Raw genomic sequence first — 115,343 nt, forward strand, 5'->3', positions numbered from 1 at the left:
TCACCTCACGCTCCCGCACGTCCAACCGTTTCCCCGGCATCACTACCTCCAGTCATCACACCAGATCATGTGCAACAACCGGATGAGGCCAAGGCGCCGACGGTGGCTGGTGGGTGCGCAAAGCCGCCGTCCCCAACGACTTTGAGCACGAACCAACCATTCGCGCGGTGGAATCGTGGTTGATGGGTGCACAACGCCGGGCGCCCGGTCCACCTACCGGAACGGCCAGGCCGGGCTGGGTTGGGAGCGGAACCGACCGGAATCGACCAGCAGATGTCCCCAGCCCCGGGCCACCACTGGTGTCCGGAGACAGGAGGGCGGGGCCGGAGACGGTGTGTAACCGGTCTCCGGCGGTCAAAAGGTGTCTCGGCTCACCAGCCGCGTTCGCGCCATTCGGCTAGGTGGGGGCGTTCGGTGCCGAGGGTGGTGTCGGCGCCGTGGCCGGGGTAGACCCAGGTCTCGTCGGGGAGGGTGCCGAAGAGTTTGGTGTCGACGTCGTTGAGGAGGGACTCGAAGCGTTTCGGGTCCTTCTCGGTGTTGCCGACGCCACCGGGGAAGAGACAGTCGCCGGTGAAGACGTGCGGGGCGCCGTCGGGGTCGTCGTACACGAGGGCGATCGAGCCGGGGGTGTGGCCGACCAGGTGGATGACGCGCAGGCGGCAGTCGCCGACGGCGATCTGGTCGCCCTCGTCGGCGAGCTGGTCGGTCGGTACGTCGATGCCTTCGGCGTCGAAGCGGCCGGCGACGGTGGTGGCGCCGGTCTTGGCGACGACCTCGGCGAGCGCCTGCCAGTGGTCGCCGTGGCGGTGGGTGGTGACGATGCGGGCCAGGCCCCCGTCGCCGATCAGGGTGAGCAGCGTGGCCGCGTCGTTGGCGGCGTCGATCAGCACCTGCTCGTCGGTCTGCCGGCAGCGCAGCAGGTAGGCGTTGTTGTTCATCGGGCCGACCGCGACCTTGGTGATCATCAGCCTGGCCAGTTCGTGGGTCTGTGCGGGTCCGCCGACCTCGACGTTTCCGTGGTACTCCGGCATGCGAGCTGCTCCCTGGAATCTAGGTGGGTACCTGATCCTCGCACCTGGGCGGATTTGCGCGACAGTACCGATTTGCGCGGGACCCCGGTTCCGATCGAATATACTTTCGAAACGGTTGCTCCGCTCGGCAGCTTGGAAGTTTTTGTCGGTGGGCCTCGTTAGCATCACGGGGCATGCCCCGGTCAACCCCCGAGAACGTCTGAGAGTGAGCTTGTGTCTGACCGTCTGATCGTGCGCGGAGCACGTGAGCACAACCTGAAGGACGTCTCGGTCGACCTGCCCCGGGACGCGATGATCGTCTTCACCGGGCTGTCCGGCTCGGGCAAGTCCAGCCTGGCCTTCGACACGATCTTCGCCGAGGGCCAGCGGCGCTACGTCGAGTCGCTGTCGGCGTACGCGCGGCAGTTCCTCGGCCAGATGGACAAACCCGACGTCGACTTCATCGAGGGTTTGTCGCCGGCCGTCTCGATCGACCAGAAGTCGACCTCGCGCAACCCGCGCTCGACGGTCGGCACGATCACCGAGGTCTACGACTACCTGCGGCTGCTGTTCGCCCGCGCGGGCCGGCCGCACTGCCCCGAGTGTGGCGAGGCGATCGCGCGGCAGACCCCGCAGCAGATCGTCGACCGCGTCCTGGAGCTCGACGACGGGACCCGTTTCCAGGTGCTGGCCCCGGTCGTTCGCGGCCGCAAGGGCGAGTATCTCGACCTCTTCCGCCAGCTCAGTGGCCAGGGTTTCTCCCGGGCCCGGGTCGACGGCGAGATCATCCAGCTCACCGAGCCGCCGAAGCTCGACAAGCAGAAGAAGCACACCATCGAGGTGGTCGTCGACCGGCTCGCGGTGAAGAGCTCGGCCAAGCAGCGGCTGACCGACTCGGTCGAGACCGCGCTGAACCTGGCCAGCGGTCTGCTCCTGCTCGACTTCGTCGACCTCCCGGAGAAGGACCCGGGCCGGGAGCGCCGATTCTCCGAGAAGCTCGCCTGCCCGAACGATCATCCGCTGGCGATCGACGAGCTGGAACCACGGTCGTTCTCGTTCAACTCGCCGTACGGCGCCTGCCCGGCCTGCTCCGGTCTCGGCACCCGGATGGAGGTCGACCCGGACCTGCTCGTCCCCGACCCGGAGAAGTCACTCGACGAGGGCGCGATCCAGCCCTGGTCCGGCGCGAACGTCTCGCAGTACTTCGAGCGGCTGCTCGGGGCGCTGGCCAAGGATCTCAAGATCAAGACCAGTACGCCGTTCGCCGAGCTGCCCGCGAAGGCGAAGAAGTCGCTGCTCACCGGCCACGACAAGCAGGTGCACGTCTCCTACCAGAACCGCTACGGCCGCGAGCGGTCCTACTACACGACCTTCGAAGGCGTCATCCCGTATGTCGAGCGCCGGCACGCCGAGGCGTCCAGCGACACCAGCCGGGACCGCTTCGAGGAGTACATGCGCGAGGTCCCGTGCCTGGCCTGCAACGGCGCCCGGCTGAAGCCGATCTCGCTGGCGGTCACCCTGGGCGGGAAGAACATCGCCGAGATCAGCGCGATGTCGATCGACGAGGTGCACGACTTCCTGCGAGGGATGGAGCTGTCGCCGCGCGAGAAGCAGATCGCCGAGCGGGTCGTGAAGGAGATCGGCGAGCGGCTGCGGTTCCTGCTCGACGTCGGACTGGACTATCTCGCGCTGAGCCGGCCGGCGGGTTCGCTGTCCGGTGGTGAGGCGCAGCGGATCCGGCTCGCCACCCAGATCGGTTCCGGCCTGGTCGGCGTGCTGTATGTGCTGGACGAGCCGTCGATCGGTCTGCACCAGCGCGACAACCGGCGCCTGATCGACACCCTGGTGCGGCTCAAGGACCTGGGCAACACCCTGATCGTCGTCGAGCACGACGAGGACACCATCGACCACGCCGACTGGGTCGTCGACATCGGCCCGGGCGCGGGTGAACACGGCGGCCAGGTGGTCGTCTCGGGCACGGTCGAGGACCTGCGCAACCACCCCGACTCGATCACCGGTGCCTACATCTCCGGCCGCAAGGAGATCCCGATCCCCGCGGTCCGCCGGCCGCTCACCGAAGGCCGAGAGCTCACGGTGTACGGCGCCCGGCAGAACAACCTGCAGGACATCGACGTGACCATCCCGCTCGGGGTGTTCGTCGCGGTCACCGGTGTCTCCGGTTCGGGGAAGTCGACGCTGGTCAACGACATCCTGTACACGTCCCTGGCCCGACAGATCTACGGCGCCCGCACGGTGCCCGGCCGGCACACGAAGATCTCCGGCATGGACCAGGTCGACAAGGTCATCCACGTCGACCAGTCACCGATCGGTCGGACCCCGCGGTCGAACCCGGCGACGTACACGGGTGTCTGGGACCACGTCCGCAAGCTGTTCGCGGAGACGCCGGAGGCGAAGGTCCGCGGCTACCTGCAGGGCCGGTTCTCGTTCAACGTCAAGGGCGGCCGCTGCGAGGCGTGCTCCGGTGACGGCACGCTGAAGATCGAGATGAACTTCCTGCCGGACGTCTACGTTCCCTGCGAGGTCTGTCACGGCGCGCGGTACAACCGCGAGACACTCGAGGTGCACTACAAGGGCAAGACGGTCGCCGACGTCCTGGACATGCCGATCGAGGAGGCGGCGGAGTTCTTCGCCGCGATCCCGGCGATCGCCCGGCACCTGACCACCCTGGTCGAGGTCGGCCTCGGCTACGTCCGGCTCGGCCAGCCGGCCCCGACGCTGTCCGGTGGTGAGGCCCAGCGCGTGAAGCTGGCCTCCGAGCTGCAGCGGCGCTCGACCGGCCGCACGGTCTACGTGCTCGACGAGCCGACCACCGGTCTGCACTTCGAGGACATCCGCAAACTGCTCGGCGTTCTCGGCGGGCTGGTCGACAAGGGCAACTCGGTGCTGGTCATCGAGCACAACCTCGACGTGATCAAGACCGCCGACTGGATCATCGACCTCGGACCGGACGGCGGCCGTCGCGGCGGCACGCTGGTAGGGGAGGGGACGCCGGAGGAGATCGCCGCGAACCCGGCGTCGTACACGGGTGAGTTCCTACGCGAGATCCTCGAAGGCCGCGCGGCCAAGCCGAGCGCCAAGGTGCTGGCCGCCGAAGCCAAGGCCCTGCCCGCGAAGAAGACGGCCGCGAAGAAGAGTGTGGCTCCGGCGAAGAAGGCTGTCGCAGCCAAGAAGACAGCGCCGGCCAGGAAGACCACAGCCACCGCGGCGAAGAAGAGCACCGTCAAGAAGACAGTCGCGAAGAAGGCACCGGCCCGGAAACGGGCCGCCGGATAACGCGCGGTGCTTGACCGAGGCAACCAATTCCGCCGGACCGGCAGCGCGGGTCGGTGACCGGACCTTTCGATCTGCACGGAAAGGTCCGTGCGGGTGAGCGGCGGTGCGCCGGTGACCCGTTGCTCCGACTATCGTTGCGGTCGCGGCGCAACCATGACTTTTCGGAGGAGAGACCGTGAGCGGACAACGCTGGGACATGGGCCAGGACACCCTGAGCCAGTTGGCGAAGAAGACCACGAGTGGAACCCAGGATCTCGGTGGCCTGGTGAAGCAGCTGGTCGCCGCTGCCCAGCCCCTGGAAGGCAAGATGAACGGCGCCGGAAAGCAGATGTTCGACGGCTTCAAGTCACAGGTCGACGGCATCGCCGGCGCCCTGAACGCGGGACTGGCCGCGATCAACGAAGGCCAGTCCGGGATGGACGCCGCCTTCCGCGGTGGTGACAGCGAGATGGCCGACACGGCGAAGAAGAACCAGGGCTCGGCAGACTTCAACGCCGCCAAGTTCGGTAAGCGCTGAGAGAGGGACTGACGATGGCAAACCGCAACAGCTACGACACCGGCGCTTCGGGCGAGGTGCAGTCGACGATCAACAACCTCGCCGGTCAGATCTCCAGCCTGATCGCCGCCCACCGCCAGAACGTCACGGCAGCCCTGTCGGACGCGTCGGCCAGCGGCGTGACCGAGAACTACCGCGCCGTCGAGGACCGCTTCAACAAGGCGGCCGACCAGACGCTCGCGATCATCAAGACCCTCAAGGACACGATGGCGCAGAACGACTCGACCGCCGCCGCGACCCTGAAGAAGGCATCGTCGGCCGTCGACGGCATCGGCGGCTGACCTTCGCGTCCGCCGGCTCCGGGTATCTCGCTGCGAGCTGCCCGGATCTGTCGTCGGCCGGTGCTCCGGCAGACCTGAGGAGTGACTGAGTGGACTGGAACATCGATGTCGAGGCCTCGAGCAAGGTCCTCACCGACACCGGCAAGGCGGCCGAGCCGTTCGACGGCCTGGCCAAGGACTACGGCACCCGGCTGCAGACCATCGCCGATGGCATGAAGTACGACGTCTTCACGGTCGTCGCGGCCGCGGTCGGCGAGTACGCGCAGCACTGGTCGCCGACCATCGAGGCCGCGGCCAAGCAGATCGGCGCGTCGCTGACCGGCGCCCAGAACGCCATCAAGGCCTACATGGACGGCCAGAACGAAATGGCTATGAACGCCCAGCAGATGGCCGGCCGCAACGAGATGCCGGCGGTGCCCGGCGTCAACGCGGGCGGAAGGAACCGAGCCGTATGAGCGAGCAGGAATCAGCGCTGGCACCGGACGACGTGGCCCAGGCCGGCCGGGTCCGGCTGGCCGAGTGGCTGACCGCCGCGGCGCCGGGCCCCGACCTGGGGACGACGGTCGAGGACCTCGCCACCTGGCCGGCGTACCAGGCCGAGGAGTTCCTGGTGTTCGTGCCGCCCGGCTTCACCAACCGGATGTTCCTCCTGGGCGATCACGGCATCACGTCGTTCGCCCCGAGTGAGCAGACCCTGGCGCAGGCGATGGACGCGGCTCGCTCGCAGTCCTGACGCCCGGTACGGCGCTCTGAGATCGCCGTCGCCGGAGTGGAACGCCTTACCCGTAACAGAACGTCGTACCCGAAGTTGTTCGTCGACCCCACGTGTGACCGAGGACTGAGCTGACATGATCCAACCCGAAGGCATCCCGATCGCGGAGCTGGACAAAGTGGTCTCTGCCCTCGACCACAACGTGCCCGGGCTCGGCGGCCTCGGCCAAGGGTTCACCGACGTCGGCAACAACGTCCACAACACCTTCCACCACCTCGGCGACCACTACCAGGCGCCCGAGCGTGAGGTGCTGATCAACTCGACGTGGCGGGTACAGAAGAACCTCACCGAGTTCGGGCCCAGCCTGCCGAAGATGTCGGTACACCTGGAGCATCTGGCCGGCGAGGTGCGCGGCAAGCTCGGCTTCCTCAAGGGCATCCGCGACGAGGCCTACGAATGGCATCGCCGCAAGAACGGCAACCCTGAGTGGCAGAACGACCAGGACATGATCGACGACAACAACCGGATGGTTGAGGACGTCACCCGGGTCATGACCAAGGAGCTGCCGGAGCTCTGCTTCAACACGGCCAACGAGATCGTCAAGCTGCACGGCGGTAAGCCGTGGGACCCCAAGACCGGGGCCAAGGAAGGCGAGAAGGTCGAGGAGAAGAAGGACGACGGCGACCCGCCGCCGCCCGCCTGGGGTACGCCGGAGGAGCGGGACCGGCCGCTCTGGCAGGACATCGCGATGGCTCCGGTCGACTTCGTGGTCGGTGTCGCGACGGTGGTCGGAGAGACCGTCCAGGGGATCCTGACGCTGATCCCGGTGTTGCCGCTGCTGAGCATGATCGGGCCGCTCAAGGACTGGGCGAAGAACACCCTGCACTGGGACATGCCGACCTGGGACGATGCGGGGAAGGCCTGGGTCGGTCTCGGCACCATGGTCGGGCAGATAGTGACAGCGCCTTACCAACTTGCGTGGTGGGGCTTCGACAAGCTCACCGGCCTGGACACCCGGCCCGACGCGGTCAAGGCGTGGGGCGAGACCGGTCTCACCATGGGCGAAGGCATGCTCAAGGGCTTCGTCGCCTGGGATGAATGGTCGAAGAACCCGGCCAAGGCGTTCGGTATGGCGCTCACCAACGTCGTCGCGACCGTGGCGAGTGGTGGAAGCGCGGGCGCGGTGAAGACGGCCGCGATGGCAGGCAAGTTCGGCGCCGCGAGTCTCGCGGTGTCGAAGGTCGCCGGGATCGCCGAGAAGCTCCAGCTCGCCCGGATCGCCGCCCACGACGGCGCACTCGGCCTGGTGACGAAGATCCCGAAGGTCGGCGACGTCGTCACCGGGCTCTCGAAGATCCCGATCGTCGGTGAGACGTTCAAGATGCAGGGCGTGCCGAAGGTCGACGTACCGTCGGTCGACACGCCGCACGTGGGCGACACCTCAGGCCCCACGACGGCCGGCAGCCACACGCCGTCGGTGGACACGCCCCACGTGGACACACCGCACGTCGATACACCGCACCTGGACACGCCATCGGTGCACACACCGTCGGTGGATACGCCGCACGTGGACACACCGTCGGCGCACACGCCAAGCGTCGACGCTCCGGCCACCCACGCCGACCCGTCGGCTCCGGCGACGCACCCGGACTCTGTTCCTACGCACGCCGATCCGTCGGCACCGGCTCCCCACACGGACCCGGTCCCGTCGACGCCGGCCGCGCATTCGGACCCGATGACCTCCACCCCGGGTTCACACGCCGACCCGGGCACGCCGCAAACGCCTGGAACCCAGCCGACCAGCACCCCAGGCTCCACGAACACGCCTGGAACTACGAACACGCCGAGCCCGACTCACACGCCTGGGACTACGAATACGCCGAGCCCGACCCACACGCCTGGTTCGACGAACACGCCTGGGACCACGAATACGCCGAGCCCGACCCACACGCCTGGTTCGACGAACACGCCCGGGACTACGAACACGCCGAGCCCGACCCACACCCCGGGTTCGACGAACACGCCTGGGACCACGAACACTCCGGGCGCTGTGAACACGCCTGGGACGCACACTCCGGCTGCGACGCACACTCCTGGTGGGCAGACGACGCCGAAGCTGGACTCGCTCGACACCACGCCGGGTCACACACCAAGCTCGACGCACACGCCGAGCATCCACACGCCCGACGTGCACACACCGGCGGGTACGCACACGCCGACGACGCCGGACGTGCCGCACACTCCGACCGGCACGCACACGCCCGGGACCAGCACGCCTAACCCGACGCACACCCCGGATGCGCCGACGCAGACTCACACGCCAGACGCCCCGGCTGCGACCCACACGCCGGACGCCCCGGCGGCGCGGGCGGGCGACCCTGTCGTCGCGCCACCGCCAGTGCAGGCCGGCATGCCCGGTCATGCCGGCACTGGTGGACCGCACTCGCCTGACGCGCCCCGCACGCCGGGTGGCTCGCGTACGCCGGACGCACCCCGTACGCCGGATGCGCCGCGCACTCCCGAAACTCCGCGCACCCCGGGCCGTACGCCGGATGCGGACGCACCGCGCACCCGTGGTGACTACGACCAGCCGAACGCGCCACGCCATGCAGACGGCGACCCGAACGCTCCCCGCCGTACGCCGGATGAGCCGACCGCGCCGAGGCAGACGATCGGTGAGCGGCTCGACGGCAAGGAGCCCACGATCGGGCAGCGCCTGGAGCCCGACGGCCCCGTCCGTCCGACCCCGCGTCAGTCCATCGCCGACCGCCTGGACGGCAAGGAACCGACCATCGCCGAACGCCTCGACGGCGTCGAACCAGTCGGCTCCCGCACCCCCCACACACCCGACGGCACACACACCCCGGACGGCACACACACCCCGGACGGCACCCGTACGCCGGACGGGACGCACACGCCTGATGGGACTCGGACGCCGGACGGCACCCGTACACCGGGCGGAACGCGCACGCCGGACGGCAGCCGTACGCCGGACGGCACTCGGGCTCCTGATGGGACTCGGACGCCTGACGGCACCCGTGCGCCCGATGGCACGCGGACCCCGGATGGCACTCGCGCACCTGATGGCACGCACACGCCGGACGGCACTCGGACGCCGGACGGTACGCGCACGCCGGACGGCACCCGTACGCCCGACGGCACGCGGACCCCTGATGGCACGCGCACGCCTGATGGTGCTCGGACGCCGGACGGGCAGCCGGTGCGGGCTCGGGGCGAGGACCCGTTGTATCCGACGGGGGACCGGCGGCACGAGGGCCGGGAGGCGCCGGACTATCGCGATCCGTCGCGGACCGGCGAGACCGCCGGGCGGCCCGATCCGGACGGGAACCGGCCGCCGTGGCACGACCCGAACCACCGGGAGCCGGAGCCGCACTTCGACCCGAACGACCCGAAGAACAAGCCGTTCGACCACGACCCGAAGAACCCGCAGCAGACCCCGACGCTGTGGGACCGGCGCGACCCGGCACACGATCCGGCCGCCGTACGGCGCGACCCGCAGCACCCCGACGGCGGCAACGACCCGCACTGGGACAACCCGCTGAACCGTCAGCGCGAGATCGACGCGATGAAGCCGGACTACCTGCGCCCGGAACCGGGCAAGCCCCGGACCCAGATCGATCCCGACCGGTTCGTGCACCCCGACCCGCGGGACCCCCGTCGCGGCGAGCTGCGCGACGCGGTCGGCGACCCGCCGCACCGCAACCCCGAGAACTGGGTCGACAAGATCAACCCGGACCACCAGCGCAGTCCGCAGTACCAGATGAACTGCGCCGAGGTTTCGCGGCAGGCCGCGGACATCCTCAACGGTGGTACGCCGGAGCTCGCCGCCGGCCGGAAGCTGGCCAACGGCGAGGATCCCGAGGGCACCCTCGAGTGGATGGACCTGGAGAACTTCCCGCCCGAGAACCAGATGCGGGCCGATCCGTCGCGCCCGGCGGAGGAGTTCACCAACGCTGCCTACAAGCGCCTGCACGACGCGCTGTCCGGCCGCACGCCGGGTACGCACGCGAACGTGTTCGTGACCTGGAAGTCGCACATGCCCGGCATCCCCGGTGGTGGGCACGTGCTGAACGCGTTCGTGGACGAGGCGGGCAACGTCAAGTTCCTCGACGCGCAGCCGACCGGCGGCATGATCAAGGACGCGTTCCCGCCCGGCCACACCGGCCCGCATCCCGCGAACCCGTACGCCGGTGACATCACGTCGATCCAGTTCGCGGTTCGTGAGCCGGGTGGACGCTGGGAGGGCCCGCGCCGCCCGTCGGACATGCCGCCCGCGTCGCAGATGTCGCACCTGCGCCCGTCGACGTTCCGTGGCAACGAGGTTCCGGATCTCGCCGGCGTCAACACCCCGGACCTCCACCTCCCACCGGTCGGCGCGCACGCCCCAGGCAGGTTTGGATCCGGTGGCGACACACCAAACACCGGCCAGCCCTCCATCGCCGACCGCCTGGACGGTCTCGACCGCCCATCGCCCGGTCGCCACGCCGCCGACGCGCCGCACACCCCAGACGTAGACACGCCCACCGGCCACACGCCAGAAGCCGGTACGTCGGGTACTCACGCGCCCGGTGGACACACGCCGGACACGCATGCTCCCGACGGCCACGCGCCGGACACCTCTGGGCCCGACAGACACACGCCGAACGACGCCCATGCGCCCGACGGCCGCACGCCAGACGCCGACGCACCGAACACCCAGCCGACGCCTGCCCACAACACCGGCCAGTCGTCGATCTCCGACCGCCTCGACGGCCTGGACCGTCCATCGCCCGGCCGCCACACCACCGACCCGCACACCCCCGAAGCCCAAGCGCCCGGCACTCACACGCCGGACACGCATGTGCCGGATGGGCGTACGCCGGACACGCGTGTGCCAGGTGGGCGTGCGCCGGAGACGCACGTGCCCGATGGACACACGTCGGACACGCACACCCCAGACGGCCACACGGCCGACGGACACGCGCCTGACACGCACACGCCGGACGGGCGTACGCCTGACGCGCACACGCCCGACACGCACGCTCCGGACCCGCACCTGCCGGGTGAGCGGACGCCGGACACGCGGGTGCCGGATGGACATGCGCCGGAGGCTCACACTCCGGGCGAGCATGCACCCGATACGCAGCATGCACCTGACACGCATGCGCCTGACGGACGTACGCCGGGCACGCATGTGCCAGCTGGACACGGGCCTGCGGGGCATACGCCTGGCTCGCATGTGCCGGAGGCTCACGCGCCTGGCGGGCATACGCCGGATACGCACGCGCCGGATGATGGTCCGTTCCGGGGGTCTGAGCTGGGTGAGGCCGGGTTCCGGGCTTCGGATGCGGATGTTGCCGCGTTGCGTGCCGAGGGTGAGATCCACCCGGGCAAGCTGGCGGAGATCCGGCAGCGCGGTCGTGAGCAGATGGGCGACCAGTTCGACGAGCTGTCGGCCACCGAGATCACGTCGCTCGAGCGGATGCTCATCGGTCACGACCACCAGGATGTGAACGACGCCTACCGCGCCGGCGACACGTCGGTGGAGCGGAAGCCGGTGGTTCGGGTCGCCGCGTCGACGCTGAAGAAGCTGCCCGATTTCCAGGGCGAGATCCACCGCGGTATCAGCTTCCGTTCGGCGGACGACCTGGAGAAATTCCTCAACCGGTACCAGCCGGGCCGGACGGCGACGGAGCCCGCGTTCACGCACTCCGCCAAGAAGCAGAACGGTGCGGACGACTTCAGCGGTGGCCAGTACGACGCCGGCCGCGTCGTACTGCACATCGACGCGCGGCACGGTAAGGACTTGTCGTTCATGCGGGATCCCGCGATCGGGATCGACGAGGTCATGCACGGACCGCACACGCCGTTCTATCCGACGAAGCTCGAACTGGACCCGGAGACCGGGGTCTGGCATGTGCACGTCCGCGACCACGGTGGTCCGGTCGAGCTGCCGCCGGGCCACACACCGGAGCCGATCGTGGTGGACCGGCCGCAGACGAACTCGTACTGGTCAGACCCGGCGACCCACCGGCAGAACCCGGCGAACGCTGGTCTGCCGCAGGAGCCGTTCCGTCCCGACTACGGTCCGCCACCGGGGTACCCGGTCCATAACCCCGGTCCGGCGACGCACCCGACTCCCGACTACGGTCCGCCGCCGGGCTACGGCCCGCAGCACCCGGGCAACCAGTTCGGTCCGGCCGGACACCACCCGGACCAGCACCCGCAAGGCCAGTACGGCCCCACGGGTGAGCCGGCCTGGGGCCCGAACCGGCCCCAGGAGTTCCCGCAACAACCCCACAACCCGCAGCAGCCTGGCTATGACCCGCGGCAGCCGCACGATCCGCGGAACCCGCAGCCCGGTTATGACCCGCGGCGGCAGGATCCGTACAACCAGCCCGGCCAGCCGCATGACCCGCGGCAGCCGCAGCAGCCGGGGTTTGACCCGCGCAGACAGGATCCCTACAACCAGCCCGGGCAGCCGCATGACCCGCAGCAGCCTGGCTACGATCCGCGGCGGCAGGACCCGTACAACCAGCCTGGGCAGCCGCATGACCCGCGGCGGCCGCAGCAGCCGGGGTTTGACCCGCGCAGACAGGATCCCTACAACCAGCCCGGACAGCCGCATAATCCGCAGCAGCCTGGCTATAACCCGCGGCAGCCGCATGATCCGCGGAGCCCGCAGCCCGGTTATGACCCGCGGCGGCAGGATCCGTACAACCAGCCTGGGCAGCCGCAGCAGCCGGGGTATGACCCGCGCCAGCCGGATCCGTACAACCAGCCGGGACGACCGGGTGAGCCTGGCTTCGGGCCGCGCGGGCCGGAGCAGTTCCCGCAGCACCCGGGGCAACGGCCGGGGGAGCCGGGCTATGACCCGCGCAATCCGCAGCAGCCCGGGTATGACCCGCGACAGCCGCACGATCCGTGGCAGCCGCAGCCGGGACACGCCCCGCGCCAGCCGGACCCGTACAACCAGCCTGGGCAGCCGCACACCCCGCAGCAGCCTGGCTACGACCCACGCAATCCGCAGCACGGGTACGACCCGCGGCAGCCGCAGCCTGGCTACGGACCGCAGGCACGCAACACGCCCGACGGACCCTCGTACGGCGGTCAGCCACACAACCAACCGCCCTACGGCGGTCAGCCGCATCACGGCGACCAGCCGTCGTACGGCGGTCAACCGCAGCATGGGGAGCAGCCGTCGTACGGCGGTCAACCGCAGCATGGGGAGCAGCCGTCGTACGGCGGTCAGCCGCAGCATGGGGAGCAGCCTTCGTACGGCGGTCAGCCGCAGCACGGCGATCAGCCGTCGTACGGTGGTCAGCCGCCGCATGGGGAGCACGTGGCACCGGACACTGTGGTGGGGTCGGGTACCGGGGCGAACTCGGCGTACCCCGTGCGGTCGCCGAAGGTGAACGAGTTCGTGTCGAACGAGGACCCGCACCTGGAGCCGCTGTACCGGCGGATCCGGGAGGCGAGCGACGACGTGCCGAAGGTCGCGGACGAGCTCGACCTGCACGACTTCGACGACGCGAAGCTCGCGGAGATCGAGGAGGTCGTCGACGTCGCGAAGCGGAACATGTTCGTGAACAAGCACGACGTGGCGGTCGGTCCGGGGGACATCCGGCGCGGCAACTTCTCCCCGCTCGACGGTATCGGCGAGATGTGGAAGAAGGCGATGGACGGGCGGCCGCTGGACCGCTTCGAGCGCAGCTACCTGCGGTCGATCGTCGCCCACGAGTACGTGGAAGCGAAGCTGCTCGAACTGGGACAGCCGTACAAGCTGGCCGATCCGAAGATGTGGGACGCGGACGGGGTGTACCAGGGCGGGAGCCGGCCGGGGCCGCACGAGCTGGCGCCGTCGGCCGGTGAAGGCGGTGAGGTGGATCTGCTGAACAGCTGGGACCAGTACGGGCTGACCTCGCCGATTCCGCGGCCGTTCAAGTCTGGGACCATGTCGAAGGCCGATCTGGATGCGATCGTGCAGGCTGCGAAGGAGCAAATGGGATGGTGACCGACACGGCCGCCGCGGAGGCGATGGTCGAACGGCTGCTCGCCGTGAAGTGGGACGGCGACATGGCGTTCGCGCGCCGGCAGTCCCGGGCCCGGTTGGCCCGGGAGTTCCTCCGGCGTACGGCGCAGTGGGCGGCGACCGTCGGTGCCGAGCCGGGCTGGCCGGTCAACGACCTGGCCGGCGCCCTGGACCCGTCGCTCGCGATCGACCCGGAGCTGCTCAACCGGCTCGCACCGGACGACACATCCAGCGACCCGTATCCGGTCCCGCCGGCTCTGGGCGCGGCGATCGTGCGCTGGGCGGCCCTCGGTGACCTACCCCGGCAGCAGTTCCCGCAGTTGCAGGATCCCTACGAGCCGATCCTCGAGATGTTCGCTCGCGGCGGCGCGTTCAAGCGCGCTCCCGGCGAGCTGGACCTGGGCTTCATCTCCATCCAGGTGCGGACGGTCGCCGATCGGGCTGCATTGGAGCCGTTGCCGATCGATGCGGCGTCGCTGGACGCGCTGGATCAGGAGAGCTGAGTGTCGGGCACCTATGGAACACAGGTCATCGAGTCCGTCGCGGTACGGCGGCGGCGGTTGCGCGAGGCTTGGTTGTTCGGGGCCGAGCGGGCCAAGAACACGCTGAACGAGCAGACCGGCAGAATCCTCGCCAGCGTGATGATCGCAGCGCTGGCGTGCGCGGGCTGTGCGGGCGTGGCCTACTTCAAATCCGCACAGGCCAAGGAGAACCAGCAGCAACAGACCCCGAGCGGGCCCGTTAACCCTTCCCCGACGAAGTAGCTACCGCCCGAACAGGTGGCGGAACCACGTCCGCCGCGGTTGTGGCTTGAGGGCGGCCGGCAGTACGGCGGCCGGGGGAGTGGCGAGCGTCACGGGGACCTGCACCATGAGGTCGCCCTGCAGCCAAAAAACGTCTGGTGAGCACTGGTCGGGCGCGCCGCGGTAGCTGTCCGCGACCCAGGCGGCCAAGGCGTCGGCGCGTGCCTGACCTGCGTCCGCCGGGCAGTACGCGACCGTGCTCAACCGCGGTACGCCGATCAGCACGCCGGCGCCGATCGATGCCTGCGGCAACAGGTTGTCCCGGTCCACGACCGCCATCGACACCAGCGGATCGCCGTCGCGGCGCAGGACCGAGATCCCGTTCTGTTCCGTGGGCACCAGGTCCGCGATCTCTTGCAGGCTCAACTGCACCGGCGACGGTACGTCGGGATCTCCCAGCCCGAGCATGGATCGCCGGACGACGGTGAGCCGTCGCAGCTCGGTTCCGGTCTTGATGAACACGACGACCTCGAAGTGGTCCCCGAACGGAATCAGGGCATCCGCGACCGGGCCCGCGGTCCGCGCCGACCAGCCGCGCTGGACGAGCAAAGCACGCTGGCGCTCGGCGACATCGCCGTACCGGTGTTCGTCGGTGGCGAGCTCACCCTCCGCGACGACGGCGCGCAGCCAGGCCTCGATCTGCTCGGCCCAGCGCGCCTGTGGTAGCTGTAGGCAACGATCGACGATCTCGCCGACGCTCACGACAGCAGACATCTGCAGCGCACCACGGCCCCAGCCGACCTCGACGGTGCGTTCGGCGGAGTCCACGACACAGCCCGGCAGCCAGATCGGCGCGAGCTCGGCGATCACGTCGACCACCGCTGAATCGTCCATGCCTGTCATCGGTTGACCTCACCCACCACTACAGTGTCTCGCACGTCCGTCGGTAAGAAGTAAGAGTCCCCCCGCGCACCGCGCGGCACGCCCAGCGGAGGAATACCTTAGTGGCAAGCCGGATCGTGCACCGCCCGGCGCGGCGTACACCTCCACCCGGGGTCCAGCAGCAACGTGTGATCGAGACCGCACCGAGCCTCGGCGGAGGTGGTGGCGGCGGTGGTGGCAACGCGATGCAGATGCTGCTGCCGATGGTGGGCAGTATCGGATCCGTCGCGATGATGACGATGGGCCGGTCCGGGCCGATGGTGATGGTCGGTGTCGGCCTGCTCGGACTGACGCTGGTCGGTTCGATCGGCGGCATGCTGACCTCGCGCGGCAAGGGTGGCAAGGACCGCAAGAACCAGCGGACCCGCTACCTGGACTACCTGGAGCGGATGCGTGACGACTTCTCCAAGGAGGAGCGCAAGCAGCGCACCCAGGCCCTTGAGCTGAACCCGCCGCCGGATGCGCTGCTCGACTGCGTGGCCGATGTCACCCGCCTGTGGGAGCGCCGCCGTACCGACAGCGACTTCCTGCAGCCGCGCTGTGGCAGCGGCCGGGTTCCCGTGGTGCCGGCGTCGGTCGGTCAGGGCGGCTCGGCGATGGAGCCGCCGGACCCGTTCATGATGGCCGAGGCGAACGCGCTGGTACGGCGTTTCACCGAGATGCCCGATATGCCGCTGACTGTCCCGCTGGACCATGTCGGCAACGTCAGCATCGTCGGCGACCGGGATGGCGTCGTCCGGGTTGCTCGGTCGCTGCTCGTGCAGACCTCGGTCTTCCACGCGCCGGAGGACGTGTCGATCGCTGCCGCCTACCCGCAGCGGGCGCTCCCGGACTGGCAGTGGATGAACTGGCTGCCGCATGTACAGGACCCCGACCGCAAGCAGGGCCCGATGCTGTTCCGGCGGATCGCCGAGACGCCGTACGAGCTCTCGCAGTTGTTGTCCGGTGACCTGAGCGAGCGGGTGCAGTGGGCGACCGAGTCGCGCCGCGGCTCCGTCAACTTCGACGACCGCCGCCGGCTGACCCGCCGCCTGCTCGTGCTGCACGACACGTACGGCGAGAACGCGGCCGAGGTCCGTCCGGGCGCTGACGACCAGCTCGTCCCGGGTGAGCTCGGTGTCACGGTGCTGCACCTGGTTGCGGACCGCCGGCAGGAACCGAGCTCGGTGACGATGCGGATCAGCGTGTACGGCGACGAGGTCCGGATCGAGGACCTGCGTGGGGCGTACCCGATGGTGGCCAGCGGGCGGGTCGACCGGATGGAGGCCGCGATCGCGGAGAGCATCGCGCGCGAGATGGCACCGCTGCGACTGTCCGCCGAGTCCCTGGACGAGGACGGGTCGCACGACGACGTCGACTTCATGGGCCTGATCGGCATCTCCGACATCGGTCAGCTGGACTTCAAGCACCTGTGGCAGCAGCGCTCCGACCGGGCGTTCCTGCGGGTACCGCTGGGCGTCGACGACAACGGCGCCGTCGTACTGGTCGACCTGAAGGAGTCCGCTCAGCTCGGTATGGGTCCGCACGGACTCTGCGTCGGTGCGACCGGCTCGGGCAAGTCCGAGGTACTGCGGACCATGGTGATGGCGCTGATGGCCACCCACAGTCCTGAGGACCTCTCGTTCGTGCTGGTCGACTTCAAGGGTGGTGCGTCGTTCGCACCGTTCGAGCGCGTGCCGCACGTCTCCGGCATCATCACCAACCTGCGCGACGACGCCAGCCTGATCGAGCGCGCCTACAAGAGCCTCGAGGGCGAGGTGCAGCGTCGCCAGCAGGTGCTGAAGGACGCGGGCAACATCGCCAACATCACCGACTACCGCCTGCACCGCCGGCAGAAGCCGGAGATGGCGCCGCTGCCGCACCTGTTCGTGATCATCGACGAGTTCGGTGAGCTGCTGAACGAGCGGCCGGACTTCATCGACCTGTTCCTGTCGATCGGCCGCATCGGCCGTTCGATCGGCGTCCACCTGCTCCTGTCCAGCCAGCGCGTCGAGTCCGGCAAGCTGCGCGGTCTGGAGACCTACCTGTCCTACCGGCTCGGTCTGCGCACGTTCTCCGAGGAGGAGAGCCGGACCGTGCTGGACACCACCGACGCGTTCCATCTGCCGCCGCTGCCGGGCTTCGGGTTCCTGAAGGTCGACACCAGCGTCTACCAGCGGTTCCGCGCGGCCTACGTGTCGGGTGCGTACCGTCCGCCGAACGATGTGGTCATCGAGGACGAGGGCACCGAGGCGCGCCCTATCCCGATCCCGGCGTACCAGCAGACCGACGCCGAGCTGGAGGCAGCCAAACCGGTCGCCGACAACGCGACGGAGCGTACGACGGGTCCGACCGAGCTGAACGTGTTCGTCGACCAGGTACGGCGTGCGGCCGACCAGGTGCTGAAGATCTGGCTGCCGCCCCTGCCGACGGCCTGCACGCTGGACGCCTTGGGCGGCCGGGCCGACTTCGTCGACGGACGCGGTCTGCAGCTGGCCGTCCGGGTGCCGCCGATGCAGCCGCCGGTCGGTGTGATCGACGACCCGGCCAACCAGCGCCAGGAGGTCTTCCGCCTCGACCTGACCCGGGCCGGTGGGCACGCCGCGATCGTGGGCGGTCCGCAGGCCGGCAAGACGACCGCGCTGCGGACCATCGTCACCTCGCTCGCCCACACGCACACGCCGCTCGAGGTCGCGATCTACGCCCTCGACCTGGCTGGTGGCGGCATGCAGGCGCTGTCCGAGCTGCCGCACGTCGGTGGGGTCGCGCTGCGCACCGATCGCGAGCGGATCCGGCGGACGGTCGAGGAGATCCGCGGCATGATCGATCAGCGGGAGCGGGTCTTCCGCAACCACGCGATCGACACCATGGAGGCGCTGCGCCAGGAGCACGCGGCCGGCCAGATCCCCGAGCTGCCGGCGGCGGACGTCGTCCTGGTGATCGACAACTTCGGCGCGATCCGGACCACCTTCGACGAGCTCGACGAGCCGATCACCGACATCCTGCAGCGGGGCAGCAGCTACGGCGTCCATGTGGTGACGTCGATGATGCGCTGGAACGACGTCCGGATGCAGAACCAGGCGATGTTCGGCACGATGCTCGAGCTGCGGCTGAACGACCCGACCGACTCCAATATCGACCGGCGGCTGCAGGAGGTCCTGCGCAAGGCCGGTCCGGGCCGGATGCTGGTCCCGGGCGGGAAGCTCTACGGCCAGCTCGCGCTGCCACGCGTCGACGGCGTCGCCCGCGACGAGAACCTGGCCGGGATCCTCGAGGCCCAGGCGTTGACGGTGCGGTCCACCTGGCAGGGTCCGCGCGCCCCGCAGGTCCGGATCCTGCCGCTGCAGCTGCCGCGTAACCAGGTCGGCGACGACATCCGGCAGCCGGCCGTCGTACCGATCGGTGTGGACGAGCGCGGACTGGCGCCGGTCTACCTGGACCTGGCCGGGCGCGATACCAACCTGGTCGTGTTCGGTGACAGCGGTTCCGGCAAGACCAACATCGTCCGGCTCGTCGTCCAGCAGCTGATCGACCAGCACACGTCCGACCAGCTGGTGTTCGCCGTACTGGACCCGCGGCGCGGTCTGCGCGAGTTCGTCCCGGAGGCCTACACCGGCGGCTACGCGCCGACCGGTCGGGTCGCGGCCGGGCTCGCCGCCGGAGTGTCGCAGGAGCTGGCCAAGCGGATGCCGGACGACACCGGCGCGATCCCGGAAGAGGGCCAGGGCGGCCCACGGATCGTCGTACTGGCCGACGACTACGACCTGCTGACGTCGGGCGGTCAGTCGCCGATGGATCCGTTCCTGCCGTTCATCGCGGCCGGCCGGGACATCAAGCTGCACTTCATCGTGACCCGCCGCGCCGCGGGTGCGTCCCGGCAGGTCTACGAGCCGTTCCTGTCCGCGGTGATGGAGTCCGGAGCAGCCGGTCTGGTGCTGTCCGGCGACCGCAGTGAGGGCCAGCTCTTCACCGGTGCTTACCCGGGCGACTACCCGCCCGGCCGTGGATTGTTCGTACGACGAGGCGACGGGCCGGAGCTGGTCCAGACGGCGCTGGCCGACCCGGCCCAGCCTGCCGCGCAGAGCAGTGGAGGAGTCTCATGACCTACGACCTGGTGGCGCTCGTCGACGGGCGTCCGTCGAGCGACGACATCCTGGCCGGCCTGTCCGCCGCCGGCAACGACCTCGGCGTCATCGCGGTCAGCGACGGCGCCGTGGTCCAGCTGTGCGCCCCGGACAACGAGCCGCTGGTGTCGATCGAGCTGCCGATCCTGATCCAGGTGCCCGGCGAGGTCGAGCGGATGCTCGGCCCGACGGTCGGCGTGGTGGACACGCCCGCCTGGTGGGTGGAGATCCGCGCGACCGCCCAGGAGGGCGCCCGCGAGATCGCGGAGAAGTACGCGCACACCCTGATCGAACGGCTGGGTGGCAAGGTCTGGACGGCGGCGGGGATCCGCACGCTCGAGGACGCCAACGAGGGGACCGACTGAGATGCCCAACGAACTGATCTTCAGCCCAGGCGTCGACCTGATCACCGACAAGGTCGCCGTCGTCATGCAGGACCGCCCGGTGATCGGGATGTCGGCCTGGCTGAGCGACGCGCTGACCTCGGCGAGGATGGCCGGTCGTGACCTGCAACTGGTCACCCCCAAGACCACCGCGCTGACCTACCCGGTCCGGACCAGCATCTTCAAGGGCATCTTCTCCAAGTGGGTCGTCACCGACGACGACGGCGAGTACTTCGACGGCCTGAACGGCGTCCGGCTGAAGTGGAACGGCGAGATGTTCATCGCCCGAGCCACCGCGAAGGACGGTCAGGCGACCTCGGACCTGCACCCGGACTATGTGGTCAAGGAAGACCCGTTCGGTCAGCTCCAGTTCACCGTGCGGGTCCGGCACCGGGCGGTCGAGAGCCTGGTGATCGGCAAGATGGCCGAGCGGTTGTTCACCGTGGCGAGCGGGAGCGGACCGGCCGGCTGGTCGACGTCCGAGCCGGTGACGCAGCCGTGGAGCCCGGAGGCCCTGACCGAGTACTGCCGCGACCGCGCGCCGCAGCCGACCTGGCTGATCCTCGCCGGGCAGCCGGGCAAGGAGTTCAAGCCGGCCGTCGGCACCCTGGAGGTACGCCGGACCATGTCCGGCGTCGACGAGACCGTGACGCTCGCGGTCACCCAGCCGGGCCTGGACTTCCCGAACGTGAACCAGGTCGGGGAGTGGATCGACGAGATCGCCGACAACTTCGAGCTGATCTCGGCGATGGTGATGGGCTCGTACGGCACGGCCGAGGGCACCTACCTGCCGCGGTTCGTCGGCATGGCCTGCCCGATCGGGGTCGGCGCCGGCAACGAGGCGGTCCGGTCCTCCAGCGTCGCGGAGATGGTGAAGGTCCCCGGGATCAGCCGGGCGATGGCGATCGGGCCCGCGCACACCCCCGCGATCTGGTACCCGATCGGCGACGGCCGTGAGCCGCGCGACTGGGAGACCTACGCCACGCTGATGAAGAAGCTGATCCCGGCCGACGCCTTGGCCGGTAAGCAGTGATGCAAAGGAGCTTGGAACGATGAGTACGTACAGCCGGGTGACGGTGATCGGTCAGCGCCGTCGGCTGGATGCGGTACTGCCGGCGGACGAGCCACTGGGCGTCCTGTTGCCGGACCTGCTCCGGATGCTCGACGAGCCGCTGCAGCAGGCGCCGCAGCGGCGGTTCCTGACCACGGCGACCGGCGTCCTGGTGCCGCCGGAGGGGACGCTCGCGTCCGCGCAGATCATCGATGGTGCGGTCCTGCGCCTCGCGGCCGAGGGTGAGCTGCCGCCGCCCCCGACCGTGTACGACGTGACCGAGGAGGCTGTCGAGGACCTCAAACGACGCGGTACGACGTTCAAGCCCGCGCACCGGCGGATCCTCGCCGGGACCGGGCTGGTGTTCTCGCTCGTCGCCGGGGCGATCTCGCTCCTGGTCGCGGCGCCGAACCCGATCGCGGCCGCCGCTTTGCTGGTGCTGGCCGCCATCTGTGCGTTCGTCGGTATCGCGCTCGGGCGCGCGGGCAACAAGGTGATCGCGATCCCGCTGGTCATCGTTGCGTCTGTGCTGCTGGCGGTGTCGGTCGGCTTCTGGGTGCTGGATGCGGGCGCGGATCTCGGTCTGACCGTGACGGTCGGTGCTTTGTGTCTCGCCCTGGGTCCACTGTTCTTCTCCGCGGCTGGACTGGCCGGCGGTGGCCTGGTGGCCGGTGCGACCTCGGTGCTGTTCGTGCTGGTCTGGATGGTCGGTGTCGCGACCGGTCTGGCCGCGGATCGGGTCGGTGCGCTCGCCGCGCTGCTGGCGGTGCTGTTGCTGGGTCTGCTGCCGCGGATGGCGCTCGCGCTGTCCGGACTGGCTGGTCTGGACGACAAGCGGGCCTCTGGCCAGGAGATCATGCGCGGTGACGTGCAGAGCGCTCTGAACGCGGCCCACCTCGGTCTGGCGCTGGCGACGGTTCCGATCGCGGTGTCGTCGGGCGTGGCCGGGATCATGCTGCTGAAGGCAGGCGGTCCGTGGGCGGTCGCGCTGGCTCTGGTGCTGGCGTTCCTGCTGGCGTCGCGGTCGCGGCTGTATCCGTTGGTGCAGGAGGTCGCCGTACTGTTCGCGGCGGCGTTCACCGTCGTGTCCGGGTGCGTGCTGATCGCCGCAGTGAACGGTCAGGGCGGTGCGTTCATCGCACTGGGTCTGCTGGTGCTGGTCGCGCTGTTCTGTGCCTTCGGTCTCGGTTTCGCACCGGCGGAGCATGTCCGTGCGCGGCTGACGCAGCTGCTCGACTATGTTGAGGTTGGCGCGATCATCGTGACGGTCCCGCTGGCGCTGGGTGTTTTCGGCGTCTACTCCAACCTGCTGCACGCATTCTGACGACCGGATGGAATGACTGAATCTGACTGGCAGGGTGACATGCTGCGCCGGATGTCGGCGGAGCAGTCACCGGCCGAAGAGCCGTCCCGTACCGACCCGCCGCCGCCGGCCGACCAGCCGGTAGCGGAGGAGCCGCCAGCTCCGCCTGCCCCTGCTCCTGAGCAGCCGCCGGCACCGGAGTACCAGCAGCAGGCTCCGCCGCCGTACGAACAGACGCAGTACCAGCAGGCGCCGTACCAGCAGCAGCCTTATCCGCAGCCGGGGTACGAGCAGTACCCGCCTGCCCAGCCGCCGCCGTACCCGCCGCAGCAGCAACAGCCCTACCCGCCTGCTCCGCAGCAGCCCTATCCGCCGCAGCAGCAGTACCCGGAGCAGTACCCGCAGCAGGGCTACCCGCCGCCACCTCCGCCGCAGTACCAGCAGCCGCCGCAGTACGGACAGGCGCCGCCAGTCGAGCCGCCGCCGTATGCCGTGCCCCAGTACCCTGCCCAGTACCCGCCGCAGGAGCAGTACCCGCCGGCCCAGTACCAGCAGCCGCAGTACCAGCAGCCGCAGTACCAGCAACCGCAGTACCCGGATCCGCAGCAGCCTTACGTGGATCCGCAGTACCAGCAGCAGCCCCCGCCGTACCACCAGCAGCACCCGGGGCAGGCGCCGTACCAGGAAGCACCGGTACAGCCGCCCAACACCGGCTGGGGACCACCACCGACGCCACAGTCGGACCAGATCGGTACGCCGATGCCAGGCGAGGGCGACTCAGTGTTCCGCCGCTTCCGCCGGTTCGCCTCCGAAGCGGCGTACCTGGTTGGTGCGTCCGGCCGGATCCAGCGCGACGTGGACAACATCGCCACCATCCGCCGCCCGATCGCGATCATGCGCCGGGTCGGTGTCCTCAGCCCGGTGACGAACGCCGGTACGTCGACAGTCAGCGCCCTGCTCGCGATGATGCTCGCGAGCCAGCGGTCGGACCGGGTCGTCGCGATCGACGCGGACCCGGGTGGTGCGGAGCTGTCGCGCCGCCTTGAGCTCACCGTCGGCGCCGGGCCGATCGAACCCGTCAGCCTGGTGCGCAGTGAGGGCAACGCGGACGCGGTCCGCAGGTCACTCGCCGAGGCGCAGGGCCAGGGAGCGCGTGACGTCGGGCTCGCCGTGGTCGACTGCCCGGGCAGCATGTACGACGAGGTCAGCATGGAGATGGCGTCGTCGGCGCACTGCATCGTGCTGGTCGTCCCGTCCGTGGAGCACGTCGCGAACTACTGCCTGCAGCAGCTCGACCAGCTGACCCCGGACGGCCAGAACGTGCTGCTGACCCGCGGAGTCGTGGTGATCACGATGGTGCAGCGGGCTGAGCCGAGCACGGTCGACTGGCTGATCGAGGCGTTCCGGCAGCGTGGTCTCGAACCGCTCGTGCTGCCGTACGACGCGCACATCGCCCAAGCCTGGCCGGTGCATGCCGAAGAGGTGCAGGACGAGACCCGTCGCGCCGTACTGGATCTGTCCGCCCGAGTGGTCCAGACAGTCACCGGTGCGGCCGGCTGAGAACCAAAAGTCTCAAATGCCGGTTCAATCGAGCAGTGGATTGAACCGTTCGGCCCGCCCAGCCGTTTGTCAGAGCGTTCAACTATTTTTGGCCGGCAAGCTCCTGGAGGTCCAGATTCATGAGCGATGACACGATGGCACCATCCACCTCGCAACCAGCCGCCGAACCGGACGGGCTGACGCGCGATCGGAGGTCGGTGCTCCGCTGCGCGGCGATCGCCGCGCTGGTGGGTGCCAGCGCCCCGATCCTCGCCGCCTGTGGCGGCGGTGACAGCACCTCGGGCTCCGCCCCGACCACCGGTGGCACCAGCTCCGGCCCGGGCGCTCCGAGCAGCGGACCGACCAGCGCGCCGACCACCGGCGCCAGCTCCGGCGCTCCGACCGGCAAGGTGCTCGGCGCGGTCTCCGACGTACCGGTCGGTGGCGGCAAGGTGTTCGCCGACGCCAAGGTCGTCGTGACTCAGCCGACCGCCGGGCAGTTCAAGGGCTTCTCCGCGATCTGCACGCACCAGGGCAACCCGGTCGGCTCGGTCGAGGGCGGTCAGATCATCTGCCCGTTCCACCAGAGCCACTTCAGCATCACCGACGGCGCTCCGGTCAGCGGCCCGGCCCAGTCGCCGCTTCCCGCGGTGAACGTCGCGGTCCAGGGCACGAACGTCGTCCAGACGGCCTGACCGCCATTTGGCTGGCTAGGCAGCCAAATCGGGGGTTCTCCACTCGTGTTCAGAGTGCAGAACCCCCGATATCGGTGGCTTGCCAGGGAAATTGGTCAGGGCTGGGCCGGGTCCACCTTGCCGGCGAACAGCAGCTTGTTCGGCGAACCGGTGCCGGGCTCGCCGACCTTGTCCGGCGTGGAGGCACCGACGAGTGCGGTCGCCACGTCGGCGGGCTTGGCGTCAGGGTGATCGGCCAGGTAGAGCGCGACCGCGCCCGCGACGTGCGGCGTGGCCATCGACGTACCGCTCATCCTCGCCGTCGAGTCCGGACCGGTGATCCCGACCGACAGCACGTCCACGCCGGGACCGAAGAGGTCGACGCACTTGCCCCAGTTCGAGAACGATGCCTTCTGGTCCTGGTCGTCGGTCGCACCGACGGTGATCGCGCTCGCTTCGCGCGCCGGCGACGACGTACAGGCGTCCGCGCTTTCGTTGCCAGCAGCAACGGCATAGGTAATGCCGGAACCGACCGACGCCTTCACCGCCGCGTCCAGCGCGTCGTCGGCCGGGCCGCCGAGGCTCATGTTCGCGACCGCGGGCTTCTTCGCGTTCTTGGTCACCCAGTCGATCCCGGCGACCACGGTCTCGGTCGTCCCGGAGCCCTTGCAGTCCAGGACGCGGACCCCGAAGATCTTCGCGCTCTTCGCGACCCCGTACGTCGTGCCGGCGATGGTGCCGGAGACGTGGCTGCCGTGGCCCATGCAGTCGACGCCGTTCTGCCCGTCGCCGACGGTGTCGGTACCGACCGACGCACGGTCGCCGAAGTCCTTGTGGGCCGCGTAGATCCCGGTGTCGATCACGTAGACGTTGACGTTCTCGGCCGCGGTCGTGGGCACGTACTTCTTGTCCAGCGGCAGGTTCCGCTGGTCGATGCGGTCCAGGCCCCACGGCGGGTCGTCCTGGGTGACCGTGAACTTCTGGTTCTGCTGCACGAACGCGACCCGCGAGTCACCGGCGATCTTCTTTGCCTGCTCCTCGCTCATGCTGGCCGAGAAACCCTTGATCGACGAGTCGTACTGGTCGCGGACCTTCACGTCGTACGTGCTCGACAGGCTCTGGTTGGTGGCCCGGGTCTCGCCCTGGGACCGCTGACCGGCGAGGACGACGATGTAGCTGCCGGGGACCGCGGTCGGACTGCCCGCACCGCGGATCGTGACCTCGGCCTGCGCCGGCGTCGCCGCCGTACTGGCCGTGGCGATACCGGTGACGGCGAGCGCCGAGGCCGCGAGTGCGCCAAGGACGACGCGTGGTCTGACGAAGTTCAAGGCTGTGGAGTTCTTCAGGGACATGGGCGGAAACTCCCTCGAGTCGACGCAAGGCCTTGTTGCCTCACGCAAAGGACCTGCGGATCTACCCTGGTCCACACGCTATGTAACGCGCCCATCCCAGCTTGGGGTCAACTCCGCCGTATGACCCAACCCGCAACACGACCGCCGATCAATCGCAAGGTCAGAACCGTCCCCACCGGATCGGCCGCGCGCTCCCGCCGTACCGATGGATGACGTAGTTGTGCGCGCGGGCCCACCGCTCGGCACCGCGCGCGAGCGCCTCCGAACCGCAGTTCAGGAAGTCCTCGGCCAACTGCCGATCACCCCACAGCCGCAGCAGGTCGAGCAACGGCCGCTCCGAGCTGGCCCGGCCGAGCTTCACCGCCAGTACGACGATCAGTCGCCGGTCGCCCGGATTGGCGATCGCGGTGCGAGTGAGGGCAGGCTGGAAGAACCGCTGATGTGCCCGCCGCAGCTGGTTGTAGCTCTCCCGGGCCGCCGGACCGTTGTTCGTCCAAGCGCCTTGCAAGGTGAGCTTGCGGGCCGTGTTCAGCAGCATGCGCTCGTACGAGCCGAGCTTGCCCATGTCGTCCGGCGTGAAGCCGAGCTTGTTGACCAGCGTCTCATTGGCGCCCTCGGCAACCAATCGGCGGATCGCTGCCTCGTGATTCTGGTAGTACGCCATGTGCAGGACGGTGTTGCCGTCGGAGTCTCGGACGTCGAGCGAGTAGCCGGACTGGACGAGCTTGTCGAAGCGCGTGGGGTCCTGATCATCGGTTACGGCGCTGAAGAGGTCGACTCGTTGCCAGAGTGCGCGCCTCGCGGAGCGCTGCCTCAGCAGGCCGGCCAGGGTGGAGCCTTCCCCGGTACGGCGGGCGGTGGTGACAGGTTGCGGTCAGGGGGTGAGGCGACTCTGGTGGTTGGCGTACTTGCGAGCGGCGAACTCGTACGCCTCTGTGATCAGGGGGAGCAGTGGGTCGAGGGCAGTGGGAGTGACGATGGCGACCCAGTACTGGGAGGCGTAGAAGGGGTGTGGCATCAGGGTGTCGCGGGCGGCGTAGTCGTGGTCCGACACCAGCACCCAGTCGGCGTCGCGCTCGGTCGGCGGCACACCGAACAGCCCCGTGTACGTCGCCTTGGTCAGGCCCAGGTTGAGTCGCCAGGCACCGGGCTCGTCCAGCCGGGACACGCGTTCGTAGTGGTCGCCGGTGACGATCGTGGCGAAGGGTTGCTGCCGCTCCGGCGGGAGGTCGGCGGCCGGGTCGTAGAGATGGAACAGGTCGCCCTGAGCTTCGAGAACGCGCACTCCGTCGTACCGGCGGATCAGCTGATCGAGTTCGTCAACAGTCATGCCTTCAAGTCTGTCATTGAAGTAGCAATAGAGACTTGGTCCAGATTCCGGTTTTGTCGGCGGGCCGAACTAGGGTTGTCGGGTGGCTGATCCATCGTCCTACCGACCCGCGCCCGGGTCGATCCCCGACTCACCCGGTGTCTATCGCTTCAGCGACTCCGCCGGGCGGGTGATCTACGTCGGCAAGGCGAAGAACCTGCGGGCCCGGCTGTCGTCGTACTTCCAGGACCTGGTCAACCTGCACCCGCGCACGCAGGCGATGGTGACGACCGCGGCGAAGGTCGAGTGGACCGTCGTCCGGACCGAGGTCGAGTCGCTGCAGCTGGAGTACTCCTGGATCAAGGAGTTCGACCCGCGCTTCAACGTGAAGTACCGCGACGACAAGTCGTACCCGTGGCTGGCGATCACCCTCGACGAGGACTATCCGCGGGTGATGGTCGGCCGCGGCCAGAAGAAGAAGGGCATCCGGTACTTCGGTCCCTACAGCCACGCCTGGGCGATCCGCGAGACCGTCGACCTGCTGCTGCGCGTCTTCCCGATGCGCTCGTGCAGCAAGGGCGTGTTCAACCGGCACCGTCAGATGGGCCGGCCCTGTCTGCTCGGCTACATCGGCAAGTGCGCGGCGCCCTGCACCGGTCAGGTGACCCAGGAGGAGCACCGCCAGATCGTCGACGACTTCGCCGCGTTCCTGTCCGGCCAGACCGCGACCTACGTGCGCCGGCTGGAGAAGGAGATGAAGGCCGCGGCGGCTGAGTTGGAGTATGAGCGGGCCGCCAAGATCCGCGACGACCTGGCCGCCCTGGACAAGGCCCTGGCCAAGAACGCGGTCGTCCTCGGTGACGGCACCGACACCGACGTGATCGCGCTCAGCGAGGACCCGCTCGAGGTCGCCGTCCAGATCTTCTACGTCCGCGGTGGCCGGATCCGCGGTGAGCGCGGCTGGATCGCCGACAAGGCCGACGGTACGGCGACCACCGGCGACCTCGTCTCGCGGTTCATCCAGCAGACGTACGCCGGCGACTCGGGCGACGCCATCCCGCGCGAGATCCTGGTGCCGACGATCCCGGACGACGTCGAGGCGCTGACCCAGTGGCTGGAGGAGACCCGGGGGACCCGGGTCGCGATCCGGGTCCCGCAGCGTGGTGACAAGAAGGCACTGATGGAGACCGTCGAGCGGAACGCGCTGCAGACGCTGACCATGCACAAGACCAAGCGGGCCAGCGATCTGACCACTCGCAACCAGGCGCTGGAGGAGATCCAGGCCGGGCTCGACCTGGCCGAGGCGCCGCTGCGGATGGAGTGCTACGACGTCTCGAACCTGCAAGGCACCGAGGTGGTCGCCTCGATGGTGGTCTTCGAGGACGGCCTGCCGCGCAAGAGCGAGTACCGCCGCTTCGTCATCAAGGGCGTCGAGGGGCAGAACGACGTCGCCTCGATCGCGGAGGTACTGACCCGGCGGTTCAAGCGGATGATCGAGGACCGCGCGGACATCCCGGAGGGCGAGGACCCGACGGCGTACCTGGTCGATCCGGAGACCGGGCGGGCGAAGAAGTTCGCCTACACGCCGGGTCTGGTCGTGGTCGACGGTGGTCCGCCGCAGGTCGCCGCCGCCCGGCAGGCGCTCGACGAGCTAGGGCTGGGCGACATCCCGATCTGCGGACTGGCCAAGCGGCTGGAGGAGGTCTGGATCCCCGACGAGGAAGACCCGGTGATCTTCTCGCGGACCTCCGAGGGGCTGTACCTGCTGCAGCGGCTGCGGGACGAGGCGCACCGGTTCGCCATCACCCACCACCGCAACCGGCGGTCGAAGTCGATGGTCGAGAGCGTGCTGGACGACGTACCGGGGCTGGGGGAGGTGCGGCGCAAGACGCTGCTGCGGCACTTCGGGTCGCTGAAGAAGTTGCGCCAGGCGACCATCGACGAGGTGGCCGAGCTGCCCGGATTCGGGCGCCGGACGGCGGAGGCCGTCGTACTGGCGGTGAACACTGCCGCAACCACGGCCGAATCCGGCCGGGCGCCGTCGGTGAACACGGCCACAGGCGAGATACTGGGTGATGACGTCCCGGCGCCGGCCGAGGCGCCCAACGGGGACCCAGGGAGAACTGAGAACTGATGGACGACACGAGCGGCAACCTGATCATCGTGACCGGGATGTCCGGCGCGGGGCGGAGTTCGGTTGCGGACGTGCTGGAGGACCTCGGCTGGTTCGTGGTCGACAACCTGCCGCCGATGTTCCTGACCACGATGGTCGAGCAGACGATCGGCACCGGGACCCAGCCGCGGCTGGCGGTCGTGGTCGACGTCCGGACCGGGATGTTCTTCGACGAGCTGAGCTCGGCGCTGCACGACCTGCGGGTGAAGGGCTACCGGCCGCTGACCCTGTTCCTGGAGGCCTCCGACGACGTGATCGTGCGCCGGCAGGAGGGCGTGCGCCGGCCGCACCCGTTGCAGGGCGAGGGCCGGTTGCTGACCGGGATCCAGCGCGAGCGCGAGCTGCTCGGCGACATCCGGGCCGGGGCCGACCTGGTCATCGACACCTCGAACATGAACGTCCACCAGCTCGCGGCGAAGATCGTGAACGCCTTCGGTGACGAGGAGAACGCCGAGCTGCGGGCGACCGTGGTCTCGTTCGGCTTCAAGTACGGCATCCCGGTCGACGCCGACGTGGTCGCCGACATGCGCTTCATCCCGAACCCGTACTGGCAGCCCGACCTGCGCCCGATGACCGGGCAGGACAAGCCTGTGTCAGACTTCGTGCTCGGCCATCCGCTGGCCCAGCAGTTCCTGCAGAACTACTCGGACGTGCTGGACACCCTGCGGACCGGCTACCTGAACGAGGGCAAGCGCTTCGTCACCGTCGCGATCGGCTGCACCGGGGGTAAGCACCGCAGCGTGGCGATGTCGGAGGAGATCGCCCGCAGACTGCGCGAGAAGGGTTCACCGACCTTGGTCGTTCACCGGGATCTAGGACGCGAGTGACGAGGTCTCCTCGGGTCGTCGCACTAGGTGGAGGGCATGGCTTGGCAGCCTCGCTGTCCGCTCTCAGGCATGTCACCGATCACCTGACCGCGATCGTCACCGTCGCCGACAACGGCGGCTCGTCCGGCCGGCTGCGCAAAGAGCTCGGGGTGCTGCCGCCGGGCGACCTGCGGATGGCGCTGGCCGCTCTCTGCCGTGACGACGAGTGGGGCCGCACCTGGGCCAACGTCCTGCAGCACCGCTTCCGCAGCAACGGCGAGCTGCACGACCACGCCGTCGGCAACCTGCTGATCGTCGCCCTGTGGGAGCTGCTCGGCGAGGCCGTCGACGGCCTCGACTGGGTCGGGCGGCTGCTCGGCGCCCAAGGCCGGGTGCTCCCGATGTCCGCCGTACCGCTGGACATCACTGCCCGCGTCATCGGCCTCGACCCCGACCACCCCGAGGCACTGACCGAGATCCGAGGCCAGGCTGAGGTCGCGACCACCAATGGTCACGTCGTCGACGTCGCTCTCGACCCTGCCGACCCACCGGCCTGTCCCGAGGCTCTGGTGGCCATCGCGGAGGCCGACTGGGTCGTCGTCGGACCGGGCTCGTGGTTCACCTCAGTGATCCCGAACCTGCTGGTGCCGGCGTTGTGCCGTGGCCTCGAGCAGACCAGCGCTCGCCGCCTGCTGACCCTGAACCTGGGGGAGCAGAAGGGCGAGACCGACGGCTTCTCACCCGAGACCCACCTCGAGGTGCTCGCCGCCCACGCCCCGGACCTGCGCATCGACGTCGTCCTCGCCGACGAAGGTCACGTCCCCGACCCAGAGTCCCTCCGCCGTACGGCGCACTCCCTGGGCGCGGAACTGGTCATCGCCGACATTGCCGACGATGACCAGCATCTCCACCACGCCCCCGACAAACTCACGAAGGTGTATCGCGAGCTCCTCGTCTAGCTGGCGTCGACCGTGATCCTCTGGTCGTAGACCAGCTTGGCGTCCGCGTCGTACCCGCGGACCCGGACCTTCTTGAAGTTCTCACTGCCGCCGGTCGTGCCCCACAGGTAGTAGCCGTTGGAGATCGCCGCGCGCACCTGCCCGGTGGGCAGGTCCACGATGATCTGGGCGACGCCCTGCGGAACCAAGGCCCAGTTGGAGAACTCGTCCTTGACCGGGTCGCCGAACGTGCCGTCGGCGTTGACTCCGTGGCGCGTGTAGTCGTAGGCGTCCTTTTCTGCCCGGTAGCACCAGGCCACGACGTTCTGACCGGGGGAGACGAGCAGCGCGGTGAACCGCTTGTCGCTCCCGACCTTCAGCGCGACCGGCCACTGCGGGCTGATCCGTCCGGCGTCGTTGATCCGTTGGTCGACGTCCGGATCCGGCTTCGGCAGCCCGAAGCCCGGGCCGTCGAAGAACGCGTCGTCCGGCTTCTTGCACCGCGTGCGGACCTGCTCGTCGCTCAACGGGCTCGTCGGTACGACGGCCAGCGGCTTCCCGGTCTCGGGATCCTTCGTCAGCACGGTCCGCGGCACGATCGGATCCGCCGTCTTGATCTTGACGTCCGGCGGGACCTGTACCGGCGGTGCGGGCTTGATGTACTTCCACTCGTACACCCGCTTGCCGTTGGCGTCGTAGGCCCTGATCCGCTGGACAGGCGGAATGAACCGACCCAGCTTCGCGTCGTAGTTGGACTTGTCGGTCGTCATCCAGTCGGGGTAGCCGATCGTGTAGAAGCCGCCGGCCGCGACGAGAGCTTCCCGGGGAGCCTTCTCGCCGGCGATGTTCACCAGGACGCGAGCGACACCTTCGGCCGGAATCATGACTGCGGCCGTGGCGGCCTGCGGCCCGCTGGGGGCGTTGTCCGGGTCGGGTGTCCCGGGGAGGACGGTGCTGTAGCGCCCGAACTCGATCGGCCCCTTCGCGTCCTTCATCGTGCAGCCGAACACGATCGACTTGTCAGGCGCCAGGAACAACGCGCGCAAGCGATTCTGGTCCCCGCTCTTGAGGATGACCTTCCAGCGTGCGTCGACCGGACCGGCCTTGTCGGCGACCGTTCTCTTGAACGACATCGGGCTGGCTTTCACGCAGCGTTTCAGCACCTCGGCGTCGGACAGCGGGCTGACCGGCGGCGGCGCGGTGGCCGTCGTACCGGACTCGTTGTCGACCACCTGCCCGGTCTTGGTGTTGACGGTGATGGTCTCGCTCTTCGGCGCACCGGCCGGGCCCTCGCCCTGGTCGAGCGTGTTCGACCAGACGGTGAAGCCACCGATCACCGCGACCGCGGTCAGGGTCGCGGTCGCGCCGGCGGCCAGCCGGCCACGCCGTACGGAGCGGCGGCCGCGGGCGAGGATGGCGTCGATGTCGGTGTTCAGCGGCTGGTCGGTGTCGTCGGCGGCGGCGGTCAGCAGTCGTTCGATGTCGTTACTCACGAGGCGCTCCTTTCGGGATGGCCGATTAGCTGGCGGAGGCGGTCGAGACCGCGGGACGTCTGGCTCTTCACGCCGCCGGCACTGATGCCGAGGACGTCGGCGGTCTCGTCGACGCTGAGGTCGTTGTAGTAGCGCAGGACCACGCAGGCGCGCTGACTGGGCGGCAGCTGGGCGAGAGCCTTGACCACCATCAAACGGTTGTCGACCGGTCCGCCGACGTCAGGCACGACCAGCGCCGCGTCGTCGGGATCGTTCAGGCGTTCGCGTCGCCACGGTTTGCGGGACTGGTCCAGGACCGAGGTCACCACCGCCCGGTGGGCATAACTGCGGACCCCTTCACGGCGTTCGATCCGGTTCCACCGGCGGTACACCTTCACCAGGGCGTCCTGGGCCGCGTCCTCCGCGCGATGCCAGTCGCCACACATCAGGAACGCCGTACGGCGCAGTGGCCGGATCATCGTCGCGGCGAACTCGGTGAACTCGGCGTCGTCTCGTGCTCTCATGCCCCTCCTCTCGTGCTGTCGGGGAAGGAACGCAGCCGACCTGGTACGAGGTTGCAGCGACTCCCGGACTCCGTGGCCGGAGCGGACATACTCACGACGCACTAAGTGAGAAGCGTCGTCCGGGTTCCGGGCTTCATGCAACCGCGTCGCATCCGGCACCCGTCCTTTTACCTGCTGGGGAACGAGGGGCACGGCAGACCCCTGGCGCCGGTCGAGCCGACCGGTCCCGCAGTCGATGACGCATGCCCGGGTGCTGGCACGGGCCGGAATGGAGCAAGGTTGACGGACAAAATCGCGCCGCACGTCGCAATGGTCGTGGCCAACGACACCGCCAACGACACCCGGGTCCTGAAGGAGGCCGACGCGCTGGCGCGAGCTGGTGTCAGGGTCACGTTGTTCGGGGTGGCGGCCCAGGGACCGGCCACGGTCGAGCGTCTGGACAACGGCGTGCTCCGGGTCCTGGTCGAGGGCCGTTTCGTCCTTCGGGACGAGCGAGCCAGGATCCGAAGGCGCCGGCGGTCCCGGCTGGTGTCCGGCGAGCCGATGGCTGTTCTCGCCGCACGCTCCGCGCGGATCAAGGCACTCCTGGGCGATCTGAAGGCAGAGTCCGGGCACGCGGTTCGGCTGCGGAGAGCCGGGCAGGTCGGCACCATGACGTTCAAGGCCGGTGTTGCCCGCCGGCTGCTCGCACAGCAGCGCTTGCGGCTCGCCCAGTTGAGTGTGCGGACCCAGACGAAACTCGCCCGGCAGCAGGCGCGCTGGGCCAAGCGGGCCTGGGGGAAGTGGGACACGCGCATCGCTCGTGACTGTCGCAGAGTCAGCTGGCGGGCCGAGATCCCGGAGACCTACGACTACGAGGCGATGCTGGGGCCGGTGCTGGACCGGATCGAGCCGGCCGCGATCCACGCGCACGACATGCACATCATCGGCGTCGCGGCCCGCGCCGCGGGGCGGGCCGTGCTGCGCGGCCGCGAGGTCAAGACCGTGTACGACGCCCACGAGTACGTGCCCGGACTCTCGCAGTACGGCGGGCGGACGCCGCGCTTCATCGCGGCCTGGGCGGACCACGAGCTGGAGTACATCCGGCACATGGACCGGGTGATCACCGTCAGCCCGGCGATCGCGCAGACCCTGCGGAAGAGATACGGCCTGCCGATGGAACCCGCGGTGGTGATGAACAGCCCGCGGCTGGCCGGCGACAGCCGTACCGCCGCCGACGTGATCGGCATCCGGGAGCGCATCGGCCTGCCGGACGAGACGCCGCTGATGGTGTACTCCGGCGGCATCACCCGGGCCCGTGGAGTCGAGACCGCGATCGAGGCGTTGCCGGAGTTGCCGGACGTCCACCTCGCCGTCGTCTGCGTACCGACGGTCGCGATGCGCTCGGTGGAGGCGCTGCGGAAGCTGGCGGCGAAGATCGGTGTCGAGGATCGCGTGCACTACCTCGAACCGGTGGCGCCGGCGGATGTGGTGCCCTTCCTGCGGACGGCGGACATCGGCCTGATCCCGATCCTGCGGTTCCCCAGTCACGAGATGGCGCTGCCGAACAAGGTCTTCGAGTACGTCTTCGCGGGCTTGCCGGTGGTGACGAGTGACATGCCGAGCCTGCACGATTTCGTCGGCCGGACCGGAATCGGTGAGGTCTTCGAGGTCGAGGATCCCTACGACCTGGCGGTCGCCGTACGGCAGGTGCTGGCCACACCCGCGGCGTACCGCGAGGCCGTGTCCCAGCCGGAGCTCCTCCGGGAGGTGTCGTGGGAGTCGCAGTCAGACCGCCTCCGGGCGCTGTACGCCGACCTCCTCGGGATGGACCTCGATCCGTCCGTTGATGCCGAAGACGATCAGTGGGAGAAGGAGATCCGCGCCGCCCTCGGCGTGTGACAGGCCAGATGGAACCAGGAGAAGACATGCGTATCGGTACCGGCCTGCGGGTGGTGATGGTGGTCGCCGACGACGTCACCCGCGACACCCGCGTCCGCACGGAGGCCTCGGCGCTGGCGGTGACCGGAGCGCAGGTGACCGTGCTCGGTGTCGCAGCCAACGGCCTGCCGTCGAAGGAGGTGATCGGGGGAGCGATGATCGTCCGCGTGGCGGTGCCGTACGAGCTGCGCGCGCAGCGCGACCGCAGCCGCAAGGCACGGCGGGACTGGCGCCCGCCACTGGCCGGCTACCGGCACGGCTCGACGTACGCCGCCCGCGTCCGGCGGATCCGTGCCGGGCTGATGGAGGTCAAGGCAGACTCGGGCGCCGCGATCGGGCGGGCCAGGCCCGGTCCGGTCAACCTGCTGAAGTTCAAGGCCGGCGTCGCGGCTCGGCTGCTCCGCAGGGCACGCTGGCAGGCCGCACAGCGGGCGGCCCTGGTGCGCAAGCGTGCCGGCACCGCGGCCGACAGGTCGTTCAAGTCCGGCTGGCGCGCGTACGACGGCCTGGCGCGCCGGCTGCCCTGGCCTGCGCGGTGGCGCACGCTCCATCCGGAGGCGTTCGACCTGGAGACGGCGTTCGGTGAACTGATCGATCGCCTGGAGCCGGACGTCGTCCACGCGCACACCGTGCAGGTGATCGGTGTCGCCGTCCGCGCCGCCGGTCGCGCGAAGCTCCGTGGCCGCAGCCTCACGGTGGTGTACGACGCCCACGAGGACGTCGCCGGGGGCCCCGGCACTCGGCGTTCCGTCGTGGCCTGGGCGAACCACGAGGCGGAGTACATCGGGGCCGCCGACGGGGTGATCACCGCAAGCCCGGCGATCGCCACCCGGCTGCAGCGCGAGCACCGGCTGCAGCGCGAGCCGACGGTCGTGATGGACACTCCCGATCCGGCCGCGGTGTCGATCGAGGCGCCGGACGTCTCGTGGTCCGGGCAGGCGGCCAAGCTGCGTGCGCTGTACGCCGAGTTGACCGGCCGGCGGCTCGAAGTCGCCGGCCAAGGCCCTGAGAAGACCGGCCGGCGTCTGTTGATCGGGCCGTTGAACAGCGCCGGCCAGGCCTACCAGTGGGCGACCGCGGCCGAGCGCAACCTGAAGGGCGTCACGGCGGAGTCGCTGTCCATCCGCAGTGCCGTGTTCCGCTTTCCGGTGCACTACACCGCGACCGAGGAGCAGTACCGCTCCGACCTGCGGTGGCAACTGGAGCTGACCGACCATGTACTCCGCGACGTCACCCACGTGATCTTCGAGGCAGGGCGGACGATGTTCGGGGCGGTTCGCGGTCAGGTGTGGACCGCCGAAGTACCGACCCTCGACCAGGCTGGGATCAGACACGCCGTACTGTTCCACGGCTCGGAGATCCGGGACCCCGCGCTGCACCGGGCGCGCCATCCCCACTCGCCGTTCCGGGACCCGGACGACGAGCTGACCCGGCGGCTGCAGACGACGAACGACATGCTCCGCGGCCACCTGCAGGACTACCAAGGGCCGGTCTTCGTCTCCACGCCGGACCTGCTGGAGTACGTCGACAACGGCATCTGGCTCCCGCTGGCGCTCGACGTTGAGGGATTCGCAGCGAACCGTCCGGTGCTCGAACGCAAGGTGCCGGTGGTCCTGCACGCCCCCACCTCGGGCCCGCTCAAGGGCTCGTCGTACGTCGATCCGGTGCTGGCCGGCCTGGACGCGCAGGGGCTGATCAAGTACCAGCGGGTGCAGAACGTCGCGCACGCGGAACTCACCGAGATGGTGCGGAACGCCGACATCGTCGTCGAGCAGCTGCTGCTCGGCCTGTACGGCGTCTCCGCGTGTGAAGCGATGGCGGCCGGTCGAGTCACCGTCGGCTACGTCCCGGACCGGATCCGGGAGCTGCTGCCGGCGGAGCTGCCGATCGTGGAGGCGACGCCGGACGGCCTGGCCGAGGTGATCGAGCGGCTGGTCCACGAACGTGAAGAGGCCCGGAAGATCGCTGACGCCGGTCCGCGCTATGTCCGCGACCTGCACGACGGACGCAGGTCGGCCGAGGCGCTGCTGCCGTTCCTGAACGGCGAGCTCGCGTAACACAATCGTTCCGGGCACCGTTGGAGGTCTGCCCCCGGGGTTCGCGACGAGGGTCTTTGACAACGGTGGGAGGATGCCTTCTATGGCGATGACAGCACAGGTGAAGTCCGAGTTGACCAGCATCCAGGTCACGAAACCCTGTTGCCGCAAGGCCGAGGTGTCGTCCGTGCTGCGCTTCGCGGGAGGACTGCACCTGGTCTCGGGCCGGATCGTTGTGGAGGCCGAGCTGGACAGCGGCGCGGCCGCGCGCCGGCTGCGCAAGGACATCGCCGAGATCTTCGGGCACCCGTCGGACGTGGTGGTGATCTCCCCGTCCGGAATCCGGAAGCAGACCAAGTACGTCGTACGGGTCGTGCGTGACGGTGATGCGCTGGCTCGCCAGACCGGGCTGGTCGACAACCGTGGCCGTCCGGTGCGTGGCCTGCCGCCGGCCGTGGTGTCGGGTGCTTCCTGCGACGCGGTGGCTGCCTGGCGTGGTGCGTTCCTGGCCCACGGTTCGCTGACCGAGCCCGGCCGCTCGTCCTCGCTCGAGGTGACCTGCCCGGGCCCGGAGGCTGCGTTGGCGCTGGTCGGGGCTGCGCGTCGGCTGGGGATCGGTTCCAAGGCTCGTGAGGTGCGGAACGTCGACCGCGTGGTGATCCGCGACGGTGACGCGATCGGCGCCTTGCTGACCCGCCTGGGTGCGCACGAGTCGGTGCTGGCCTGGGAAGAGCGCCGGATGCGTCGCGAGGTCCGTGCGACCGCGAACCGGCTCGCGAACTTCGACGACGCAAACCTGCGTCGTTCAGCGCGTGCTGCGGTGGCGGCCGGTGCCCGCGTCGAGCGTGCGCTGGAGATCCTGGGCGACGACGTACCGGATCACCTGCAGGTCGCCGGCAAGCTGCGGCTGGAGCACAAGCAGGCCAGCCTCGAAGAGCTCGGCCAGCTGCACGAGCCGGCTCTCACTAAGGACGCCGTCGCGGGCCGCATCCGCCGCCTGCTGGCGATGGCCGACAAGCGCGCCAGCGACCTCGGCATCCCGAACACCGAGGCCAACCTCACGCCGGAGATGCTCGACCCGGCCTGATCTGCTCACCACCGCGTCAACTGGTATTCACCGGAAGACCCCGGGAGGTTCCCGGGGTCTTCGCACGTCTGGCTGGTCTGGACCACGGATGACCCGCGTCCTGCGGTGGTCTGCTGTGGATAGCACCAGTTGGCCGAGTGGGCGGTTGGGCTAATGTTCGGGGTGAAGAGCAGTGCTGGAACGCTAGTTCGAGGAGACGTAGTCCCGTGACCGTACGCGTAGGTATCAACGGCTTCGGCCGGATCGGCCGTAACTTCTTCCGCGCCGTGCAGGCGTCCGGTGCCGACATCGAGGTCGTCGCCGTCAACGACTTGACCGACAACCAGACGCTGGCCCACCTGCTCAAGTACGACTCGATCCTGGGCCGTTTCCCCGGTGAGGTCTCCGCGACCGACACCGACATCTCGGTCGGCGACCACACCTTCAAGGCGTTCGCCGAGCGCGACCCCGCGAACCTGAAGTGGTCCGACGTCGGCGCCGACGTCGTGATCGAGTCGACCGGCTTCTTCACCGACGCCACCAAGGCCAAGACGCACGCCGACAACGGCGCCAAGAAGGTCATCATCTCCGCCCCGGCGAAGAACGAGGACCTGACGATCGTGATGGGCGTCAACCACGAGCTGTACGACGCCGAGAAGCACACCGTCATCTCGAACGCGTCCTGCACCACCAACTGCCTCGCCCCGATGGCCAAGGCCATCCACGACGAGTTCGTCATCCAGCAGGGCCTGATGACCACGGTGCACGCCTACACCCAGGACCAGAACCTGCAGGACGGCCCGCACTCCGACCTGCGTCGCGCCCGCGCCGCGGCGATCAACGTCGTCCCGACCTCGACCGGTGCCGCCAAGGCGATCGGCCTGGTCCTGCCGGAGCTCAAGAGCAAGCTGGACGGCTACGCGCTGCGCGTCCCGGTGCCGACCGGTTCTGCCACCGACCTGACCGTCAACGTCGGCCGTGAGACCACGGTCGAAGAGGTCAACGCCGCCGTCAAGGCTGCCGCCGAGGGTGCGCTCAAGGGCTACCTGCGCTACACCGAGGACCCGATCGTGTCGAGCGACATCGTCACCGACCCGGCGTCCTGCATCTTCGACGCCGGCCTGACCAAGGTCCTGGGCAACCAGGTCAAGGTCGTCGGCTGGTACGACAACGAGTGGGGTTACTCCAACCGCCTCGTCGACCTGGTCAACTACGTCGGCGCCTCGCTCTGACGTTTCTTCCCAGCATGCGCTCGAGGGTGACCCTGGTGTCCTCCTTCGGGCGCATGCCTGTTTCGTAGACAGGAACCCTGCACTGTGAAGACGATTGACGACCTCGGAGATGTCGCGGGCCTCCGCGTCCTCGTGCGCTCCGACCTGAACGTGCCGATCAAGGACGAGGTGATCGGCGACGACGGCCGCATCCGCGCCTCGCTGCCGACCCTGGTCAAGCTGGCCAAGGCCGGCGCCAAGGTGATCGTGACCGCGCACCTCGGCCGCCCCAAGGGCGAGCCGAACCCGGCCTACACGCTGGCCCCGGTGGCAAAGCGGCTCGGTGAACTGCTGCAGCCCGAGGGCATCACGGTGCACTTCGCCGCCGATGTCACCGGCGACGCGGCCCAGGCCGCCGTACAGGATCTGGACGAGGGTGAGGTCCTGCTGCTCGAGAACGTCCGGTACGACGCCCGCGAGGAGAGCAAGGACGAGGCGCAGCGCGACCAGTTGGCCGACGAGCTCGCGGCCCTGGCCGACGTGTTCGTCAGCGACGGCTTCGGTGTCGTGCACCGCAAGCAGGCCAGCGTGTACGACGTGGCCAGCAAGCTGCCGCACGCGGCCGGTGGACTCGTGCTCGCCGAGGTCGAGGTCCTGAAGAAGCTGACCGAGGACCCCGCCCGCCCGTACGTCGTCGTACTGGGTGGCGCGAAGGTGTCCGACAAGCTCGCGGTGATCGACAACCTGCTGGCCAAGGCCGACAAGCTGCTGATCGGTGGCGGCATGGTCTTCACGTTCCTGAAGGCGCAGGGCCACGAGGTCGGCAAGAGCCTGCTCGAGGAGGACCAGCTCGACGTGGTCCGCGGCTACCTGAAGGAGGCCGGCGACCGGATCGTGCTGCCGACCGACATTGTGGTGGCCCCGGAGTTCAAGGCCGACTCGCCCGCGACCGTCGTGGCCGCGGACGCGATCCCGGCCGACCAGCTCGGTCTGGACATCGGCCCGGACTCGGCCAAGGCGTTCGCCGCCGAGGTCGCCGGCGCGAAGACCGTGTTCTGGAACGGCCCGATGGGCGTCTTCGAGATGGCGGCGTTCGCGGGTGGAACCAAGGCCGTCGCGCAGGCGTTGACCGAGGTGGATGGCCTGAGCGTCGTCGGTGGTGGTGACTCCGCGGCCGCCGTCCGGCAGCTAGGCTTCGCCGACGATGCGTTCGGCCACATCTCCACCGGTGGTGGCGCATCCCTCGAGTACCTGGAGGGCAAGGAGCTCCCGGGACTCGCCGTACTGGAACAGGAGTAGAGCCTCAGATGGCTGTTAATGACGCGGTTGCCCGTACGCCGCTGATGGCGGGCAACTGGAAGATGAACCTCAACCATGTTGAGGCCGTCCACCTGTTGCAGAAGCTGTCGTGGACGCTGCAGGACAAGAAGCACGACTTCGAGCGCGTCGAGGTGGCGGTGCTGCCGCCGTTCACCGACATCCGCAGCGTGCAGACGCTGGTCGACGGTGACCGGATGAAGATCAAGTACGGCGCGCAGGACGTGTCCACCAAGGACGCCGGGGCGTTCACCGGGGAGATCTCGGCCGCGATGCTGAGCAAGCTCGGCTGCACCTACGTGCTGACCGGGCACTCGGAGCGCCGGCAGTACCACGGTGAGGACGACGCGCTGGTCAACGCCAAGACCGCCAAGGCACTCGAGGCGGGCCTGATCCCGATCATGTGCGTGGGTGAGGGTCTGGAGGTCCGCAAGGAGAACGGCCAGGTCGAGCACGTGCTCGCGCAGGTCGACGCCGGGCTGGCCGGTCTGAAGCAGGACGACGTCCGCAAGGTCGTCATCGCCTACGAGCCGGTCTGGGCGATCGGGACCGGCGAGGTCGCGACCCCGGAGGACGCCCAGGAGGTCAACTCGGCGATCCGGGCCCGGATCGAGGAGACGATTTCACCCTCGGTGGCCGACTCGGTACGGATTCTTTACGGCGGATCGGTGAAGATGGCCAGCGCAGGTGGCATCATGGCCCAACCGGATGTCGACGGCTGTCTTGTTGGGGGTGCGAGCCTCCAGGTGGACGAGTTCGCCGGCATCTGCCGTTACCTGGACCTTCAGTTAGGCTACTCCTCGTGATCCTCGCTTTCTCTATCGTCGTGCTCATCTGCAGCCTCATCCTCACGCTGCTCGTGCTGCTGCACAAAGGCCGCGGTGGCGGCCTGTCCGACCTGTTCGGTGGGGGAGTGTCGTCCAGCCTGGGCGGTTCCTCGGTCGCCGAGCGGAACCTGGACCGCATCACGATCGGCGTCGGCCTGATCTGGTTCGCCTCCATCGTCGCGCTCGGCCTGCTCTACAAGCTCGGCTGAGGGGGTAGGGTCCCGTGGCTGGTGGTGGTAGTGCGATTCGTGGCAGCCGGGTCGGTGCCGGCCCGATGGGCGAAGCGGAGCGCGGCGACACCGCGCCCCGGCAGCGTGTCGTCTTCTTCTGTGCCAACGGGCACGAGACGGCGACCGTCTTCGCGGTCGAGGCAGCCGTTCCGGAGGCGTGGGACTGTCCGCGGTGCGGTCTGCCGACCAGCACCGATGTGAACAACCCCCCGCCGCCGACGAAGATCGAGCCCTACAAGACCCACCTGGCCTACGTGAAGGAGCGGCGCTCCGAATCGGAGGCGGCCGAGATCCTCGAAGAGGCTCTGGAGAAGCTCCGCGCGCGGCGTGCCCGCGGCGAAGTCATCTTCTGACCGAACGCACGACAACCCGGATCGACCCACGTGGCCGGTCCGGGTTGTCGCGTTGTGTGCCTGGAATCTGACTGCTTGTAGAGTCGCCGTATGAAGGCTTCGATCGCCCCTGTGCGCTGGACTCCGCCGCCCGCCGACCCCGTCCGGCACCCCACAAGCCTCGCGGTCACGGCCATCGCCGTACCGGGTCATGGGCCTGAGGACGCGCTGATCGACGAGGACGGCAGCGTCCTGACCGGCCTCGAAGACGGCCGCATCTTGCGCGTCTCCGCCGACGGGACCACGATCAGCACGCTCGCTGACACCGGTGGTCGACCGCTCGGCCTGGAGTGGCTGCCTGACGGCAAGGTCCTCGTCTGCGACGCCAACCGCGGCCTGCTCACCGTCGATAAGGACGGCCGTGTCGCGACCCTGCTGACCGAGGTCGACGGTCGTCCGATGCGCTTCTGCAACAACGCCGCCGTCGCCGCCGACGGCACGATCTACTTCAGCGACTCGTCCACCCGGTTCGGCGTCGACAACTGGAAGGGCGACCTGCTCGAGCACTCCGCCACCGGCAGCGTCTACCGCCTGACCCCCGACGGCGCAGTGACCCGCCTCGCCGCCAACCGCGCCTTCCCCAACGGCGTAGCCCTCAGCGCCGACCACCAAACCCTCTACTGGGCCGAGACCGCGACCTACGCCGTCTACAAACTCGACCTCGGTACGCCGGACGCCGAGCCCGCCGTACTGACCCGTGTCCCCGGCCTGCCCGACAACATCTCCAGCGGCTCCGACGGCCTGATCTGGGTCACCATCGGCTCACCCCGCAACGCCCTCCTCGACCTGCTCCTCCCCAAACCACCCATCCTGCGCAAACTCGTCTGGGCCCTCCCCGACGCCCTCCAGCCCAAGCCCGCCGACATCATCGAACTCCAGGCCTACGACGAGTCCGGCACCCTCATCCACGACCTCCGCGGCACCCACCCCGACTTCCGCATGCCCACCGGCGTCCGCGAACGCAACGGCACGGTGTGGATCTCCAGTCTCGGCACCGAATCCCTGGCCACCTTCCCGACCCCCGCGCGTTAGCCGATTTGCCAGGAGCGTTTGGAGAGGCCGTACCAGAAGCCGTCGATGACGGATTCGGCGGTGGAGAGGTCGTGGGCGGCGGCTCCTAGGGTGACGAAGAGTGGGGCGAAGTGCTCGGTGCGGGGGTGGGCGATCGTGGCGGCGGGTGCTTTGTGGAGGAAGTCGATGAGGGCGTCGACGTCTTGGGACTGCAGGGCGCGGCGGGTCCAGTCGTCGAACTCGATCGACCAGTTCGGTGCGGGGGCGTCGGAGCCGGCGGCGAAGTTCATGGCGCGCAGGTTGTGGGTGGTGAAGCCGCTGCCGATGATCAGGACGCCTTGGTCGCGCAGGGGCGCGAGTTTCCGGCCGATGCGGAAGAGTTCGGTCGGGTCGAGGGTCGGCATCGACACCTGCAGCACCGGTACGTCGGCCTCCGGGTACATCTCCTTGAGTGGAACGTAGGCGCCGTGGTCGAGACCGCGGGTCGGGTCGTCGTAGATCGGCGTACCGGGGGAGTGCAGCAGTTTGCGGACCTGGTCGGCGAGCTGTGGGGCGCCGGGAGCGGCGTACTGGACCTGGTAGTAGCGCTCGGGGAAGCCGCCGAAGTCGTAGAGGAGCGGCACGGTCTCGGTCGCGGCGAGGGTGAGTGGGGCGGCCTCCCAGTGCGCGGAGACGATCAGGATCGCGGTCGGGCGCTCGAGTCCGGCCGAGACGTCGGCCAGCTCGGCGGTCCAGCGGCGGTCGTCGGCGAGCGGGGGTGCACCGTGGCTCAGGTACAGCACAGGAGTGGTCATGTCAGGTGTCAATGTGGTTGAACACTCAATCTATTCCCGGCTCGGTAGGGTGCGGGTATGCGATTCGGGATCACGATCCTGCCGGAGTACCGGTGGAAGGAAGCAGAGCGGCGCTGGCGGCGGGCGGAGGAGCTCGGGTTCGACCATGCCTGGACCTACGACCACCTGACCTGGGGAGGGTTGCAGGACTCACCCTGGTACGGGACGACGCCGACGCTGACCGCGGCCGCGCTGGCGACCTCGACGATCAAGCTCGGCACCTTCGTCACCTCACCGAACTTCCGGCACCCGCTCGCGTTGACCCGCGAGATCCTTGCCCTGGACGACATCTCCGACGGCCGCTTCCTCTGCGGCATCGGCGCCGGCGGCGGGATCGACACCACGATCCAGGGCGGCCCGGAGCTCGGTCCGCGGGAGAAGGTCGACCGGCTTACCGAGTTCGTCGAGCTGCTGGACACCCTGCTGACCACCGACGGCGTCGACTACAAGGGTGAGTACTTCGAGGTCCGCAACGGCCGGACGCTCCCTGGCTGCATCCAGCAGCCGCGCGTTCCGTTCGTGATGGCCGCCAACGGCCCGCGTTCACTTCGCCTTGCCGCCAAGTACGGCGCGGGCTGGGTCACCACCGGCGGTCGCGCCGACGACCTCGACGGCTGGTTCAAGACCGTTGCAGACCTGACCCACCGCCTCGACGACACCCTGGCGGCCGCGGGGGAGGACCGCCCGTTCGACCGCTACCTCTCCCTCGACAACAGCCTCTACGCCCTCACCAGCGTCGCCGCCTTCGAAGACCTCACCGGCCGCGCCGCTGCGCTCGGCTTCACCGACGTCATCACCCACTGGCCGCGTGCCGAAGGCATCTATGCCGGTAGCGAGGACGTGCTGGAGCAGGTCGCCGCCGAGGTCATTCCCCGCTTCCGTTAGGCATCGATCGCCGGACCCAGGTCGGAACGGCGTACCAGAAGATCACGAACCAGAGCAGGACGAAGGCGGCGATCAGGATCGCGATCGGGCGGGACACCACGACGTCGATCGCGAGCAGCACGCCGCCGGTCATCGCGAGCACCAGGAAGGCGAGGCCGGCGATCGCCATCCGGCTCGCGATCGGGAGCATTCGGTCGCGCAGTTTGTGCCGGTAGATGATGCGGTGGAAGGACACCGGCGCAAGGAACAGACCGACCGCGAGCGCGGAGGCGATCAGCGTCACGGCGTACACGTGATGGGTGAACGCGTCCGCATTCTGGAACGCGCCTTGGAATGCGATGCTGAGCAGGAACGCGAACAGGATCTGCGTGCCGGTCTGCGCCAGCCGGAGCTCCTGGAGCAGCTCACCCCATTGCCGGTCGAGTCGCTCACCGGCGTCTTCCTCGGGGCGGCTGTATCGCTCGTGCTCGGTCATCGTGGTCCATTGTCGCAATACCCGCCGCGGACAAGGAAAGGGCCACACACCCGAAGGTGTGTGGCCCAATCTTTCAGTTTCGAGAAGAGCTGATCCGAAGATCAGATCGGGCGGATGTTCTCCGCCTGAAGGCCCTTCTGGCCCTGGGTGATCTCGAACTCGACGCGCTGGTTCTCGTCCAGCGAGCGGAAGCCCGAGGTCTGGATGGCCGAGTAGTGCGCGAACACGTCCGCGCCACCGTCATCCGGGGTGATGAAGCCGAAGCCCTTGTCAGCGTTGAACCACTTGACAGTACCGACAGCCATTGTTGTCTATCTCCTTGATGGCTTGTAACAAGACGCGATCCACACCTCATGGACCGCGTGTCGCCGAAAGGCCCCAGACGACGAAACCGGCCGTACAGCACAGCGAAAGTCAGTGGGAGTCCAAAACTGCAACGCGATAACTGTAGCCGATCTGGGGCCGCGGGGAAGGGGTGATCGAGAACACGTGTCGCTGATTGTCGCCGGTTGCCACGCTCCGTGGTCACACGAATTCGCCGTCCGGGCGCTCGCGACACCCCGGTACGGCGGGGTAATCCCGCGCCGACCTGCTGATTCGTGCCCCGGAGCGGGGTGGAAGCGATGGCAACGTGAGACAAAGTGGCCGGTACGGCGGGTAATGGGCGCGCGTTCCTGATCGAATTTTCCGGCGTGTCGCGCGACTCTGGACATTCGTTGCGCGGCACGCAATCGTGGTGGGCCCACCGCCCCGAGGAGTGCACTTGATCGTCACCGTGACCCGTAGTGGAGGGTTTGCCGGGCTCGTTGCCCAGGGCTCGCTCGACACCAGTACCGAGCCCGATGCCGAGCAGTTGGAGGCCGCCGTACGGGCTCTGACTGGCGCGGACCTCGGGACCGGCCGGCCGCAGCCGGATCGGTACGTGTACCGGCTGGAGGTGCGCGCGGCCCAGGACGGGGACGCGACGCACCACACAGTCGCCGAGCAGGACCTGGACGAGTCCACGGCTTGGCTGCTCGAGCGCATCCTCAGCTAGCGCCTCAGGCTCAGCGCCAGGCGATCTCCGGTGCCCGGTAGAAGTTGACGCTCAGCGCGTCCCAGCGCGAGCCCTGGCCGGCCAGCCGGTCCTTGTACGCCGTCCAGTTGAGCGCGGACGGCTGTGACCACCCGAGCTCGGCGATCCCGGGCAGCCGCGGGAATGCCATGAACTCGACCTTGTCGATGTCGTCCAGCGTCTCCGACCACACCGGCGCCTCGACCCCGGCCACCGCACTGGCAGGCAGGTTGGGGATCAGGGTCGACGGGTTCCAGTTGTAGGCCTTCTCGACGCTGACCAGGCCCGCCCACGACAGGCCGTACGGGGTGTCCTTGTTGTACTTCATGTCGAGGTAGGCGCGGTTGGCCGGCGACATGACCACCGTGGCGCCCTTGGTCGCCGCCAGGCGCGCGAGGTCCCGCGACGCGGTGTCGTCGGTACCCCAATACTGCACGATGCTCCCGGCCGGGAGAGCGGTATCTCCGATCTCGTGCCAGCCCATCACCCGCTTGCCCGTGCCGGCGACGATCGTCGAAGTCTTGTTGAGGAAGGTCACATAGTCCGCGTGCGGCGTGGAGTGCGCCTCGTCGCCGCCGAGGTGGACGATGTCGCCGGGCGTCTGCGCGGCGATCTCGCTGAACACGTCGCTGAGGAACGAGTAGGTGACGGCCTTCCCGACGCACAGCGAGCTGAATCCGACGTTGGTCCCGGTGTAGAGCGCCGGGGCGACCCCGTTGCAGTTCAGATCCGCGTACGACGCCAGCGCGGCGTTCGTGTGACCAGGCGTGTCGATCTCCGGGATCACAGTGAGATACCGCTCTCCGGCGTACCGGACGATCTCGGCGAAGTCGGCCTTCGTGTAGTAGCCGCCCGGCGTACCGCCGACCTCCAGGCTGCCCCCGTACGTCGCCAGTCGCGGCCAGCTGTCGATCTGCAGTCGCCAGCCCTGGTCGTCGGCCAGATGCAGGTGCAGCTTGTTGAGCTTGTAGAGCGAAGCGAGGTCGATGTACCGCTTGACCTCCGCGACCGAGAAGAAGTGCCGGGAGACGTCGAGCATCGTGCCGCGGTAGGCGTAGCGCGGTGAGTCGGAGATCGCGGTCCCGGCGATCGTCCACGGACCGGACTGGGTCGTGGAAGCGTCCGCCTTGGCGGGCAGGAGCTGCCGCAAGGTGGTGACGCCGCGGAACAGACCCTCCGGCGTGGCTGCGGTGACGGTGACGGCCGTGCGGTCGACCCGGAGCTGGTAGCCCTCAGCGCCGAGGGAGCTTGCGCCGTCGGTCGAGAGCCGGATGGCGCCGGTGTTGGCGAGTGGGACAGCGAAGCCGGTCGAGCGCCGCAGCTGGGCGGACAGCTGCTCGGCCACCTTGGTGGCAGCGGCGCGTTCGTCCGCGCTCGCGACGACGCTGACGGCTGTCGACGACTGCAGCGTGAACGTCTCACCAGCGAGGGTCTGCTGGGAGACGGGCTTCGGGATCAGGGCGGGCGCCGGTGCTGCCGCGGCCGCGGGGGAGAGTGCGAACAGGGGAGTTGCCAACAGGGCGGCGGTCATCAGACCGATCAGAGGACGACGGGGGCGGAGTAGTCGCTTCATGACCGTAAGTGTTCGGGCAAGCACTCTCCCCGTCAACGCTTTGCAACTACCCGGGGTGATCTCATTGACCGGTCAAGCAGGCGTGTCGAAAGGTGCGAACTGTCCCATCGACCTGTCATCGTAGGCGGCCGGGCCTTCTGACCAGAGGGGCCCGGTAGGTCCTGCCCCGACAAGGGCAGGCTGTCGAAGAGAACGAAGCTGGAGGACAGATGACGCAGGTGGCAGAGCAGCCGGGCAGTACTGCCGGGCGGCTCGGCTCGGTGGTTCTGGATTGCCCGGACCCGCTGGAGCTCGCCCAGTTCTACTCGGCGCTGCTGGGGCTGGATGTCGACGAGAACGGTGACGACGACTGGCGGAGCCTGACCGGCCCCGGGTCGTCGCTCGGTTTCTCGACCCTGGCCTTCCGGCGCTCGGAGGAGTACTTGCCGGCCACGTGGCCCGGCACCGACGCGCAGGATCTCCACCTCGACCTCATCGTCGAGGATCTTTCCAGCGGCCACGCCACCGTGGTCGCGCTCGGAGCGGAGCCGCTGGACCCGCTCGACCCCCCTCCGGCCGACAATGCGCGCGGCTGGCGGATCTACGCCGACCCGGCGGGACACCCGTTCCGGATCTGCCTCGAATAACTCTCCACGCCCGCCCCGGTGCAGTCAGCCGGGGCGGGCTTTCACCGTCCTTCGAGATACGCGACCGCCGCGTCCTGCCGGAACCACTGTGCCCACCCCAGTACGTCGGCCTTGAACCGCGCATCGGTGATCGACAGGTCCGCGCCGTGCTCGGCCAAATACCGCAGCGTCTCCAACGCACCGTTCCCCGCCGCCAACTGCGCGGCCGTGAAACCGTTCGTCGTCTTCTCATCAAGCCCGAAGCCGAGCTCCGCCAACTGCGGCACCAACTCCCACCGCTGAGCCGCCGCGGCATCCGCCACCAACGTCGGACGCTCAGCCGGCGTCACCTCACCGGCGAGAGCCGCGCCGAACACGTCCTCGGGATGCGTTCCCCGATAGAAGTCGCGCAGAGTCCCGACCTCGGCGCCGTGGTGGATCAACTCGTCCAGGATGTGCAGGGCGAACGCCGTACCGTCGTCGGCGGCGTAGGGCCCCGCGATCTCGCCCATCGGCCGATCCAGATCCTCCTGACTGAGTGAAGCCAGTCGCCGCCGCCACACGCCATACGCCTTCTCAAGCGCGCTGCGCGCCGCGTCGGCCGACCCAGGCACCGTCGGTACGCCGTCCTCCGGCTCAGGCTGGTGACCGAACCAGGTCGCCGTGCGCTCGGCCTGCAGGATGTCGACGATATGCGTGATCCGCCAGGCCAGCGTCGTGAACGGCGACGGCTCGGGCGGGATCACCGAGGACTCGGGCGCATACCCGCCATCAGTCTTGCGGACGTTCCAGGAGCCCTCGAAGGGCTCCCAGAAGTACTCCTCGTCGCTGATGCCCTGGATCCGCGTCCGCAGCCGCTCCCATGCGAAGTCGGACAGCCCCAGCAGATTCTCCAGTGTCGTGGTCATGAACTCACCGTAGAACGACCTGCGGACAGGATCGGTCCGCAGCTTGCGGCAGACTGAACTTCATGGACACCGCGACCCGGCTGCTCCGACTCCTGTCACTGCTCCAGTCACGCCCGCAGTGGGACGGCGCCGAGCTCGCGACCAAGCTCGACATCACGCCCCGGACCGTACGGCGCGATGTCGCGAGATTGCGCTCTCTCGGCTACCCCATCGATGCCGAAGCCGGCATCGGCGGCGGCTACCGTCTCGGCCCCGGCGGCCGCCTCCCACCGCTCCTCCTGGAAGACGAGGAAGCAGTAGCCGTCGCCGTCGGCCTCCGCGCTGCAAGCACGACCACCGTCTCCGGGGTCGAAGAGGCAGCGATCTCCGCCCTGGCCAAACTCAACCAGGTCCTCCCCGCCCGCCTCCGCGAACAGGTAGCCGCCATCAGCGCCCAGGTAGCCCAGCTACCTCAAGGCGAACTCCCCACCATCGACGGCGAGGTGCTCACCACCCTCGCCGCCGCCTGCCGCGATACCGAAGGCCTCCGCTTCGCCTACCGCACCCACGACGGCACCGACGCCAATCGCAGCGTCGAGCCCCTCCGTATCGTCCACACCGGCCGCCGCTGGTACCTGGTCGCCCGAGACCGCGACCGCAACGCCTGGCGCACCTTCCGCGTAGACCGCATCACCAACCCCTCACCAACCGGCATCCGCCACCACTTCGACAACCCACCAGACCCCTTGGCCCTAGTTGCCGAAGGCACCAACATCGCCCCCTGGGACCTGGTCGCCCGCGTCCTCATCCACGCCAACGCCCAAACCGTCACCCCCCACATCCCCGCCAACCAAGCCGTCGTCCACCCCCGCACCGCCACCACCTGCGAACTCCACTTCGCCGCCAACGACCTGGCCCCCCTCGTCACCCAGGTCACCCGCATCCCCTGGCCCTTCGAGATCCTCGAACCCCCCGAACTCCGCACCGCCGTCCAGGAGCTAGCCCAACGCCTCCTCAACTCCTAGGGAGGGGGTGAGATACCTCGCATACGTGGTGAACGGTGCGAATCCGAGTTTGCTGTAGAGCGGCAGGCCCAGCTCCGTCGACTGCAGGAGGACCACGCGGGTGCCGCCCTCGAATCCGGCCCGAACCGCCGCCCGGGTCGCCAGCTCGCCGTACCCTCGGCGACGCTCGTCCGCGCGCGTGGCAACCCAGTAGACCCCGGCCTCGCTACCAGACCTCACCGTCATCGCGCAGGCGACCGGCCTGTCTCCACTGCGGACGACGAAGGCCGACACCGCAGGGGTGAGGAGGACCGCCGGCGACGCGAAGTGTGCCACCGCCGCGGCATCGCCGATGAAACTCTCGTGAACAGCCGCGAACTCTGCTGCTCCCACCGGGTCGACGACCCGCTCCAGTTCGACGCCGGCCGGTACCGCGAGCGGCCTCGGCGCTTCGTACGCTGCCATTCCCACCGCGGTGGACCGCAGGCTCATGCCCGAGGCGACCGCTACCCGGATCAAATCCTCGTCGCGCCGAGTCGACGCCCACAGGACCAGATCGCGCGACCGCCTGGTCGAGAACGACAGGACGTCCTGCACCACCGCGCTCGCGTCCGCACCCGGATCGAGCCGGATCGCGGCGTTGTGGAAGGCACCGATCCATGGAGCAGCGGCAGCCACGAGTAGGAGCTCACGAGTCTGCGAGATCGCGGCCTGTGCCCCGAAATGCCGCAAAGCCGCCGCGACATTCCGGTCCGCGGCGGCGTGCAGCATCAGGACTGGGCGAGTGCTTTGCGGATGCGCTTCTCGGAGACCGGGTACGGCGTGCCGATGGTCTGGGCGAACAGGCTGATCCGGAGCTCCTCGAGCATCCAGCGGACTTCGAGGAGTTCGGGGGAGGGATACTTGCCGGTCGGTACGGCGCGCAGTCGCTTCTGGTACTCGTCGGTCAGCGTCTGCACGATCGCCATCCCGGAGCGGTCGCGCATCGCGTTGGCGCCGATCTTGTCGAGCCGCTGTTCCATCCCGCGCAAATACCGCACCAGATCAGGCAACCGTGCAGCCCCGGTGCGCGTGATGAAGCCCGGATTGATGAGCGCCTCCAGCTGACCGCGCACATCCGACAACGCGGCCAACAACGCCGGCGATGACGCCCGCGAGATCGCCTTGTCCACGGTTCGCGCGTGACCGAGCACCTGCTCCACCTGCCGCAGGATCCCGAGCACGGTGTCGGCCAGATCCGACCGTACGGCGTCTCGCAGTACCGAGAACGCGGTCAGGTTCCAAGCCGGACCGTGTGCTGCCGCCATCAACTGGTCGACCGCAGCAGCGATCGCGTCGTCAAGCAGCTCGCCGACATTGCGATGCGGACCCGCCATCAGCGTCAGCTTCTGCGCACTACTCAACCCACGCTGTACGACGTCAATCACCGACGGCATCGTGAGGAGCAGCAACCGTCGGGTGCCGTTCCACATGGCGGCGGTCTGGTCGCGCTCGGTCTCCTGCAGCCGGATCGCGACCGTCTTGCCCTCGTCGACCAGCGCCGGATACCCGGCCACTGTCAACCCGTTGCGATGCTCCGAGAAGGTTCGCGGCAGATCACCGAACGTCCAGTCCGTCAGTCCCGAACGCTCCAAACCGCTGACGGCCTTCGACGCTACCTTGGAGATCGCGGCCGTCGTCTTCGGCTTCAGTCGTTCCTTCAGCTTGGCGAGATCCTTGCCCTCGGCCACTGTCTTGCCGTTGTCGTCGACCACTCGGAACGTCATCCGCAGGTGCTCCGGCACCCGGGTCCAGTCCCAGTCGGTGTCGTCGATGATCACCTCGCGGAGGTTCCGCAGTTCGTGCGCCATCGCGGTAGTCAGCGGACCGGAGGACGGATCCAGGAACGGCAGGATCTGCCGCGCGTGATCCGGCGCCGGCACGATGTTCCGACGGATTGCCTTGGGCAACGACTTGATCAGCGTCGTGACGAGCTCCTCCCGGAACCCGGGCACGCTCCACTCGAACCCGTCCGCGCTCACCTGGTTCAGCACCAGCAACGGCAGATGCACGGTCACACCGTCCGCGTCCGTACCAGGTTCGAACGCATACGTGAGATCGAAGGTCATCCCGTTCTGCGTCCACTGCAACGGGAATTCTTCTTCGCGAACCTCCGCGCCCTCACGCACCACCAGCGACCGCTCGAAGTCGAGCAGGTCGGCATCGCGCTGCCGGGCCGTCTTCCACCAGGTGTCGAAGTGCCGCCCGGTGACGACGTCCGCGCCGATTCGCTCGTCGTAGAAGGCGAACAGCGTCTCGTCGTCGACCAGCAGGTCGCGGCGCCGGGTGCGCTCCTCGAGCTCCTCGACCTCCGCGATCAGCTTCCGGTTCTCGTGGAAGAACTTGTGATGGGTGTCCCAGTCGCCCTCGACGAGCGCGTGCCGGATGAATAGTTCGCGCGACGTCTCCGGGTCGACCTTGCCGTAGTTGATCTTGCGCCGGGCAACGATCGGTACGCCGTACAGGGTGACCTTCTCGTAGGCCATCACCGCGCCGGCCTTGCGTTCCCAGTGCGGTTCGGAGTAGCTGCTCTTGATCAGGTGTGGCGCGAGGTCCTCCGCCCACTCGGGCTCGATCTTCGCGTTCACCCGGGCCCACAGCCGCGAGGTCTCGACAAGCTCGGCGGCCATCACGAACTGCGGTGGTTTCTTGAACAGTCCCGATCCCGGGAAGATCGCGAACCGCGTGCCGCGGGCACCGAGGTACTGGTTCTGGTTCGCCGGATCCTTCATACCGAGATGCGAGAGCAGCCCGGACATCAGCGAGATGTGCACGCTCTGCGGATCGGCCGGTTCGCCGCTGTTCAGCGTGACGCCGATCTGCGAGGCGACCTGACGGAGCTGCGCAAAGATGTCCTGCCACTCACGCACGCGCAGATAGTTCAGGTACTCACCACGGCACATCCGGCGGAACTGGTTGCCGGACAAATCCTTCTGCTGCTTCTTCAGGTACGCCCACAGATTGAGGTATCCAAGGAAGTCGCTGTTCGGGTCGCGGAACCGTGCATGCGCCTGCTGGGCCTGAGCTTGCGCCTCGGTCGGCCGCTCCCGCGGATCCTGGATCGACAGCGCCGCCGCGATCACCATCACCTCACGGACGCACGAGTGCTTGTCCGCCTCGACGATCATCCGCGCCAACCGCGGGTCCAGCGGAATCTGCGCAAGCTGCTTGCCGGTCGGCGTGAGCCGCCGGTGCCGCTCACCATTCTTGGCCGGCTCGATCGCACCGAGCTCGGTCAGCAGTTGCAGGCCGTCGGTGATGCTGCGCTTGTCGGGCTCGTCGATGAACGGGAACGCCGCGATGTCGCCGAGCCCGATCGCGGTCATCTGCAGGATGACCGACGCGAGGTTGGTGCGCAGGATCTCCGGGTCGGTGAACTCCGGCCGGCTCTCGAAATGCTCCTCCGAGTACAGCCGGATGCAGATACCGTCGCTGGTTCGCCCGCACCGCCCCTTGCGCTGGTTCGCGCTGGCCTGCGAGACCGCCTCGATCGGAAGGTGCTGCACCTTGGTCCGATGGCTGTACCGCGAGATCCGCGCCGTACCGGGGTCGATCACGTACTTGATCCCCGGCACCGTCAACGACGTCTCGGCCACGTTGGTCGCGAGCACGATGCGCCGATTGCCGCTCGTCTGGAACACCCGATGCTGCTCTGCATTCGACAGCCGCGCATACAACGGCAGCACCTCGACCGCGCCGGGCCGTCCGCGCTGAGCGGCGTACTTGTCGTTCAAGGCGTCAGCGGTGTCCCGGATCTCCCGCTCACCGCTCAGGAACACCAGTACGTCGCCGTCCGCCTCATACTCGAGTTCGTCGACGGCGTCCAGGATCGCCTGCGTCTGATCGCGATCGATCGTGGCCGGGTCGTCCGGATCGTTGATCGGCCGGTACCGCACCTCGACCGGATACGTCCGCCCGGACACCTCCACGATCGGCGCCGGCGTGCCCTTGCTGTCCGCGAAGTGCTCGGCGAACCGCTCCGGGTCGATCGTCGCCGACGTGATGATGATCTTCAGGTCAGGACGCCGGGGGAGCAGCTGCTTCAAGTACCCGAGGATGAAGTCGATGTTGAGGCTGCGCTCGTGCGCCTCGTCGATGATCAGCGTGTCGTACCGGCTGAGGTCGCGGTCGCGCTGCAACTCGTTCAGCAGGATGCCGTCGGTCATCAGCTTCACCAGCGAGCGCTCGCTCACCTTGTCGGTGAACCGCACCGCGAACCCGATCGTCTCGCCGAGCTCCGTGTCGAGCTCCGAAGCGATCCGCTCCGCCACCGTCCGCGCCGCCAGCCGCCGCGGCTGCGTGTGCCCGATCATGCCCCGGATCCCGCGCCCGAGCTCCAGACAGATCTTCGGCAGCTGCGTCGTCTTGCCCGACCCGGTCTCACCGGCCACGATCACGACCTGGTGCGCCTGGATCGCGGCCGCGATCTCGTCCTTCAGCTGGCTGACCGGCAACTCTTCCGGATACGTGATCTCCGGTACGGCGGCCTTCCGGAACGCGACCCGCCCTTCGGCCTGCTCGATCGCCCCGATCACGCCCTGCAGCGCATCAGCCCGCTTCCGCGCATCCTGCGTCCCGCGAACCCGCTCCAGCCGCCGACCCAGCTGCTCCCGGTCATAAGCCGTCAACTCACCCAGCCGAGCAACCACCTCAGCCAGATTCACCTCCGGTACGACGTCCGCCGAGCCCGGCGCCGTGGTTCGTCTCCCAGCCTCGTTGTCCGGACCCCGCCCCCGACGAGCCCCGCCGCCTTCGCGCGGGGCTCCGGCCTTGTCTCCGCCCGCCCGCCGCCGACGCCGTGGCCGCCCACCACCGTCACCCGCAGGGCGATCACCGGCGGGCGTCGCCGGCCCCGGGGTAGGCGTGGGGGAGTCCTGGGAAGGACCGGGGACTGGGGAAGGACTCGACAACTCGGTCCGGGCATCAGGCATAACGAGTCAAGTTTAGGCTGCCCGCCCCAGCGGCTCACGTGGTTTAGGTCAACGCTCGAGTTTCCAGCGCTGGCACGGCCCGTTCCAGTACGGCCATACGATCGGCGCGACCCCGCGGTCGTCCACACAGCCGGAGGCATCCAGAGTCTTGCCGGTGTCCGCCTGCTGGATCGTGAAGGTGCCGTCCACCGCGGGTTCGACCCGCCAGCGCTGACACTCGGAGTCGTCGATCCCGAGGGTCGAGGCCGTGGCCGCGTCTGCCCGCGAGCAGCCGAGCACCTGCAGCGCCGTGTTCGAGTTCGGGTCGACGATCTGGTACATGTCGTCACCCAGCGGGCGGAAGTCCCAGTGCTGGCACTTGCTGGCGGCCACCAGATCCCAGAGCCGCAGGCCCTTCTCGACGGTGCACTCGGTCATGTCGAGCACGAAGCCGCCGGGCAGCGCGCTGCGGACTGCGAACCGGCCCGACAGCTGCGGCGTGTTGAGTGCGGCCCGCACGATCCACTGCTGCGTACTACGGGACGCGTCGCAGGGCATCTGCTGCAGAGCCGCGCCGTTGCCCTTGGCCGGATCGGTGATCTCCGCGCACTTGTCACTGTGCGCGAACCGCAGCCGGACGACGGTGTCGTAGCTGCTGCCCTCGACATAGTCGAGCAGCACCTGCTGGTTCGCCGTACCGACGCACTTCCATTGCACGATCGGTGTGTTGTCCGCAGTGCTCTGGTTGCCCACATCCATACAGCGTGGTTTGCCGTCCTTGGGATCGACGCGCTCATGCACCATCTGCACCTGGTACTGCCCGGTCCCGTTCACCGCCACGATCCGGAACCGCTGGTGCAGCCCGCTGAAACAGTCCCACTGCTGGATCACCGCCGGATCGGTCTGGCTCGCGCCGGCCACCTCCAGGCAGCGCCCGGTACTGCGGGACACCAACTCGTAGGTCCGTGGTTCGATCTCCACCCGCGGCCCGGTGCTCGCCCCGACCGCGTTCTCCCGCCAAACCGACTTCGGTACGCCGAACGCCGTACCGGTCGAGGTCAGCTCGAACACTTCGCGCCCGCCGCCGTCCAGTGCTGTGACGAGGGCGGCATCGGCCCGCCGGTCGCCGTTGTGGTCACCCACCGAGAGCGTCGTCCGGACGGCGTCGATCGAGCCATGCCACCACTGGCTCGATGTCAACGCCGTACCGGTGGAGCGCAGGACGCGAAGCGCGGTGTCGCCGCCCGTGGTTCCGTTGTCGTAAAGCACCACCACGTCGTCCTTGCCATCACCGTCCACATCGCCGACCACCGGATGTGCCCGGTCCGCGCAGAACGTGCCGGCTCCGCTGTCGAACATGACGGTCGCCGCGGCGAACGCCGTACCGGTCGACCGGTACAGCTCCGCGGTCGTCCGGCAGCCACCGAGATCCTTCAGTACGACGAGGTCGTCCTTCCCGTCACCGTCGACATCGGCGAGCACCGGCCGGCTGCGGCTCCACTCACCGGATCCCGCCGCGGTCTGCAGCCACTGGACCGGCGTACCGAGGTTGCTGCCGGGATGGACCATTGTGCGCCAGTTCCCGTTGCCGGAATCGATCTGTACGACGACGTCGTCGCGCTTGTCGCCGTCGACGTCACCGGCGACGACGTGCGCGGTGGCGATACTCCAGGTAGAGGTGTCGCTGCGCCAGGCCGGCGCGGCCCCCACGTCGTAACGGTTGCCGTCGGACTTGCCCAGGTACAGCGCGGCCCGGTGACCGGCCTCGTCGTGAACCAGTACCTGGTCGGCCAGTCCGTCACCGGTGAAGTCACCCTGGACCGGCAACGTCCGGGACAGCGGGAATCCGCCGTTGACACCGCTGTTCCACGACTGGGTGCCGGTGCCGAATCCGGATGCGGTCGCCGGAACGTTCCAGATCCCGGTCTCCCCGTTGCCCTGGTCGATGACCGCCGTGACGTCGGCCAGCCCGTCACCGTTCACATCACCGCGGACGTTGGCGGCAGCGGGTGGGTGATCGGTGGCCGCGATGATGTTCCATTGACTGATGTCACTCGGGTTGCCGGCCGCGTCCATGGCCTCGACGTACAGCGTCCGGGTCGGCAACGGCGCCGGGACGATCGTGATCGGCAGCCGCGCGGAGCCGTCGGCCGCGGCCTTCACCTGCAGTTTCATGCGGTCGGGGGTGAAGCCGTAGCGATAGGCGACGACATCGTTCGCACCGGCGGCGGGCTTGAGGTCGATGATGCCGACCGTGCGGATCTGAATGCCGCGCGAGTTGTTGGGGAACGCGGTGCTGGTGATCACGGGCGCGCCCGGCGCGACGCGGTCGATCCTGAAGTAGCAGCGTGGGCTCGGTGCGCTGAAGTCGACGCCATCGTTCGGGACGCCGTCGTCGCTGCGGGCCACGTAATAGTAGGTGACGCCGTCGGACAAGGTGCCGGTCGGTACCGCGGACCAGCTGAAGGCGGCACCCGAGCTGATCGATCCGGTGTCGAGCTGGTACTGGATACCGTCGTCGGCCGCCCGGTGGATCTCCAGCCGGTTGTTCACGGCGTCGTTGTCCGGGTCGCTGCCGACGGCGCCGAACGACGGTTCGGCATTCCTGATCATGGTCGGGGCGGCCGCCGTACCGCACGGACGCGGATCGGTGAAGTTGACCTTGAGCGGGGTCCGGGCCGGGTTGTTGTAGTCGACGATGATCGAGGCCGACTCACCGATGAACTTCTTCCATTGGCTCTGCAGCGACTCCGACTCGGCCTTCAGCCCGAACCCGACACTCGGCAGCCGCTGATCGGCCGCGGACTGCATGACCGCCTTGAGCGGCTCGCCGCCGAATCCCATCGTCTGGTTCGGTTCGCCGCCGCGGGTCCACGCGTGGCCGTTCTGGGTGTCCAGCCGCTGCAGCCAGTGATTCGCCGTACTGTCCCAGGTGACGCTCTCGGCGCGACTGATCGAACGCGTCTGCCAGAGCTCGACCGGGGTCGGCGTACTGGTGGGCGAGTGATCGAGGATGATGCTGAACCGCGCGCCGGTCACCCTGGCGCCTGCGATCGGTGAGGTGTCCAGCTGGAACAGCGACCGGTACATGTGCGGGGGGTCGTCGTAGGCGGCGCCCACCTTGGCGCCGCTGGCCCGGTCCTCGACCCAGTACGACATCCCGGGCGCTGCCCGGTTGACGTGCGTCCACATGTTGCCGACGTACCCGGTCCAGGACGGGTCGATGTAGACCGGGTACTGCGTGTCTTTCCCGGTCAGCAGGCGCTGGTCGGGGTGCAGGACGAACCGGTTGCCGGTGAGCGTCGTACCAACTGCGGACAACTGCCGCGGTGCCCCGTCCGGACCGGTCTGGCTGTCCCACATAGTCGCCTGGCCGGTGGCGAAGGCCTGCCGGCCGGACCGGTCGCGCGCGACCAGGATGCCGGCGGCCGTCCGGCTGATCGTGAGGCCGTCGGCATCGATGCCTAGGGCAACAGAACCGACGGAGCGGGCTGCGGTCGCGTTCTTCACCACCAGCAGGTGCGAGAACCCGCCGGCCTCGGCGCGCAGCTGCAGGTCGACGCCGGGCAGCACCTCCGGGTACGTCGCCGTGGTGCCGGACAGCACGGGTCGGGGGAGTGGTGCGGGCCAGGTCAGCCGGACCTGCCGGCCCGCCGGCCCCAGCGTGACGAGCGGCGTTCCGGTCCCACCGCCCGAGAAGCTCATCGGCTGCGTACTCGCCGCCGGTGCCACGGTTCCGTCGCTCTGCCGGGACAAGGTCGGGTCTACGTCGGTCCATCCGGCGCCGCGCCGTACCCGGACCGGACCGGCGTGCTGGATGAGCGTGTGATGGCCGTCCGGGTTCACGAAGACCTGCGCGGTCTCGGTGCGGGCCGCGGTGAGCTCGACCGGCTGCTTCGTCCGGGCGGCCAGCATCTGCGCGGATTGCTCGGGACCAGGTGCCGACTGAGCCAGCGCTGATGGCGCCGGCCGCGTCGTGAGCACCACGGACGTGGGGACGAGGAGCGCGAGTGCCAGCAGGGCCCGCGGTGTCCGGAAGAGCGTCGGCATGGCATCTCCACAGCAGGATTCAGGGGCCTGGACGCGGTCACCATGACACAGGAACGGCTGGGCCGGAACGCTTTCGGATCAACCCGATGAGGCCATTCGACGGCAGTGAAATCGATTGCTCCCAGGGTCCGGTCGCCGTCATTTTGAGGACCACCTGTCCGCTTCCCGGAGGTCTTCATGTCTCGTCGTTCCCGTTGGAGCAGCCTCCGCGTAACCGTCGGCAGTCTGCTGGCCGCGAGCCTGATCGTCAGTGGCGCCCACCTGCACGCGCAGGCGGCGCCGAAACCCGACCCACGGAAGTCTGTGTGGACACCACGGGCGGACAAACCCGTGCCGATCAAGGCGATCACCCCGGTGCCGCGCGGTGCGGACCCGGACGATCAGTGGACGGTGACGAACAGCGGCCCCACGGCCTGGCCCGCACCCGGCCGTGCCGAGGTGCAGGTACCGCGACCGGCCGCACCACCCACCGACTGGAAAGGCCTCGTCACCGGCGGCCCGGCGCCGGACAGGGCCCCCGTCGCGAAGGCTGGTGCGCTGCCGATCTCCCTCGGCCCGACCGCGGCGGCCAACCTGGCCATGGCCAGGTCCGCGTCCGCGTCCGCGTCGACGCGGACGACACCGGCGAAGGTCGAGGTGGATCTGCTGGGCCGCCGCGGTGACGAGTTGCGCCTCCGGCTCCGTCGCAGCGATGGGGTCAGCGACAACGGTCAGGTGTCGCTTCGGGTGGACTACTCGGGCTTCGCGGGCACCTTCGGCGGTGACTGGGCGACCCGGCTACGGGTCGTGGATCCGGCGACGGGCAGAGCTGTTGCCACCCGCAACGACGGTTCGGGAACACTGTCGGCCGACGTACCGGTCTCCGCCCGGGCCAAGGAGTTCACGGTCGCGGCAGCGGCCGACGGAGCGGCCGGCGCGGCGACCAGTACGCCGTTGAACCCGGCCGCGACCTGGCAGGCGGGCGGATCCTCCGGTGACTTCACCTGGAACTACCCGATGCAGACTCCACCTGGTCTGGGTGGACCGACGCCGCAGGTCGCCCTGTCCTACTCGTCCGGGAGCGTCGACGGCCGGACCACCACGGCCAACAGCCAGTCGGGCTGGGTCGGTGCGGGCTTCGACCTGGCGCCGGGCGGCTCGATCGAGCGTCGATACGCCTCCTGCGCCGCGAAGTCCGAGCAGACGGGTAACAACGGCACGACTCCGGTCGGCGACCTGTGCTGGGCGACCGACAACGCGACCTTCTCCCTGGCCGGTGCCGGCGGCGAGCTGATTCGCGACGACAGCACGCAGAAGTGGCACCCGCGCAGCGACGACGGTGTGACCGTGGAGCGGCTGACCGGCCGCGCCAACGGGGACGAGGGACCCGAGACCGGTGACGGCGCCCGAGGCGAGTACTGGGTGCTCACCGATCGGTCCGGAACGAAGTTCTACTTCGGGCTGAACAACCTGGCGGGTTCGAGCACACCGACCAACTCGGTCTGGACCGTGCCGGTGTTCGGCAATCATTCGTCCGAGCCCTGCCACCAGACCGCTTTCGCGGCATCGTCCTGCAAGCAGGCCTACAAGTGGAACCTCGACTACGTGGTCGACACCCACGGCAACACGATGCGGTATTTCTACGACGTCGAGACCAACAACTACGGCCGCGCCGGCTCGAAGACCTCGGTCAGTACGTACACCCGGGCCGGCAACATCCGGTCGATCGAGTACGGGCAGCGCGAAGGAACCGGCGCCGGGAGCGACAAGCCGGTCGCCAAGGTGACCTTCGTGACCGCACCGCGGTGCACGAAGACCTCGGACTGCGCCGCGTCCGACTATCCCGACACACCGCTGGACCAGGAGTGCGGGAGCACGACCAGTTGTGCGAACCTCTACCCCACGTTCTGGACCAAGAAGCAGCTCTTCTCGGTGACCACCGAGGTCGATCGCGGATCGTCGTACGCGCCGGTCACCCGCTGGACCCCGCGGTACGGCTGGCTGCGCCCCGGCGACGGCCGCAGCCCGATGCTCTGGCTGCAGGGCATCACTCAGACCGGCCTGGTCGGCGGCACCAAGGCCCTTCCGGAGATCACCTTCGACGCGGTGATGAAGGCCAACCGGATCGTCGGCCCGGGCGACGGGCTGCCGTCCATGGAGTGGCCGCGGATCCGGACCGTCACCTACGGAACCGGCGGGAAGGTGACGGTCAGCTACCTCGAGCCCGACTGTTCGCTGCCGGGAAACGTGCCCGCGCCCGATACCAACGGCAAACGCTGCCACCCGATCAAGTGGACCCCCGAGAACCAGGCCGAGCGGCAGGACTGGTTCGGCAAGTACGTCGTGAGCGAGGTGACCGAGGCCGACGAGGTCAGCGGCCTGACCGCGGCCACCACGGCCTACACCTACCCGAATCCGCCCGCCTGGCGCTTCGACGAGGAGGACGGCCTGGTCGAGGTCGGCGAGAAGACCTGGTCGCAGTGGCGCGGTTTCGACAAGGTCACCGCCACCAAGGGCGACGCGTCGGGACCGCAGACGGTCACCACCAGCACCTACTTCCGGGGTATGGACGGCGACAAGCTGGCCGCCGGCGGCACCAAGAGTGTGCAGATCAAGGACTCCGCAGGCGGCAGCTGGCCCGACAGCAACGCGTTGGCCGGCATGCTGCGGGAGCAGACGACACTGAGCGGCACGACTGTGGTCACCAGGTCGATCACCGATCCGTGGATCTCACAGGCCACGGCGACCAGGGTTCGCTCCTGGGGAACAGCGCAGGCGTTCCAGATCCAGGAGCAGAACGTCAACGAGGCGCAGGCGGTCGGCGCCGGCTGGCGAAAGACCTCGGTGCACAACGAGTACTCACCGACCGGGCAGCTGGTGTCGAGCAGCGACAAAGGCGACGAGGCGACGACCGCCGACGACACCTGCACCACCTACACCTACTTCTCCAATCCCGACCGTGGTCTCGTCGACCTGCCGGCCGGTAAGGAGGTCGTCGACCTGACCTGCGACAAGGCCGCCACCAAGGACGACCTGATCTCCGGCGAGAAGGAGCAACTGGACGCCCAGACCGGTGACATCGTGTCGGTCCAGCGGGTCTCCGGCTTCGACAGCGCGAACGCGCCGATCTATCAGACCGTGGCGACGACCACGTACGACGAGTACGGCCGGCCACGGTTGACGAAGGACGCGGCGGCGAAGGAGACCGCCATCACCTATACCCCGGCGGCCGGGGCGCTGACGCAGACCAGTACCAAGCAGCCGACCGGACTGGTCACGACCAGCGTCGTCGATCCGGCGTGGGGTGAGCCCCTCGCTGTCGTCGACGAGGGCAACCGGCGTACCGACACGACGCGGGATCCGCTCGGGCGGGTCACCGCGACCTTCCTGCCCGGCCGCGACCGCAAGGGGACCGCCGATGCCCGGTACGAGTACACCGACTCGGCGGGCCGGCCGTCGATCAGCAAGCTGAGCGTGCTGCAGGCCGACAACAGCATCAGCGACACCTACCAGTTGCTCGACGGGATGGGACGGGTCCGGCAGACCCAGAAGCCCGGTGCGAACGGCATCGGCTGGGTCCTCACCGACTACGTCTACGATTCCCGCGGGTTACTGACCCAGGAGAACGGGCCCTACTACGCCGAGTCCCGCCCGTCGAACGGTCTCGTCGCCGCGCCGCAGCGGCTGGCCGACGTTCCTGCCCAGAAGGTGACCCAGTACGACGACCAGGGGCTGCCGAGCACTGAGCGGTTCTTCGTCGAGGGCGCTCTGAAGTGGACCACGACGCACTCGACGTCGACCGGCATCGAGACGATCGATCCGCCGGCCGGGGAGCAGGCGACGACCAGGCTCACCGACGCGCAGGGCCGGTTGACCGAGCTGCGGCAGTACCGCGGTGACGCTCCGACCGGCAGCTACGACGCGACGAAGTACACCTACTGGCCGGCCGGCCAGCTGGCCACCGTCACCGATGCCGCAGGCAACAAATGGCGTTACGACTACGACCTGCGCGGCCGCAAGATCCAGGACACCGAGCCGGATCGCGGGATCACGAAGTACACCTGGGACGACCGGGACCGGATGACCTCGACGACCGACAGCCGCGGGGTGAAGCTGTCCTACAGCTACGACGACAACGGCCGCCGGACCGGGGAGTACCTCGGTGAGACCACCGACGGCAAGCTGCTCGCGGACTGGAAGTACGACACCCTGAAGCCGGGGTCGCTCACGAGTTCGACCCGGTACGCCGACGGCAAGGCCTACACCCTGCGGATGAGTGGGTACGACGAGCGCGGGCGGCCGACCGGCTCCGTGCTGGACGTGCCCAGCCTCGACGGCAAGCCGGCCCGGACCCTGACCTCGGCAACCACCTTCACCGCCGACGGCCAGCCGGACACGGTCACCATGCCCGGTGTCGGAGGACTGCCGGAGGAGACGCTGAAGACGACCTATACCGCGCAGAGCCAGCCCGCCACTCTGTCTGGTGCCGACGACTACGTGATCGACAGCAAGTACACGGCGTACGGAGAACTGTCGGAGTTGTCGCTCACCCAGGGGTCGAACTGGTTGCAGCAGCAGTTCAGCTACGAGAAGGGCACCCACCGGCTGGCGCGCAGTGGAGTGATCACCCCGAACGAGCTCGTCCAGAACCTCGACTACGGCTACGACTCGGCAGGCAACATCACGAAGATCACGGACACCACCGGACCGTCGGAGGGCTCGGCCACCGACACGCAGTGCTTCAACTACGACCAGGCACGTCAGCTCACCCAGGCCTGGACACCGGGCAACGGCGACTGTACCGCGGCGCCCTCGACCGCCGCGCTCGGCGGACCTGCGCCGTACTGGCACAGCTGGACGATCGATGCCATTGGCAACCGTAAGACCGAGACCCGGCGGAGCACCGCGGGGACGACGACCTCGACGTACACGTACTCGACGACCAAGCCGCACGCGGCCGAACAGGTCGCCGTCAAGGGGCCCGGCGTCGATCGCACCGACAGCTACAGCTACAACGCCGCCGGGCAGCAGTCCGCGGCACCCGGACAGACTCTGACTTGGGACTCCGAGGGCCACGTCGGCAGTGTGACCGCGGGCGGCAGGACGACCTCGTTCATCTACGATGCCGACGGCAACCGTCTGCTCCGCAAGGACCAGACCGGCACCACCCTGTACTTCGGCCAGACCGAGCTCCTGCTGAAGGCGGACGGCACGGAGACAGGCACCCGGTACTACGAGTTCGCCGGTCAGGCGATCGCCGTCCGGACCGGCGCGAAGCTGACCTGGGTGACGACCGACCATCACGGGACCATCGACCTGAGCATCGATCCGGCGACGCTCGTGGTCCAGCGCCGGCGGACCACGCCGTACGGCGAACTGCGGGGCGCGGCTCCGGCCTCCTGGCCCGGGGAACACGGCTTCGTCGGCGGAACCGAGGACGCCACCGGGCTCGTCCACCTCGGCGCCCGGGAGTACAACCCGGTGCTGGGGAAGTTCATCTCGGTGGATCCGGTGGTCGATCCGAACGATCCCCAGCAGCTGAACGCCTACTCCTACGCCAACAACAGTCCGGTCACCTTCTCCGACTCGGACGGAAACAGGTTCGTCCTCGACACCGTCACCCAGCTGAAGATCCAGATCCGGGCTGTCACCAAGCGCGTGGTCGAGTACAAGCGGGAGGTCATCAAGCTGACCGCGCGGACGGTGAACGCCGGCCGGATGGCGCAGATGGCGATGGCTCTCGGCAAGTTCGCGCTGGCCGCGGCACTGATGCGGGGGATGGTGACTTACCAGGTCAAGATCAAACGGATCGTGCGGTACGTGACCACCCTGGTCCGGGAGGTGGTCCGGATCACCAAGACCGTCCGCCGCTTCGATCCGACCGGTGGGATCGAGGACACCGTCAAGGAACTGGCGCGCGCGGCCAACGATGTCTGGAAGGCGGCCGCCGCGGTGAAGGACGGTGCCGGGGTCCCGCCCCGGCCCGACCTGAACAAGATCCTCGGCAAGTGGTTCCAAGGCGCCGCGGCCAAGTTCTACGACTTCACCTGGAACGATTTCATGCACTGGGAGGCCGACGGCCCGCAAGACATGGCCGACGACCGGATCGGGTTCTTCGGTGGTGCCGGTGGAGTGGTCGGCACGCTCGCCGGGGGCGGAAGCCCGATCTCCGCAGTCACCGGAGGCGTCTACGGAATGATGCTTCCGGGCGCCTGGAACGACGTTCACGACAAGAACGGTCAGGCACACTGGTCGCGGGTGGTTCCGTGGCTGCTGCCGACCGCCGGTCCGATGTTCGTCGGACGGCAGATCGGCAAGGGCCTGGTCAACTCCTTCCAGCAGGTGATGCCGTGGCTGACCAACCCCCGCGCGCTGGCCGCACAGATCCCCCGGAAGTGACCGAAGCGCCCGCCGCCGTCACAGGGCGGGCCCAGCGGTCAGTCCTCGTGGGGCGAGGCAGCCTTGACGGCGAGGACCGGGACCGGGGACTCGAGCAGGACGCGCTGGGCGGTGCTGCCGAGGATGAGTTTGCCGACGGGGGAGCGGCGGCGCAGGCCGAGGACGATCAGGCCGACGTCCTCGGCGGCGGCCGCCTTCAGGAGCTCGCCGGCGACGTCGCCGTTCGAGACGGCCTGCTGGATGGTCACCTCGACGCCGTGCTCGCGCAGCTTCGCCGAGGCCGTTTCGAGCTCGGCCTCGTTGGCGTAGCGAGCGTCGATGTAGGCGTCGCCGCGACTGGTGTTGAGCAGCAGCACCGAGGCGCCACGGAGGGCGGCCTCAGCTCCGGCTGCCGCCAGCGCGGCCTCACCCTCGGGCGTGGGCACGTAACCGACCAGGATCTTCACAGGGTCACCCTAGTCGTCCTCGCCGAAGGTGAGCCGTTGGTGGGCCGGTTGGGTTCCGCGGATCCGCGCGACGATGCGCGGCAGGTACGGCACGAACAGCGCGAGCACGGTCAGCACGATGATGATCAGGCTCAGCGGCCGGGTGAAGAACACGCTGCCGTCGCCGTTGGAGATGACCAGCGCCCGCCGGAACTGCTCCTCCATCGTCGGACCGAGGATGACACCGAGGATGACCGGTGCGATCGGGAAGTCGAGTTTGCGCATGAAGAAGCCGGCCACGCCGATCACGAGCGCCATCAGGACTTCGTAGCCCGAGCCGGACAGCGAGTACACCCCAAGGCACGCGAAGACCAGAATTCCGGCGTACAGGAGTGGACGTGGGACCTTCAGCACCTGCACCCAGATCGCGATCAGCGGCAGGTTCATGATGAGCAGGATCAGGTTGCCGATGTAGAGCGACGCGATCAGCGTCCAGACCAGCGTGCTGTTGTTCTCGAACAGCTGCGGGCCGGGCTGCACATTGAAGATCTGGAACGCCGCGAGCATTACCGCGGCCGTCGCTGACGTCGGGAGACCGAGCGTCAGTAGCGGGACCAGTACGCCGGAGAACGACGCGTTGTTCGCGGCCTCCGGACCGGCGACCCCCTCGATCGCGCCGTTGCCGAACTCGTCGCGACCCTTCTTGCGGGCCTGCCGACGCTCGATCGAGTACGACAGGAACGTCGGAACCTCAGCACCACCGGACGGGATCGCGCCGAACGGGAAGCCGAGCGCCGTACCGCGCAGCCATGGTGCCCACGAGCGCTTCCAGTCCGACTTGGTCAGGTACCCGGTCCGCAGCCGGCCCTTCTCCAGTACGGCGGGCCGATCCGGCGTCGACCGCAGTTTCGATGCCACATGCAACGTCTCGCCGATCGCGAACAGCCCGACGATCACGATCACGACGTCGATCCCGTCGAGGAGGCGCAGCGAACCGAACGTGTACCGCGGTGCACCGGACAGGCTGTCGAGCCCGATCAGCCCGATGAACAGGCCGACCGTCAACGACAGCAACCCGCGGACCATCGAGTGCCCGACCAGTGCGGTCACGGCAACCATCGCGAGCAGCGTGACGGCGAAGTAGTCGGTCGCCTGGAAGTGACTGGCCAGGCTCCCGATCGGCTTCGCGACGAAGGTCAGCAGCACGGTCGAGATGGTGCCGGCCACGAACGAACCGATCGCCGCCGTCGCCAGCGCCGCCCGGGCCCGGCCCTTCAAGGCCATCTTGTGGCCCTCGATCGCGGTCGCGACCGAGGCGGACTCGCCCGGTGTGTTGATCAGGATCGAGGTGGTCGAACCGCCGTACATGGCGCCGTAGTAGATCCCGGCGAACATGATGAACGCACCGATCGGGTCGGAGAAGTTGAAGGTGATCGGCAGCAGCAGCGCGATCGTCAACGCCGGGCCGATGCCGGGCAGGATGCCGACGAGCATGCCGAGGGTGACGCCGAGGACGGCCCACAGCAGGTTCATCGGGTCGAGGACGGTACCGAATCCGTGCAGCAGGTCGCCGCCGACACCGAGCGCGATCACAGGCCGAGCACCCCTTCCGGCAGCGAGATGTCGAGGAAGCGGGTGAAGGCGACGTACACGACGACAGCCAGTACGACGGCCACTACCGCGTCACGCCAGAGTTGCCGGCTGCCGAGCACTCGGGCCGCCGCGAAGAACAGCAAGGCGGTCGCGATCACGTAGCCCAGCGGAACCACCAGCAACGCGTACAGCACCAGGAGCGCGGCGAGCGCGACCGGCTCGAACCAGCTGCGGTCGCCTTCGACCTTGGCCTTGGGCGCGCGCAGCCCCTCGACCAGGTAGCCGATCGAGAAGATCAGCCAGGCCGTTGTCACGAGCAACGGAAAGAACCGCGGTCCGGCCGGGTCGAAACCCTTCGGGCTGCGGATGTCGAAGACGCCCACCAGGAACGTCGCGCTCAGGACGATCAGCACGATCGCCGCGATGATCCGGACCAGCCGGGAGGCCTCGACCTCGACGTCGGTGGCCTTGGGGACCTCTACCTCTTCGGTCGCGCTCATACGATCCCCAGCTCCTTCAGCAGGGCCTGCACCCGAGTCGTCTCGTCGGCGATGAACTTGCTCGCGTCGTCACCGGTCTTGAAGAAGTCCGACCAGCCCTGCTTCTTCCGGATCTCGTCCCACTCCGGTGAGTTGTTCACCTTGGTCACGAACTCGACGAGCCGCTGCCGGTCGGCCTCCGGGATCCCGGGCGGGGCCACGATCGCACGCCAGTTCTGAACCTCGGCGTCGTACCCCTCGGACTTCATCGTCGGCAGCTTCCTGCCGTCGACGGTGAGCTGCTCGGCGCCGCTGGTGGCGAGCACGCGCATCTTGCCGGCGGTGATCTGCTCCTCGAACTCGCTCATTCCGGAGATGCCGACGGTGACGTCACCGGACAGGATCGCCGCGGTCGCCTCACCGCCACCGGAGTAGCTGATGTACTTCACCTTCGACGGATCCGCGCCGGCGGCCTTCACCAGGGTGCCCGCGGTGATGTGGTCCGTACCGCCGATCGTGCCGCCGCCCCAGCTGACCTTCGCCGGGTCGGACTTGTAGAGGTCGACCAGGTCCTTCAGGGTCTTCAGCGGGGAGTCGGCCTTGACCACGATCACCTCCTGCTCGGCGGTGATGGTGGCGATCGGGGTGGTGTCGGAGACCTTGATCTGGGACTGGTTCAGGGTCAGCGCGCCGACCATCACCAGGCCGGTGATCATCAGCGTGTGCGGGTCCTTGCGGTTCTTGGTCACCAGCTTGGAGATGCCGACAGCACCACCTGCGCCGGTCACGTTCACGACCGAGACCGAACGGTCGCCCAGCAGCTTCTTCTCCTGCACCACATGCTGGAACTGGCGGGCGGTCAGGTCCCAGCCGCCACCAGGCGCAGCGGGCACCATGATCTCGACGTTGCGGCTCGGGAAGTCACCGGCGACGCTGCCGCCGTCGAGTGTCTTCGACAAGGCCGAACAGCCGCTGAGCAGCAGGCTGCCGGCCAGGCCCGCGGCGATCAGCGCCGTCCTGGCCGGCGCCATCCGGGGTCGCGCCATGGATGCCTCCGGGGCGTGAGGGGTCAATGGGTGGGAAAGTAGCAGCATTCCACCAGGAGGTACAGAGATTCCGTTCTACGGTACGGCGGGTTATCGTCGAACCGCTGGTTGACCGCGAAGCGTGGGAGATGGGGACCGATGGCCGACGGTGACGGGGTTCGGAGCGTGCACCGCGCGCTGGACCTGCTCGAACGCTTCGATGACGAGCACCCTAGCTGGACGCTGGCTGCGCTGACCACGGCGAGTGGGTTGCCCAAGACAACGGTTCTGCGACTCGTGACGACGCTCGAGCAGCGTGGTCTGGTGGCTGCGATCGGACCGGGCAAGTATGCGATCGGACCGGGCTTTCTGCGCTGGTCCCGGCTGAGCAGCGCCACGATGGAGATCCCGCCGGCGGTTCGGGCCGCGATGGGACGGCTGGCCGCTGATACCGGTGAGACCGCCAACCTCTACATCCGGGTCGGGCGTACGCGGGTCTGTCTCGCGCAAGCCTTGGGTACGTTGAGCATCCGGCACTCGATCGCGGTCGGCTCGTCGATGCCGTTGTGGAGCGGTGCCGCGTCCAAGGTCCTGCTGACCGATCCGCCGGTGCTGTCGGTCGATCCGTCCGTGATCGAAGAGATCGCTCTCGAAGCACCCCGCCCACCGGGCTTCGCCAAACGCCTCCGCGCTGCCGCGACCGATGCCGCCGCTCGCGGCTTCGCGATCAGTCACGGTGAGCGCGAACTCGGCGCATCCGGTGTCGCTGCCCCCATCCGTCGCCCGGACGGGCGCGTGGTTGCCGCCATTGCGATTGGCGGTCCCACGACCCGCTTCAGCGACGACCGCCTGCCGAACTACATCAACGCCGTACGCCGCTGCGCCGCAACGATCATCACCACCAACTGGAGCGGCTTCAGTGCAACCTGACGCGGACCTGCTGGAGGGAGTGCGGGTACTCGACCTCACCAACGTGCTGGCCGGTCCTTTCGCCGGTTACCAGCTCGCACTCATGGGTGCGGAGGTGATCAAGGTCGAGGTCCCGGGAACCGGTGACCTGGCCCGTAACCTCGGGGGAGACCCCGAACTCTCCGCGGCAGGGCTCGGCATCTCGTTCCTAGCTCAGAACAGCGGGAAGCGCTCTCTCACCCTGGATCTCAAGAACGCAGCCGGCCGTGAGGTCTTCGAGCGCCTGGTCCGCGAGGCCGACGTACTGCTGGAGAACTTCCGCCCGGGAGTCCTTGCCCGCCTTGGATTCCCGGCCGAAACACTGCGCGAACTCAACCCGGGCCTCGTGTACTGCGCGGTCTCCGGCTTCGGTCAGACCGGTCCGATGCGCGGACGACCGGCGTACGACCAAATCATCCAAGGCCTGTCCGGGATCATGAGCGTCACGGGAACGCCGGAGAGCGCTCCAACGCGGACCGGCTTCCCGATCGCCGACACCCTCGGCGGGTACGCCGCCGCCTTCGCCATCTCGGCCGCGCTGGTGAAGCGCTCTCGCACCGGGATCGGCAGTTTCCTGGACGTTTCCATGCTGGAGACCGCGGTCGCCGCCATGGGCTGGGTCGTCTCCGACTACCTGGTCGGCGGTCGCGTCCCACGGGCCATGGGCAACGAGAACGCCACCTCCGCCCCGTCCGGCACCTTCCGCACCGCCGACGGCGCACTCAACATCGCCGCCAACAAGCAGGAACAGTACGTCGAACTCTGCCGCGCCCTCGACCGCCCGGACCTGCTCACCGACGACCGCTTCACCACCCGCGAGTCCCGCAAGGCCCACCGCTCCGAACTCAAAGCCGAACTAGAGAAAACCCTCGAACGCAACTCAGCCGCCCACTGGGACAACCTCCTCGCGGACACCGGCGTACCGGTTGCTCCCGTGCTCTCGGTCGAGGAAGCGCTCTCTCTGGATCAACTGAGCGTGCGAGAGCTCCTCCATGAGGTCGCGATGCCCGACGGCAGAGAGCGCTCTCTGCGCGTTCTCGGCAGCAGTGTGCACGTAGACGGCCAAGCCGTCGGCCCCACCACCCGCCCACCCCGCCTAGGCGAGCACACCCAAGACATCCTCACCGAGCTCGGCTACACCCAAGCCGAGATCGAGTCCCTAGCCAAGGAGGGCGCCACATGACCAGTACGACGGATGCGGCCGACTGGTGGGCGACCGGGATCTCGGACATCGCTCCCGGGCGCATCCGCTTCCACGGCTACGCGATCGAGGACCTGATCGGCGCAGTGTCCTTCCCGCAGATGATCTGGCTCATGCTCCGCGGCGACCTCCCGTCACCTGGCCAAGCCCGCCTCTTGGAACGCACCCTCGTCGCCGCCGTAGACCACGGCCCCCAAGCCCCCTCCATCGCCGCCGCCCGGATGGCCGCCTCCTGCGGCCTCCCGCTCAACAACGCGATCGCCACCGGCGTCAACCTCCTCGGCGACATCCACGGCGGCGCCGGCCAGCAATGCCTGGAACTCCTCTACGACCTCCACCGCGCCGGCCAGCACCCCGCCGACCTGGTCGCGTCGTACAAGGCCCGCAGGGCCTACCTCCCCGGCTTCGGCCACCGCTTCCACCCGAAAGACCCCCGCCGCGACCCCCTCATCGCCGCAGCCCACCAAGCCGTTGCCGAAGGCACCATCCCCGGCCACCACCTCCAAACCGCCCTAGCCCTGGAAGCAGCGCTAGCCCCCGTCCCCATGAACGTAGACGGCGCCACCGCCACCATCTACGCCGAACTAGGCTTCGACCCCCCACTCGCCCGAGGCCTCTTCATCCTTTCCCGCTCCGTAGGCCTCCTAGCCCACGCCCACGAGCAATCAAAAGACCCCACCCGCATCAAAGGCCCCCTCCCCAAATCCATCACCCCCACCTACACCGGCCCCCCACCCCGCGACCTCGATACCAACACCCCCTAACGCCGGCCGGACCTTGTGCACGGTTCAGTAGTCCGTCGTCGCGCGGCAGGAGCTCATCATGAGCCGAACTTGGTGCGGAGGACTTTGCCGGTGGCGTTGCGGGGGAACTCGTCGACGACGACGATCTCGCGGGGTGTTTTGTAGCGGGCCAGTTCGCCGCGGACGTGGGCGATCAGCTCATCCGGGGTCGCCGGCGAGCGCAGTACGACGTACCCGACGAGCCGCTGGCCGAAGTCTTCGTCCGGTACGCCGACCACCGCGGCCTCGGCGACGGCCGGGTGCCGGGCGAGACACTCCTCGACCTCGACCGGGTACACGTTCTCGCCGCCGGACACGATCATGTCGTCCTCGCGGCCGTCGATGAACAGGCGACCGGCCTGATCGAGATGACCCATGTCGCCGGTACTCATCCGCCGGTCCACCACGGCCTTGCTCGACCCATCCGAGTACCCGCCGAACACCAGCCCACTACTCACGAAGATCCGCCCGGTCTCACCCACCGGCACCGGCCGACCGTCGTCATCAAGGATCCGCACCGAGCTACCCAGACACGGCCGACCCACCGTCCCCGGCGCCGCGATCAGATCAGCCGACGAAGCGATCGTCGCGATTCCCACCTCACTCGACCCGTAGGCATCACACAGCACCGGCCCGAACCGCTCAATGAACTCCGATGCCAGCGAAGCCCCCAACGCCGACGCTCCTGAAAGCACCACCCGCAACGACGGCAGATCGCGCGGCCCAACCTCCAGCAGCCGCCGCAACATCACCGGTACGGCGACGATCACGCCGACCCGATGTTCCTCGACCTGGTCCAAGACCGCCTCGGCGTCGAACTTCCGCGCCAGCACCAACGGCGAACCGAGGAAGAAGGCCATCATCGACGTCAGCAACCCCAGCCCGTGGAACAGCGGCGGCGCGATCACCATCGGATCGCCGGACCGCAGTCCACACCGCCCCAGCGCGCTCGCCATCAACCCGGCCAGACCCATCGCGGTCGGCACCCGCGGCGCACCCTTCGGCGTACCGGTGGTCCCCGACGTCAAGATCGTGATGTGCCCGGGACTCTCCGGTTTCGGTGCCGCCGAAGCATCCGACGCGACCAGCGCAGCCAAATCAGACGGTACGGCGGGAATCCCAGCCGGTACCGCGAATTCCGCGTCATGCACAAGCAGGTCCGGCGCGTGCCGTTCCAGCACGGCCGCAAGCTGTGGGGGAGCGAACTCCGTGTTCACGAACAGCACTTCCGCCCCGACCCGGGACGCGGCCAGCGTTGCTTCCAGGAACCCGCGATGGTTCCGGCACAGGATCGCAACCTTGCTCCCGGCAACGATCTTGTGATCCGCGTGCAGCCCGGCCGCGATCCGCTCCACGCGCCGATCCAGTTCGCCGTACGACGTCGTCCCGTTCTCGTCGATCACGGCCGCCCGCTCGGGATACCGCACCGCCGCCACCGCACCGAGCGCGGCCATCGACTGCCCCCACTGCCGCAACGCCCGCTCGATCCCGAGCACATGCGCCGGATGGATCGGCCGCCACAACCCGGACCGAGCCACCGCCATCGGAACCCCGGCTGCCTCCAGCAACGCCCTCATTCCGAACTCCGCGGCTTCCGCACCCGATCCGATCGCCGGAAGTACCCCGCCAGCAACCGATCCGTCGGCACCCGGAACAAGTTCCCGAGCACATCAGCCGGCCGGACCATCGGCGGAGTGATGTTGTTGGGACGAGTAGCGATCGCCGTACAGACCTGGTCCGCCGCCTGCTCCGGACTCAGCCCCGGCATCTTGTTGAGCAGCGGCGTCGGCTCACTCATCCGCGTGTGCACCAGCCCCATGTAGACAGTCGACGTCGTCACTCCGTCGTCCCGGATCTCCTGCGCCACACACCGCAACCACACGTCGAACGCAGACTTCGACGCCAGGTACGCCGACCATCGCGCCATCGGGGGAGTCCGCACCCCGGCGGTGGACACGTTCACGATGTGACCGGAGCGACGTGAGCGCATCGACGGCAACAACTCCAGCACGAGCTTGGCCGGCCCGAGGTAGTTGACCGCGTTCGTCCGCTCGATGTCATGGAAGCGCTGATAAGAATCGGCGACCGACCGCCGGATCGACTTCCCGGCATTGTTCACGAGCACATCGACGTGTCCGTGCTCGTCAAGAATCGTCCGAACCAGCGCCTCGACGGCAGCCGGCTCGGCCAAGTTCGTGGGGTACGCGAAAGCCTTCCCGCCGGAAGCATTGATCTCGGCGGCAACCACCGAAAGTTGTTCAGCCGTCCGCGCCACCAGCAGGACGGTCGCGCCGGCTCGCGCCAGCCGGCGTGCGGTCGCCGCACCGATCCCGTACGACGAGCCGGTCACCAGCACCACGCGGTCGCGCACCGCGGCCTCGAGCCGGTCGTCCGGGATTCGGGACCGGCCGTTCGTCAGAGCGACGAGCAACGGCCATCCGGGCGGGCGCTTCGCGGTCACCATGCCCGCGACATTACCCGCAAGTAGTCCCCAGCGACAGGGGAAAGTTAAATCGGGTTTACAGCGGAGCTGCCGGGGTCAGCGGCCACCGGACCCCGGCCTTCCGCACGAGCTACCGCGAACCTCAGACGGTCCCGCCGGCCGCGGTCGGCGCCGTCGGGTCGCTGCCGCCGTCACCGACGGTCTCGCGAGCCATGAAGTCCTCGAGGTGGAACAGGTTGTCGCCGGCCCGCTTCGCGACGTTCACGAGCGTGTTCATCGCGGCGACCTCCTCGACCTGCTCCTTGAGGAACCACTGCATGAACTGCTCGCCGACGTAGTCGCTCTCGTCGCGCGCGGTCCGGGCCAGCGTCTCGATCTGCTTGGTGACGGTGATCTCCTGCTGCAGCGCGAGCTCCAGCGGCTCGAGCGCGGACTTGAAGTCCGACGCCACCTCGCCGACGCCCGGGATGTGCGGCCGGATGTCCTTGTCCAGCAGGTACTGCACCATCATCATCGCGTGGTTGCGCTCTTCCAGGGCCTGCTTGTAGAAGTGCGCCGCCAGCTGCGGAAGGTCCTGGTCGTCGAACCAGACGGCGACCGCCACATACTGCTGGGAGGCCGTGAACTCATTGCGGATCTGCTCTTGCAGAAGCTTCTCGTACGTGCTCATGCAGTCAATGTAGCCATCCGGCGAGGATTTCTCATCGTTGGCGAGGCTGGCCTAACCACCGAGCGTGACGACCTCGGAATCCCCACCAGGCAGCGTGATCCGCACCGTCCTGCCGTCCACCGCAACATCGATGCCTTCGGCAAGCGCTTCCGGACGGAGTGCGTCGCGGGTCAGCACCACAGCGCTCACAAGCACCAGCGGTTCGCCGTGATGCGGAGCAGCCAGGTACGGCGTCGCCGAGTGCGCACCGAAGGCGTTCGCCCCGAGACCCCGGTGGACGCCGGCCTCGTCGTACCCGTGCAGGCCGACGATCGCGGAGAGTAGTCCGTCGTCGTTCCGCGCGGACGCCGCCGTACCGGATGCAGTTGCCGAGGGCAAGGAGTCGCCGGCGACCGCGAACCCACCGCTCCGGACGAGCGCACCAGCCGGCCCGTCGACGAGCGCGCACCGGATCTCCCACCCGCCGTGCACCACCGACGTGGTCTCGATCCGCCACGGTCCTTCGGTTCCGAGCCAGGCGTTGTGCCACGAGGACGCCGTCCGGGCGGTGATTCCCAGCCGGCGGATTCGCCCGCGTCCGCTCGCCTTGCCGTCGGCGACCAGCGTGATCAGGTTGTCGATCCGCGGCGCCTCGTCACTCAGCTCGGGCCCGGCGTGGTTGGCATACGCGAACCGGTTGTAGTGCGGGTCGCCCAGCGGCTCGACGCCCTCGGGCTCGGCCAGCGGCTGCTTGTCCGAGCCATGGTTGATCAGCTGCACGACCTGGTCGTGCCGGCTCGCGTGCACGATCCAGCCGGGCGCCGGCATCGACCGCACCTGGTCGGCCTCGTCCAGCGGGATCGTGTCCTCGGGATCGGCCCAGACCGGGTGCTCCGGCGGCAGGATCAGCCCGACGAACCCCTTCGAGGCCCAGTACGGCGAACCAGGTCCGGAGTACGACTGGGTTGTCGGCAGGAACGTGTCGTACCAGCCGAGTGTCAGCAGCCCACGCTCATCCGGTACGCCGTGCTCCACGAAATGCCGCGCGATCCCGGAACACAGCCGCCGCGTTTGACCGGGCGACAGGGGAGTGGAGTCCAGCAGTGCACCCATCCAGTACGGCGCTGCCGCGGCCATCCGGTAGGTGAGTGAACGACCCTGGTAGATGGGCGCTCCGTCATTCCCGACCAGGTGGATCGCGTCATCGAGGAACAGGTTGATCCGCTCGCGGTAGACCGCCAGCCGGTCCTCATACGCCGCTCCCGGGGTGGCCGCCGCCATCCGGGTCCACAGCGCGGGATAGAGGTGCATTGCCCAGCCGATGTAGTTGTCGAAGGCCTGGCCGTCGCCATCCGAGTACCAGCCGTCGCCGACGTACCAGTCTTCGATCCGGTCGAGCCCGCCGTCGATGTCCTCCTGCGAGAACGGCGCACCGACCGATGCCAGGAACTGCTCACTGACGACCTGGAACAACCGCCAGTTGTTGTCATGCGTGGTCGATCCGATGAACCCACCGAGCCACTCGGCCACATGCTGCTGCGCCCGGTCATCCAGCCGCTCCCAGATCCACTCACGGCTCTCATGCAGCGCGACCGCGATCGCCGCCGCCTCGACCATCTGCTGTGACCGAGGGGTCAGCCGCAGCCACGACTCCGGGTGCTCAGGGTTGGCACCGTTCGCGACACCGCGGGCGTACCGCTCGATCAGCGCTTCACACCCCTTGCCCTGTACGCCGGCGATCCGGAACGCGGCCAGCATGAACGACCGCGCGAACCCCTCCAACTGGTCGGACGCCGTACCGGATCGACTCGGCCGCCCAGGCAGTGCGATCAACGCCGAACCGGGGGAGAAGTACGGCACGAGCGAGTCGAGCAGATGGTCCGCCAGAGCCTCCCAGTGTGCGCGGGTCCAGCCCGTCTGGCGGGAGAGGACGCGGTCGGTGTCAGGCAGGATCAGGCGGGTCATGCGAGCCTTCCGAGTTCGGTGGGGCTGATGGAGTGGCGCAGCGGTTGACCGGAGGACAGAAGCTCCAGCTCGCTGACGGCGAGTTCGCCGAGGCGGGCGATCTCGTTGCCGACGGCACCGGCGACGTGCGGGGTGATGAAGACGTTCGGCAGGTCGAGCAGCGGCGAATCCGCCGGCAGTGGTTCAGGATCGGTGACATCCAGTACGGCGTCGATCCGCTCCGACACGCATTCCGCCTCGAGCGCGGCCGCGTCGATGATCTTCCCGCGGGCGGTGTTGATCAGCACCGAGCCGTCCCTGAGCTGGCCGAGCAGGTGTGCGTTGACCAGCCCGATCGTCTCCGGCAGCAGTGGGGCGTGCACGGAGAGGATGTCGCTGCGCTGGAACAGTTCGTCGTTCGACACGAGTTCGGCGCCGAGCCCGGCCGCCTCGTCGGCGTTCAGGTACGGGTCGCTGATCAGCACCTCGAGGTCGTACGTCTTGAGCCGCTCCGCGACCAGGCGCGCGATCCGGGACGCCCCGAGCAGGCCGACCGTCGTACCGTAACTGCCCGGCATTCCGTGCGGGTCGGCCTTGCGGCGCTCGATCCGGTACTGCGCTGCCAGGCGGAAGGCACGTTTGCCCGCGAGCACGATCGCGGCGACCGTGAACTCGGCCACCGGGAGTGCGTTCGCGAAGGCGGCCGACGAGACCTGGATCCCGCGGTCGAACGCGGACGGGTCGACGATCGCCTTCACCGAACCTGCCGCGTGCAGGATCGCCTGCAGCCGCGGCGCCGCGTCCAGGACCTCGGGCCCGATCCGCGGGCAGCCCCAGCCGGTGAGCAGGACGTCGACGTCCGGGAGTGCGGCGGCGACGGCCGGGTCGTCGAGGAACGACGTACCGGGGCCGACGGGCAGCACTTTGGCGACCGCGTCCAGGCGGGCCCGCACACGCGGGACCAGGACGCGGTCGCGGCTGGCCTCGTTCATGGCCAGCATCACGGTCAGGGCGGGAGCGGAGTCGGTGCGCACGACAGCAACTTAGCAAGCGCTTTCCAAGGCTGTCTCCTGGTGTACCGCATCCCGGGCGTGGCGCGCGGAAATTCGGTGAGGTTTTTTCCAGAACCCGGAATGTCCGGCCGGAGTTCGGGCGTTGTCACCTGACAGGGCAGGATGGAGATTCGCGACCCCGCCCGGATGGCGACGATGAAGGAGACGACGATGCTGCGACCGGACGACCTCTACGAGATCGTCGACGAGTCGGTGGCGACCGGCCCGGCGGCAACCCCGAAGGTGCTCGTGCACTCGCTGGACGGGTTCATGGACGCCGGCCAGGCGGGCCGCGTGACCGCGGACCACCTGCTGGAGACGCTCGAGAGCCGCCTGCTGGCGCGCTTCGACGTCGACCTCCTGCACGACTACCGCGCTCGCCGGCCCGAGGTGACGTTCTCGGAGGACCACTTCACCGAGTACACGCCGCCGCAGCTGAACCTGTGGATCCTGACCGACGACGCCGGAGTGGACTTCCTGCTGCTCGAAGGCCCGGAGCCGGACAACCACTGGAACCGGTTCGCCGGAGCCGTGCGGCAGCTGATCGAGCTCTACAACGTGAACCTCACCATCGGCGTGCACGGCATCCCGATGGGCGTCCCGCACACGCGGCCACTCGGTCTCACGGCCCACGCGACCCGCCCGGAGCTGGTGACGCGCTCGAACATCTGGGACGGCGAAATGCGCCTCCCGGCGAGCGCCGGCACGATGCTCCAGGTCCGCCTCGGCGAGGCCGGCAAGGACGCGATGGGCTTCGCTGTCCACGTCCCGCACTACCTCGCGGAGAACCGCTTCCCGGGTGCCGCCCTGGCGCTGGTCCACGCGATCTCCGCCGCGACCGGCCTGCTGCTCCCTAGCAAGGCCCTGCTCGATGAGGCAGCCGTCACCGGCCGCATGGTCGACGAGCAGGTCGAGGCCTCCGACGACGCCTCCGCAGTCGTCAACGCCCTCGAAACCCAGTACGACGCAGCCGCCGGCTCCGTCAGCCGCAAGTCCCTCCTCGCCGACTCCACCCCCTCCGCGGAGGAGCTGGGCGCCGAGGTCGAGCAGTTCCTGGCCGAGCTGAACCGCGAAGACGACAAGTAACCCCACCAACGGCGTCGGCCCACCCCGGGGCGGGGGCGGGCCGACGCTTCTTTATGCACTCAGGCGGCTACTGATTCGCGGGCTGGGGTGCGGATGATGAGGCGGTCGAGGCTGAAGCGGCCGGGGCCGACGACGGCGACGACGAGCGCGAACAGGCCTAGGGCGGCGACGAGTTCCCAGCCACCGTCACTCGCGAAGACGCCGTTCGGGGCGTGGACGAACAGGAACGCGCCGAGCATGTCGAGCGTGAGCAGGACGCCGGCGATCGGGGTGAGGACGCCGAGGACGAGCGCCGTACCGGCGATCAGTTCGGCGCCGGTCGCGTAGTACGCCGAGATGGTCGGGGACGGTACGCCCATCCCCTGGAAGGCCTGTGCGGTGGCGTCGATGCCGTTGGTCTGGAACTTCTGCCAGCCGTGCGCGACGAACACGATGCCGACGCCGACGCGGGCGATCAGCAGGACGACGTCCTGAGCGATGGGGGGCAGCTTCACAACAGGTCTCCTCAATCAAGTGCTTGGTGGTTGAGCTCTCAATCAGAAGTCTACCGAAGGCGACCGAAAGCTCACCGAAAGCGTCCGCGTGACGGGACCCACAGCGCGCCGGAGCGGAATGACGCTGTGTTGATCCCGGCCCAGGGGAGCGACCTGTCAGGATGAGGCATGCCTGAGTCGCTGGAAGACCTGGTCGAGCTGCTCGACCTGGAGATGATCGACGTCGACCTGTACCGCGGCCGGCAGCCGCAGACCTCGCTGCAGCGTGTGTTCGGCGGGCAAGTACTCGGCCAGGCGCTCGCCGCTGCCGGGCAGACGGTCGACAGCGGACGGCACGTGCACTCGCTGCACGGCTACTTCCTGCGCGGCGGCGACACCGCCGTACCGATCATCTACCGCGTCGAAGGCACGCGGGACGGCGGCAGCTTCTCCAGCCGCCGGGTCGTGGCATCGCAGCACGGCAAGCCGATCTTCTACATGTCCACGTCGTTCCAGAAGCCCGAGCCCGGGCTGGATCACCAGGAGCCGATCCCGGCGGACGTCGTACCGCCGGAAGAAGCGCCGACACTCTCGAGCGTGCTCGAGGCCCAGTCTGGTCGCGCAGCCGCCGACTGGGATCGCGAATGGTCCGCTCTGAACGTCCGGCTGGCCGGTGTCACCGGACGGCAGTTCTGGATCCGTGCCGCAGGCAAGCTTCCCGACGAGCCGGCGATGCACGCATGCGTACTCGCTTACGCGAGCGACCTGACACTGCTCGGCGCGAGCCTCCTCCCGCACGGCATCGTCATCGGCGACCGCCGGATCCAGCCGGCCTCCCTCGACCACGCCCTCTGGTTCCACCGCGAGTTCCGCGCCGACGAGTGGCTCCTCTACGACCAAACCTCACCGTCGGCCTCGGGCGCGCGCGGCTTCGCGCTGGGCCGCCTCTTCACCGAGGACGGCCGCCTCGTCGCGTCAGTCGCGCAGGAAGGTTTGATCCGGCCCGTCGGATTGGACTTGAGCAAATGAGCTGCTGTGGCTAACGTAGTGACCATGTTGCAGCGCGCAGTAGAGACGACGACGCCGGAGTTTGTCCCGGCGCGCTGACACCTGACTGTCACTGAACCCCGGGGCGAGTGCCCCGGGGTTTTTTCATGTCTGCCTCGTGGTTCGCCCCATCTCAATAAGGAGATGGACCATGTACGACCACCGCAAGCTCGGCCGCGAACTCGGCCTGTTCGACTCTGACCCGCTGATTGGTGCGGGCCTGCCCTACTGGCTTCCGGCCGGCGCTGCTGTCCGGCACGCCTTGGAGAGCTACATCGGCGAAGTCGAACGACGCGCCGGCTACCAGCAGGTGTATTCGCCCGTTCTCGCGAAGAGAGCGCTCTATGAGATCTCCGGCCACTGGGAGAAATACAGCGACGACATGTATCCACCGATGGACATGGGCGGCGAGGAGCTGGTCCTGCGGCCGAGCATCTGCCCGCACCATGCGCTCATCTACCGATCTCGCGCTCACAGCTACCGCGAACTCCCGCTGCGCTTGTCCGAGCTGGGCGGTCAATATCGCTCCGAGCTGTCCGGCGTGATCGGCGGCCTCAGCCGGGTCCGCGCGATGCAACTGAACGATGCACACATCTTCTGCCGCCTCGACCAGGTCGCCGAGGAAGCCCAGGGAGCGCTCTCTCTGATCAACCAGGCGTACGTCGACCTGGGGATCAGCGCGGCTCGGTACGTGCTCGCGCTGCCGGCCGAGGACGCTGTCATCGGCAGCGCAGACAGCAAGTACGTCGGTGATGCCGAGAGCTGGGCGCATGCCGCCGGGCTCCTGCGTGACGTGCTGGTCAACGCAGGTGTCGAGTACGTCGAGTCACCGGGTGACGCCGCGTTCTACGGACCGAAGATCGACGTCCAGGTGGTCGATTCGGCCGGCCGCGAGTACAGCCTGTCGACCATCCAACTGGACTTCAACCAGCCGGAGCGGTTCGGCCTCGAGTACATCGGTGCCGACGGCAACAAACATCGGCCGGTGATGGTGCACCGCGCGATCGTCGGGAGCATCGAGAGAGCGGTTGCTCAGGTGATCGAGGTGCACGGCGGCGCGTTCCCGGCGTGGCTCGCGCCGGTGCAGCTCGTGGTGCTGCCGATCTCGGACGACGAGGAGAAGCTCGCTATCGAGGTCGCTCGGCGAGCCTCGTCCCGTGGGCTGCGGGTCGAGGTTGCGCATGCGGACGAGGGAAACCTCGGGGCGCGGATCCGCGAGAACCGGTTGGCGCCGTACCAGGCCATCCTCGGTGCACGCGAGGCGGCGGCCGGCCAGCTCGCCATCCGCGAACGCGACGGCAGCCGCCGCGACGCAGCACCGATCGGCGAGGTTCTCGACCAGATCGCGCAGGAGGTGATCCCCGGCGCGCTTCAGTCTTCCTGGAGTTGACCGATCAGGTGGGTGACCTCGTGAGCGTCGTCGTACAGGACGAAGTCGGTGGTCTTGCCACCAACGGCGTACCCGAACTGGACCCGCGAGGGGAGCAGGAGCGGCTTGCGGAAGTCGACCCGGACGGTGAATGCGTCCGGCAGCTTCCCGGCCCGCTCCAGCGACGCGAGCGCGGCCGCCTTGGCCCACATGCCGTGCGCGATCTGGCGCGGGAACCCGAACGCCTGAGCAGTGAGCTTGAACAGGTGAATCGGATTCCTGTCGCCAGACGCGGCGGCGTACCGGCGACCGAGGTTGCCGCGCAGATCCCACCAGGCCTGCGGCGGCAACTCCGGATCGGGCAGCAGATCGACGTGACCCTCCGACCCCTTGGACCGGCTGAGCAACGTCGTCAGATCGGTCCACACCACATCACCGTCAACGAGCACCTCGCTGACGATGTCGAACACAATTCCCTTCGGGTGCGAGCGTTCCGGCGTACTGTGCACGCGAATCGCCGGCTCCGCATGGATCGGCAGCGGCCGCTTCTGCGTGATCGTGTTCGACAGATGCACGATCCCCATCGGCTTGTAAGGGAACGACGGATCCGACATCAGATCGAGGTGCAGCGGGAAGGCCAGGACATGCGGGTACGTCGCCGGTAACGCCGGACCGGCCGGGAACCCGGTGACATCGCGGTACGCCGCGAGGTGGTCCTGGTCGATCGCCGAGTGCGGCAACTCGAGAGTGAGACCGTCCTGCGACGGCTCGTAGTCGGCACGTCGCAGCGTGGCCTTCACGGTCTTCGCGTACAGACCACCCAAGCCGGGGGAGTCGTCGTACCGACGGGTCGGCATGTCAGGCGCCCAGCAGGCTCTGGCCGCAGACCCGGATCACGTTGCCGGTGACGCCGGCCGAGGCCGGGTCGGCGAACCACGCGATCGTCTCCGCCACGTCGATCGGCAACCCGCCCTGCTGCAGCGAGTTGATCCGGCGGCCGACCTCGCGAATCGTGAACGGCACCTTCGCGGTCATCTCGGTCTCGATGAACCCGGGCGCGACCGCGTTGATCCGGATCTGCTTCTCGGCCAGCGTCGGCGCGAGCGCCTGCACCAGCCCGATCACACCGGCCTTCGAGGTGGCGTAGTTCGTCTGGCCGTTGTTGCCCGCGATCCCGGCGATGCTCGCGACCCCGATGATCGAGCCGCCGGCCCGGATCGTGCCGGACTCGACGAGGTGCTCGGTGATCCGCTCCGGCGCGCGCAGGTTCACATCCAGTACGGCGTCCCACGTGTCGGTGCGCATGTTCGCCAGCCGCTTGTCCCGCGTGATGCCCGCGTTGTGCACGACGATGTCGAGTCCGGCGTACTGCTCCTGCGCATGTGCCGCGATCCGCTGCGCGGCGTCAACCGCGGTCACGTCGAGCAGGAGCTCGGAACCGCCGAGGCGAGTCATCACCTTGCGCAGCGGGTCCGCGTTCTGCGCGACATCGACGCCGAGGATGGTCGCGCCGTCCCGAGCGAGCGTGTCCGCGATCGCGGCACCGATCCCGCGAGCCGCACCGGTCACGAGCGCGACCTTGCCGGCCAGCGGGCGATCCGGATCGTTGCCGACCAGGGGTCCGGTCCCGACCCGCGCCACCTGGCCGTCGACGTACGCGGACTTGGGGGAGAGGAAGAAGCGGAGGGTCGAGTCCAGCTGCTCGTGAGCGTCGGGAGCGACGTACACGAGGTTGACCGTGGCGCCGCGCTTGACCTCCTTGCCGAGCGAACGCGTGAAGCCCTCGAGCGCGCGCTGTGCTATGTGCTGCTCGGTGGAGGATGCGAGCTCCGGCGTCCGGCCGACCACGATCACCCGGCCGGCGGCCGCGAGCTGGCGGATGACGGGGGAGAAGAAGCGTTGCAGGCTGGTCAGATCGGCCGTCGAGGTGGCGCCGGTCGCGTCGAAGACGAGTGCCTTCGGGCGGATCTGGCTCGACGCGACGCCCTCGGTCGCCGTACTGAAGGAGGCGCCGATGTCGCGCAGCAACGCCTGGATCGCCTTGCCGGCCTCGGTTTCACCGATCGCGCCGAACACCACCGAGCCGTCGATGACGCGCGAACCCTCGGTCCAGCGCTGCAGCGGTACCGGGTCGGGCAGGCCGAGGTTCTTCACCAGCGTCTGACCGAGCGGGGTCCGGGTGAAGGTCTGGTAGCGGTCCGTCATGGGTCTGCTCCTACTTCTCGAGGATGGCGACGACACCCTGGCCGCCCGCGGCGCAGATCGAGATCAGCCCGCGGCCACCGCCGTTCTCGTCGAGTTGCTTGGCCAGCGCGGCGACGATCCGCCCGCCGGTCGCCGCGAACGGGTGGCCCGCGGCGAGTGAGCTGCCGTTCACGTTCAGCTTGGCGCGGTCGATCTCGCCCAGCGGGGCGTCGAGACCGAGCCGCTCCTTGCAGAAGATCGGATCCTCCCACGCCTTCAGCGTCGAGAGCACCTGGGAGGCGAACGCCTCGTGGATCTCGTAGTAGTCGAAGTCCTGCAGCGTCAGACCGGCGCGCGCGAGCATCCGCGGTACGGCGTACGCGGGAGCCATCAGCAGGCCCTCGGCACCCTTCACGTAGTCAACGGCCGCAGTCTGCGAGTGCGTCAGATAGGCGAGCGGCCGCAGCCCGTGCGCCTCGGCCCACTCATCCGTGCTCAGCAGTACGGCGGACGCCCCGTCCGTCAGCGGGGTCGAGTTGCCGGCCGTCATAGTCGCGGTCTCACCCTTGCCGAACGCCGGCTTCAGCTTGGCCAGCTTCTCCAGGGTCGTGTCCGGCCGCAGGTTCTGGTCCTTCTCGAGGCCCAGGTACGGCGTGATCAGGTCCTGCTGGAAACCACGGTCGTACGACGCAGCCAGGTTCACGTGGGAGCGATAAGCGATCTCGTCCTGCGCCTCGCGCGTGATGCCCCACTCGAGCGCGGTCAGCGCCGCGTGATCGCCCATCGACTTCCGCGTCCGCGGCTCGGCGTTGCGCGGAATCTCCGGTACGACGTCCTTCGGGCGCACCCGGGCGAGCACCTTCAGCCGGTCCTGGAACGTCTTGGCCCGGTTCAGATCGAGCAGGATGTTGCGCAGCTTGTCGTTGACCGCGATCGGCGCGTCCGACGCGGTGTCGACGCCACCCGCGATGCCCGCGTCGATCTGGCCGAGCGCGATCTTGTTTCCCACCAGGATCGCTGCCTCCAGCCCGGTCCCACAGGCCTGCTGGATGTCGTATGCCGGGGTCGTGGCCGCGAGCTTCGACCCGAGCACCACCTCGCGCACCATGTTCCAGTCGCGGGCGTGCTTCAGCACCGCACCGGCGACCACCTCACCGACTTCTTGACCACCGAGCCCGGTCCGGTCGACCAGGCCGTTGATCGCGGCGGTCAACATGTCGGAGTTCGACGCGTGCCGGTACGTCTTGTCCTGGCGCGCGAACGGAATCCTGTTGCCGGCGACAACAGCCACTCTGCGGGGCTCGGTCATGATTTGTCTCCTGCTCTGCGTGCCTTCTTCGGACCCTCATAGGCGAAGCGCCCCACTGCCGTCGCCAACGTCGCGGTGATCGCGGTCGCCCGCACCGTCGCCACCTCGGCATGATGCACCACCGGATGCCCCGGCTTCCCGCTCGACACGATCAGCCCGACCCTTGCCATGTGCAACGATCCGAGCGTCTGCGTGTACAGATGATTGGCCAGGTACGCGGTGTCCGCCTTCGCGAACGCACCCGACCGCTGCCCGGCTTCCAGTACGACGGCAATCCGGCCGAGCGCGGAAGCCATCGCCGTACCGAGTGTCACCATCACCGGCTCGGTGATCTCACCGAACAGCTCCTCGCCGGTCCGGCGGAGGAGGCTCATCGCGCAGTCGGTGAAGGCCGGGAACTCCAGACAGAAGTCGACGAAGACCTCGCTGAGCGCCTTGAGCCGGTTGAGCGGTGTCTTGCGCGGGTTGTCGACTTCCTGCAGCCGGGCGTCCAGCTCACCGAGGTAGTCGACCAGGGTCAGCGCGAAGAGCTCTTCCTTGCCCGCGAAGTGCCGGTAGATCAGCGCCTTGTTGATCCCGACCCGCTTGGCGATATCGTCGATCTGAGCGTCGATCGTGCCGCGCTCGTCGAACAGCTCGCGGGTGGCCCGGATGATGTCCCGCTCGCGGTCGCGCCGACGCTCCGCCGTGGTCCGGCGGCGTCCGATCGCGAGCAGCGCGGAGCTCATAGGACCGATCTTAGCCATACCGGTACCCCTTGGTGCAAACGACGGTTACACTCATCGGTAACATATGTTTCGGTACCCCCTGCCGATCTGTTCGTTGCCGGAGGATGTTGATGACGATGACCGACCCCAAGCCCGCCGTCTCCACCGACGTGATGGCGCTGGCCGGTGAACTAGGTGCCGAGCGGTCGAAGCCGGGCTGGAGCCCCTTCTCGTTCGCCCTGAACGACGAGCAGCGCGAGATCCGCGACTGGACCCACGCCTTCGCCGCCGACGTGATGCGCCCCGCGGCCGCCGAATGGGACGAGCGCGAAACCACCCCGTGGCCCGTCATCCAGGAGGCCGCCAAGATCGGCCTCTACGGCCTCGACATGAACATCAACCTGTTCGTCGACCCGTCGGGCCTGCTGATGCCGCTGGTCCACGAGGAGCTCTTCTGGGGCGACGCCGGCATCGGCATGTCGCTCAAGGGCACCGGCCTGGCCTCGTCCGCCATCTTCTCCAACGGCACCCCCGAACAGTGGAGCCAATGGATGGGCCGCTGCTACGGCACCCCTGACGACGTGCGCGTGGCCGCGTTCTGCTCCTCCGAACCCGGCGCCGGCTCCGACGTCTCCGCGATCCGCACGCGAGCGACGTACGACGAGAAAACCGATGAGTGGGTCATCAACGGCCAGAAGGCCTGGGCCACGAACGGCGGCATCGCCGACATCCACGTCGTCGTAGCCACCGTCGACCCCTCGCTGGGCACGAAGGGCCAGGCGGCGTTCGTCGTACCGAAGTCAGAGGTCAAGGGCCTGGAGCAAGGCACCAAGCTCCGCAAGCACGGCCTCCGCGCCTCCCACACCGCCGACGTCTTCTTCGACAACGTCCGCATCCCCGCCGCCAACGTCCTGGGCGGCAAGGAAAAGCTCGACGAGCGCCTGTCCCGCGCCCGCGCCGCCGCCTCGGCCTCCGGTGAGACCAAGGTCCGCAACGCCTCCATGGCGACCTTCGAGATGACCCGCCACATCGTCGGCGCCCAAGCAGTAGGCATCGCCCGCGCCGCCTACGAGTTCGCCCTCGACTACGCCAAGGGCCGCGAACAGTTCGGCCGCCCCATCATCGACAACCAAGGCATCGCCTTCAAACTCGCCGACATGGCCATGGAAATCGACGCAGCCAGGTTGTTGGTCTGGCGAGCCGCCAACATGTCAGCCGCCCTGATGCGCGGCGAAACCCCCGACTACCGCCACGGCGAAGGCTCCATGGCCAAACTCAAGGCCGGCGAGGTAGCCGTCAAGGTCACCGAAGAAGCCATCCAAATCCTCGGCGGCAACGGCTACACCCGCGAGTACCCAGTAGAGCGCATGCACCGAGACGCCAAGATCTACACCATCTTCGAAGGCACCTCCGAAATCCAGCGCCTAGTCATCTCCCGAGCCATCTCCGGCATGCGCATCCGCTAGTACACCCCCGCACGCGGACCGGTCGCTCCGTTCGTCGCGATGCTCCTCACCGCGCCCGCTCCGCGTGCACCCACCCACCCCCGGCTACCGCCGGCCTTTCCCACGCCGGCTACCGCCGGCCCCCTAGCGCTACCGCGCCCCGACCGACTACCGGCGGCCGGCGTGACCCACACCAAACCCCGGTCACGCCGAAAGGTGAGTCAGCCCCCGCCGGTGCTCCGCACGCTCCTTCGTCGCGTGCTACGCGCCGGCCCCACCCGCCCCTCAGTGTCCTTGCGGGCTACCGCCCGCACCTCGGGCGCTACCGCGCCCGCCCGACCACCCGCGTGGCCAGCGCGAACGCTCCGCGGCTCCGTCGTCGAGTTTCTCCCACGGCAACGTGTACGGACGCGGCGATGTGCTCGCTGAGGATCAATGCCGTCCCCGCCGACATCGGAGCCGTCCGCTCGATACGTTCTTCGGCAGCGAAAACACGAACTCCCTACCGAGCTTCTTCACCTGTCGCCGGACCCGGATCACCATCTCGTCGAAGTCGACGTCCTCCTTCGCCAGCCCGAACAACTCGCCCCGCCGCAATCCGCCCGGCCTTCTTCGCAGGCACCTTGACCGCCCGCGCCTTGGCCGGGTTCTTCTTGATCGTCTCGTCATCGACGGCCGACTGAGTGTCGCGTCCAACACAAGGAACGCTGTACGTGCGGTCCACGACCCGAACCGCGCATCCAGGTTAACGACTCGAGCCGCGATCTCCGACGGTTCGATCGACCGCAATTGCCGCCGCCCGGTGTGGATAAGGAGTGGGGCAGACTAGCATAGTTGAGGATTCACCTAAAATTGCGCGTTCGACAAGAGTTCGGAGCGCTTCTCTGCGGCGATCCCGCTAACGAACACTCCACGATCCGAGGTCGGTGCAGGACCAAGTGATACCGATTGAGTTGTCGCACAACCGGCCCAGCTACTCACCGTGTTGCGGATCTTGACGTCGGATTTCAGGACGTCTGCAGGTGAGTCGTCGCCCACGACGTCTGTGTCACCAGCGCTGCGGTCACGAAGTAGAAGGTGAGGTGGCTGTCACGTCCGGACGCACAGCCTCCGGAATCGAGAGTCCCCGTCCGATGCACGGACCTAAGAGACGTGCAGTCAACTATCTACAAGTATGGATGTCGCAAGCGCGCCAGCCGCCCCGAGAGTCTTGCAGGTTCGTTGAAGAAGCGGGAGCATCTGTTCCCGGGCATCCTGCCACCTCGCATGCCAGGCATCTTCGATGCTCTCGATATCCAGATCCCCGATCACCATATCGAGGGCCGTCGGGTCCAGATCATCCGCGAGCCTGATGAAGCGATCGATGCCGGTCAGATCATGTCTCTGCGGTTTGCTAAAAGCCTCCCGTACGTCTTCCGACATCTGGCCGAGCCACACAGCTGCGGCATCGCGGTCGGTACTGGCCACCACTTCCACGGCGGCAGTGATCTCACGCCATCCTCTGCCGTGCGGCGATCGAACGCCCACCTGCGCTCCGTTGTGTATCCACCGCACCGCCAGGTCCGGGTAGCGTCTTACAAGAACGTCCGGGAAAGGCTCTATCTCAGCTTCGTGCTCCTCAATGAATGCACGTACGACGGACTGTCCTCGTTCTCCCCAGCAAAGCATCTCGAGCAAGTGCGCGACGGCTCCGAACGGATCGCTCTCTGAGCCCTTCTCTTGCCTTGTCTCCTCGACGATGCGCATCAGCCAGTCGGTGGACAACGCGTTGGCGATGTCATCGGTGATGTCGGTCGAGAGCTGTGCGAGCCAATAGAGCAGCAGGTCGAGGCTGTGTAGCTGATACTTCCGCTTTCGCTCCAGCGACCGAGTAGCGGCAGCCCAGTCGACATCTTTCATGACCTGGAGGACGCTGGCGGCCAGGTCGCGGAGCGCCGGTTCGTTGGTGGTCATGAACTCTGCCCAAGCCCGGTCCGACTCAGCAGACTCGTGCTCGTCGTCATCGGCTTGTTCATCGTCCGCCGTCGGCGCGTCTGCAAGTGTTGCGACGAGGAGCATCGTCCCGAACGCCCAGTCCGCGAAGTTGCTGGCTGCGTCTGCCAGATCGCGTTCGAACGCGGAACGGATTTCGTCGGCGCAGGCGCCAAAGGCGGTTGCTGCTGTTCGCGGAACGAGGGAGGCGAGGGTATCGATGATGTCGTAGATCTCGAACGGGTGTGAGCGCTCATTTCGGTCGGACAACCAGCGGTTGAGGAGCTCGGGATCGATCCCGAGCTCCAGTTCCCTGCTCCAACTCAGCAGGTCGCCGCCTCGCCGATCTGGGCTGAGCCGTTGGATGACGTGTGCCCAATCCATCGCTGCTGGTCTGGTTCCGTCAACTGAGAGGCGCTCGCCAAGGAGGCGTGCCGAGACGGATTCGCGAATCTGATTGAATGCCAGTTCGTGACGGGCCTCGAGCCGACTCAGCATCGAGCGATAACCGTTGATCTCTTCTGATGCCACATTCGGCAGCCAGCTCACGATACTCGCAGCGAGCTCTTCTGCCGCAGTGTCGGCGAGAAGCCGTAGCGACTCGGAAGAGTAGAGCAGGTTGAGGGCAACGCCTCGGTCCCGACCTGGTGCCGCTACAAGGCATTGGCCCAGCAGGCTGTCCGACACCTCCTCGTCGACGATCGAACTCGACCACTTGTAGCGGTAGATGTCCATGCTTTCGAAGACGCGAAAGAGCCAGAACTTGCCGGCGATGTCTCCGGCGGGGGCAAGAAGGGTCGCGCGTACGCAAGCACGCACGGTTGACCCGATCGAGGACGCTTCACGTTGCCCGAGGTTCTGCAGGGTCCTTTCCGCGATGCGGATATGAGCTGCACGGATTCGGCCGTCATGCTCACGGATGAGCTTCTCGCCGGCGAGAAGAAACAGAGCGTTATCGATGAGTCCCAGCTGCAGCGTGCCCTCTGGACAAAACCTGTCGCTCGCGTGTCGCTCTACGATCGAGTTGAGATCCTCGCGGGAGACGCCGGCGTCGCGAGATGTCAGCTGTGTGATGCAGACGAAGGCTAGGACGAGAGCTGCACGGACGTCGTCGACCATCCGATCCAGCGCGCCGACAATGCGCCGCTCTCCACCGGATGCAATGAACATATAGAGCCAAGGCTCTGTGGCCGTGCGTACAGCCAGTTCGAGTCGTTGCTCCGGAGGCTCGTCGAAGGCTGACCATCGGACTCGATCATCGAGCTGTGTGAGGAGCGGACCAACCGTGTCAATGTTGGCACGGCAGTACTCGTGCAAGACCTGCATGGCTTGAGTTGCGAGCAACGTTTCGTCATCTCGCGTCTCCAGCCGTTCGGTGGAGACCAAGAGGACCGCGTGGGCGTCATCGATCGCCGACTCGAGATCGGTAACAACACTGTGGTCGATGGCTTGGGCATCGTCAACGACTGCGAGGACTGGGCCGTTCAAGCGTCGGAGTTCTTCGACGTCGGCTGCTGACGCAACGCCTGGTTGTCGGAGCTCGATCACCTTCCAGCCCTCACGGTTGAGCCGACGGGCCGCATGGAAAGCAGTGATGGACTTTCCCGTGCCGCTTGAACCCGACAAAGTCGCGAATCGAGAGGTGAATAGGCGATCGGCGAGTCTTGCAGCAGCCGGCAACTCAGGGCATGCGTTCACATCGGTCGGGCGAAGGCGTTCGCCTCGCAGCGCCGCCAGGAAGCTTCTGCTGTGTGAGAAGGTGACATATTTCCATCCGTCGAGGGGTTGAGGCGTCGCGAGTTGTGTCGCGAGCGCCGCGAGGGCGGAATCTGCAGTGAGTGGGATTGCCCCCTCGCCAACAACCGATGGGCCGACGCGGACAACAGGCCATCGTTCTTCGAGGGGCGAAAGCAGCGACTCGACGACACCGACGTCACTCCCGCTGTACCCAAGCACGACGAGCGTGCGTGGCCGGTTCGAGAGCTTGACGACGTGATTGAGTACCCCTGCTGGAACTTGACCGTCTTCATCTGGGAGGATCCAGTGCTCATCCGGACGAGCAGCGTCGCCGTGAGGCTTGTGGAGCAGACCAGCCGGTAGCCCGATTCCGAACATTCGCTCGTGTGCTCGCTCGATGCAGGTGTCCCAGTTGTACGAGACCAATGCCTCTACGTGGCCGGTGTTGACGAGGCGCGCCAGATCGAAGTGGGCGCTCGATGGCTCTCTGTCGGCGTCGAGCGCTGCGAACGCCGATTGATATGCCCATCGCGCCGCAGGGAACTCGCGGACGAGCTGCCAGCCGTGCTGGAGACGGTCAGGTTCGGAAGACAGAATGGTCTTTGCGCTCCCGGCGGCGCCCGTTCGCGCCCGAAGCTCAGCGAGCGCTTCGGGCACATCTTCGATGGCTTGCCAGAGGAGTGGTGGAAGCTGAGCCGTCATCGGGTACTTGCTCGCCGAGACCCCGGCACCAACAACGACGAAGGCCCCGAAGGAACGAACCATTCCAGCCGCTCTTGCCAACTCGGCGTCCACCTGGGCCGCACCAATGGTCATCGCCCACCTCGACGGCGGAGTTGGAACAGCAAGCTCGGAGACTCTGTACAGGCCATGTCTCCAGTCTGGCGCTCTCCTGCGCGCCGCGGCGTCCGGCACGCAAGAGTAGGCCCTGATCCTGGCTCGTCGGCCAGAGGTTTCGTCACCCTGGTCTGCGCAGTGGGGACTCGACGGCGATCATCGAACGCTTGATCATGAATGGGCCGCCATGGTCGGTGCCGCGGTCGAGGTGAGCATATCGGCGGGCCATCAGCTGACAAGATGTATCACCGAGCGGTCCACCAGGCTCTGACTCCTGCAAGACGTGCGACCTGTAGGGGAGATATCTCGTTGAATACTGCAATTTGCGTTCTCGCCGGAGAGCTCGATGTTTCTTGAGAGTCTCACGTTGTCCAATTTTCAATGCTTTGGTCCTGAGCGGACCGAGATCCGGTTCGACGAGCATCTGACCGCGATGATCGGTCCGAACGCGTCTGGAAAGACGGCGGCCTGTCAGGCGTTGCTTCGCCTCTTCAGCGTTGTCGGCGATCAGCGGCAGGTGCGCGTCGACGACTTTCACGTGCCGGATGGCGAAGACGAGCCGCCAAATGTGCGGACGTTGTCGATCGAGGCGGTCTTCGCGTTTCCCGAGCTTGCCGAGGAGGACGAAGAGGAGGACGAGGACGGCGAAGACGAAGGCGACGGGGGGCACGGGAACGTCGAGCGGACCGTGCCGGAGTTCTTCGCCCAGATGTCAGCGAGCGATGACGGGCATCTGAAGCTCCGGATCGTCCTCGAGGCGACCTGGTCGGCCGAGGGAACGGTCGACGGTGCGATCGAGCAGAGCCGTCGTGTTGTGCACACCTTTGAGCAGGACTACGGAGACCAGTGGGTCGAGCTCCGCCCCTCTGATCGGAATCGTATTCAGGCGGTGTACGTGCCTGCGACCCGAAGTGGTGCACGGCAGGTAGATGCCTTCCTGCGTGGGCGTGTGTGGCGCGCGAGTTTGTGGTCGGAGGAGTTCCGTACGCACGTCAGCACGGCGGCGGGCACGATGTCCGAGGAGTTCAAGAAGGAAGCCGCCGTTCAGAGCGTGACGACGGCAATTGCGGGTCGGTGGAAAGAGCTCCATCACCTGAGAGTTGAGCACAATCCCTACTTCCAGCCGATCGAGAAGGAAGTGGGGGCTCTCGTCGCCAACGCCGAGATGCTGTTCGAGCCTTCGCCTGCGGGGAGGGTCCGACGCGCCGCCGAACTGAGTGACGGCCAACAGTCGTTGCTCCATATCGCGCTGACCGCTGCGACCTTGGATCTCGAGGCCGAGATCGCGGCGGGGGAGCACAACGACAAGTTCGACATCACCGAGGCAAGGCTTCCGACCTTGACGTTCCTTGTGATCGAGGAGCCCGAGAACAACTTGTCGCCCTACTTCCTGTCTCGCGTCATGCAGCAACTGCTGGATGTGACCTCATCGGGCCGAGCGCAGGCTGTGATCTCTAGCCACTCTGCCAGCGTCCTCGCCCGAGTCGAGCCCGAGCGGATCAGGCACCTGCGGATCGACGGGACAACCAGGACAACGCGGGTGCGTGAGATCGTGCTTCCGGACGACTCAGACGATGCTGGGAAGTACGTTCGTCAGGCAGTCAGGGCTCACCCGGAGCTCTACTTCGCGCACTTTGTCGTGCTCGGGGAGGGCGATTCGGAAGAGCTTGTCCTCCCGATGCTTGCTGCAGCCCGAGGCATGCACATCGACCAGTCGTTCGTCGCAGTCATCCCACTGGGCGGCCGTCACACGAACCACTTTTGGCGACTGCTCAACGACCTCGAGATTCCCCACGCCACGCTCCTCGATCTGGATTGGGGCCGCGCGGGGGGCGGGGAGGGACGCATCAAGGATGCTTGTAGCCGCCTGGTCGACATCGGAATCGATCCGTTCGAGGGAATACAAGGCTTCACCTCGGCGGATCAGATCACCGGGCTGTCAACGAAGCAGATCGACACTTGGCTGGATCACCTTGAACAGTGGGGTATCTACTTCGCTGCTCCCCTCGATCTGGATATGGTCCTTCTGAAACACTTCCAGTCGGCCTACACCAACAATCTCGACCCGGGCGCCAAGGGACCTAGCACGAAAGGTGATCCGCGCGACGCTGTTCTCGGCGAACCAGACGTACGGCCGTCTGTCGACGGCTGGGACTCGACAGACGCGACCGAGCTAATGCGTTGGTATCGATACCTGTTCCTAACGCATTCGAAGCCGAGTACTCATCTACGCGCACTCTCGCGGGTGCCAACGACTGATCTCGCCGAAGCCCCGCACCGAATTGGTCGTCTTCTTGACCGGGTCAGCGAGGCGGTCGACGCGACATGAGGGTGGACCCGGCCGATTGGCGGCCTCACGACATTGAGAACCTCGAGGCCGCGGCATGGGACGCTTTGCGTGCTGGCACGGCGTCGATCACGGCCGGTCCCGGAGCCGGCAAGACGGAGTTCCTCGCCCAACGTGCGAGCTTTCTGCTGGAGACCGGCATGTGTCGACCGCCACAGCAGATTCTTGCCATTTCGTTCAAGCGAGATTCCGCTGCCAATCTCCGGCGCCGCGTCCAGGCCCGACAACCGGACCTGGCCTCGCGGTTCACGTCGATGACGTTCGATGCGTTCACGAAGTCGATCGTGGATCGATTCAGAGGCCTGCTGCCAGCGGACTGGTTCCTGCCGAGTGACTACCAGATCGGCTTCGCCAGCAAGACAGACGTGGAAAGCTTTCTATATGACCTGCTGTCATCGGCACCTGGGGGATTTCAGGACGAGATCTTTGCGATCCGACCGTCGGACTTCCTCACGAATGTGGTCGGCTCGTACGAGTTGCTGGCTGAGATTCCGGCGCCGACGTCAGGCAGCGAGTACGCCGTGCAGCAATGGTGGGAGCGTAATTACCACTCGCGCGACTGGCCGCGGCTCGACTTCGTCCTACTGAATCGCTTGGCCGAGCTACTGATCCGCACGAACACCCAGCTGAGGCGTGCGTTGACTGCCACCTATCCGTTCGTTTTCGTCGACGAGTTCCAGGACACCACCTACGCCCAGTACTCCTTCCTGAGAGCCGTCTTCGCGCGTGAAGGTACGACGGTCACAGCAGTCGGTGACCGCAAGCAACGAATAATGGGCTGGGCCGGTGCATTGACCGATGCCTTCGCGGAGTTCAGGCAGGATTTCAGCGCCGCTCCCTACGAGCTGACCTGGAACTTCCGTTCGACACAACCGTTGGTCGATCTCCAACACCGGTTCGCCACGCTGCTTGACGAGGCGAGCCAGCTCCAGATCTCACAGGTCACGGGTGACGCGACCGATTCGCAGGTGCAGATCTGGTCATTCTCCAACTCGCAACTCGAAGCCCGGGCCCTGGCGGCCTCGATCGCCGGCGATGTTGAGGCATCGTTACGCAAACCGTCCGACTACGCGCTGATCGCTCGCCAGCAGGTCGCCAATCTCGAACCCGAACTCCGACGGGCATTTGCCGCGCAGGGACTCAGCGTTCGAAACGACGATGCACAGGTCGGCAAACTGAGGCTCCAGGACTTGCTGAAGGACGAGTTGGCGCGGCTGCTGATCGGGCTGATTCGCCTGGCTGCCTCGCGCGGCGGACAACCGCAGACCTGGCGTGAAGTGACATCGACTCTTGCCGGATTGGTGCCGGCCGACCAGGACCGCGAGGTCGGCACGCGAATGGACGATGAACTCTCGGCGTTCCTCACCGAGCTTCGTGCGTGGTTCGCGATGAACTCGGTCGACGATGGGGATGCGAGTACCAACCTCATCGAAAAGCTCGTCGGGTTCATGAAGCTCGATCAACTCAGTCACAAGCGAACCCTCGCGGACCGGCCCGAAGACGTTGCAGTCACATTGGAAGCGTTCGAGATCCGACTGTCTGACGTCGTCGGCCGTGTCGACTCGTGGGATCAAGTCGCGGATGGCTTCAGCGAAGACGACGCCGTACCGCTGCTTACAATCCATCGCAGCAAGGGGCTTGAATACCACACCGTGTTCTTCATCGGGTTGGACGACGATCAATGGTGGGCGCACGCGCGAGACGTCATCGAATCCACTATGACGTTCTTTGTCGGCGTGTCCCGAGCAGCCGAAAAGCTGGTCTTCACACAGTGTGACGCCCGTGGGTCGAACAACCGGATTGCAGACCTGTACGCGGTGCTTACCGAGGCCGGTGTCGAACTGATCCGCTTCGAATGAACGACAGTTGCGACTGCTGAGTCCCGCCTTCATACAGGATGAGGTCGGCGACGGGATCTGACTCGGCGGCTTCGAAGCGGCGGCGAGACGTATGGCCTCAGCCGCTGACTTCCATCGTCCAGCGTGAGGGACGCGTATAGCTTCGGCTCGGGTGGGTCCGGCTGGAGGCGTGCAATCTGGTCGCGATGGTCACCTTCTGTTCGATCGCTGTTGACTCCGGTAGACCCAGTTCAACGTGTCTTTGTTTCCATGGCTGTTCCCTCACGACGCTGAGGTGCCTACGGACGAGGTTGATGCGACGATCGCCACCAAGTTGCGTACCAGTCGAATCCCGCATGGAGGCGTAGGTGACGTCTGTGAGCCGAAACTCGATCAAGGAGTGCCGTTATAACCAGGATCTGCTCGGTCTGAAGCGGCCACGGTCCCTGCAGCCTAGGCACTGTGGACCCATCGAAGTGAAGCACGACTCGCACACGTCAGTCCTCCGTCTGGCATCTTCGCTAATGCAACCTGCAGGTCAGCCGCTGTAGCCGCAGTCGGTGTAGCTTCCGACTGTGTCGTATGTCTTCTTGATCATCGATGGGCGCGGGCGCGGATCTTGGCTGACGCCAAGCCTCGTGGTCGCAATATTTGCGCTGCTCTTTACAGTCGGATCATTCTGGTGGATTCAGGTCCGACGCGGCCTGCTGCGCGCCTACACGTCACATGTCTACAGCGGCGGGTTCACTCCCGCGAAGATCGTGCTGGTGTTGCCCCTCGTAGTGCATAATCCGGCCCCGGCGCCGATCATCGTGACTGACCTGCGCCTTCGTGTCGACACGCCGCGAGGGACAGCGGTCCGGGAACCGGCGTTGCCGATCTATCTGAGCTGGATTGCGTCGCACGCGTCGGTTTACCCCCAGAACGAATCGCGGGTCTACGCGGCGCCATTTGTCGTTGCTGGTCGCACGGCGATAGAAGAGTTCATCTCCGTCACAGCTCCGTGAGACGATGGCAAACGACGATCACGGGTGAGCAACGCTGGGAGACAAACGCGCAGCTCAGCCGCGGATTCGGCCGTTCGACGCGAGTCGCCCGGGAGGTTGGAAGAGATCTATACCTTCTTCGAAGGCACCTCAGAGATCCAGCGCCTTATCGTCTCCCGAGCTATCTCCGGTATGCGCATCCGTTAGCACAGCCCCGCACACGGCTAACGCCGGAGCATCCCGTGCCGGCTACCGCCGACCACCCTGGCGGCTACCGCCGCCGAGCGGCTAGCGCGCACAACCAAAACCGGTGGCTGGCGTGGAGCCGGCCTCAGACCGCCAACGCCTTGATCGTCTCGTCGTCTACCGCCAGACCGAGCGCCCCATACAGCACCAAAAACGCCGTACGCGCGGTGGACGGCCCGAACCGCGCATCAGGTCAACGACCCAGGCCGCGATCTCCGACGGTTTGATCGACCGCAACTGCCGGCGCCCGAACACCGGGTTCACATGCGACCGAGGCGCCGACTCGTACCTGATCAGACTCGCAGGATCCACGGGGCGACCAAGGAATCGCAGCTGCTTGAGTGCGTAGACCTTGCTGATGGCGCCGACGGGGATCACGTCGGGCAACTGCCGCCAGCGCACGGGGTCTTGGCCGTTAGCTGTGGGTAAGCGCGGGTGGGGGATTGCGGGCGTAGCGTTCGAGCTGACCGAGAGGAAGGTGCGAACGATGTTCGACCAGATGAGTATGCCGGTTCTGTTCGCTGTCTTGATTGTCGCGTTGGCACTGGTCAGCGCGGCTGTCTTCATTGCTGTTCGGGTGTTGGCCGTTCGTGCCGGGAGGCCGCAGCCGGTGGCGAGCGCCAAGAAGACTACGTCGGCCAGGGAGCTCGGGTAGGTGGTGCGCTGGCGAACTGTCGCCACCTTGGCTGTCTTGCTTTCAGGTGTCGCGGGCTGCTCGAATGCTTCGCAGGCAGGCGTTTCGGGGCCCTCGGCCACACCGTCGAACACCCGGTTCACGATCGGGCCGGGGGAGGGGTTTCATGCGGACGGCAGTTTCGATCCGCGGATGACTTGCGATGGAGCAGGGGACTACTCCCCACCGCTGGTCTTCAGTAACCTTCCGGCCGGGACGGTCGAGCTGGTGTTGTCGATGGTCGACGAGGACAAGCCGGGGCCGCTCATCCACTGGGTTGAATGGATGATCCCACCGGATGTGGGCGGCCTTGCCGAACACACGAAGCCCGAAGCTGCCCGCGAGGCCTTGAGTGACCTCGGTGAAGCGACGTACAACGGGCCCTGCCCACCCCGCGGCGAGACCCATCATTACCGTTTCACCTTGCTGGCCTTGGCTAAACCGCTCAGCCTCCCGTACGGCGCCCCCGCCCGGTCGGTGCTCGCGGCCGCCAAGCCCTCGACTACTGCCACCGCCACTTTCGTCGCCACCTATCGCCGTACGACGTAACCCACGGCCAATCCTGTTCGGACGGGGCATACTCGCTCGGTATGAACTCCCTTCGTGTTGGGCTTGTGGCGGATCCGGCTGCTCCGACTGTGGCCGCTCGGCGAATGACCGACCTGCGACCACTCAGTGGCGACGACACGTGGGATATCGACGTGGTGAGTGAGCCCTTCACCACGGGCTCGGAGGATGTCGGGGCGGCAGTGGGGAGGTTGCAGGACCGCGCTCGGGAGCGGGACTGGGACTTTGTGGTTGGCCTGACCGAGCTGCCGTTGCACGATCATGAGGGTCGGCACTTGCTCGTGGAGACCGATCCGGAGCAACGCACCGCCGTACTGTCGTTGCCTGCGCTCGGCGGGCTCTGGATGCATACCCGTGCCCGCAAGGCTGTTCGCTCGCTGGTCAGCGGCATGGCTGATCCCGACACGGACGCGGAGCGCCACGTCGCCCTGCCGCGGCTGCGGGGGCGCTTGCGGCTGCTTCGGGGGATGGTGCTCGCCAACCGTCCATGGCTGTTGGTGCCCGGGCTGAAGTCCGCGCTCGTCGCGGCGCTCGCCACCGGAGCTGTGGCCACCGTCAACTCCACGATCTGGCTGCTCGCGGGTTCGCTGTCGTGGTGGCGTCTGGTGGTCGCGAGCATCGCCTCGATCGCGCTCGTGGTCGGCTGGCTGGTGATCGACGGCGAACTGTGGGACCGCCCGGACGACGACTCCCCGCAGGCGAAGGAGCGGTCACGCCTGTACAACGCCTCCACCCTCCTGACGCTGGCAGTCGGCGTACTCATCTGCTACGCCGCCTTGTACGTCGTGAATCTGGCGTGGGCGTACTTCGTCCTCGACCCCCAGGTGATGAGCAGCTCCTCCGGAGTCCCGATGGGTCATGGCGACCTGTTCGTGCTGGCCTGGTTCGTCGCATCCGCCGCCACCGTGGGCGGTGGGCTCGGCTCGGGCCTGGAGTCGGATGAGGCGATCCGCGCGGCCGCCTACTCCAAGCGCGAACAAGATCGCCGCGAGCGCCTGGCTCGCGCCGAAGACGACTCCTGACGGTGTAGCACCGCCACGCCCGTTGCCCCGCGCGCCCGGGACGGTGTGCGAGCGCCCGTGACTATCATCGGGGCGTGCGGGTGCTGGTCCTGGAGGACGAAGCGGAGCTCGGTGCCGAGATCGCGGGAGGCTTGCGGTCGGTCGGCTACGCGGTCGACCTGGTGGCAACGGTCGCGGATGCCGGTTTCGCTGTCTCCGTCAACGAGTACGACTGTCTGGTCCTCGACCGGATGGTGCCGGACGGCGACGGCCTGGAGCTGGTGCGGACTCTTCGCGGCCACGGCACCAGCCTGCCGGTGCTGATGCTGACCGCGATGGACACGGTGGCCGATCGCGTCGACGGGCTGACCGAGGGCGCCGACGACTATCTCGTCAAGCCGTTCGCGTTCGCCGAACTCGTGGCCCGGGTCGGCGTGCTGTGCCGGCGGGGCGAGCAACCGCGGCCACCGATCCTGTACGCCGGCGGTCTGGAGATCGATACCGCCCGCAAGCGGGTTCGCCGTGACGGCATTCTGCTTGCCCTGGGCGCGAAGGAGTTCGCGGTTCTGGAATTCCTGGCGGTGCGCGCCGGGCAGGTCGTCTCCCGCATCGACCTGATCGAACATTGCTGGGACGAACAGGCCGACCCGATGTCGAACGTCGTCGACGCGGTCATCGCCCAGCTGCGCCGCAAGCTCGGCGTACCGGTGATCAGCACGGTGCGCGGCGCCGGGTACCTGGTCGAGGGGCCGGCAGCGTGATCACACCGGCCCGCACGCGGCTGCGGCGGCTTCGGTGGCAGCTGACTGCGCTCTACACCCTCGGCACTGCGGTGTGCCTTGTGGTGCTGGCCGCGATCGCTGCCGGGATCGACGCCAGCTCACGGTCGTCGGCACTGGATCTGGACGTCGATCGCACCGCCACCGCGCTGTCGCGAGCAGTCTGGTACGACGACGCCGGGAGCCTGCACCTCGAGCCCTTGCGCGAAGACATTCTGGCGGCTGGTTCGGCCTCGGTCGCGGTGTTCGAGTGGAATGCCGCCGGCGAGCTGACGGAACGCTACCCACGCGGCGGGGCGGCCCCGGCGGACATCGCGAGTGTGGCGGCGGAGGCACGCCGTACTGAGGAAACAGCGCTGGGCGATGCGGTCGGCGACGGACATCCGGTTCGGGTCGCGGCGGCGGGTGTGTGGAACGGCGACCGCATCGGCGCGGTAGTTGTCGCCCGTGGCAGTGGCGCCGCCGAGCGGCACCAGCACGCCTTACTGGTCCGGTGGCTCGCTTTGGGATGTGCGGTGCTGCTGCTGGTCGCCGCCGCGGCGGGTCATCTGTTGTCCGGGCGAAGCATGCGGCCCGCGATGCACGCCCTCGACCAGCAGGAACAGTTCCTGGCCGAAGCGGCGCACGAGTTGCGTACGCCGCTGGCAACGCTCCAACTGGTCACCGAGGCCGGGCTCCGCGACCCCAACCGGCGTACGGACGCACTCCAACGAGCCGCTCGCCTGGCCGGGGAGCTGGGCCGATTGGTCTCCGGCCTGCTGGTCCGGGCCCGGCTGGAAGCCGGCACGGTCAACCCCGAGCGCGAACCCCTACGGCTGGATCTGCTCGTCGAACAGGTCCTTGACGGGTACGACGTCCGCCTCGCTGCGGAGCCTTGCATCGTGCTCGGCGATCCGGACCTGCTCGGGCAGGCCGTGCGCAACCTCGTCGACAACGCCGTACGTCACGGCGGTGGAACCGAGGTCGTGGTCACAGTCGCCGATGGCCGGGTCGCCGTCCGCGACCACGGTCCGGGAGTCGCGGAAGCAGATCGGGAGCGGATGTTCGAGCGCACCGTCACCGGTGAACCTGGCGGCACCGGCATCGGACTGGCGATCGTGCGCTGGGTCGCCGGACTGCACGGGGGATCGGCACGCCTTCTGGCCGCCGACGGCGGCGGGACCTTGGCAGAGTTGATCCTGCCCGTCCACGCCGTCTCATGATCTTCTCATCAACGTCTTGACACGCTGCGGGCATGAAGAGAATTCACGCGGCGATGGCCATCGCGGTGGCAGTCACTCTGACCGCTTGCACAACCATCGACCAACGGCCGGTCGCGGCGACGCCGAGCTCGCAGAGCAGTCTCGCGCCCGCACACGGCGCGCTCCTCGGGCACTACTACGGCTCCGGAACCATCGCCGAGACCGACGCCCGGATCGGCCGCAAACCGGCCATCCACCTGACGTACTACAACTGGAAGGACGACTGGGTCACGTCGGACGCGACCCGGTCCGACCTCGCCGACGGCCGGATCCCGCTGATCAACTGGGAGCCCTTCGGCGTCGACTTCGACGACATCACCGCCGGGAAGCTGGATGACACGATCAAGGCCCGCGCCGACGGCGTGAAGACGCTCAAAGCCAAGGTCATGCTGGATTTCGCGGCCGAGATGAACGAGGAAGAAGGCTGGGGCGACCACTCACCGGCCAGATACATCGCCGCCTACCGCCACATCCACGACCTCTTCACCGCCCGCGGCGTGACCAACGTGGAATGGGCCTGGTGCCCGAACAACACCGACTCCGACGGCGCCCCGACCGCCATGGCCTACTACCCAGGTGACGCCTACGTCGACTGGACCGGCATCGACGGCTACAACTGGGGCACCTCCGACCCGGACTTCGAGTGGCAGACCTTCGAAGAGGTCTTCGCCGGCCTGTACGACGACCTGGCCAAGGTCGGCAAACCGGTCATCATCGGCGAATCGGCCTCCGACGAGACCGGCGGCGACAAAGCAGCCTGGATCGCCGGCATCGTCCCCACCCTCCAGCAACGCTTCCCGCTGATCAAAGCCTTCGTCTGGTTCGACATCGCGAAGGAACGCCAGTGGCAACTCACCTCTTCGCCCGCCGCCCTCCAGGCCTACCAGAACCTGGCCGCCAACCCCTACTTCGCCCCGTGACCCCTCGGTCCGGGCGCCTTGGACAGGATGGGCGTGTGGCTGCGAAGCCTCGCCCGATCGACTGATGCCAGGCGGGCGGCCGCCCGAGACATGGAGACGCGGTCGACGATCGTTTGCCAGGTGCGTGCGGTGAACGAGTCGGACTCCAGCGCGGTGAGCTCCGCTTCGAGTTGCCGGCGGTGTGAAGCGTCTCGGTAACCGACGCGGAGCATGGCCGTCCGGAGCTCGTGCAGCGCGTGGGCGCGGTCGACGATCTGGGCGGTGGTGCCCCGGAGCTCTCTGGCGCGGACGTGCAGGGTGCTGTTGGCGTCGACATCGAACTCCACTTCGATCAGCGGTGTCCCGATGGGATGGCGGGGGAGATCCGACAGTTCGAGGAGGGCAAGCGTCTTGTTCCGGTCGGCGGCCGCGAATTCGCCTTCGAGGACTCGTAGCGTCATGGCGGTCTGCTCGCCGGCGCTCGGGCCGGCGTAAGCCCAGGAGCGGGTAGGGATCGTCGTGCCGCGGGCGATGAGGGTCAGGACCGAGCCGTCGGACGTGTCGACCCCGAGCGGCGCCGAAACCACGTCGAGGAGAAGGGTGTCTTTGATGGCTCCCTCCAGTACTCCGGCTTGGAGCGCGGCGCCGGTGACGATTCCGTCGGGAATGAGTCCGCGGTACGGGTGCTGGCCACCAGTGGCCTGCCGCACGAGGTCGCCGATGGCAGGCATCCGGGTCGCTCCGCCGGTCAGAATTACCTGGTCGATCATCGACGGATGCATCCCGGCGTCCTGGAGGGCCTGTTCGATCGGGCCTCGGCAGCGCTCCAGCAGATCGTTGGTCATCCGCTCGAACTCGACGCGTGTCACCACCTGCTCGAAATGCACCGGGCCGGCTGGGGTCGAGGTGAGGAAGGGTAACCGCACGACCGTGCTGGTCGCCGACGACAACTCGATCTTGGCCATTTCGGCCGCGTCCTGGAAGCGCTGGCGCGCGAGGGCGTCCTGGGACAGATCGACGCCGTACGCGTCGCGGACCCGGCCGATCAGATGCTCCGCGAGGCGCTGGTCCCAGTCGTCGCCGCCGAGTTGCCGGTCACCGGATGTGGCTTTGACCTCCACGACGCCGTCGCCGACCTCGACCAGGCTGACGTCGAGGGTGCCGCCACCGAGATCGAAGATCAGCGCTCTGGCGTCGGTCAGCCTGCCCAGTCCGTAGGTGAGCGCGGCGGCGGTCGGCTCGTTCAGGACCCGCTGGACGTTGAGACCGGCTCGGCGCGCGGTCTCGACCAGTGCCGCTCGCTGGGCCAGGTCGAAGTTCGCCGGGACCGTGACGACCGCCTGCCGAGGCGGTTGCCCGGCATAGGCCTCGGCGTCCTCGCGCAGCCTGCGCAGGATGAGTTCGGCGATGTCCTCGGCGGTCAGTCGGACGTCTCCACGGGTGATGCTCCAGTCCGTGCCCAGCCGCAGCTTGACCGATCGGACGGTGAACTCGGCGTTCTGGAGCGCCTGCCGCTTGGCGGCCGCTCCGATCAGGAGGTCGCCGTTCGCGGTGATGGCCAGCAGGCTCGGCGTCGTGAGCGAGCCTTCCGCGTTCGGGACGATGCGTACGTCGTCGCCCTCGAGGATCGCGATCGACGAGTTCGTCGTACCGAAATCGATGCCTACCGCGGGACCCAACCGCTGTGGTCCAGGTGCTGGCGGCTCCGGACGCGGACGCCGTACGGTCGGGATCTCGCCGAGCCCACGCTCGTGCCACAGCTGGCGGGCACGGTTCGCGACCTCGCGGTCAGCATCGGCGATCAGCCCGAGCAAGGCCGCTTCGGCCGCGTCCCGCGTCGCCTCACGCACGCTGCCGAGCAGCTGCGCGACGAGGTGGAGTGATCCGACGCGCTTCCAGGGCTGGGCGTCATTGACGCCCAGGCGCATCTCGGTGAGCCTGTCGGTGTCGGCATGGCGGGGACTTCGAGCGACGTAGATGGTTCCCTGCGCACTGTCCACACTCAGCGTCGGCGTCTGACCGGCGATCTGCTGGCGTACTTGCTCGTGGACGAAGTCGTAGAGCTCCTCGACCGAGATCAGGCCGTCGCCGTCCAGATCGGCGGCGCCGTCGCGAAGACCGCGGACCACGGCCGAGGTGAAGACGGACGGCTGCGCGGGCGTCCGGCTGTACCGCACATCGAGCTCGCCTTCATGCGCGTACTGCAGCGAGGTGGACGCCGTGATCACGACCCGGCCGTTGCCCGCGAACGGTTCGGCGACATCGACGGCCGGCGGCGCCGGGTCCCGACGCTGTGCGTTCAGCGTGAACGCGCCGCTGTAGCAACAGTCCAGCAGGACGACGATGCGACGGCATCGGCTCTCGTTCATGAAGGTACTGAGCGTGTCGGCGGCGACGGCGGTCGATCCGGGGTAGTCGCGTTCGGTGTCGCGCATGACGAAGTGCAGCCGGTTGCGGATGTCCTTCCAGCCGTGCAGGGACAGATGAACCAGGAGCAGGTCGTCGCGTCCGGCCCGCGTGAAGAAGGACTCCAGCGATCGCATCGCGGCCCGCTGGCCGACGTCGACCAGCGACTCGACCTCGAAACCGCCGATCTCCGGATCGCCCAGCACCGCCGCGAGGTGCTGGGCATCCGCGGCTGCCGCCGGCAGCGCGCTGAACTGCTCGTCGTCGTACACGCTGTTGGCGATGATCAGGGCCCGGCTCGCCATGACGGATCAGCCCTCGTGGCGACGGAGGAAGTCCTCCAAAGCGCGCTGCTGCAGCGCATCCGAGGCAGCCGTCAACTCGATCTCGTCGTCGCCGATCTTGAGCCGGATCGACCCCGACCGCCGGCGCAGCAACCAGTCCCGTACAACAGTGACCAGCACCGGCAGCAGGGCACCGCTGCTGCCGAGCCCGACGACGAGCGCCCCGACAGCCATCGCGTCCATCGCTCGCGTGCCCGGTGGCGCGACGCCGTCCGCAGCACGCTCGACGCTGTCCAGATCGATCTCTCGCAGGTCGTCGATCAGATGCAGCAGCTGTTCGTCGACGTACTGCGGATCGTCGTCCGCACTCTCGAGCACCAGCCAGACCGAGTCCACCCCGAGCCCCCCATCTCCTCGCAGGCTCCGAGTCTAGAGGAGATACCGGCGCAACGATCGGACCGGCGATGCCGCTCCAGCTAGAGGCCGAAGGCCTTGCCCTCGACAAGGATGAGCAGGCCGATGCCGATGAGGACGACGGGCAGCAGGATGTGGCCCCAGCGCGCCAGGGCCTTGGCGATCGCCGGGCGGGTGGCGAAGTAGCGGCCGGCGGCGATCCAGACGGCGAGCAGAATCAGGAAGACGACGACGTAGCCGATCATGCCGCCGATGCCGGCGGTCGCGAAGACGGGGACGTAGACGCCGATGTTGTCGCCGCCGTTGGCGAAGGTCACGGCAGCCACGGCCGCGGCGGAGGGTGCGGTGGTCCTGGCCGGGTTGCTGTCGGCCGGGTCGTTGCGGTGCCGCCAGGCCTGGATCGCGGCCCTGACCCCGAGCGCCAGCGGCAAGAGGCCGAGGTAGGGGACGCCCTGGTCCGGCAGGAACGTCGTACCGAAGGCCGCAGCGACCGCGATGACGAGGATCGCGAGGAATCCGGCGTACTGCCCGATCGCGATGGTGCGCGCTGACCCACGGCGGCCGGCGCCTTGGGCGAAGAACAGCGCCAGGACGAGGAGGTCGTCGATGTTGGTGACGGCGAACAGGCCGGCGGCCTGGCCGGCGATGCCGGGGTTCATCCCTGAGTGATCTCTCGTCTCAGCGGCGGGCGTAGTCGGCGATGCCGTGGCCGACCATCTCGGTGGCGGTGGTGAGCCAGCCTGTGAACGCCTTGCGTTGCCGGTTCTTCGGCTGGGATCGCAGGTAGGTCATCACTTCGGGGGTCGACAGCGTGCGATAGATGACGATCAGTTGTGCCGCGGCGATCCGGGGTTGCGGTGACTCCGGCGGTACGCCGGTGTCGGCCGCCAGTTCGGCGGCGATCGCGTCCTCGAACCGCTCCCACATCAGTCGCATCCGGGACCGTAGCGAGGCGCTGTCGTCGAGCATGCGCAGCAGTCGTTCCAGTTCGCTCACCGGTCCGCGGGGGCTCGTGGTCATCAGGTCGGCCAGCAGGCCCGTGATCGCGTCCAGCGGGGAGTCGCCGGCCGGACGGTTGCGGATCCGCTCGACGAGGGATCGCTGCATCTCGGCCTCACCGTGGAACACGAGGTCTTCCTTGGTGGGGAAGTAGACGAACACGGTCTTCGCGGCGACGTTGGCCGCGTCGGCGATCTCGGCCACCGTGACCTGGTCGAAGCCGCGCTGGGCGAACCTCTCGGTCGCGATCTGGATCAGTGCCTGCCGGGTGAGCCGCTTCTTGCGCTCCCGCAGGCTCAGGCCGGCGACGTCTTCCGGTCCCGCGGTCGGCATACGCGTCACCGTAACACCGAAGCACACTCACTGACCTTTCGGAGTCGATCACCGCCGGGCCGGTTTGAAGATAAAAAGTAAGCGAGTTACCTTTCATGGTGAGTGACACTTTCTGACAGGGAGCGGACGATGACGGAGATCGTGGTGGTGGGTGCCGGCCCGGTGGGTCTGGCGACAGCGCTGTTGCTGCACAGCCGGGGATTCGATGTGCGGGTGCTGGAACGAGACGCCGATCGTTCGGCGCGCACGCAGGGCGGCTCGCTGGACCTCGGCGCGGATTCCGGTCTGCGGACGATCGCCGCGGCCGGGCTGACGGCGGAGTTCGAGCGACTCGCGCGGCCACAGGGTCAGCGGACCAGGTACTTCGACACCGAGGGAACACTGCTGTTGTCCACCGACGAGGGCGACGAAGCGGAGTTCCGGCCGGAGATCGATCGCCGGCAGTTGCGGTCCCTGCTGCTCGACTCGCTGCCGCCGGACCGGATCGAGTGGGGACGCCGGGTGACCGAAGTGGAGCCGATCGGCGATCGGTGGCGGCTGCACGTCGCGGGCTCCGCGCCGATCGAGGCCGACGTGGTGGTCGGTGCCGACGGCATCAACTCGAAGGTCCGGCCGGTCATCACCGACGAGACCCCGGCCTACACCGGCGTGACCTTCCTCGGCGGTGACATCTCGGCGCCGGAGAAGGGGTCGTTCGCGGCCGAACTCGCGGGCGAGGGGGCGGGTCTCGTGATCGGCGTCGACCAGGCCCTGCTGTCCCAACGGCACGGCGACGGATCGATCCGGATGTACGTCGCTCAGCGGCGTAGCGAGGACCCGAACTTGGCCGGTCTGGAACCCCGGATGGCGGAGGTGACCGCTCAGCTCACCGGCTGGTCGCCCCGGCTGCTGCGGGCACTCGACGAGGTCGACGGTGATCTCGGATGGTGGCCGCTCTACGCACTGCCCGCCCGGCAGCACTGGCAGCAGCACCACGCCATCACGCTGGTCGGCGACGCTGCCCACGGAATGCCGCCGTACACGGGGCAAGGGGTCAACCTGGGCCTGGTGGATGCCCTCGAACTGGTGACCGCGCTGACCGAGCACGATGACGTCGACGCTGCGATCGCCCAGTACGAGCGCACGATGCTCGATCGGATGGAAGCAGCGATCACAGAGACCCTGGCCGTCCAGGACATCCTCCTGACCCCGGCCGGGCCGTCAGCTCTGCTCGCCATGGTGGAGCCGGCGTGAGCGGCGGGTTGCTGGCCGGACGGACCGCGGTCGTCACGGGCGGATCCAGTGGGATCGGGCTCGCTTCGGCGCGATTGCTCGCGACGGAAGGAGCCACGGTGACCATCGCGGGCCGGTCGGAACAGCGGCTGGCTGCCGCGGCCGAAGAGCTGGGTCCTGGCACGCGGTGGATCGCGACCGACCTGTCCAGCGCGGCGGGAGCCGCCCGGCTCGCCGCCGCTCTCCGCGAGCATGGCACGACGGCGATCGACATCCTGTTCGCCAACGCCGGAGCCTCCAACGCGCCGGAGCTCTTCGACACCACCGAGGAGACGTTCGATCAGGTCATCGACACCAACTTGAAGAGCACGTTCTTCACCGTGCTCGAATGCGCGGGCCTGCTCGCCGACCACGCTTCGGTGATCCTGACGGCCTCGGTCGGCTACCACAACGGCCGGATCGGCGACCCCTTGTACAATGCGGCCAAGGCCGGGGTCCGTGCACTGGGCCGCGGGTTCGCGGCCCAGCCGGAATTCCTGCAGCGATCGATCCGGGTCAACACCGTGTCCTTCGGTGCCGTGGCTACGCCCATGACCGGCGCAGGCGCCCCCGAGTACGAGGCTGCGCTCCAGGAATGGGCCGAGACCGAGGTGCCACTTCGCCGGTGGGCTGAGCCGGTCGAGGCCGCCGGGGCCGTCCTGTTCCTGGCAGGCCCACACTCGACCTACCTGACCGGTGCCGAGATACCGGTCGACGGCGGCCTCGTCCAGTTGTGACGACCCGCTGGAGCCTAGCCAAGGCCGGTCACGTAGCGCCCCAGCTGTACTTCTCCCATTCACCCTGTACGCCGCTCTTGGCGCGCAACGGGGATTCGGCCTCGTCAGCGCGGGCCGGCACGTACTTCCCGTTCGACGCCGCCTGCAGGTCGACGAAGCCGTTGCCGGTGTCGATCCAGCGGAACCGTTCAGCTGTACCCGTCCTCGCGGCTCGGAGTTGGTTGCCGGAGGCATCTGTCGTCACCGTGACGCTCTTGGTGGTGGAGAGCGCCTTGGGGTCCGCGCCCAGGGACTCCGACCACGTTGATCGTCCGCGACACCGTCGGCCCGAGGCCGTAGTCAGTCCTCCGCGAGGACGATGACCCGGTCGCCGGTGGTGAGCGTGAGGGGCGTGTTCTTCGGGGGGTTGAGGACGACGCCGTACGCCGGGGGCCGGTAGAACTCGTCGTGGACGCGGTACCCGATCGCGGTCTCGCCGCGGAGCTTCGCGGCCTCGGCGACGGTGGCGAAGGTGGCGGTGACGCCGGGCTGGAGGTAGTCGGTGGCGGGCTTGAGGTAGATCTCGGCGTGCTCGGGGTTGAAGAGGTCGTCGAAGACGGCGGCCAGGTGCCGGTTCTCGGTCAGTTGGGTGAGCAGCAGGCTGATGAGTTTCTCGCTGACGACGAAGTCGTCGGCGCGGGTGACCTCGGCGATCTCGCGGTTGGCGTCGTCGTTGATCTCGCTGACGATCGAGTACGGACTGTCCATCGAGCCGGCCAGGTCGCGCAGATGGAGCAGCGTGACGAGCGTCCTGGCGTCGGCTTCGTCGGGGCCCAGGTCGTCGGCGGCCAGGACGATGATGTGTTGGTAGGCACGCACGTCGAGTGCCTCCAGCGCGTCGCGGTCGGTCGGGTCGCAGGAGGTCGCGGTGATTCGCAGGGGTCCGTCGGCGGCCGGGAGGTGCAGCTCCTCGCGGGCGGCGACGCGCAGGGTGGAGCCGGGTTCGGCGAAGGCCTCGAGGAGTTCGAGGATCTGTGGCCCGCGTTTGTTCCAGCCGATCATCAAGGTGCGGGTCGCCGCGGGTCTCCGGGGCGTCGGGGGAGCGATCGCGTCGGCGGTGATCAGCGCCGGCCGGTCGGCGAGTTTGATCAGGGTGTCGTCCTCGGCCAGCACGATCAGTTCGTCGCCGGCGGCGATCGGGTGGTCGTGGGCCGGGTTGAGCGTGATCGTGTTGTCGGAGTGCCGCAGGCCGACCGGTATGCCGAGTTCGTAGGCGTGGACGGTGTCGCCGAAAACCCGGCCGGACATGCTGGGTTCGGGCCGCAGGTAGAACTCGTTGCCGGCGAAGGCCAGCAGGTCGGCGCAGACCGCCGAAAGACCCGACTGCCGGTGGGCGTTGACCAGGAGCCGGACGGCGAGGTCGTCGGCGCCGATCAGCTGGGCGCGAGGGCCGCCGGCCAGCCGAGCGGCCGGCAGGTTGGCGGAGTCCGCGACCGCGGCGACGACGTGCGGGCCGGTTCCGGTCTTCGCCTGGCTGCCCAAGGCGAGCAGCACCTTGAGGACGTGGATGTCGGCATCGGCGACATCGGGTGGCAGCACCATGACCGACCGGGCCGTGGCGAGGCTGACCAGCGCCAGGTCGCCGGGCCGGAGCGGGTTCCCGGTGCGGCACACGACGCGGGTCTTGCGGAGGTCCGGCACCCGCGCCCGGATCGCGTCCTCCATCTCGACCTTGTCCTTGGCGGCCAGGATCGCCACGCAGGAACGCCGGTTGCTCTGATTGGCCTCGGCGAGTTCGGCGATGACGGTGAAGACCTGTTCGGACCAGCCCAGTACGACGGTGTGGTCCTGCTCGACGATCCGGGACCGGCCTTTGCGCAGTACGGTGATCTTGTTGTCGAGGCCGGTCGTCACCACGCCGATCAGCGAGCTCACGATGAAGATCCCGCCGAGCGTGACCAGCAGCATCAGCGCCAGGAAGACCAGCCCGCCCTGGTCACCGCCCATGGTCCCCGGATCCAGCGTGCGCAGCAGACTCATCCACAACACCCCGTGCCAGCCGCCGTGCTCACCGACGTCGGCCGGCGCGATGACGACGACCAATGCGGTGATCAGCACGACCAGCAGGGCCGAGGCCAGTCCGAGCCAGCCGATCAGCGCCGACGTTCCCCGCGACATCGTGCTGTCGAACCAGTACCGCAACCTGTCGCGCGTCATCGCATCTCCCCACCCCGCCACCGATCCGGACTGGTGAACTATGCCATCCGGTCGGCGCAAACCGTTCAGGACAGCACGAAGTACCGCAGCCACAGGTACGGCGCGGCGACGGCGACCGTGATCGCCGTCATCACCACACCCTTGCGGGTGAAGGCCCAGAAGCTGATCGGGTGCCCGGCGCGCAGGGCCAGCCCGATCACGACGACGTTCGCGCTGGCGCCGACCGCGGTCGCGTTGCCGCCGAAGTCGGCGCCCGCGGTCAGTGCCCACCACAGGGCGTGCGCCTGACCTGGGTCGGCGACGCCCTTGGTGAGCTCGAGGACGACCGGGCTCATCGTCGCGACGTACGGGATGTTGTCGACGATGCCGGACAGGAGAGCGGACACCACGAGGATCAGCATCGTGGCCAGCAACGGTTTGCCCTCGGTCACGTCGCCGACGAGGCCGGCCAGATCGGCGATCACTCCGGTTCTCACCAGCGCACCGACCATGATGAACAGCCCGGCGAAGAACAGCAGTGTCTGCCACTCCACGCTGCTCATGTAGTCCCGGGTGGGGACCTTCGCGATCAGGACCAGGATGCCCGCGCCCAGCAGCGCGACGACCGACGGTTCGACGTGGAAGACGGAGTGGCCCACGAAGCCGGTGAGCACGGCCAGCAGCACCGCGCCGGACTTGATCAGCAGCCGCTTGTCCTCGATCGCCTCGCGCTCGTTCAGCCGCATCACGTTGTCCACGCGGTCCGGGTCGACGGTGAAGGACCCTTTGAACAGACGCGGCAGCACGAGGACGAACACCACAAGTTCGATCAGCACCAGCGGGGCCATGTGCAGCAGGAAGTCGTTGAAGGTCAGCCCGGAGCGGCTCGCGATGATGATGTTGGGCGGGTCACCGATCAGGGTGGCCGCGCCACCGATGTTCGACGCCAGCACCTCCGCGATCAGGAAGGGGACCGGGTCGATGCCGAGCCGGTCGCAGACCAGCAAGGTGACCGGTGCGATCAGCAGGACGGTGGTCACGTTGTCGAGGAACGCCGACGCCACCGCGGTGATCAGGGTCAGCAGGATCATCACCTGCAGCGGCGAGCCACCGGCGCGTTTGGCAGCCCAGATCGCGATGTACTCGAAGACGCCGGTACGCCGGAGGATCCCGACGATCACCATCATCCCGAACAGCAGGAAGACCACGTCCCAGTCGACGCCGGTCTCGTGCGAGTAGAACGCGTGCTCGGAGTCGGTGACCCCGAGTGCCAGCAGGATCGCGGCGCCGCCGAGGGCGGCCAGCAGTTTGTGGGTCCACTCGGTGGCGATCAGGACGTAGGCGATGACGAACACCGCGACCGCTACCACCGTCATCGCGACGCTCCCGCCGTGCCGGTCAGCTCTCGGAGGTGACCAGCTCGAGCAACCGGGACGCGGTGATCGCGCCCAGGATCGTCTTGTCCCGCATCACCGCGACCAACGGACAGCGCAGCCGCGCCATGATCGCCGCCACTTCGACCACCGTGTCGTCGTGGTTGACGGCCGGCAGCTCCACCGGCTCCGAGGGCAGCAGTTGCCGGACGGTCGCGCCCGTCAGCTTGCCGGCCGCCTGGTCGGCGAAGGGCTCGTCCATCACTCGGGCGAGCGACGGGTCGTCCTGCACATAGCTCGGCACCAGGAACCGGACGACCTGCGACGCGGGCAGAACGGAGTGCGGGCAGCCGTCCTGGCCGACCACGATCAATCCGGGCAGCCGGCGCGAGGCCAGCAGCCGAACTGCTTCGAGGGCAGCTGTGTCCAGGCCGACCACCGGGAACTCCTCGGCCATTTGTTCGGCGTGCATGTCGGCAGCCTACGCGCCGTACCGGACTGGTGTCTGCTGCATCCTGCCTCGTTACCGTGCTTGTCACGCCGCCTCCTGGATCGACCGACCGGCCCGCACCCCGGCCGGGGACGGGCTCTGCCGACCAGACTTCCCGGCGCACCGAGCCAACCCTCTCGCATTCGGCCCGCCGTCGGCAACCTCGGCCGTGTGGTGCTTGCACCCGGCAACGGCCCGGTCGCGAAGGCTCCACGAGAAATATTTCGCTGCCGACCCATCCGCCCCTGGAGCAGCGCCGAAGGAGTCATATCGAAGCGGGCTCCAGGTGGGGCTCGCAGTGCTTGTCCGGCTATCCACCAAGGAGAAGGATCGTCATGTCCCACACTCTCAAGCGCGTTGCGCTGGCTGCCTCCGCCGTTTCGTTGCTCTTCGCAACCGTTGCCTGTGGCAGTGACGACAACAAGGCCGACACCCCCGCTGCGTCGCAGCCCACGAGTGCGCCGACCAGCGCGCCCTCGAGCGAGCCCTCGATGGACAATGCCTCCGGCCTCGTCGGCCCGGGCTGCGAGGCCTACGCCAAGGCCAACCCCACCGGCGCCGGCTCCGTCGACGGCATGGCCGCCGCACCCGTCGCCAACGCCGCCTCGGCCAACCCGCTGCTGACCACCCTGGTCGCCGCCGTGTCCGGCAAGCTCAACCCGAAGGTCAACCTGGTCTCGACCCTGAACGGCGGCGAGTTCACCGTCTTCGCACCCGTCGACGACGCCTTCAAGAAGATCGACGCCAAGACCATCAACACCCTCAAGACCAACGACGCGCTGCTCACCAAGATCCTGACCTACCACGTCGTGGCCGGCCAGCTCGACCCCACCGCGGTCGTCGGCAAGCACGCCACCGTCGAGAAGCAAGAGGTCGACGTCACCGGCTCCGGCCAGGCCCTCAAGGTCAACAACGCCAACGTCATCTGCGGCGGCGTCAAGACCGCCAACGCCACCGTCTACCTGATCGACTCGGTCCTGATGCCCCCGGCCGCCTGATCGGCAACAGCCTCGAGCCGGCCGTCGGCAGTGCTTCTCGCACTGTCGGCGGCCGGCTTTTTCATGGCCTCGCGGGCCACCAGAAGCGATCGCCCAGGACAAATGCCAGCGCCGGTACGACGACAGTCCGGACGAGCAGAGTGTCCAGGAGCACGCCCGTGCACACGATGATCCCGACCTGGGTGAGCGTGATCAGCGGGAGCACGCCCAGGACCGCGAAGACGGCGGCGAGCAGGATGCCGGCGCTGGTGATGACGCCGCCGGTCAGGGTGAGTGCGTTCAGCATGCCCCGCCGGGTGCCGTGCTCTTTCGCCTCCTCACGCGCTCGAGTGGTCAGGAAGATGTTGTAGTCGACACCGAGCGCGACCAGGAAGAGGAACGACAGCAGGACGACCGACCCGTCCAGTGCCGGGAACCCGAACACCTGACTGGACAGGAACCAGCTGGCGCCGAAGGCGGCGAAGAACGAGGCGACGACCGTTGCGACCAGGAGGAACGGCGCGAGCAGGCTGCGCAGAAGCAGGACCAGTACGGCGGCGACGAGCACGAGAATCAGCGGGATGATCAGCAGCCGGTCTCTGCCGTCCGCATCGCTCACATCCAGCTTCTGCGCCGGTTCGCCCCCGACCAGCGCGTTGGCTCCACTGATCCGGTGAACTCGGTCACGGAGCTGCTCGACGATCGCGAACGACTCCTTGGT

General features: G+C 68.0%; 89 protein-coding genes (1 of these 89 running past the window's edge). 49 read left to right on the forward strand and 40 right to left on the reverse strand.

The features are described 5' to 3' along the window. Window positions 1–371 precede the first annotated feature (371 nt). Window positions 372–1,031: an MBL fold metallo-hydrolase gene (locus ACIA49_RS36810; RefSeq protein WP_396382906.1), complete on the reverse strand. Its 660-nt coding sequence runs from the start codon at window positions 1,029–1,031 to the stop codon at window positions 372–374. 213 nt (window positions 1,032–1,244) lie between these two features. On the opposite strand from ACIA49_RS36810, the gene uvrA reads away from it, so the two are divergent. The 8 genes from uvrA (at window position 1,245) to ACIA49_RS36850 (ending at window position 14,649) form a co-directional block, all read left to right on the forward strand. Next, window positions 1,245–4,304: an excinuclease ABC subunit UvrA gene (uvrA, locus tag ACIA49_RS36815; protein ID WP_396382907.1), complete on the forward strand. Its 3,060-nt coding sequence runs from the start codon at window positions 1,245–1,247 to the stop codon at window positions 4,302–4,304. Between the two features lie 175 nt (window positions 4,305–4,479). Next, window positions 4,480–4,821, forward strand: a complete 342-nt coding sequence (locus ACIA49_RS36820) for a hypothetical protein (RefSeq protein ID WP_396382908.1) — start codon at window positions 4,480–4,482, stop codon at window positions 4,819–4,821. A 14-nt stretch (window positions 4,822–4,835) separates the two neighbouring features. Beyond that, a complete protein-coding gene (locus ACIA49_RS36825) occupies window positions 4,836–5,141 on the forward strand; it encodes a pore-forming ESAT-6 family protein (protein WP_396382909.1) in 306 nt (101 codons plus the stop codon). A gap of 89 nt (window positions 5,142–5,230) precedes the next feature. After that, the gene (locus tag ACIA49_RS36830) at window positions 5,231–5,596 is read left to right on the forward strand and encodes a DUF6507 family protein (protein WP_396382910.1); all 366 of its coding nucleotides are present in this window, start codon (window positions 5,231–5,233) and stop codon (window positions 5,594–5,596) included. Beyond that, complete coding sequence (locus tag ACIA49_RS36835) at window positions 5,593–5,874, forward strand: hypothetical protein (protein ID WP_396382911.1); 282 nt, start codon at window positions 5,593–5,595, stop codon at window positions 5,872–5,874. Before ACIA49_RS36830 ends, ACIA49_RS36835 begins: the two co-directional genes overlap by 4 nt. A gap of 115 nt (window positions 5,875–5,989) precedes the next feature. Beyond that, window positions 5,990–13,867: a toxin glutamine deamidase domain-containing protein gene (locus ACIA49_RS36840; RefSeq protein WP_396382912.1), complete on the forward strand. Its 7,878-nt coding sequence runs from the start codon at window positions 5,990–5,992 to the stop codon at window positions 13,865–13,867. Further along, window positions 13,861–14,388, forward strand: a complete 528-nt coding sequence (locus tag ACIA49_RS36845; RefSeq protein ID WP_396382913.1) for a hypothetical protein — start codon at window positions 13,861–13,863, stop codon at window positions 14,386–14,388. Before ACIA49_RS36840 ends, ACIA49_RS36845 begins: the two co-directional genes overlap by 7 nt. Further along, a complete protein-coding gene (locus ACIA49_RS36850; protein WP_391544444.1) occupies window positions 14,389–14,649 on the forward strand; it encodes a hypothetical protein in 261 nt (86 codons plus the stop codon). On the opposite strand, the gene ACIA49_RS36855 is transcribed toward ACIA49_RS36850, so the two are convergent. Next, window positions 14,650–15,531, reverse strand: a complete 882-nt coding sequence (locus ACIA49_RS36855; protein WP_396382914.1) for a hypothetical protein — start codon at window positions 15,529–15,531, stop codon at window positions 14,650–14,652. Between the two features lie 167 nt (window positions 15,532–15,698). Between ACIA49_RS36855 and eccCa the strand changes: the two genes are divergently transcribed. The 6 genes from eccCa (at window position 15,699) to ACIA49_RS36885 (ending at window position 24,644) form a co-directional block, all read left to right on the forward strand. Further along, complete coding sequence (gene eccCa, locus ACIA49_RS36860) at window positions 15,699–19,652, forward strand: type VII secretion protein EccCa (protein ID WP_396382915.1); 3,954 nt, start codon at window positions 15,699–15,701, stop codon at window positions 19,650–19,652. Further along, window positions 19,649–20,038 carry a hypothetical protein gene (locus ACIA49_RS36865; protein WP_391544447.1) on the forward strand — a complete coding sequence of 130 codons (390 nt, stop codon included), beginning with the start codon at window positions 19,649–19,651 and terminating at the stop codon, window positions 20,036–20,038. Before eccCa ends, ACIA49_RS36865 begins: the two co-directional genes overlap by 4 nt. Window position 20,039: 1 nt before the next feature. Beyond that, complete coding sequence (locus tag ACIA49_RS36870; RefSeq protein ID WP_396382916.1) at window positions 20,040–21,089, forward strand: DUF6177 family protein; 1,050 nt, start codon at window positions 20,040–20,042, stop codon at window positions 21,087–21,089. Window positions 21,090–21,108: 19 nt separating this feature from the next. Next, complete coding sequence (locus ACIA49_RS36875; RefSeq protein ID WP_396382917.1) at window positions 21,109–22,431, forward strand: EsaB/YukD family protein; 1,323 nt, start codon at window positions 21,109–21,111, stop codon at window positions 22,429–22,431. 12 nt (window positions 22,432–22,443) lie between these two features. After that, window positions 22,444–23,970 carry a hypothetical protein gene (locus ACIA49_RS36880; RefSeq protein ID WP_396382918.1) on the forward strand — a complete coding sequence of 509 codons (1,527 nt, stop codon included), beginning with the start codon at window positions 22,444–22,446 and terminating at the stop codon, window positions 23,968–23,970. 119 nt (window positions 23,971–24,089) lie between these two features. Beyond that, window positions 24,090–24,644: a Rieske (2Fe-2S) protein gene (locus ACIA49_RS36885; protein WP_396382919.1), complete on the forward strand. Its 555-nt coding sequence runs from the start codon at window positions 24,090–24,092 to the stop codon at window positions 24,642–24,644. Between the two features lie 95 nt (window positions 24,645–24,739). On the opposite strand, the gene ACIA49_RS36890 is transcribed toward ACIA49_RS36885, so the two are convergent. The 3 genes from ACIA49_RS36890 to ACIA49_RS36900 all read right to left on the reverse strand — a co-directional run bounded on the left by ACIA49_RS36890 (window position 24,740) and on the right by ACIA49_RS36900 (window position 27,305). After that, window positions 24,740–25,975 carry a S8 family peptidase gene (locus tag ACIA49_RS36890; RefSeq protein WP_396382920.1) on the reverse strand — a complete coding sequence of 412 codons (1,236 nt, stop codon included), beginning with the start codon at window positions 25,973–25,975 and terminating at the stop codon, window positions 24,740–24,742. Window positions 25,976–26,135: 160 nt separating this feature from the next. Further along, complete coding sequence (locus ACIA49_RS36895; protein WP_396382921.1) at window positions 26,136–26,639, reverse strand: hypothetical protein; 504 nt, start codon at window positions 26,637–26,639, stop codon at window positions 26,136–26,138. Window positions 26,640–26,849: 210 nt separating this feature from the next. After that, the gene (locus ACIA49_RS36900; RefSeq protein ID WP_396382922.1) at window positions 26,850–27,305 is read right to left on the reverse strand and encodes a DUF6194 family protein; all 456 of its coding nucleotides are present in this window, start codon (window positions 27,303–27,305) and stop codon (window positions 26,850–26,852) included. Window positions 27,306–27,387: 82 nt separating this feature from the next. Here ACIA49_RS36900 and uvrC point away from each other — a divergent pair, with 82 nt between their 5' ends. The 3 genes from uvrC to yvcK are packed head-to-tail and all read left to right on the forward strand — an operon-like array spanning window position 27,388 to window position 31,222. Continuing rightward, window positions 27,388–29,418, forward strand: a complete 2,031-nt coding sequence (gene uvrC / locus ACIA49_RS36905; protein WP_396382923.1) for an excinuclease ABC subunit UvrC — start codon at window positions 27,388–27,390, stop codon at window positions 29,416–29,418. After that, complete coding sequence (gene rapZ / locus ACIA49_RS36910) at window positions 29,418–30,284, forward strand: RNase adapter RapZ (protein ID WP_396382924.1); 867 nt, start codon at window positions 29,418–29,420, stop codon at window positions 30,282–30,284. Before uvrC ends, rapZ begins: the two co-directional genes overlap by 1 nt. Next, window positions 30,281–31,222 carry a uridine diphosphate-N-acetylglucosamine-binding protein YvcK gene (yvcK, locus tag ACIA49_RS36915; RefSeq protein WP_396382925.1) on the forward strand — a complete coding sequence of 314 codons (942 nt, stop codon included), beginning with the start codon at window positions 30,281–30,283 and terminating at the stop codon, window positions 31,220–31,222. The genes rapZ and yvcK overlap by 4 nt, the downstream gene beginning before the upstream one ends. On the opposite strand, the gene ACIA49_RS36920 is transcribed toward yvcK, so the two are convergent. Together ACIA49_RS36920 and ACIA49_RS36925 are read right to left on the reverse strand one after the other, a co-directional pair. Beyond that, window positions 31,219–32,694 carry a hypothetical protein gene (locus tag ACIA49_RS36920; RefSeq protein WP_396382926.1) on the reverse strand — a complete coding sequence of 492 codons (1,476 nt, stop codon included), beginning with the start codon at window positions 32,692–32,694 and terminating at the stop codon, window positions 31,219–31,221. The two genes, yvcK and ACIA49_RS36920, sit on opposite strands and share 4 nt — an antisense overlap. Then, window positions 32,691–33,197, reverse strand: a complete 507-nt coding sequence (locus ACIA49_RS36925) for a SigE family RNA polymerase sigma factor (protein WP_396382927.1) — start codon at window positions 33,195–33,197, stop codon at window positions 32,691–32,693. Before ACIA49_RS36925 ends, ACIA49_RS36920 begins: the two co-directional genes overlap by 4 nt. A gap of 279 nt (window positions 33,198–33,476) precedes the next feature. Between ACIA49_RS36925 and ACIA49_RS36930 the strand changes: the two genes are divergently transcribed. The 9 genes from ACIA49_RS36930 (at window position 33,477) to ACIA49_RS36970 (ending at window position 43,228) form a co-directional block, all read left to right on the forward strand. After that, the gene (locus ACIA49_RS36930) at window positions 33,477–35,078 is read left to right on the forward strand and encodes a glycosyltransferase family 4 protein (protein ID WP_396382928.1); all 1,602 of its coding nucleotides are present in this window, start codon (window positions 33,477–33,479) and stop codon (window positions 35,076–35,078) included. A gap of 26 nt (window positions 35,079–35,104) precedes the next feature. Further along, window positions 35,105–37,174, forward strand: a complete 2,070-nt coding sequence (locus tag ACIA49_RS36935) for a glycosyltransferase (RefSeq protein ID WP_396382929.1) — start codon at window positions 35,105–35,107, stop codon at window positions 37,172–37,174. Between the two features lie 82 nt (window positions 37,175–37,256). Then, window positions 37,257–38,240, forward strand: coding sequence for a DNA-binding protein WhiA (gene whiA, locus ACIA49_RS36940; protein ID WP_171673147.1), 984 nt, complete (start codon window positions 37,257–37,259; stop codon window positions 38,238–38,240). Between the two features lie 206 nt (window positions 38,241–38,446). Beyond that, complete coding sequence (gap, locus tag ACIA49_RS36945) at window positions 38,447–39,451, forward strand: type I glyceraldehyde-3-phosphate dehydrogenase (RefSeq protein WP_396382930.1); 1,005 nt, start codon at window positions 38,447–38,449, stop codon at window positions 39,449–39,451. Window positions 39,452–39,535: 84 nt separating this feature from the next. Then, on the forward strand, window positions 39,536–40,729 hold the full coding sequence (locus ACIA49_RS36950) for a phosphoglycerate kinase (RefSeq protein WP_396382931.1): 1,194 nt from the start codon (window positions 39,536–39,538) through the stop codon (window positions 40,727–40,729). Between the two features lie 8 nt (window positions 40,730–40,737). Then, window positions 40,738–41,553, forward strand: a complete 816-nt coding sequence (gene tpiA / locus ACIA49_RS36955; RefSeq protein ID WP_396382932.1) for a triose-phosphate isomerase — start codon at window positions 40,738–40,740, stop codon at window positions 41,551–41,553. Then, window positions 41,550–41,783 (forward strand): preprotein translocase subunit SecG, encoded by a 234-nt coding sequence (gene secG / locus ACIA49_RS36960; protein ID WP_132169095.1) that lies wholly within the window; start codon window positions 41,550–41,552, stop codon window positions 41,781–41,783. The genes tpiA and secG overlap by 4 nt, the downstream gene beginning before the upstream one ends. 14 nt (window positions 41,784–41,797) lie before the next feature. Next, window positions 41,798–42,157, forward strand: a complete 360-nt coding sequence (locus ACIA49_RS36965) for an RNA polymerase-binding protein RbpA (RefSeq protein WP_391544465.1) — start codon at window positions 41,798–41,800, stop codon at window positions 42,155–42,157. A gap of 90 nt (window positions 42,158–42,247) precedes the next feature. Continuing rightward, window positions 42,248–43,228: an SMP-30/gluconolactonase/LRE family protein gene (locus ACIA49_RS36970; protein ID WP_396382933.1), complete on the forward strand. Its 981-nt coding sequence runs from the start codon at window positions 42,248–42,250 to the stop codon at window positions 43,226–43,228. Here ACIA49_RS36970 and ACIA49_RS36975 read toward each other — a convergent pair. Then, complete coding sequence (locus ACIA49_RS36975) at window positions 43,225–44,001, reverse strand: dioxygenase (protein WP_396382934.1); 777 nt, start codon at window positions 43,999–44,001, stop codon at window positions 43,225–43,227. The two genes, ACIA49_RS36970 and ACIA49_RS36975, sit on opposite strands and share 4 nt — an antisense overlap. A 57-nt stretch (window positions 44,002–44,058) precedes the next feature. Here ACIA49_RS36975 and ACIA49_RS36980 point away from each other — a divergent pair, with 57 nt between their 5' ends. Beyond that, window positions 44,059–44,925 carry an LLM class flavin-dependent oxidoreductase gene (locus ACIA49_RS36980; protein ID WP_396382935.1) on the forward strand — a complete coding sequence of 289 codons (867 nt, stop codon included), beginning with the start codon at window positions 44,059–44,061 and terminating at the stop codon, window positions 44,923–44,925. Here the strand turns inward: ACIA49_RS36980 and ACIA49_RS36985 are convergent. Beyond that, complete coding sequence (locus tag ACIA49_RS36985; protein WP_396382936.1) at window positions 44,906–45,400, reverse strand: DUF6328 family protein; 495 nt, start codon at window positions 45,398–45,400, stop codon at window positions 44,906–44,908. The genes ACIA49_RS36980 and ACIA49_RS36985 overlap by 20 nt on opposite strands. 101 nt (window positions 45,401–45,501) lie before the next feature. Then, complete coding sequence (locus ACIA49_RS36990) at window positions 45,502–45,705, reverse strand: cold-shock protein (RefSeq protein WP_012921273.1); 204 nt, start codon at window positions 45,703–45,705, stop codon at window positions 45,502–45,504. Between the two features lie 452 nt (window positions 45,706–46,157). Here ACIA49_RS36990 and ACIA49_RS36995 point away from each other — a divergent pair, with 452 nt between their 5' ends. After that, complete coding sequence (locus ACIA49_RS36995; RefSeq protein ID WP_396382937.1) at window positions 46,158–46,436, forward strand: protealysin inhibitor emfourin; 279 nt, start codon at window positions 46,158–46,160, stop codon at window positions 46,434–46,436. Window positions 46,437–46,446: 10 nt separating this feature from the next. Here ACIA49_RS36995 and ACIA49_RS37000 read toward each other — a convergent pair whose 3' ends face one another. Further along, on the reverse strand, window positions 46,447–48,027 hold the full coding sequence (locus ACIA49_RS37000; RefSeq protein ID WP_396382938.1) for a beta-N-acetylhexosaminidase: 1,581 nt from the start codon (window positions 48,025–48,027) through the stop codon (window positions 46,447–46,449). 209 nt (window positions 48,028–48,236) lie between these two features. On the opposite strand from ACIA49_RS37000, the gene ACIA49_RS37005 reads away from it, so the two are divergent. Further along, window positions 48,237–48,653, forward strand: a complete 417-nt coding sequence (locus ACIA49_RS37005; protein ID WP_376032510.1) for a VOC family protein — start codon at window positions 48,237–48,239, stop codon at window positions 48,651–48,653. A 41-nt stretch (window positions 48,654–48,694) separates the two neighbouring features. Here the strand turns inward: ACIA49_RS37005 and ACIA49_RS37010 are convergent, their stop codons facing one another. Then, window positions 48,695–49,540 (reverse strand): DinB family protein, encoded by an 846-nt coding sequence (locus tag ACIA49_RS37010; protein WP_396382939.1) that lies wholly within the window; start codon window positions 49,538–49,540, stop codon window positions 48,695–48,697. A 62-nt stretch (window positions 49,541–49,602) separates the two neighbouring features. On the opposite strand from ACIA49_RS37010, the gene ACIA49_RS37015 reads away from it, so the two are divergent. Continuing rightward, on the forward strand, window positions 49,603–50,544 hold the full coding sequence (locus tag ACIA49_RS37015) for a helix-turn-helix transcriptional regulator (protein ID WP_396382940.1): 942 nt from the start codon (window positions 49,603–49,605) through the stop codon (window positions 50,542–50,544). Here the strand turns inward: ACIA49_RS37015 and ACIA49_RS37020 are convergent. The 3 genes from ACIA49_RS37020 to ACIA49_RS37030 all read right to left on the reverse strand — a co-directional run bounded on the left by ACIA49_RS37020 (window position 50,518) and on the right by ACIA49_RS37030 (window position 59,522). Next, entirely contained in the window at window positions 50,518–51,294 is a 777-nt protein-coding gene (locus ACIA49_RS37020; RefSeq protein ID WP_396382941.1) for a GNAT family N-acetyltransferase, read from the reverse strand. The two genes, ACIA49_RS37015 and ACIA49_RS37020, sit on opposite strands and share 27 nt — an antisense overlap. Next, window positions 51,294–55,226 (reverse strand): ATP-dependent RNA helicase HrpA, encoded by a 3,933-nt coding sequence (gene hrpA, locus ACIA49_RS37025; protein WP_396382942.1) that lies wholly within the window; start codon window positions 55,224–55,226, stop codon window positions 51,294–51,296. The genes ACIA49_RS37020 and hrpA overlap by 1 nt, the downstream gene beginning before the upstream one ends. A gap of 315 nt (window positions 55,227–55,541) precedes the next feature. Then, window positions 55,542–59,522, reverse strand: a complete 3,981-nt coding sequence (locus tag ACIA49_RS37030) for an RICIN domain-containing protein (protein WP_396382943.1) — start codon at window positions 59,520–59,522, stop codon at window positions 55,542–55,544. A 177-nt stretch (window positions 59,523–59,699) separates the two neighbouring features. Between ACIA49_RS37030 and ACIA49_RS37035 the strand changes: the two genes are divergently transcribed. Beyond that, a complete protein-coding gene (locus ACIA49_RS37035) occupies window positions 59,700–65,900 on the forward strand; it encodes an RHS repeat-associated core domain-containing protein (RefSeq protein WP_396382944.1) in 6,201 nt (2,066 codons plus the stop codon). Window positions 65,901–65,938: 38 nt separating this feature from the next. Here the strand turns inward: ACIA49_RS37035 and ACIA49_RS37040 are convergent, their stop codons facing one another. Genes ACIA49_RS37040 through ACIA49_RS37055 form a run of 4 tightly spaced genes read right to left on the reverse strand, consistent with a single transcriptional unit; the run spans window position 65,939 to window position 69,443 of the window. Next, the gene (locus ACIA49_RS37040) at window positions 65,939–66,346 is read right to left on the reverse strand and encodes a universal stress protein (protein ID WP_396382945.1); all 408 of its coding nucleotides are present in this window, start codon (window positions 66,344–66,346) and stop codon (window positions 65,939–65,941) included. Between the two features lie 9 nt (window positions 66,347–66,355). After that, window positions 66,356–67,918 (reverse strand): tripartite tricarboxylate transporter permease, encoded by a 1,563-nt coding sequence (locus ACIA49_RS37045; RefSeq protein ID WP_396382946.1) that lies wholly within the window; start codon window positions 67,916–67,918, stop codon window positions 66,356–66,358. Further along, the gene (locus tag ACIA49_RS37050) at window positions 67,915–68,418 is read right to left on the reverse strand and encodes a tripartite tricarboxylate transporter TctB family protein (RefSeq protein WP_396382947.1); all 504 of its coding nucleotides are present in this window, start codon (window positions 68,416–68,418) and stop codon (window positions 67,915–67,917) included. Before ACIA49_RS37050 ends, ACIA49_RS37045 begins: the two co-directional genes overlap by 4 nt. Then, on the reverse strand, window positions 68,415–69,443 hold the full coding sequence (locus tag ACIA49_RS37055; protein WP_396382948.1) for a Bug family tripartite tricarboxylate transporter substrate binding protein: 1,029 nt from the start codon (window positions 69,441–69,443) through the stop codon (window positions 68,415–68,417). Before ACIA49_RS37055 ends, ACIA49_RS37050 begins: the two co-directional genes overlap by 4 nt. A 138-nt stretch (window positions 69,444–69,581) precedes the next feature. On the opposite strand from ACIA49_RS37055, the gene ACIA49_RS37060 reads away from it, so the two are divergent. The 3 genes from ACIA49_RS37060 to ACIA49_RS37070 are packed head-to-tail and all read left to right on the forward strand — an operon-like array spanning window position 69,582 to window position 72,335. After that, window positions 69,582–70,352, forward strand: a complete 771-nt coding sequence (locus tag ACIA49_RS37060; RefSeq protein WP_396382949.1) for an IclR family transcriptional regulator — start codon at window positions 69,582–69,584, stop codon at window positions 70,350–70,352. Then, window positions 70,342–71,553 carry a CaiB/BaiF CoA transferase family protein gene (locus ACIA49_RS37065; protein ID WP_396382950.1) on the forward strand — a complete coding sequence of 404 codons (1,212 nt, stop codon included), beginning with the start codon at window positions 70,342–70,344 and terminating at the stop codon, window positions 71,551–71,553. Before ACIA49_RS37060 ends, ACIA49_RS37065 begins: the two co-directional genes overlap by 11 nt. Further along, a complete protein-coding gene (locus ACIA49_RS37070; RefSeq protein ID WP_396382951.1) occupies window positions 71,550–72,335 on the forward strand; it encodes a citryl-CoA lyase in 786 nt (261 codons plus the stop codon). Before ACIA49_RS37065 ends, ACIA49_RS37070 begins: the two co-directional genes overlap by 4 nt. 56 nt (window positions 72,336–72,391) lie before the next feature. On the opposite strand, the gene ACIA49_RS37075 is transcribed toward ACIA49_RS37070, so the two are convergent. The 5 genes from ACIA49_RS37075 to ACIA49_RS37095 form a co-directional block, all read right to left on the reverse strand. Further along, window positions 72,392–73,930 carry an AMP-binding protein gene (locus ACIA49_RS37075; protein WP_396382952.1) on the reverse strand — a complete coding sequence of 513 codons (1,539 nt, stop codon included), beginning with the start codon at window positions 73,928–73,930 and terminating at the stop codon, window positions 72,392–72,394. Continuing rightward, window positions 73,927–74,817, reverse strand: a complete 891-nt coding sequence (locus ACIA49_RS37080; protein ID WP_396382953.1) for an SDR family NAD(P)-dependent oxidoreductase — start codon at window positions 74,815–74,817, stop codon at window positions 73,927–73,929. The genes ACIA49_RS37075 and ACIA49_RS37080 overlap by 4 nt, the downstream gene beginning before the upstream one ends. 121 nt (window positions 74,818–74,938) lie before the next feature. Next, window positions 74,939–75,466 (reverse strand): ferritin, encoded by a 528-nt coding sequence (locus ACIA49_RS37085; protein WP_396382954.1) that lies wholly within the window; start codon window positions 75,464–75,466, stop codon window positions 74,939–74,941. A gap of 51 nt (window positions 75,467–75,517) precedes the next feature. Beyond that, window positions 75,518–77,410 carry a DUF2264 domain-containing protein gene (locus ACIA49_RS37090; RefSeq protein WP_396382955.1) on the reverse strand — a complete coding sequence of 631 codons (1,893 nt, stop codon included), beginning with the start codon at window positions 77,408–77,410 and terminating at the stop codon, window positions 75,518–75,520. Continuing rightward, the gene (locus tag ACIA49_RS37095; RefSeq protein WP_396382956.1) at window positions 77,407–78,423 is read right to left on the reverse strand and encodes a hydroxyacid dehydrogenase; all 1,017 of its coding nucleotides are present in this window, start codon (window positions 78,421–78,423) and stop codon (window positions 77,407–77,409) included. The genes ACIA49_RS37090 and ACIA49_RS37095 overlap by 4 nt, the downstream gene beginning before the upstream one ends. A gap of 141 nt (window positions 78,424–78,564) precedes the next feature. On the opposite strand from ACIA49_RS37095, the gene ACIA49_RS37100 reads away from it, so the two are divergent. Further along, a complete protein-coding gene (locus tag ACIA49_RS37100; protein WP_396382957.1) occupies window positions 78,565–79,527 on the forward strand; it encodes a proteasome assembly chaperone family protein in 963 nt (320 codons plus the stop codon). A gap of 59 nt (window positions 79,528–79,586) precedes the next feature. Here the strand turns inward: ACIA49_RS37100 and ACIA49_RS37105 are convergent, their stop codons facing one another. Next, window positions 79,587–80,021: a DoxX family protein gene (locus tag ACIA49_RS37105; protein WP_396382958.1), complete on the reverse strand. Its 435-nt coding sequence runs from the start codon at window positions 80,019–80,021 to the stop codon at window positions 79,587–79,589. Window positions 80,022–80,189: 168 nt separating this feature from the next. On the opposite strand from ACIA49_RS37105, the gene ACIA49_RS37110 reads away from it, so the two are divergent. Together ACIA49_RS37110 and thrS are read left to right on the forward strand one after the other, a co-directional pair. Beyond that, window positions 80,190–81,029 (forward strand): acyl-CoA thioesterase, encoded by an 840-nt coding sequence (locus tag ACIA49_RS37110; protein WP_396382959.1) that lies wholly within the window; start codon window positions 80,190–80,192, stop codon window positions 81,027–81,029. A gap of 169 nt (window positions 81,030–81,198) precedes the next feature. Beyond that, window positions 81,199–82,437: a threonine--tRNA ligase gene (thrS, locus tag ACIA49_RS37115; protein ID WP_396382960.1), complete on the forward strand. Its 1,239-nt coding sequence runs from the start codon at window positions 81,199–81,201 to the stop codon at window positions 82,435–82,437. Here thrS and ACIA49_RS37120 read toward each other — a convergent pair. The 4 genes from ACIA49_RS37120 to ACIA49_RS37135 are packed head-to-tail and all read right to left on the reverse strand — an operon-like array spanning window position 82,419 to window position 86,637. Beyond that, the gene (locus ACIA49_RS37120; protein ID WP_396382961.1) at window positions 82,419–83,273 is read right to left on the reverse strand and encodes a MaoC/PaaZ C-terminal domain-containing protein; all 855 of its coding nucleotides are present in this window, start codon (window positions 83,271–83,273) and stop codon (window positions 82,419–82,421) included. The two genes, thrS and ACIA49_RS37120, sit on opposite strands and share 19 nt — an antisense overlap. A gap of 1 nt (window position 83,274) precedes the next feature. Further along, window positions 83,275–84,621 (reverse strand): 3-oxoacyl-ACP reductase, encoded by a 1,347-nt coding sequence (locus ACIA49_RS37125; protein WP_396382962.1) that lies wholly within the window; start codon window positions 84,619–84,621, stop codon window positions 83,275–83,277. A 10-nt stretch (window positions 84,622–84,631) separates the two neighbouring features. Continuing rightward, on the reverse strand, window positions 84,632–85,909 hold the full coding sequence (locus ACIA49_RS37130; protein ID WP_396382963.1) for an acetyl-CoA C-acetyltransferase: 1,278 nt from the start codon (window positions 85,907–85,909) through the stop codon (window positions 84,632–84,634). After that, a complete protein-coding gene (locus tag ACIA49_RS37135) occupies window positions 85,906–86,637 on the reverse strand; it encodes a TetR/AcrR family transcriptional regulator (RefSeq protein WP_396382964.1) in 732 nt (243 codons plus the stop codon). Before ACIA49_RS37135 ends, ACIA49_RS37130 begins: the two co-directional genes overlap by 4 nt. A gap of 116 nt (window positions 86,638–86,753) precedes the next feature. On the opposite strand from ACIA49_RS37135, the gene ACIA49_RS37140 reads away from it, so the two are divergent. After that, window positions 86,754–88,082 (forward strand): acyl-CoA dehydrogenase family protein, encoded by a 1,329-nt coding sequence (locus ACIA49_RS37140; protein WP_396382965.1) that lies wholly within the window; start codon window positions 86,754–86,756, stop codon window positions 88,080–88,082. Window positions 88,083–89,219: 1,137 nt separating this feature from the next. Here ACIA49_RS37140 and ACIA49_RS37145 read toward each other — a convergent pair. Next, the gene (locus ACIA49_RS37145; RefSeq protein ID WP_396382966.1) at window positions 89,220–92,585 is read right to left on the reverse strand and encodes a hypothetical protein; all 3,366 of its coding nucleotides are present in this window, start codon (window positions 92,583–92,585) and stop codon (window positions 89,220–89,222) included. 367 nt (window positions 92,586–92,952) lie between these two features. Between ACIA49_RS37145 and ACIA49_RS37150 the strand changes: the two genes are divergently transcribed. From ACIA49_RS37150 to ACIA49_RS37160, 3 genes are all read left to right on the forward strand, one after another. Next, window positions 92,953–94,935 carry an ATP-dependent nuclease gene (locus ACIA49_RS37150; RefSeq protein ID WP_396382967.1) on the forward strand — a complete coding sequence of 661 codons (1,983 nt, stop codon included), beginning with the start codon at window positions 92,953–92,955 and terminating at the stop codon, window positions 94,933–94,935. Continuing rightward, window positions 94,932–96,812, forward strand: coding sequence for a UvrD-helicase domain-containing protein (locus ACIA49_RS37155; protein ID WP_396382968.1), 1,881 nt, complete (start codon window positions 94,932–94,934; stop codon window positions 96,810–96,812). Before ACIA49_RS37150 ends, ACIA49_RS37155 begins: the two co-directional genes overlap by 4 nt. Before the next feature lie 554 nt (window positions 96,813–97,366). Further along, entirely contained in the window at window positions 97,367–97,798 is a 432-nt protein-coding gene (locus ACIA49_RS37160; protein WP_396382969.1) for a hypothetical protein, read from the forward strand. A gap of 342 nt (window positions 97,799–98,140) precedes the next feature. Here the strand turns inward: ACIA49_RS37160 and ACIA49_RS37165 are convergent, their stop codons facing one another. Continuing rightward, entirely contained in the window at window positions 98,141–98,791 is a 651-nt protein-coding gene (locus ACIA49_RS37165) for a hypothetical protein (protein ID WP_396382970.1), read from the reverse strand. 58 nt (window positions 98,792–98,849) lie between these two features. Here ACIA49_RS37165 and ACIA49_RS37170 point away from each other — a divergent pair, with 58 nt between their 5' ends. The 5 genes from ACIA49_RS37170 (at window position 98,850) to ACIA49_RS37190 (ending at window position 103,204) form a co-directional block, all read left to right on the forward strand. Then, on the forward strand, window positions 98,850–99,245 hold the full coding sequence (locus ACIA49_RS37170) for a YbhB/YbcL family Raf kinase inhibitor-like protein (RefSeq protein WP_396382971.1): 396 nt from the start codon (window positions 98,850–98,852) through the stop codon (window positions 99,243–99,245). Window positions 99,246–99,286: 41 nt separating this feature from the next. Continuing rightward, a complete protein-coding gene (locus ACIA49_RS37175) occupies window positions 99,287–100,285 on the forward strand; it encodes a hypothetical protein (protein WP_396382972.1) in 999 nt (332 codons plus the stop codon). Window positions 100,286–100,359: 74 nt separating this feature from the next. Continuing rightward, on the forward strand, window positions 100,360–101,025 hold the full coding sequence (locus tag ACIA49_RS37180; protein WP_396382973.1) for a response regulator transcription factor: 666 nt from the start codon (window positions 100,360–100,362) through the stop codon (window positions 101,023–101,025). Beyond that, window positions 101,022–102,245: a sensor histidine kinase gene (locus ACIA49_RS37185; protein ID WP_396382974.1), complete on the forward strand. Its 1,224-nt coding sequence runs from the start codon at window positions 101,022–101,024 to the stop codon at window positions 102,243–102,245. The genes ACIA49_RS37180 and ACIA49_RS37185 overlap by 4 nt, the downstream gene beginning before the upstream one ends. Window positions 102,246–102,277: 32 nt before the next feature. Beyond that, window positions 102,278–103,204 carry a glycoside hydrolase family 26 protein gene (locus ACIA49_RS37190; protein WP_396382975.1) on the forward strand — a complete coding sequence of 309 codons (927 nt, stop codon included), beginning with the start codon at window positions 102,278–102,280 and terminating at the stop codon, window positions 103,202–103,204. Here the strand turns inward: ACIA49_RS37190 and ACIA49_RS37195 are convergent. The 4 genes from ACIA49_RS37195 to ACIA49_RS37210 all read right to left on the reverse strand — a co-directional run bounded on the left by ACIA49_RS37195 (window position 103,189) and on the right by ACIA49_RS37210 (window position 107,619). After that, entirely contained in the window at window positions 103,189–105,894 is a 2,706-nt protein-coding gene (locus ACIA49_RS37195) for an Hsp70 family protein (protein ID WP_396382976.1), read from the reverse strand. The two genes, ACIA49_RS37190 and ACIA49_RS37195, sit on opposite strands and share 16 nt — an antisense overlap. A 6-nt stretch (window positions 105,895–105,900) precedes the next feature. Further along, window positions 105,901–106,269, reverse strand: coding sequence for a hypothetical protein (locus tag ACIA49_RS37200; RefSeq protein WP_396382977.1), 369 nt, complete (start codon window positions 106,267–106,269; stop codon window positions 105,901–105,903). Window positions 106,270–106,349: 80 nt separating this feature from the next. Continuing rightward, on the reverse strand, window positions 106,350–106,946 hold the full coding sequence (locus ACIA49_RS37205) for a cadmium resistance transporter (RefSeq protein WP_396382978.1): 597 nt from the start codon (window positions 106,944–106,946) through the stop codon (window positions 106,350–106,352). A 19-nt stretch (window positions 106,947–106,965) separates the two neighbouring features. Continuing rightward, complete coding sequence (locus tag ACIA49_RS37210; RefSeq protein ID WP_396382979.1) at window positions 106,966–107,619, reverse strand: TetR/AcrR family transcriptional regulator; 654 nt, start codon at window positions 107,617–107,619, stop codon at window positions 106,966–106,968. Window positions 107,620–107,748: 129 nt separating this feature from the next. On the opposite strand from ACIA49_RS37210, the gene ACIA49_RS37215 reads away from it, so the two are divergent. Then, entirely contained in the window at window positions 107,749–108,852 is a 1,104-nt protein-coding gene (locus ACIA49_RS37215; RefSeq protein WP_396382980.1) for an FAD-dependent oxidoreductase, read from the forward strand. After that, window positions 108,849–109,607 (forward strand): SDR family NAD(P)-dependent oxidoreductase, encoded by a 759-nt coding sequence (locus ACIA49_RS37220; protein WP_396382981.1) that lies wholly within the window; start codon window positions 108,849–108,851, stop codon window positions 109,605–109,607. The genes ACIA49_RS37215 and ACIA49_RS37220 overlap by 4 nt, the downstream gene beginning before the upstream one ends. Window positions 109,608–109,635: 28 nt before the next feature. Here ACIA49_RS37220 and ACIA49_RS37225 read toward each other — a convergent pair whose 3' ends face one another. The 4 genes from ACIA49_RS37225 to ACIA49_RS37240 form a co-directional block, all read right to left on the reverse strand. Continuing rightward, on the reverse strand, window positions 109,636–109,851 hold the full coding sequence (locus ACIA49_RS37225) for a hypothetical protein (protein ID WP_396382982.1): 216 nt from the start codon (window positions 109,849–109,851) through the stop codon (window positions 109,636–109,638). A 95-nt stretch (window positions 109,852–109,946) separates the two neighbouring features. Further along, a complete protein-coding gene (locus ACIA49_RS37230; protein ID WP_396382983.1) occupies window positions 109,947–111,803 on the reverse strand; it encodes a hypothetical protein in 1,857 nt (618 codons plus the stop codon). Window positions 111,804–111,868: 65 nt separating this feature from the next. Further along, on the reverse strand, window positions 111,869–113,158 hold the full coding sequence (locus ACIA49_RS37235) for an SLC13 family permease (protein ID WP_396382984.1): 1,290 nt from the start codon (window positions 113,156–113,158) through the stop codon (window positions 111,869–111,871). A gap of 22 nt (window positions 113,159–113,180) precedes the next feature. Beyond that, window positions 113,181–113,627, reverse strand: a complete 447-nt coding sequence (locus ACIA49_RS37240; RefSeq protein ID WP_396382985.1) for a CBS domain-containing protein — start codon at window positions 113,625–113,627, stop codon at window positions 113,181–113,183. Window positions 113,628–113,980: 353 nt separating this feature from the next. Between ACIA49_RS37240 and ACIA49_RS37245 the strand changes: the two genes are divergently transcribed. Then, the gene (locus ACIA49_RS37245; RefSeq protein WP_396382986.1) at window positions 113,981–114,643 is read left to right on the forward strand and encodes a fasciclin domain-containing protein; all 663 of its coding nucleotides are present in this window, start codon (window positions 113,981–113,983) and stop codon (window positions 114,641–114,643) included. Between the two features lie 61 nt (window positions 114,644–114,704). On the opposite strand, the gene ACIA49_RS37250 is transcribed toward ACIA49_RS37245, so the two are convergent. Beyond that, window positions 114,705–115,343, reverse strand: partial view of an MMPL family transporter gene (locus tag ACIA49_RS37250; RefSeq protein WP_396382987.1) — the final stretch only. Its footprint extends 1,338 nt past the window's final position; 639 of the gene's 1,977 nt are visible here — the last part of the coding sequence; its start codon lies off the right edge, out of view; it ends in the stop codon at window positions 114,705–114,707.

Source organism: Kribbella sp. NPDC051587 (genome assembly GCF_044453945.1).
Taxonomy (GTDB): Bacteria; Actinomycetota; Actinomycetes; order Propionibacteriales; family Kribbellaceae; genus Kribbella.

Bases quoted from the DNA above. Each gene is read 5' to 3' on its own strand.
- ACIA49_RS37015 (WP_396382940.1), top strand. From the start codon at position 49,603: ATGGACACCGCGACCCGGCTGCTCCGACTCCTGTCACTGCTCCAGTCA.
- ACIA49_RS37145 (WP_396382966.1), bottom strand. From the start codon at position 92,585: ATGACCATTGGTGCGGCCCAGGTGGACGCCGAGTTGGCAAGAGCGGCT.
- ACIA49_RS36880 (WP_396382918.1), top strand. From the start codon at position 22,444: ATGACTGAATCTGACTGGCAGGGTGACATGCTGCGCCGGATGTCGGCG.
- ACIA49_RS36990 (WP_012921273.1), bottom strand. From the start codon at position 45,705: ATGGCTGTCGGTACTGTCAAGTGGTTCAACGCTGACAAGGGCTTCGGC.
- ACIA49_RS36835 (WP_396382911.1), top strand. From the start codon at position 5,593: ATGAGCGAGCAGGAATCAGCGCTGGCACCGGACGACGTGGCCCAGGCC.
- ACIA49_RS36935 (WP_396382929.1), top strand. From the start codon at position 35,105: ATGCGTATCGGTACCGGCCTGCGGGTGGTGATGGTGGTCGCCGACGAC.
- ACIA49_RS37055 (WP_396382948.1), bottom strand. From the start codon at position 69,443: ATGGCGCGACCCCGGATGGCGCCGGCCAGGACGGCGCTGATCGCCGCG.
- thrS (WP_396382960.1), top strand. From the start codon at position 81,199: ATGTACGACCACCGCAAGCTCGGCCGCGAACTCGGCCTGTTCGACTCT.
- ACIA49_RS37125 (WP_396382962.1), bottom strand. From the start codon at position 84,621: ATGACGGACCGCTACCAGACCTTCACCCGGACCCCGCTCGGTCAGACG.
- ACIA49_RS37010 (WP_396382939.1), bottom strand. From the start codon at position 49,540: ATGACCACGACACTGGAGAATCTGCTGGGGCTGTCCGACTTCGCATGG.
- ACIA49_RS37120 (WP_396382961.1), bottom strand. From the start codon at position 83,273: ATGCCGACCCGTCGGTACGACGACTCCCCCGGCTTGGGTGGTCTGTAC.
- ACIA49_RS37190 (WP_396382975.1), top strand. From the start codon at position 102,278: ATGAAGAGAATTCACGCGGCGATGGCCATCGCGGTGGCAGTCACTCTG.
- ACIA49_RS37030 (WP_396382943.1), bottom strand. From the start codon at position 59,522: ATGCCGACGCTCTTCCGGACACCGCGGGCCCTGCTGGCACTCGCGCTC.
- ACIA49_RS37110 (WP_396382959.1), top strand. From the start codon at position 80,190: ATGCCTGAGTCGCTGGAAGACCTGGTCGAGCTGCTCGACCTGGAGATG.
- ACIA49_RS37215 (WP_396382980.1), top strand. From the start codon at position 107,749: ATGACGGAGATCGTGGTGGTGGGTGCCGGCCCGGTGGGTCTGGCGACA.
- ACIA49_RS37240 (WP_396382985.1), bottom strand. From the start codon at position 113,627: ATGCACGCCGAACAAATGGCCGAGGAGTTCCCGGTGGTCGGCCTGGAC.
- ACIA49_RS37150 (WP_396382967.1), top strand. From the start codon at position 92,953: ATGTTTCTTGAGAGTCTCACGTTGTCCAATTTTCAATGCTTTGGTCCT.
- ACIA49_RS36895 (WP_396382921.1), bottom strand. From the start codon at position 26,639: ATGGCGTACTACCAGAATCACGAGGCAGCGATCCGCCGATTGGTTGCC.
- ACIA49_RS37130 (WP_396382963.1), bottom strand. From the start codon at position 85,909: ATGACCGAGCCCCGCAGAGTGGCTGTTGTCGCCGGCAACAGGATTCCG.
- ACIA49_RS37245 (WP_396382986.1), top strand. From the start codon at position 113,981: ATGTCCCACACTCTCAAGCGCGTTGCGCTGGCTGCCTCCGCCGTTTCG.
- ACIA49_RS37100 (WP_396382957.1), top strand. From the start codon at position 78,565: ATGGAGATTCGCGACCCCGCCCGGATGGCGACGATGAAGGAGACGACG.
- ACIA49_RS37230 (WP_396382983.1), bottom strand. From the start codon at position 111,803: ATGACGCGCGACAGGTTGCGGTACTGGTTCGACAGCACGATGTCGCGG.
- ACIA49_RS37140 (WP_396382965.1), top strand. From the start codon at position 86,754: ATGACCGACCCCAAGCCCGCCGTCTCCACCGACGTGATGGCGCTGGCC.
- ACIA49_RS36875 (WP_396382917.1), top strand. From the start codon at position 21,109: ATGAGTACGTACAGCCGGGTGACGGTGATCGGTCAGCGCCGTCGGCTG.
- ACIA49_RS37090 (WP_396382955.1), bottom strand. From the start codon at position 77,410: ATGACCCGCCTGATCCTGCCTGACACCGACCGCGTCCTCTCCCGCCAG.
- ACIA49_RS37135 (WP_396382964.1), bottom strand. From the start codon at position 86,637: ATGAGCTCCGCGCTGCTCGCGATCGGACGCCGCCGGACCACGGCGGAG.
- ACIA49_RS37020 (WP_396382941.1), bottom strand. From the start codon at position 51,294: ATGCTGCACGCCGCCGCGGACCGGAATGTCGCGGCGGCTTTGCGGCAT.
- ACIA49_RS36985 (WP_396382936.1), bottom strand. From the start codon at position 45,400: ATGACCGAGCACGAGCGATACAGCCGCCCCGAGGAAGACGCCGGTGAG.
- ACIA49_RS36855 (WP_396382914.1), bottom strand. From the start codon at position 15,531: ATGACAGGCATGGACGATTCAGCGGTGGTCGACGTGATCGCCGAGCTC.
- ACIA49_RS37035 (WP_396382944.1), top strand. From the start codon at position 59,700: ATGTCTCGTCGTTCCCGTTGGAGCAGCCTCCGCGTAACCGTCGGCAGT.
- ACIA49_RS36975 (WP_396382934.1), bottom strand. From the start codon at position 44,001: ATGACCACTCCTGTGCTGTACCTGAGCCACGGTGCACCCCCGCTCGCC.
- ACIA49_RS37155 (WP_396382968.1), top strand. From the start codon at position 94,932: ATGAGGGTGGACCCGGCCGATTGGCGGCCTCACGACATTGAGAACCTC.
- ACIA49_RS36870 (WP_396382916.1), top strand. From the start codon at position 20,040: ATGCCCAACGAACTGATCTTCAGCCCAGGCGTCGACCTGATCACCGAC.
- ACIA49_RS37170 (WP_396382971.1), top strand. From the start codon at position 98,850: ATGACTTGCGATGGAGCAGGGGACTACTCCCCACCGCTGGTCTTCAGT.
- ACIA49_RS36845 (WP_396382913.1), top strand. From the start codon at position 13,861: ATGGTGACCGACACGGCCGCCGCGGAGGCGATGGTCGAACGGCTGCTC.
- ACIA49_RS37050 (WP_396382947.1), bottom strand. From the start codon at position 68,418: ATGAGCGCGACCGAAGAGGTAGAGGTCCCCAAGGCCACCGACGTCGAG.
- ACIA49_RS36865 (WP_391544447.1), top strand. From the start codon at position 19,649: ATGACCTACGACCTGGTGGCGCTCGTCGACGGGCGTCCGTCGAGCGAC.
- ACIA49_RS36925 (WP_396382927.1), bottom strand. From the start codon at position 33,197: ATGAGAGCACGAGACGACGCCGAGTTCACCGAGTTCGCCGCGACGATG.
- ACIA49_RS37060 (WP_396382949.1), top strand. From the start codon at position 69,582: ATGGCCGACGGTGACGGGGTTCGGAGCGTGCACCGCGCGCTGGACCTG.
- ACIA49_RS37070 (WP_396382951.1), top strand. From the start codon at position 71,550: ATGACCAGTACGACGGATGCGGCCGACTGGTGGGCGACCGGGATCTCG.
- ACIA49_RS36890 (WP_396382920.1), bottom strand. From the start codon at position 25,975: ATGTCCCTGAAGAACTCCACAGCCTTGAACTTCGTCAGACCACGCGTC.
- ACIA49_RS36810 (WP_396382906.1), bottom strand. From the start codon at position 1,031: ATGCCGGAGTACCACGGAAACGTCGAGGTCGGCGGACCCGCACAGACC.
- ACIA49_RS37210 (WP_396382979.1), bottom strand. From the start codon at position 107,619: ATGCCGACCGCGGGACCGGAAGACGTCGCCGGCCTGAGCCTGCGGGAG.
- ACIA49_RS37235 (WP_396382984.1), bottom strand. From the start codon at position 113,158: ATGACGGTGGTAGCGGTCGCGGTGTTCGTCATCGCCTACGTCCTGATC.
- tpiA (WP_396382932.1), top strand. From the start codon at position 40,738: ATGGCTGTTAATGACGCGGTTGCCCGTACGCCGCTGATGGCGGGCAAC.
- ACIA49_RS37175 (WP_396382972.1), top strand. From the start codon at position 99,287: ATGAACTCCCTTCGTGTTGGGCTTGTGGCGGATCCGGCTGCTCCGACT.
- ACIA49_RS37005 (WP_376032510.1), top strand. From the start codon at position 48,237: ATGACGCAGGTGGCAGAGCAGCCGGGCAGTACTGCCGGGCGGCTCGGC.
- ACIA49_RS37085 (WP_396382954.1), bottom strand. From the start codon at position 75,466: ATGAGCACGTACGAGAAGCTTCTGCAAGAGCAGATCCGCAATGAGTTC.
- ACIA49_RS36840 (WP_396382912.1), top strand. From the start codon at position 5,990: ATGATCCAACCCGAAGGCATCCCGATCGCGGAGCTGGACAAAGTGGTC.
- ACIA49_RS36900 (WP_396382922.1), bottom strand. From the start codon at position 27,305: ATGACTGTTGACGAACTCGATCAGCTGATCCGCCGGTACGACGGAGTG.
- ACIA49_RS37075 (WP_396382952.1), bottom strand. From the start codon at position 73,930: ATGAGGGCGTTGCTGGAGGCAGCCGGGGTTCCGATGGCGGTGGCTCGG.
- ACIA49_RS37000 (WP_396382938.1), bottom strand. From the start codon at position 48,027: ATGAAGCGACTACTCCGCCCCCGTCGTCCTCTGATCGGTCTGATGACC.
- rapZ (WP_396382924.1), top strand. From the start codon at position 29,418: ATGGACGACACGAGCGGCAACCTGATCATCGTGACCGGGATGTCCGGC.
- ACIA49_RS37080 (WP_396382953.1), bottom strand. From the start codon at position 74,817: ATGGTGACCGCGAAGCGCCCGCCCGGATGGCCGTTGCTCGTCGCTCTG.
- whiA (WP_171673147.1), top strand. From the start codon at position 37,257: ATGGCGATGACAGCACAGGTGAAGTCCGAGTTGACCAGCATCCAGGTC.
- ACIA49_RS37205 (WP_396382978.1), bottom strand. From the start codon at position 106,946: ATGAACCCCGGCATCGCCGGCCAGGCCGCCGGCCTGTTCGCCGTCACC.
- ACIA49_RS36885 (WP_396382919.1), top strand. From the start codon at position 24,090: ATGAGCGATGACACGATGGCACCATCCACCTCGCAACCAGCCGCCGAA.
- ACIA49_RS36980 (WP_396382935.1), top strand. From the start codon at position 44,059: ATGCGATTCGGGATCACGATCCTGCCGGAGTACCGGTGGAAGGAAGCA.
- ACIA49_RS37195 (WP_396382976.1), bottom strand. From the start codon at position 105,894: ATGGCGAGCCGGGCCCTGATCATCGCCAACAGCGTGTACGACGACGAG.
- ACIA49_RS36825 (WP_396382909.1), top strand. From the start codon at position 4,836: ATGGCAAACCGCAACAGCTACGACACCGGCGCTTCGGGCGAGGTGCAG.
- ACIA49_RS36970 (WP_396382933.1), top strand. From the start codon at position 42,248: ATGAAGGCTTCGATCGCCCCTGTGCGCTGGACTCCGCCGCCCGCCGAC.